The sequence below is a fragment of the Pseudomonas sp. D4002 genome, from assembly GCF_013385665.1.
GTDB lineage: Bacteria > Pseudomonadota > Gammaproteobacteria > Pseudomonadales > Pseudomonadaceae > Aquipseudomonas.
This window is the reverse complement of sequence record NZ_JACAPN010000018.1, coordinates 226,559-338,209: the sequence shown is the minus strand read 5'-3', so window position 1 is coordinate 338,209 and position 111,651 is coordinate 226,559. Positions and strand designations below refer to the sequence as shown.

The window sequence follows — 111,651 nt, the reverse complement described above, 5'->3', positions numbered from 1 at the left end:
CTGCCACTTGTTCGCTCCTTGATCAAGAATCGGCGGATTATGCCAGAGCCTTCCATGAAAACTCCACGCACACACACCGCCCGCCGTCAGACCAGCCTACATCGCTGCTCAACTGGCGCACCAGGCTCAATCCCCTACCAGACAGACGGTCAACATCCAGCGGCCTGGCCAGCACCTTATCCACATCAAACCCGGCCCCACTGTCCTCGATCCGCAGCGTCAGACACCCCCCCTCCCCGGTCGGCACCACATCCAGGTGCACCCGCACATACCCGCTATCCAACCGCGCCAGCCGCTCATTACGCTCGCGGTAATACGCAGCAAACCCCTGTGCATCCCGCTTGAGCCGCGAATCCAGCCCCAGCACACCATGTTCAAGCGCATTGGAATACAACTCCGCCATCACGCTGTACAACGCCCCGCTCTGCTCCCGCAGCCCATGAATCTCCAACAGCAACTGCAACAAATACGGCAAAGGGTTGTAGGACTTGAGCGTCTCGGCACGAAACTCAAAACTTACCGACCAATCCAGCGGCGACGACTGCCCACTGTCGGAATACACCACCGACGACGAACGCAACGGCTCATCCGCCTGCAGGCTGATCTCCACCATGCTGATGTCATCGCGCACCTCACCGCGAAAACCCGCCAAGGCCTGTTCGATCTCCTCGAACAACCGGTCCGGCTCGCGATTGGCCGCAAACACCTGCTGCAACCGCTCGGCGCCAAACAACTGTTCATGGGCATCGGCGGTATCCAGCACACCATCCGACAGCAAAAACACTCGGTCACCCAGCGCCATCGGCCAGACTTCAGTGCGGTCATCAAACGCATCGGCCGCCAGCACGCCCAATGGCAAATGCCGCGACACCAGCGGCGTACGCTTGCCGGTGGTGACGTCATGCACGTAGCCGTCGGGCATGCCGCCATTCCACACTTCCACCACCCGTCGCTGGGCGCTGAGGCACAGCAAGGTGGCACAACAGAACATGTCCACCGGCAGGATACGCTTGAGCTTGGCGTTCATCTCCCGCAGGGTTTGCGCCAATCCGTAGCCCTTGGCAGTCATGCCGTAGAACACTTCCGCCAGGGGCATCGCGCCGACCGCCGCCGGTAAACCGTGGCCGGTAAAGTCCCCCAGCAGCACATGCATATCGCCCGACGGCGTGTACGCGGCCAGCAGCAAATCGCCGTTGAACAGCGCGTAGGGCGACTGCACATAACGAATATTCGGCGCGGCGTTGATGCAGCCCGAGTGGGCCACCTTGTCGAACACCGCCTTGGCCACTCGCTGCTCCTGCAGCAGGTAGTCGTGGTGCCGGGCGATCAGGTCGCGTTGCTGCAACACCGTGGCCTGCAAGCGACGCAGGCGATCCATGGCATTGATCTTTGCCGCCAGGATCACCTGGTTATAGGGTTTGGCCAGGAAGTCGTCACCCCCGGCATCCAGGCACTGGGCCAGGGCTTCGCTCTCGCGCAGGGAGGTGAGGAAGATGATCGGCACCAGCGCCTCCCCCGCCCGCTGCTTGATCTGCCGGGCCGCCTCGAAGCCGTCCATCACCGGCATCAGGGCGTCCATCAACACCAACTGCGGCCGTTCACGGGTAAACACATCGACCGCTTCCTGGCCGTTGCTGGCGGTCAGCACCTGGTGGCCCTGGCGGCGCACGATGGTCGACAGCAACAACAGGTCGGCGGCGCTGTCTTCGGCGATCAACACCGTCAGCGCCTCGAGGACCGGGGCCAGGACGCTCAAGTGAGGTCGAACAGTTTGTCGAAGTTGGAAATGGCCAGGATCTTGCGCACATCGGAGTTGGCGTTGACCACCTGCACTTCGGCATTGTCGCCTCCGGCATGGTCACGCAACAGCAGGAGCATGCCCAGGGCCGAGCTGTCCATGTAGGTAGTTTCCTTCAAGTCCACCACGTAGATCTCGGGCACCTTGTAGAACCGCTCGTAGGCATCACGAAAGGCCTGGTGGCTACCGAAATCGAATCGCCCCCTGACGGTGATCGTCAACTTCGTCCCGTCCAGGGACACTTCTGATTCGACTGACATACGACTGCTTCCTTGTCATTGGCAATGTGCAACAAGGTGTAGCAGGTGATAGGGAAGTGGGCAAATCCATGTAGGAGCGAGGGCGTGGTTAATAGGGGTTTTGGCGGGGAAGACGCTGGGACAATTCATCCAGCAATTTCTGCTCGCGCTTGTCTTCCAGTGCACGGGCTTCGTCGATGTAGCGCTGCACCAGTTTGCGCAGGCCTTCGACCCGGGCATAGGCCTGTTGCCAGCTGTCGCGGGCCTTGTCGACGTTGGCCTGGTGCCAGGCCAGGCTCTGGCGCTGCTGGCCGACGGCGGTTTCCAACTGGTTGAGAAAGCCCTGGTAGCCCATCAGCCACTGCCCGGAGACGCCCTTGCTGCCACGCTCGATCCACTGCTGCTGATACTCGCCGCGAAAGCGCTCCAGATCCCCCAGCTTGCTTTCCGCCAGGCGAACCTGGCCCTGGAAGTACCCCAGGCGCTGGACGGCGGTCTTTTCAGCTTTTTCGGCCATGTCCACTACCGGGGCAAGGCGCGCGGCGCGAGTGTTGGCCATGGTTTATCCGCCCGGCGCCGGCGCGAAGATGGTGCCCAGGTGTGCTTCGCTTTCACCCATGCTGATCTTGTCGTTGAGGCCCTGGCGCAGGTACGTCACCAGTTGCGGTTGCAGGGCAATCGCCAGGTCGGTCTCGCGATCGCCGCCGGCCACGTAGGCGCCGACGCTGATCAGGTCGCGGCTCTGTTGATAACGCGACCACAGTTGCTTGAACTGCTGCGCGCGCATCATGTGCTCCGGGGTGACCACCGACGGCATCACCCGGCTGATGGAGGCTTCGATGTCGATGGCCGGGTAGTGCCCTTCTTCGGCCAGGCGCCGGGACAGCACGATGTGCCCGTCGAGCACGCCCCGCGCCGAGTCGGCAATCGGGTCCTGCTGGTCATCGCCCTCGGAGAGTACGGTGTAGAACGCAGTGATCGAACCACCACCGGCTTCGGCGTTACCGGCACGCTCCACCAGCTTGGGCAGCTTGGCAAACACTGACGGCGGATAGCCCTTGGTGGCCGGCGGCTCGCCGATGGCCAGCGCAATTTCCCGCTGGGCCTGGGCGAAACGGGTCAGGGAGTCCATCAGCAGCAGGACGTTCTTGCCCTTGTCGCGAAAATATTCGGCGATGCGCGTGCAGTACATCGCGGCGCGCAGGCGCATCAGCGGCGCGTCATCCGCCGGTGAGGCCACCACGACCGAACGCTTGAGGCCTTCTTCGCCGAGGCTGTGCTCGATGAATTCCTTCACCTCCCGGCCCCGCTCGCCGATCAGCCCGACCACGATGATGTCGGCCTCGGTAAAGCGCGTCATCATGCCCAGCAACACCGACTTACCCACGCCGGTACCGGCAAACAGGCCCAGGCGCTGGCCGCGGCCCACCGTCAATAAACCGTTGATGCTGCGAATGCCCACGTCCAGCGGCACGCTGATGGGGTTGCGCTTGAGCGGGTTGATGGTCGGGCCGTCCATCGGCACCCAGTCTTCGGCCTTCATCCCGCCCTTGCCGTCGAGGGCGCGCCCGGCGCCATCCAGCACGCGGCCGAGCATGCTCATGCCCATCGGCAGGCGGCCAGTGTCGGCCAGCGGCACCACGCGAGCGCCGGGGGCAATGCCGGCAACGCTGCCGACGGGCATCAGGAATACTTTGCTGCCGGAGAACCCCATCACTTCGGCTTCGACCTGCACCGGGTGGTAGCTGTCGTCGTTGATCACCATGCAGCGGCTGCCCATGGCGGCGCGCAGGCCTTCGGCTTCCAGGGTCAGGCCGACCATGCGCAGCAGGCGGCCCTCCAGGATCGGCTGGCCGGGCAACTCGGTGACTTCGGCATAGCCACCCAGGCGCTTGGCGAAGCTGGTGCGATCAAGGCGCATCGGGGGTGTCCAGCTCGACGCTCAAGTCCGGCTCTGCCGGGTGCAGCGCCTGCTCGTGCAACTGATCGAACAGCTTGGCCATGATCTGCGTGATGCGCGTCTCCACCGTGGCATCGATGCGGCTGTGCTCGGTCTCGACCCGGCAACCACCGGGCAGCAGCGCGGCGTCTTCGACGATGCGCCAGGTTTCTTCATGGCGCTCGCGCAGGGCTTTGACCTGTTCGAAATCCTGCGGGTTGATGTACAGCCGCACGTTGCCGACGCCCAGGGGCAGCAGCTTGAGGGCTTCGCGCATCACGCTTTCGATTTGCGTGGAGTCCAGGGCCAATTCGCGCTGAATCACCTGGCGGGTGATGTGCTCCACCAGCCCGACCATGGCTTTTTCAATCTGCGAGTCCTGCTCGGCGATGGGCTCGAACAGGCTGCCCATCAGGGTTTCCAGGCTGGCCAGCTTGACGCTCAGCGCGGCCTCGGCTTCCTGGCGGACCTTGAGGGTGGTGCTGCGAAAACCGTCCTTCTCGCCGGTGGAGAAACCTTCGTTGTAGGCTTCCTGGCGAATGCTTTCGAGCTCTTCCAGGGTCAGTGGCTGGACTTCCTCCAGCGGCACTTCTTCCATCTCGGCCGGGGGTTCTTCTACCGGCTCCGGCTCAGGCTCCGGGCGATGCGGGTCGAAACTGGGCAGCGACCAGACGTCGAACCCTCCGACGTCCCGTGCGCGAATCAGATCGCTGGGCGTCTCATCTTTGTTCGACATGCGCGGCGCCTTAAATCATTTCTTCGCCGCCCTTCCCACCGAGAACGATTTCTCCGGCTTCGGCCATACGGCGGGCAATGGTGAGGATTTCCTTCTGTGCAGTTTCCACGTCGCTGACGCGCACCGGGCCCTTGGCCTCGAGGTCGTCGCGCAACAGTTCGGAAGCCCGCTTGGACATGTTCTTGAAGATCTTTTCCTTGACGCCCTCGTCGGAGCCCTTGAGCGCCAGCACCAGTACGTCGGAGGACACTTCCCGCAGCAACGCCTGGATGCCACGGTCGTCGACGTCGGAGAGGTTGTTGAACACGAACATGAGGTCTTCGATCTGCACCGACAGGCTGTCGTCGATCTCGCGGATCGAGTCCATCAACTGGCCTTCCACCGAGCTGTCGAGGAAGTTCATGATGTCGGCCGCACGCTTGATGCCGCCCAGGGTGGTGCGCGAAGCGTTGGAATTGCCCGAGAACTGCTTCTCGAGAATCGTGTTCAGTTCTTTCAGCGCCGCCGGCTGTACGGTGTTCAACGACGAGACACGCAGGATGATATCCAGGCGCACCTTATGGTCGAAGTGGCCGAGCACTTCACCGGCCTGGTCGGGGTCGAGATACGCCACCACGATCGCCTGGATTTGCGGGTGTTCGTAGCGGATCACATCGGCCACGGCCCGTGGTTCCATCCACTTCAGGCTGTCGAGGCCGCTGGTGTTGCCACCCAGCAGGATGCGGTCGATCAGGCCGTTGGCCTTGTCTTCGCCCAGGGCCGAGGTGAGCATCTTGCGAATGTAGCTGTCGGAGCCGACGCCCAGGCTGGTCTGGTCGCCGACGATCTCGACGAACTCGCTCATCACCTGCTCGACTTGCTCGCGGTGCACATTGCGCATTTGCGCCATGGCCACGCCGACACGCTGAACCTCTTTGGGCCCCATGTGGCGCAGCACTTGGGCGGCGTCGGTTTCTCCGAGGGACAGCAACAGCACGGCGGCTTTGTCGACCCGGGAGAGTTTGGCTACTGCAGCTCGGCTATCACTCATCTGCGTTAATCCACTCTTTCACGACCTGGGCCACACGACCCGGGTCTTCGGCCACCAGGCTCTTGATTGCGTTCAACTGAGCGTCATAACCCTCGCTCGGGCTCGGCAACAGAATGCTTTGCGGGCCACCGAGGCTCACGCGGTCGTTGGCCAGTTCGCCATCGAGGCCGCCCATGCCACCCAGTTCGACGTCGCCGCCGGCCAGGGCCAGTTGCTTCTTGCCGTGGCCGGTGATGTTGTTGAGCACCGGGCGCAGCACGCCGAACACCAGCAACAGGATGAACAACACCCCCAGCACTTGCTTGACGATGTCCCAGAACCACGGCTGAGTATAGAACGCTGCCTCGGCGATGACTTCGCCACGCTCGGCGGAGAACGGCATGTTGATCACGCTGACGCTGTCGCCACGGCTGGCATCGAAGCCCACCGCGTCCTGCACCAGGCGAGTGAAGCGCGCCAATTCATCGGCGCTCCATGGGGCGCGGGTGATGGCGCCGTCTGCGGCATTGACCTTGACCTGGTCATCCACCACCACCGACACCGACAGGCGATTGATCCGACCCTGTTGCTGCTTGGTGTGGCTGATGGAACGATCAAGCTCGAAGTTCTTGGTGGACTGGTTGCGCTTGTCGGCCGGGTACGGCGCGAGCATGGGCTGGCCGGTGGCCGGGTCCATGATCTGCTGGCCGTTGGCGTCCAACAGCGGCTGGCCAGGCTGCACCGCGCCTGCGGTAGCGGCAGCGCCACCGGTGGTTTGCGGCGCAGTGGCCGGGGTGGGTGGCTGGTTGCTCAGGGCACCCGGCACGCCTTGCGGGCCATTGCTGGCGGTACGTTGTTCGGTGGTCGATTGCTCGCTGCGCAGGGCCGGCTGGTCCGGGTTGAACTGCTCGGAGGTCGATTCGACGGCGCTGAAGTCGACGTCGGCCGACACTTCAGCCTTGTAGCGATCATTGCCCAACACCGGTTGCAGGATGTTGTGCACCCGCTGGGTCAGCATGCTTTCCATGCGACGGCTGTAGTCGAACTGCTTGCCGGCCATGGTCAGCGAGGAGTTCTCCGCAAGGTCCGACAGCAGGTTGCCCTTCTGGTCGACTACGGTGATCTGCGACTTGCTCAATTCAGGAACGCTGGTGGCCACCAGGTTGATGATCGCCAATACCTGGCCAGGCTCAAGAGAGCGGCCGGCAAAGAGTTCGACCAGGACCGAGGCGCTGGGCTTGCGTTCATCGCGCACAAACACCGAGCTTTTCGGAATCGCCAGGTGCACGCGGGCGCCCTTGACGTTGTTCAGGGCAGAGATGGTGCGCGCCAGTTCGCCTTCCAGGCCGCGACGGTAGCGGGTGGCTTCCATGAACTGGCTGGTCCCCAGACCCTGGTCCTTGTCGAGGATTTCAAAGCCGATATTCGCGTCGGACGGGGTTACGCCGGCAGCCGCCAGCTTCATCCGCGCACGGGCCACATCGTCGGCCTTGACCAACAGGGCGCCGGAATTCGGTTCGACGGTGTAGCTGATGTCTGCCGCCGCCAGGGTTTCCATGATCTGCTTGGAATCCATGCCGGCCAGGCTGCCGTACAACGGACGGTAATCCGGTTGCTGGGACCACAGCACCACGGCAAAACCAATCGCCACGCTGGCAGCCAGGCCGACCATCAGGCCTACCTGACGCAACATGGTCATCTCGGAGAGGTTTTCCAGGAACGACAGGCCAAACAGCGGCGGCTTGCCGTCTGCCTTGGCGGGTGCGTTATCCACGAGTGCTTCTGCCATGACTCAAATCGTCCTTAAACCGGCATCTGCATGATGTCTTGATAGGCTTGAACCAGTTTGTTGCGCACCTGGGTCAAGGCCTGGAATGAAACGCTGGCTTTTTGCGAGGCGACCATCACGTCGGTGAGGTCCACGCCGCTCTTGCCGATCTCGAAGGCGGTCGCCAACTGATTGGATGCCTGCTGGGTGTCGCTGACTTTGTTGATGGCCTGGCCGAGCATGTCGGCAAAGCTGCTCTGGCCCAATTCCGGTACGGCTTGCGCGGCGGATTTCGGTTGAGCCATGGCATCCATTTGCATGGACCGCATATCCAACATCAACCGATTGAACTCAACACCTTGGCTCATGAACTTTCTCTCCGACGACCCGCAATTTTTTGACACTACACAGCGATTACAGGGGTGGTAGCAACAAGGGTGCCAGCTCCGTGGCATTCTGTAAGAAAAGGCGACTGGCCCTGTCGGCTTTGAGAATTTTCAGGTGGCGTAGAGGTAGGCTTCCACGTCCATCCCGGCGTCACGCATCTGCGCCAGCTTGTAGCGCAGGGTGCGCGGGCTGATGCCCAGGCGCTCGGCGGCTTCTTTGCGGCGCCCGCGCTCGGAGCGCAGGGTGTCGATGATCATCTGGAATTCCCGGCGACGCAGGTCGTCGCCCAGGGCGCCGGCGGATTCGGCAGGCACGGCTTCGACCTGTGGCGCGGCAGCCAGGCTCGGCTGCGGGGCTGCGCCCGCGCCCATGGCCAGGCAGAAATCCTGGGGCTGGATCAGGCCGCCCTGCTGCAAAATCAACGCACGCTGGATCGCATTGTCCAGTTCCCGCACGTTGCCGGGCCACGGGTAACTGATCAGACAGGCCTGGGCCTCGGCCGACAGGCGCGCCTGGGCATGCTTCATTTTATTGACGTGCTTGCCCAGCAGGCGCTCGGCCAGCGGGATGATGTCGGCCGGGCGCTCGCGCAACGGGCGCCAGGCCAACGGGAACACCGAGAGCCGGTAGAACAGGTCCTCACGAAAACGCCCCGCCGCCACTTCGCCCGCCAGGTCGCGGTTGGTGGTGGCGACCACACGGATGTCCAGCTGGATCGGCTTGCGTGCGCCCACCCGCTCCACTTCGCGCTCCTGCAATACCCGCAGCAACTTGGCTTGCAGGCCCAGGGGCATTTCGGAGATTTCGTCGAGCAGGATGGTGCCGCCGTCAGCCTGTTCGAACTTGCCGGCCTGCGCCGCGATGGCGCCGGTGAACGAGCCCTTCTCATGGCCGAACAAGGTGGCTTCGAGCATGTTGTCGGGAATGGCCGCGCAGTTGATCGCAATGAACGGCTGGCTGGCACGATGGGATTGCTGGTGGATGTAGCGCGCCAGTACTTCCTTGCCGGTACCGGACTCGCCGGAGATCAGCACGGTGGAATCGCTGCGGGCAACACGGGCCGCCAGTTCCAGCAATTGCGCGCTGGCCGGTTCGAAGGCAATCGGGCCCTCACCCTCTGCAGCGCCCAGGGTGCCGAGGGCATGCCGGGCGACCAGTTCGATCAAGGCTTTGGGTTCGAAGGGTTTCACCAGGTAATCCGCAGCGCCCTGACGCATGGCGTCGACGGCACGCTCGACGGCGCCGTGGGCGGTCATCAGCAGCACCGGCAGTTGCGGCTGGCGCGCACGCAACAGGCCGAGCAACTGGTGTCCGTCCATACCCGGCATGTTGACGTCGCTGACCACCAGGCTAAAGGACTCCTGCTCCACCGCGTCCAGGGCTTCTTCGGCAGAACCGACCGCCCGATAGTCATGGCCCGCCAGCAACAGCGTGTCAGCCAATGCTTCACGCAGGGCGCGATCGTCTTCAACCAATAAAACCTTGATAGCCATGACCTTTTACTCCGCGCTGACGGCGCATGAAAACAGCGGCAGCGTGATCAACGCGCACGTGCCACGACCCAACCGGGAATGCAGCTGCAATTCTCCCTGATGTGCACGGGCGACTGCCTTGACCACGGTCAGGCCCAGGCCGGTCCCGTTGGTCTTGGTGGTAAAAAAAGGCTCGCCGAGGCGCTGCAGCACTGCCGGGTCAATCCCGCTGCCGCTGTCGCTGATGCTCAGGCGCAGGGTCTCGCCACGGTTGTACAGGTGCACCTTGAGCCGCGCCCCGGGGCCGCTGGCCTGGGTCGCGTTTTCGATCAGGTTGAGCAGCGCGCCCACCAGGGTGTCGCGGTTGCACAGCAACTCGCCGTAATGGCTGTCGCACTGCCAACGGACTGACGCTTCCTGGATATGAGTGGCGGCCGCCGCTTGCAGGGACTGCATCAAGGCGGCCGGGGTGACGCGATCGGTCAGCGGCAATTCGCCGCGGGCAAACACCAGCATGTCGCGCACCTGATGCTCCAGTTCGTGCAGGCGCTCCTTGAGGCGACCGGCAAAACGCTGGTGGGTGGCGGCGGGCAATTGCTCATCAGTCAAATGACTGGCGTAAATCAGCGCGGCCGACAATGGCGTACGAATCTGGTGGGCCAGGGAAGCGACCATTCGCCCCAAAGACGACAGGCGCTCATGGCGGGCCAACTGGTCTTGCAGGTGCCGGGTTTCAGTCAGGTCGTTGAGCAACACCAACTGGCCAGGCTCGGCATCCAGGGAACGCGTGGCGATGGACAGGCGGCGCCCATCCTTGAGGGAAATTTCGTGGCCGTCGTCTTCCCGCGGGGCAAAGCAGCGGGTGATGACCTCGCGCCACAGCTCGCCCTCCAGCGGCAGGCCAAGCATGTTGCAGGCCGCCGGGTTGGCTTCGCGCACACGGCCCTGCTCGTCGATGACGATCACGCCACCGGGCAACAGGTCGAGGAGGTTTTGCAGACGGTTGGCCAGTCGCTCTTTCTCGGCCAGCTCTGCCATGCGCTGGGCACTGACCACGGCCAACTCGCCTTTAAGCTCGGAAACCCGGGCTTCCAGCAGGCTGTAGGAGTCAGTCAACTGGCTCGACATCTGGTTGAACAGGGAAAAAGCCTGTTCAAGCCCCAGACGGCTGATCTGCTCTACGGAGGGGGCCGGCCCCTGAGTGTCAGGGACCGAAGATAGTTGGGCGGCGTGGGGCATCATGCTCTCTCGCTTGGCTGACCGTCAGTTAAACGGAACGTTGCGAGTGCTGTAGCAATACCCGTGCCTAAAAAAATAGGCTTAGTTTTCAGTCAGTTGAAAAACAGGCGTCAATCATCCGCCTGTTCATCACCTTCCTTGCGACTCATGCCGTACTTGCGCATCTTCTCCACCAGGGTGGTACGCCGGATGCGCAGGCGCTCGGCGGCACGGGCGACGATACCGTTGGCGTCGTCGAGTGCCTGCTGGATCAGGCCTTGTTCGAGGCTGCCGAGGTAGTCCTTCAAGTCCAGGCCTTCCGGCGGCAGCATGGCGGTGGAGCCGAAGTCCGGCGTGTGGCCGTTGATGGCCACGCGCTCTTCCAGGTCGCTGCGCAGGCTGTCCACCAATTGCTCGTCTTCGTCGTCGACGTAGCGGAATTTCTTCGGCAGCTCGACCACGCCGATCACCCCGTACGGGTGCATGATCGCCATGCGCTCCACCAGGTTGGCCAACTCGCGGACGTTGCCCGGCCAGCCGTGGCGACACAGTGACATTATCGCCGCCGAGTTGAAGCGAATCGAACCACGCTTTTCGTGTTCCATGCGCGAGATCAGCTCGTTCATCAGCAACGGGATGTCTTCGACGCGCTCGCGCAGGGGCGCCATTTCGATCGGGAATACGTTGAGGCGGTAGTACAGGTCTTCGCGGAAGCTGCCGACCTCGATCATGCTTTCGAGGTTCTTGTGGGTGGCCGCGATGATGCGTACGTCGACGCTCTGGGTCTTGTTGCTGCCCACGCGCTCGAAGGTGCGCTCCTGCAATACCCGCAGCAGCTTGACCTGCATCGGCAGCGGCATGTCGCCGATTTCGTCGAGGAACAGGGTGCCGCCGTTGGCCAGTTCAAAACGCCCGGCACGGCTGGTGATCGCCCCGGTAAAGGCACCCTTCTCGTGGCCGAACAGTTCGCTTTCCAGCAGTTCTGCCGGGATCGCCCCGCAGTTGACCGGCACGAACGGCCCGTCACGACGCTTGGAATGGTAGTGCAGGTTGCGTGCGACCACTTCCTTGCCGGTGCCCGACTCGCCAAGGATCAGCACACTGGCGTCGGTGTCGGCCACTTGCTGCATCATCTGGCGCACGTGCTGGATCGCACGACTGGTGCCGACGAGGCTGCGGAACAGGTTGGGTTCGCGGTGACGGCCGCGCTCGCGGGCCTGGTCGTACATCTCGCGGTAGACCTGGGCACGGTGCAGGGAGTCGAGCAATTTGCTGTAGCTGGGGGGCATTTCAAGGGTGGAGAGCACGCGGCGGCGCTGGTCTTCCGGAAGGTCCACGGAAGAAATATCGCCCATCAGCAACACCGGAAGGAACTCATCCCAGGTCGACAGTGTCTTTAACAAGCCCAGAACTGCACCAGGAGCGTTTACCGTCCCGATCAGCACACAAATGACTTCGCGGCTCGACGACAAAGAGCTGACCGCCTGCTGCCAGTCGTGGCTGCCGCAGGGTAGATTTTCTTCGCCAAGAAAATTCAGGATCACCGCCAGATCGCGGCGCCGAACGCTATCGTCATCGATCAGCAGAATTTTGGTTTCACGCCACATGCAATAGCAACTTCCCTAGTAAAACTCTAATGCCCTCGAGTTGGGGCAATCTAGATTGCTGTAGGCATTTTCTGCGCTACGGCTTTCTGACGTCTGAAAATAGCACTAGTTAAGTCAAAAAATCGTGCACAGTCAAATTTATGACGCGCGGTGTTCGGATTAACTGAGCCTTCAGCCGAACATATGGTAAACCTTTGACGCATGTTTAGCTCGGTTGAACTGCGACATCTCTTCGAAAATAGCCTGTCGCTCCCCTGTCGTCGCCTCAAGCAACTGCTGGTAGACCGAAAGCAAGTCTTCCAGTTTTGCCCGAATGGCTGCCTCATCCGCCGATTCCTCGTTGAGCGCAGCATCGATCAACGCGCGGCAGCCCAAATCCAGTTCGCCGATCGCACCCCAGTTGCGTTCAGCCAACGCCTCGGACAGCGCCTCACGGGTCTCGTCGATTTTTTGCAATGCTTGGCTCATGACATCGTCCTCAGGCCTTACGGCCTACTGTACCTCTGTGGCAATACCATCCCAGCCTTCCTTGAGCGTAATCATCAGACCTGCGACCTCATCGATCATCGCAGCGTCATTCTGACGGTTGGCTTCCAGCAGACGCATGGTCATGAAGGCATACAGGTTATCCAACTGCTGCAGTGCAATCGGGTCCGGGGTCTTCTCGGGGTTCAGGCCGTCACGCAACCCGACGAGGATGTCCACCGCCTTGCCCAGCATCAACCCCTTCTGCGCGATATCACCGCGAGCCATCGCACCCTTGGCCTGCGCCATACGATCCAGTGCGCCTTCCATCAGCAACTGCACCAGGCGGTGCGGGCTGGCTTCGGAGATCTGGGCGTGGGTGTTGACCTTCTGGTATTGGCGAAGGGCTCTCATGGGATTCATGTTTCTACCTCGTGACAGGCGACAGCTAAAAGGGTGGACGCTGATTATTATGTCGACGGCGTTACACAAAACTTTAGCCCGCCTGGCGCTTTGACTCAGCGCCTTCGGCGGGCTTTATCCATCCGCCAATCAGGTGGACTTCGGATTGTTCAGCGAGTTGAGCGTGGTCATGACGCTGTCGCCCTGAGCCTTGAGCTGCGCGACCAGGGAGTCCATGGCGTTGTATTTCAGGGTCAGGGAGGCCGTCAGGGCATCAGAACGCGTGTTCAGGGCGGTCTGCTGGTTGGTCAAATCCCTGAGGTTATCCTGCAGCGTCGAAGACTTTTCGGCGAACACCCCGGTCTTGCTCAGCGCAAAGTTGGCGGTGGCATTCGTCAGGCTTGCCAACAGTCCGCTGGGCCCGGTGAAGATGCTGTTGATGTCGGAGCCATTAGTGAGGACCGCCTTGTCAAACGCCACATCACTGACGCTCAGGGTGCCCGCTGTCTGGTCCGTGGTCACGCCAAACTGCGCCAGGGATGAAAACGAGCCGCTACCGGTCACCGAGTTCATCACGTTGCGGATCGATGCCATCATGCTGCGCACCGAACTGTCCCCGGTCAACGGGCCTGGCGTGACGGAACCGTCGGCATTGGTGGTGACCTGAGTCTCGGCATTCACAGCCTTGACCAACGCACTGTAGGTATCTGTGAAGCCCTTGACTGCCGACTTCAGGGTTGCGCTGTTCGCAGACACTTTGATCGTCGAAGGGGCATCGGTCCCCGAAACCCCCGTCAAGGTAATGCTCACACCACTGATTGCGTCGGGCAGGGTATTACTCTTGGACTCTTGAGGGCTGCCATCAAGGTTATATATGGCGTTCTGCGGCGCCGAGCCCACAACCGTCGCACCCGTATCCAGGCCCGAGGAACCCTTGAAGGTGATGTCGCTACCGACACCGGTCGTCGACGATGTGACCACCAACCGCGAACCGTTGGAGTCAGTCAGGATGTTGGCACTCAAGCCCGCGTTGCCGTACTGCGAGTTGAGCGAATCGCGCACCTGCTGCAGGGTTCCGCCCGGTGGCACACTGACGCTGTAATTCTTGCCGGACTGGGAGACCGTAAACACCGTCGCCGAGACCCCGGAATTGACAACGGCCGTCGGCCCGCCAGGAATTACTGCCGTGGAGACCTTTGACGCCGTGGCCAATTGGGTGACACCCAGCGTAAAGTTGCCGGCGGCGGCACCTGGGCCCAACGTGACCGTCGCGAGCTTGTCGTTCGACAGCGTCGAACTCAAGCCGCTGAAGTTGACGGTCTTGGTCATGTTGTCCAGCGCGCCCCGGAACGCGTCCAGAGCCGCCTGGATCTTGCCGATCGAAGTCAGTTGCGCAGTGGATGTTTTGGTCTGGCTGTCGATCTGCGCTTGCTTGGGTGCGGTTTGCGACCCCACCAACGACTTAACAAGACCTTGAACGTCGATGCCCGTACCCGGGCCGTTGACCGTTAGACCTGCTACGACTGTCATCGTCTTTCTCCTAATCCGGGGCTGATGCTTTATTGACGAATCACGCTCTAGGCAGTTTTCGCAACAAAGTTCATGCCAGTTTAGACCTTGGCGTCAAACAGCAAGCTGCTGGCGTCATGAAGGCTCTGGGCGAGTTTCAGGGCCAATTCCGAAGGAATCTGGCGAATGACCTCACCGCTTTCGGTCGCAATGACCTTGACCACAACCTGGTGGGTGGAGTCATCAATGGAAAAATCCAGTTTGCGCTGGGCAGCCTGGATGAATTCGTTTATGTCGTTGACCGCTTTTTTCAAGTCGGTGTGGCTCGATGGCTGCTGGGCATCTTTCGCGCCAGCAACGGCGTCCACCTTGGGCTTCTGCGGATCGGCACTGACAGGAGCAGGTGCATTCTGTGGCGCTGCCGCAGGGTAAGACAGGTTCAGTTTGACGCTCATGTCCATGACCAATCACCTCATTAGACAAAAGACAAAAGGGCACGTAAACGCGCCCTTCCGTCAGTTACCAAGCGCCGTTATTACTGAAGCAGCTTCAGTACAGCGGATGGCAGTTGGTTCGCCTGGGACAGGATCGCAGTCGAAGCCTGTTGCAGGGTCTGTTGCTTGGTCAGCTGAGCGGTTTCAGCAGCGAAGTCAACGTCCTGGATCACGCCACGGGCAGAAGTGGAGTTGTCCGAGATGCTCTGCAGGTTGGCGATGGTGTTGTCGAAACGGTTTTGTACAGCACCGAGGTCAGCACGCTGGGAGTCGATGGTGGACAGTGCCTGGGTCAGCACGTCGACAGCGCTCTGTGCGTTGGCAGCGGTGGTCACGTCGGTGTTGCTGACAACAACTTTCGCCGAGTTGACAGCGTTGACGCCAGTTGCACCGAACAAGCCAGCAACACCACCACCGGTACCAGTCAGCGAGTAGCTCGAGCTGGAGTTCAACGAGATAGCGCCGGTAGCAACCAGCGGACCTGCATCCAGTGGGGTAGCAGTCGCGTTGAACTTGCCGTCGCCGCCTTTGGTAGCGATGCTCATCAGCTGACCGCCAGCGTCAGCGTTATCAAAGGTGAAGTTCTCACCCGAGTCGGATTTGATCGACAGAGAGCCGGTCGACTGGTCGAAGTTAACGCTGATGCCCAGCTTGGCAGCGTTGGAGTTCAGTTGGTCGGCCAGGTCAGCAGCGCTGGTGATACCGGTGAACGAAACAGTAGTGGCGCTAGGACCGCTACCGACTGTCAGATCGAACTTACCGTTTGGAGTAGCAGCCGGGAAGCTGGCAGGTACAGTGAACTTAAGTTCAGTGCTGGCGGAGGCCTGCAGGCCGCCGACTGCGCCGTTCAGTTGGGCAGCGATATCCTTGGCCGAAGCACCCTGTGCGATGGTCAGCGAAGCAGAGGTCTGGCCGCCACCGGTCACACTGATGGTACCGGCTGCAATACCGTTAGCAGTTGGCGTTTGAGCAGAAGACAGCAGTTGCTGCGAACCAATGTTGTTAGCCGCTACGTTGCCCAGGCTCATGTTGATGGTCTGGTTGGCGTTGGCGCCCACTTGGAAAGCGGTAGTACCGAAAGAACCGTCCAGCAGGTTACGACCACCGAAAGTGGTGGTAGAAGCGATACGGGTCAATTCAGAAGTCAGAGCCGCGTACTGAGCCTGGTTCGACTTACGGTCGTCAGCGCTGAGGGAGCCGTTAGCGGACGACAGAGCCAGGGAACGCATGGTCTGCAGGATGTTGGTGGATTGCTGCATCGCGCCTTCAGCAGTTTGCGCGATGGAGTTACCGTCACCGGCGTTCTTGATGGCAACGCCCAGGCCGTTGATCTGGCTGGTCAGACGACCAGCGATTTGCAGGCCGGCCGCATCGTCTTTGGCGCTGTTGATACGCAGGCCGGAGGACAGGCGCTGCATGGAAGTTTGCAGGGCGCTGGAAGCCTTGTTCAGGTTGTTCTGAACGGTCAACGAAGCAAGGTTGGTGTTTACTGTTAATGCCATGACGAAATCCTCGTGGGTGGTGTACTGCGGCTTCCGGCCCTGGCAACCGCCGGGTGTGGCCTAGAGAACCTTCGTAATAGTTATCGTCGTGAAAGCAGGTTGCTTGAGGACTTTTTTGATTTTTTTTACTGGCGCCGTGCCACCCCTTTTAATTCAAGCATTTACGATAGCCCAAACCCCAGCAATTGTTGGCTTTCTGGCGCCAAATAAAAAACGCCCATGATCTTTCGATCATGGGCGTTTTTTTGTGCAGCGCCTTTAAGTCGTCAAGGACGGTGCAAAATCGCCGAGCCCCAGGACAGCCCCACACCAAAACCACTGATGGCGACGCGCTTCCAGGTGGAGTCGAGCATGTGCTTTTCCAGCAGCAGCGGAATGCTTGAGGACACGGTGTTGCCGGTCTCGACCATGTCCTTGATGAACTTGTCCACCGGCGCGTCTTCGAAACGCCGGGCCACGGCGTCGACAATCGCCGCACTGCCCTGGTGGATGCAGAACGCATCGATCTCGTCAGCCTTGAGGTCCGATTCGTTGAGCAGCTCGTGCAAATGCGCCGGCACCTTGAGCAAGGCGAAGTTGAACACCTGGCGGCCGTTCATGAAGAACACGCCATCGCTGACCTTCAAGTGCGGCGCACCGGAACCGTCAGTGCCGAACTTGGACTTGCCCAACTGCCACGGCGCGTCTTCACCCATCCAGGTGGCGGTAGCGGCATCGCCGAACAGCATGGTGGTGTTGCGGTCTTCAGGGTCGACGATCTTCGAGTACGGATCGGCGGTCACCAGCAGGCCGTTCTTCAGGCCGGTAGCCTCCATGAAGCCCTTCATCGCATAGATGCCGTAGACGTAGCCCGAGCAGCCCAGGGAAATATCGAAGGCCGCCACGTGCGTCGGCAGGCCCAGCTTGTCCTGGACGATGGCGGCGGTGTGAGGCAAGCCCTCTTCGTCGCCATTCTGGGTAACGACGATCAGCGCATCGATGGACTCGCGCTTCAAATCGGGGTTGTTGGCAAACAAGGCGTTGACCGCCTCGACGCACAGATCGGAGGTTTCCTGCGCGGCATCCTTGCGCGGCAGGAACGCCGAACCGATCTTGCCAATGATGAATTCTTCATCCTTGGCGAATTTGGCACCCTGGGCGTAGTTATCAATCCCGTCTGCCGGCACGTAACTGGCGATGCTTTTTATGCCAATCATTGTGGCTTCCCAATACTAAATAGCTGGAGAACACCCCGCGAGACACGTCGCCGGGTGCTGACAATAATGGGGATGACCCCGCAAAAAACTCGCCGAAAACCGCCTTTTTACCCTGGCGGCAGGCCCTCGCAGAGACCTGGCGACGACCTATCCTTTTCACACGATACAGTGAAGATGCGCTTTATGACTCACAGGTCACTCAATTTTCTGCGCTTTGTGCGAAACACGGGGACATACAAACGCCAAAAACCACAACGGCCCACCCCGTTTCCAGGGTGAGCCGCCGGTTTGCAGCTGCGGACATCACATTTTGTTGAACAGGCTCAACTGAGAGATTTTCACAAAGGCCAACTGAGAGGCCTGCAGCATGGTTTGCTGAAGCTGCAGGTTGATCGCCGCCTGGCCCATGTCCACGTTGCCCAAGGAACTCATGGTGTTGGTATTGGCAGTCCCCAGGCTGGTGTTTTCATCCGTTTGAAGATCCAGGGCATTCTGGCGAGCACCGATGGAGCCGCGCACCTGGTCAATCTGTGAACTGGCGTTGTTCAGGTTGCCGATGGTTTTGGCCACCACATCCTTGAGGTTGTTCTGCGCGACCAGGTTGCCGTCAGCCGGCGTTTCCAGGGCTTTGCGCAATTGGCTCAACGTGTCCAGGGCGTTTTCGTTCTTGTTGCTGACGGCGCTGACCGCAAACTGGTCGCCCGCCCCTGGCGCACCACTGATGTCGAACGTCACGCCGGCCGCGTTGATCGAGGTGGCACCGGCAGCCATGGTGCCGGTCGCGATGGTCTTGCTGTTCGGACTGTAGGGCTGCGCATACACCTCATACGTGGTGCCGCTGGTGAATTTGATCACCGCACCGGTATCAGGAAAGGTGCTGGCGTAGGCCGCCTGATCCGTCACCTGGCCACCGGTCACTTGTGCAGTCGACGCGTTGCCTGGCGAACGCGAAGCACTAAAGGTGTCCGGCTTGGATTGCAGGGTGAACGCCTTGCCCGCCACCAGTGCGTCGGAGTCAGCGCCGGGCGCAACGTCCGCGCCGAGCGTCAGGCTGATATCGAACTTGACGCCGCGCAGGTTGACGCTGGATGCGCCCTCTTTGGTCGCGTCGAAAGTGCCGTTGCCGGGAATCTCGGAGGTAACGTCGTTACCGTCCTTGTCGGTCACGGAATACTGCGTGCTGCTGCTGAAGGTCAGCTTGTAGGGCTGGCCATCGGTAAAACTCTTGGTGTAGGTGACACCGGAGGTCACCGTGCCCGCCGATACCGCGACCTTGCCGTCATTGACCGCAGGCGGCAACAACGTAGCCTGGGTGCGACCGGTGTTGGTCGAACTTTCCATCATCGACTTACCGGTGTCGCCCCCCGCCATCGACAGATTGTCCGAGATCTGCAAGCTCAGCGGCGTCTCGTCACCCTGATACGTGTAGGTGCCGTCGTTATTGCGGATGTAAGGCGGCGTGTCGGTTTTCGACCCGGAAAACATGTAGTTGCCGTTGGCATCCTTGGAGTTGAGCAAGCCCAGCACCTGGTCCTCAAGCGCGCCCACTTCGCTGGCGATGGATTTACGATCGTCATCGCTCAGGGACTGGTTGGCCGCACGCAGCGCCAGTTCATTGCCGCGCTGCAAGGCGGTGTTGATGCTCTTTAACACCGATTCTTCGTTGGTCAGCGAGTTCTGCAGGGTGTTGATGTTGCCGTTGAACTGGCCAAGCATGTCTTTCTGTTGCTGCAATTGCAGCAAGCGCGCGGCGGCGACGGGGTCATCGGAGGCGGTCTGCACCCGGATACCGCTGCTCGCCTGGTCCTGGGCTTTCACCACACCGGAATAGTTCGTCTGGTACTTGCTGGCGCTGGTGTCGAAATACTGCTGTGTAGAAATACGCATCGTCCCAGACTCCTTTAAAGGGCATTAATCAGTGTGCTGAAAGTTTCTTGCGCAGCCTTGATGATCTGCGACGACGCGGTGTAGTACTGCTGGAACTTGATCATGTCACCCGCCTCTTCATCCAGGTTGACCTGGGACACCGAGTTGCTGGCCGCCTTGTTCGCTGCCAACAGCGCACCCGTCGCGGTGGAGTCGGTAGCGGCCTGGCTGGCTTTTGAGCCCACCTGCGACACGAGTCGGGCGTTGGCGCTGACCAGGCTCACACCCGGGCTGCCGTCGCTGGCGCCTACGGTGGCCTTGGTCTGCAAGTCCAGCAATTGCTGGGCGTTGCGGTTGTCGGAGGTGCCCGAAGCGTTGAACGAGAAAGTCGTGCTGTCACCATTGGCAGGCGAGCCGCCGACCGTGGTGTCGAAGTTGAAGCTTTTGCCCGGGATCAACGCACCGGAGGCATCGCGCATCGGTACGTTGATGCTGATCTTGTTGCCCTGGCCCGGGATGATGGTGCCACTGCCGATCGGATTGCCTTGCGCGTCGCTCACCGTATACGACTGGGTGCCGTCGGCGGCCGGCTTGCCAAAGAGCATTTTTACCGGCATGGAGTTTTCGATGCCGGCGCGCAACTGGGCGGTATCAGCGCCGCCATGAATATCCAGCGGCACAGTCAGCTGAGGCGGTGTGAACGTACCGGTGCCGGTGTTGGTCTTGCTTGCGTTCCCCGCCAAGGGGCCCGCGAAGGCGAGCTTGTTAACGTCCTTCAGGTCGACACCGATGCCCGTGGCCCCGTTGGCCGTGGGGCTGACCTTGAAGCTGTCACCGGCAGCCATGGGCCCTTTGCCGTCCAGTGCCAGGGTAAAGCCATCAATCACCGGCGGCGGCGTGGTGGTGGTGTCGAACGAACCCATGGCCTTGCCGTCGGAGCGGACGACGTTGTACTGGTTACCACTGGTAAACGTGACTTTGTAGTCGTAGGTCGTCAGCTGGCTGCTGTCCTTGATCGTGACATTCAGGTTGCCAGACCCCGCGCTGTTGCCGGCGGCCCCTTGGCTGCGCTGGGAAATCGCCGCCGCGCTGTTGATATCGGTGAACAGCGACGAACCGAATTCGCCGTTGAGGTCCAGGCCCTGGCCCAACTGGTTGTTGATCGTGTCTGCCGTGGCAATCGCGATGCGCCCCAGATCATTGATGGCCGGCATCAGCACGTCACTGCGATAGCGCAGCAAGCCACCGATACTGCCGCCGGTGACCACATTGCCAAGGTCAATGGACGAGTCGCCCATCGAGAGCTGGATGGTGTACTGGCTATTGTCGGTGCTACTCGGTACCGCAGAGATATTATTGGATATCCCGCCTTCCACCAGCGACTGCCCCGTACCGGTCGTAATACTGAACTGTCCGTTTTTTTCCGTGGCCGTAACGCCGATCAGCTCGTTGAGCGAGCGCACCGCTTCGTCACGCGAGTCCAGCAGGTTGGCCGGCGCACTGCTGGAAGTCCCCTGGGCCTGGGCAATCTGCTTGTTGAGCGAGGCGATCGAGGACGTCAGCTTGTTGACCTGGTCCGTCATGGTGCTCAACTGACTGTTGATCGTTTGTTTCTGCTGGTTCAACTGGCCGGAAATGGAGTTGAAGCGGTTGCTCAGGGTCTGGGCGCTGGTCAGCAGCAATTGGCGTGCGGACACGTCGCCCGGGGTGGCAGAAGCCGTCTGCGCCGCCGCGAAAAAGGCACTGAGCACCGAAGACATGCCGGTGTTGGAATCCGACAAGGTCTTGTCGATGGCACTGGCCTGGTCCAGGTAGGCGTTGGCATCGCTGTCGAGTGCCGTGCTGTTCTGGTAAGCCGTGGTGAGGAACTGGTTGTACACCCGACGCACGTCCGCCAGGGTCGTACCGGTGCCGATAAATACGCCGCCGTAGGCGTTCGACGCATTCGCGGTCTGAGCGCTCTGTTGACGCGAGTATCCCGGGGTGTTGACGTTGGCGATGTTGTTACTTAAGACCGACAACGATCCCTGGGCGGCATTGAGCCCCGACATCCCGATATTGAGCAAACTCATGATTCAGACCTTATAAATGAGTGGAAGCGCCCGCGGCAGCGTAGTTCTGGTAGCTGTTCATCGTTTTTGCGATCTGCGAAATCTTGCTGGCGTAATCCGGGTCGGTTGCATAACCGGCTTTTTGCAACTCGCGCACAAACTGTTCCGGGTTGTCGGCTGATTTCACAACTTCTTTATAGCGATCATTGCTTTGCAGCAACGTGACCAGGTCATGGAAGCTGTCCTGGTAGGAATTGTAGGAACGGAACTGCGCCGTCTCCTTGACCATCGCGCCATCGCGAAACTCGCTGGTGATCGCCCGGGCCTGTTCGCCCTGCCAACTCTGGCCGGCCTTGATACCGAACAGGTTGTGGCTGCTGGTGCCATCCTCGGCACGCATCACCGATTTACCCCAACCGGTTTCCAGGGCGGCCTGGGCCACCAGGTAGCGTGGGTCGACGCCAATCCGCGCGGCGGCCTGCTTGGCCATCGGCAACATGGTGGCGACAAATTCATCCTGCGAGCTGAAGGCTTTCTTCGCCGGTGCCAGCGGTGGCTGGGCGACGGCGCGGCCGTAAACCTGCATCTGTCCGTGAGGCGGTATGGCGGCAAGGCTGCGGGCGGTGCTGTTGACCACGCCATCATCGGCAGCGCTGTTACGCAGCGGCGCGGCCTTGGCGGCAGTGGTAGCCTCGGCACCCGGCACGATGCCGGCCAGCAGGCGATCCGTCAGCTTGCTCGGCAACGAGATGCGTCGCTGGTTCATCAGCGCCATGTCGTTGGCGTGGGAGTTGGTGCCTTCAGGCACCGCCACGCGGTACGCCCACAATGGCCGCTGACCATTGCTGCGGCCCAGCGGGCCATCGGCCTTGGTACCGGCGGCAATTTCAGTCGGTACATCCACCTTCTTCGCGGGCGCAGCCGGGCCTTGCAAGGTGGCCGCCTGGGCGTCCACCGGTTTGTTCTTTTGCATCTGGCGCAGCAGCACGTCCGCCAGGCCGATACCGCCGCCCTCGCGGGACAGGGAAACCGCCAACTGCTGGTCGTACATTTCCTGGTACTGCTTGGCCGCCGGGGTATTCAGCGGGTTGTCCTTGCCCAGGGCTTCGGTAGCCGAACGCATGGACTTGAGCATCTCGCCGAGAAACAGCGACTCAAATTCCTGCGCGACCTTGCGCATGTTGCCGTCGCTGTTCTTGTCGCCGACCTTCAACTGGTTAAGCCGGTTGAGGTCGGAATAGGAACCCGAATCCGCCGTGCTGGTCAGGCCGCTCTTGCGCATGTCCATGGCCATGGCGTCAGATCACGATCAGGTCGGCTTGCAAGGCGCCGGCCTGTTTCAATGCTTCGAGGATCGCCATCAAGTCGCCGGGCGCTGCGCCCACCTGGTTCACCGCACGGACAATCTCGTCCAGGGTGGTGCCGGGGCCGAACTTGAACATCGGCTTGGCTTCTTGCTGGGCATTCACCCGCGAACGGGGGACCACGGCAGTCTGGCCGTTGGACAACGGGCCAGGCTGGCTGACGATCGGGTCTTCGGTGATGGTCACGGTCAGGCTGCCGTGGGTCACGGCCGCTGGCGAAACCTTGACGTTCTGGCCGATCACGATGGTGCCGGTCCGCGAGTTGATGATGACTTTCGCCACCGCCTGGCCCGGGTCAACCTCAAGGTTTTCCAGCAGAGACAGGTAGTCCACACGCTGGCTTGGGTCCAGCGGTGCCGTCACACGAACCGAGCCGCCATCGATGGCCTGGGCCACGCCCGGGCCGAGCAACTCATTGATCTTGTCGACCACGCGCTTGGCGGTGGTGAAGTCAGAGCGGTTGAGGTTCAGGGTCAGGCTGTTGCCCTGGTTGAAGCCGCTGGGCACGGTGCGCTCCACCGAGGCACCACCGGGAATCCGCCCGGCCGACGGCACGTTGACGGTGATCTTCGAACCGTCGCGGCCTTCGGCATCAAAGCCACCCACCACCAGGTTGCCCTGGGCAATGGCGTAGACGTTGCCGTCGATACCTTTTAGCGGCGTCATCAGCAAGGTGCCGCCGCGCAGGCTTTTCGAGTTACCCATGGACGAGACGGTGATATCGACCACCTGCCCCGGCTTGGCGAACGGCGGCAAATCAGCGCTGATGGACACCGCCGCGACGTTCTTCAACTGCACGTTGCCCGAGCCCGGCGGTACCTTGATGCCGAACTGCGAGAGCATGTTGTTGAAGGTCTGCAGGGTGAACGGGGTCTGGGTGGTCTGGTCACCGGTGCCGTTAAGCCCCACCACCAGGCCGTAGCCGATCAGCTGGTTGGACCGCACGCCGGAAATGCTCGCGATGTCTTTCAAGCGCTCGGCCTGGGCGCCTGCGCTCAGGGCCAGCAGCAACATCGCAGCCATCAGCTGTTTGAAGTTCAAAGTGATCACCTAGAAAGGGAACAGCGGGCTAAGGAAGAAACGGTCAAACCAGCCCGGCTGACTGGCGTCAGCAAACGAACCCGTACCCGAGTAGGTGATGCGTGCATCGGCAATCCGTGTCGACGGCACGGTGTTGTCGGTGGAGATATCGTCGGCGCGAACCATGCCCGCAATGCGCACCAGTTCGTCACCGGTGTTGAGGGTCATCCACTTCTCGCCGCGTACGGCGATGATGCCGTTGGGCAGCACGTCGGCCACGGTCACGGTGATCGAACCGGTCAGGCTGTTGCCCTGCCCTGCCGCACTCTTGCCGTTGGTGGCACGGTCGCCGCTGTAGCCGGCGTCCAGGCTCAGGTCACCGCTGCCCAGCGGGTTGTTGGTGTTCGGTACACCGCCAAACAATGAAGTCAGGCCGATGCTGGTCTTGCTGGTCTTGCCGATCTGCGAGTTGGCGTTCTTGCTCGCCTGGGTCTTCTCGTTCAGCGTGATGGTGATGATGTCACCGACCCGGAAGGCCTTGCGGTCGCTGTACAGGTTCTGTTCGAACCCGGCCTGGTAGATCGAGCCATTGTTGGCGGCCGCCGGCAACGGCGTGCGCGGCAACACCGGCGCATAGTACGGGTCATTGGGCTTAGGCGTCGGGGCGACACAGCCCGCGAGCACAGCAATCCCACTCAATGCCAGAACAGAAACATAGCGATTCATGACCCATACCTCACGGTGTTGCAGGCGCCTTCAAGGGCGCCCCATAGACTTGATTACAGATTCTGCGTTACGAACGAAAGCATCTGGTCGGCGGTGGAAATCACCTTGGAGTTCATCTCGTAGGCGCGCTGAGTGGTGATCATGTTGACCATCTCTTCAACGGTGCTGACGTTGGACGTTTCCAGGGTGCTTTGCAGGGTGGTACCAAAACCGTTGAGGCCCGGGGTGCCGATTTGCGGCGCGCCGCTGGACGCGGTTTCCAGGAACAGGTTGTTACCGATCGCCTGCAGGCCGGCTGGGTTGATGAAGTCGGCGGTTTGCAGGTTGCCGATCACCTGGGACGCCGGGTTGCCGGCCACGGTGATCGACACGGTGCCGTCGTTGCCGACGGTGAAGGTCTGGGCGTTGTTCGGCACGACAATCGCCGGCTCCAGCGCGAAGCCATTGGCGGTCACGACCTGGCCGTTGGAGTCCAGGTGGAACGTACCGTCACGGGTGTAGGTGGTGGTGCCGTCCGGCTGCAGGATCTGGAAGAAACCCTTGCCGTTGACTGCCAGGTCGAGTGGCTGGCCGGTCTGCTGCAGGTTACCGGCGCTGAAGTTCTTCTGGGTGCCAACGATTGCCACACCGGTACCCAGTTGCAGGCCCGACGGCAATTCGCTGTCCTGGGTCGACTGGGCGCCAGGCTGCTTCTTGATCTGATAGAGCAAGTCCTGGAACTCGGCGCGGTCACGTTTGAAACCCGTGGTCGACACGTTGGCCAGGTTGTTGGAAATGGTGGTCAGGTTGGTGTCCTGGGCGGACAGGCCTGTCTTGGCAACGTATAGAGCCGGAAGCATGTTCTTCTCCTTCGTGCGCCTGTTTTATGGCGCCGCGCTACAAAAATTAGTGTGTGGCTGCTATCAGCTCATCGCCAGGACGCGGGTCATGGCCTGGTCGTCTTCTTTGGCGCTGTTCATCATCTTGATGTGCAATTCGAACTGCTTGGACAGGGCCAGGACTGCCGTCATTTCTTCGACGGCGTTCACGTTGCTCGCCTGCAGGAAGCCCGACGTCAGCTTGACGTTGGCATCGGCCTGGGCCGGCTGGCCATCCTTGGTGTGGATGGTGCCGTCGAGGCCCTTGGTCATGTTCTTGAGGTCGGGCTGCACCAGCTTGATCCGGTCCACTTCAGCCATCACCCGCGGGCCTTCGCCCATGGCGCGGATGCTGATGGTGCCGTCCTGGCCGACTTCGATCTGCTGCTGGGGCGGCACGGCAATCGGGCCGCCGTTGCCCATGATCGGCATGCCGTTGCCGGCCCGCAGCACGCCCAGCGCATCGACGTTCATGCTGGCGCTGCGCACGTAGGATTCGCCGCCATCCGGGTTTTGCACGGCCATCCAGCCGTCACCGCTGACGGCCACATCGAGGTCACGGCCGGTTTCAATCATCGCGCCAGGGGAAAAGTCCGTGCCTGGGCGCTCGGTCAAGGCAAAGGCCCGCGCCGGAAAGCTGTCACCGAACACCGGCATCGAGCGCGCCTGTTCCAGGTCACGCTGGAAACCATTGGTGGAAACGTTCGCCAAGTTGTTGGCGTGGGCCTTCTGCGCCAGTGCATTCTGGCTGGCGCCGGTCATTGCCACGTAAAGGTACTTATCCACGCTCTTTCCTCTTTCTGACGGACGCTTGCCGCCCACCGCTGTACTGATGAGGCTTAAGCAATTTGCGAACCAACTTTTTGAAATGAGGAAAAGTCCAGGCGGGGCGGGGGTTTGCCGGCAGGTGGCAGCTGAGGGCAGTAGGAAGAGAGTCGAAAAAACGGCGGACTTATGCCGCTAACGGCAAGTGCAGGTATCAAGACCGACAAAGAACCCATGTGGGAGCGGGCTTGCTCGCGAATGCGGAGTGTCAGTCACCGGATAATTCGACTGACCCACCGCATTCGCGAGCAAGCCCGCTCCCACAGGTTTAACCGCGTTCGGCTTTGACGACTTCGTAGTCCCGCAACTTGTTGGCAATAGTGGTGTGGGACACGCCCAGCCGCTTGCCCAACAGCCGGCTGCTGGGATGTTCGGCATACAACTGCGCCAGCACCGCCTTTTCAAAGCGCCCGACGATCTCCTCCAACCCGCCTTCCAGGGAAAAATCCCCCAGCGGCTGGCGCACGCCATAGTCCGGCAGGCGAATGTGCTCGGCCTTGACGGTGCCGCCCTCACACAGCGAAACCGCCTGGAACAGCACGTTCTCCAACTGCCGCACATTCCCCGGCCAGTGGTAATGGCTGAGGCGTTCCATCGCCGCCGGTGCGAGCTTGGGCAGCGGGCAGCCGATCTGCCGGCTGGCCTGATCCAGGAAGTGCTCCACCAGCGGCGGCAAACCGTCGAGGCACTCGCGTAGCGGCGGGATATGCAGCGAGAGCACATTGAGACGATGGTAAAGGTCCTGGCGGAATTCGCCCCGGGCGCACAGTTCGGAAAGGTCCACCTGGGTCGCGCAGATCACCCGCACATCCAGGTACACCTCTTCATCACTGCCTACACGGCGAAAGCAGCCGTCCTGCAGAAAGCGCAGCAACTTCACCTGCAACCGCGCGCTCATTTCGCCGACGCCGTCGAGAAACAACGTACCGCCCGCCGTCAGCTCCAGCAGTCCCAACTTGCCCTCCGCCCTCGCCCCTTCAAAGGCGCCGGGACCATAGCCGAACAACTCGGTCTCGGCCATGGACTCGGGCAAACCGGCGCAGTTGAGCGCCATCAACGGCGACTGGCCGCGTGGGCTGGCCAGGTGACAAGCGCGGGCCAGCAACTCTTTGCCGGTGCCGGTTTCGCCTTCTATTAATAGAGGCGCATCCAACGGCGCCATGCGCCGAGCCTCACGCACCACGGCGGCCATGACCCTGGAGCTTTGGAAAATGCTGTCGAAGCCGCGCAGCTCCTGCTTGCGCACATTGTAGATACGCTCCCCCACCCGGTCGGCGCGGTGCAGGGTCAGTACGGCGCCGGCCATGGCTTCGCTGTCGTCATGCTCGGAGGATTGCAGCGGCGCAATATCGGCCAGGAATACATCGCCCTTGACCTTGACCCGCAGGCCGTTGATTCGCGATTTGCTGGCCCGTACCAGTTCCGGCAAATCGAAATCTTCGGCGTAGCGTGACAACGGAATGCCCGGCACCTCATCCACCCGTACTCCGAGCAACTGCGCCGCCGCGCGGTTGGCCGCGACGATGGAGCCGCCCATGTCGATGGACAGCACCGGAAACTCCAGCGCCCCCAGCAGCGCGTTGAGCTCCATATGCCGACGCTCGCTGGGCATCAGCCCTACCCGCTTGACGCCAAATACCCCGGCAATCGCCTCGAACTGCGGGCGCAATGCCTGGAACTGCAGGTTCACCAGGTTCGGGCAATAGAGGTAGATGGCGTTGCCGTGCTCGCCACCGACCTCGCCCTTGGCAACGTTCACGCCGTACTCCACCAGCAGGTTGAGGATGTCCCGCAGGATGCCGATGCGGTTCTGGCAATGCACTTTGATACGCATGAGAAGGCCCGAAGAGGTGGAGTCGCTGCGTCTTTTTGCCGCTGGCCGCAGATAATCGTCAAGATTATGTGACAGCTGCGAGGCGATTCACACCCAAAATACGCCACAGGGAGAACGAATTGCCTCAGCCGTAACGAAAACTTTACGAATCTCAGTAACTTTTCCTACAAAAGCATGGCGCAGGAGGATGGCTTCCTGGCCCAGGCGGCGTATCAATAGGCTCATCCCAGGACATAACAAGAACGAATGCCTAGCAGGAGAGCAGTATGAAGCAGACGCAGTACGTGGCCCGCGAGCCCGACGCGAACGGTTTTATCGACTACCCGCCCGAAGAACACGCGGTGTGGAACACCCTGATCACGCGCCAACTGAAAGTGATCGAGGGCCGCGCCTGCCAGGAATACCTGGACGGCATCGACAAGCTCGGCCTGCCCCACGACCGCATTCCACAGCTGGCGGAAGTCAACAAAGTGCTGGCCGAGACCACGGGCTGGCAAGTCGCCCGGGTGCCGGCGCTGATCCCCTTCCAGACTTTTTTCGAATTGCTCGCCAACAAGCAGTTTCCGGTGGCGACGTTTATTCGTACCCGTGAAGAGCTGGATTACCTGCAGGAACCGGACATTTTTCACGAGATCTTCGGCCATTGCCCACTGCTGACCAACCCCTGGTTCGCGGAATTCACCCACACCTACGGCAAGCTCGGCCTGGCCGCCACCAAGGAACAGCGCGTGTACCTGGCGCGCCTGTACTGGATGACCATCGAGTTCGGCCTGGTGGACACGCCCGAAGGCCGGCGCATCTACGGTGGCGGCATCCTGTCTTCGCCCAAGGAGACCGTGTACTGCCTCTCGGACGTGCCCGAGCATCAAGCCTTCGACCCGCTCGAAGCGATGCGCACGCCGTATCGCATCGACATCCTGCAACCCGTGTACTTCGCCCTGCCCAACCTCAAGCGCCTGTTCGAAGTGGCGCAGGAAGACATCATGGGCATGGTCGAACGCGGGATGCAGCTGGGGCTGCACGCACCGAAGTTCCCGCCCAAGCCAAAAGCGGCTTGAACTGCGGCTTTAGGGCCAGGTGAGTCTGTTCCCTGGCCCCGCGTTGCTTTAGGGTGACGCTACTGACGACCGTTTCCAAATACTCGATTTCAGGAATACCCACATGACCACGTTGAACCAAGCCCACTGCGAAGCCTGCCGCGCCGACGCCCCGCAAGTCAGCGACGAAGAGTTGCCGGTGCTGATCAAGCAGATCCCCGACTGGAACATCGAAGTACGCGATGGCGTGATGCAGCTGGAAAAGGTCTTCCTGTTCAAGAATTTCAAATTCGCCCTGGCCTTCACCAACGCCGTGGGCGTGATCTCCGAAGCTGAAGGCCATCACCCGGGCCTGCTCACCGAATGGGGCAAAGTCACCGTGACCTGGTGGAGCCACTCCATCAAGGGCCTGCACCGCAACGACTTCATCATGGCCGCGCGCACCGACGAAGTGGCCAAGGATGCTGAGGGCCGCAAGTAATGCATTTCGACGCAATTGGCCGGGTGCCCGGAGACCCGATCCTCGGGCTGATGGAGCTGTATGCCCAGGACCCGAACCCGCTCAAGTTCGACCTCGGCGTGGGCGTGTACAAGGACGACCAGGGCCTGACGCCGATCCCGCATTCGGTGAAACTGGCCGAGCAGCGCCTGGTGGAGCAACAAACCACCAAGACCTACATCGGCGGCCATGGCAACGCCGCGTTCGGCTCGCTGATCAGCGAGCTGGTGCTGGGCGCCGGTTCGCCACTGCTGAGCGAGCGCCGCGCCGGCGCCACCCAGACGCCTGGCGGCACCGGCGCGCTGCGCCTGAGCGCCGACTTTATCGCCCACAGCCTGCCCGGCCGTGGCATATGGCTGAGCAACCCGACCTGGCCGATTCACGAAACCATATTCGCCAAGGCCGGGCTCAAGGTCAGCCATTACCCGTACGTGGGCAGCGACAATCGCCTGGACGTAGCGGCGATGCTGGCCACCCTGTCCACCGTACCAAAAGGCGATGTGGTGCTGCTGCACGCCTGCTGCCACAACCCGACCGGTTTCGACCTGTCCCACGATGACTGGCGCCAGGTGCTGAAGATCGTCCAGGAACGTCAGTTGCTGCCGCTGATCGACTTTGCGTATCAGGGGTTTGGCGATGGCCTGGAACAGGATGCATGGGCGGTGCGGCTGTTCGCGGCTGAGCTGCCTGAAGTACTGATCACCAGTTCCTGCTCGAAGAACTTCGGTTTGTACAGCGACCGTGTCGGCGCGTTGATTGTGTGCGCGGCGGACGCCGAGAAACTGACGGATGTGCGCAGCCAGCTGGCGTTCATTGCGCGTAACTTGTGGTCGACGCCGCCGGACCATGGTGCTGCTGTGGTGGCGACGATTCTCGGTGACGCCGGGCTGAAAAAGCAGTGGGCCGAGGAAGTTGAAGCGATGCGGGCGCGGATTGCGCAGCTGCGTTCCGGGCTGGTGGAGGCGTTGGCGCCCCATGGCTTGTCGGAGCGGTTTGCGCACATCGCGGCGCAACGCGGGATGTTTTCCTATACCGGGTTGAGTGCGGATCAGGTGAAGCAACTGCGGGACAAGCACAGCGTGTATATGGTCAATTCCGGGCGTGCGAACGTGGCGGGGATTGATGCGACGCGGTTGACGTTGTTGGCAGAAGCGATCGCAGATGTTTCCCACACCTGACTGAAGAAACCGGCTCCAAATGTGGGAGCGGGCTTGCTCGCGAAGGCGGTGGGTCAGTCGAATTATCTGGTGACTGACACTCCGCATTCGCGAGCAAGCCCGCTCCCACATTTAGACTGAGTGAGTCTGTGAGTCTGTGGGTTTGAGGCTTAGCCCGCGACCATTTCGGCCTTTAGTTGCGCCTCTTTCGCCTGGGCATCCGCCAATCGATACAGCTCGATATGCCCGTCCCAGTGCTCGATCAGCGCTGTGCACGACTCCACCCAATCCCCGCAATTGAGGTAGTCCACCTCGCCCACCTTGCGAATCTCCGCATGGTGGATGTGCCCGCACACCACGCCATGCAGCTCGCGCTTGGTCACTTCGTGGGCGATCGCTTCTTCAAAATCACTGATAAAGCTCACCGCCGTCTTGACCTTGTGCTTGAGGTACGCCGACAACGACCAATAGCCGTAGCCATAGCGCGCACGCCAGTGGTTCAGCCAGCGGTTGAGCGTGAGGGTGAATTCGTAGGCCGAATCGCCGAGGAACGCCAGCCAGCGGTGGTACCGGGTGATCACGTCGAACTGGTCGCCATGGATCACCAGCAAATGCCGGCCATCGGCAGTCACGTGCACCGCCTCGTCCACCAACTGGATATTGCCGAGGATCAGCTTCGAATAACGCCGCAGGAATTCATCGTGGTTGCCGGTGACGTAGATCACCTCGGTGCCGCGCTTGCTCATGGTCAGCAGGCGGCGGATCACGTTGGTGTGGGCCTGGGGCCAATACATGCCGCTGCGCAGCTTCCAGCCGTCGATGATGTCGCCCACCAGGTAGACCTTGTCGGCGTGGTAGCCCTTGAGGAAATGCGAGAGGTGTTCGGCCTGGCAATCCCGAGTGCCCAAATGCACGTCGGAAATCCACAGGGTACGCACGCGTTGCTTGCGGCTGGGTTTGGCGAGTTCGGCGCTGGTCATGGGCATGCCTCACGGTGTTTTCGCGAGCTTGCGCCCATGGGATTAATAGCCCATGACAGTGTTGCGTCAGTCTGATGACAGCGCCCACAGGCGGCGAAGCGATGTAAACTGCGGGCCTGCCCAGGAGACTGCGATGAGACCCAACCTCACGCTACGCCACTACCCCGATGCGCCTATCGCCCATAGCCACGACCATGCACAGCTGGTGTTTGGCCTGTCCGGGCACCTGGACTTCGAGGTGGATGGCCGGGGCGGCCAGGTGCAGCACAGCAGTGTGATGGTGCTGCCCTACTCCGCCCATCACGCGTGCCGCAGTCGCGATGGCAGCCGCTGCCTGGTGCTGGACGTGCCCGATGAGCACTGGCTGGCGCAGTCCCTGGGCGAGCATGCCGACGCCAGCCGCCGCTTGCTCGACCGGTGCGCACACCTGACCCTCGACAATCGCCAAAGCCAACTGGTGCAATGGCTGGCAAGCAGCCCGGTGGACGACCCGCTGATCGCCCAGCAAGGCGCCGTATTGCTGCTGGCCAGCCTCAACCTTGCGCAGCCGCCGGTGGGCAAGCGCCTGCCCTATGCCGCGTTCGATGCGCATATCCAGCGGCACGCCGCGCACCCACTGCAAGTGGCGGACCTGGCGAAGCTCGCCGACCTGTCCGTCGCCCGCCTGCATGCACGGTTTATCGCGGAAAGCGGGCAGACGCCGATGGACTACATACGCACCCGGCGCTTGCAGATGGCCCGCGGCCTGTTGCGCGACAGCCAGCTGCCCATCGGCGAGATTGCCGCGCGGGTGGGCTATGGTTCGCAAAGTGCATTTGCTGCGGCGATGCTGCGCGAGTTTGGCCTCTCGCCCCGAGCCTTCAGACGAGCACCGCCCGGTGTGGGAGCTGGCTTGCCTGCGATAGCATCACCGCGCGCTATATGAACGACCGAGTTGCCTGCATCGCAGGCAAGCCAGCTCCCACAGGGATCTTCACCAAGCAAGAGTCCTGCGACAAAAGCCGCGAGCCCAACGACAGACGCGAATGCCTGCAACCCTCTAGACTGCGATCCTGTAAACCCGTCGTTTAAGGATCGCAATGACTCCCCGCACAGCCCTCGGCGCCCTGCATATCGGCGCATTGATGTTTGGCCTCACTGGTGTGTTCGGCAAACTGGCGGCCGCTTCGCCGGCGATTATCGTGTTCGGCCGCGCCGCGTTCGCGGTCATTGCCCTGGCGATCTTTGCGCGCTTTGCCAGCAACACGCCCTGGCAGAAGCTGCAAGCCCGCGACTGGCGCCGCCTGCTGGTCAGCGGCCTGCTGCTGGCCGGGCATTGGGTGAGTTTCTTTATTGCGGTAAAGGTCGCCGGTGTGGCCATCGCCACCTTGGGCTTCGCCACCTTCCCGGCGTTCACGGTGATTCTCGAAGGCTTGATTTTCCGCGAGCGGATTCGCGCCAACGAGATCCTGCTGGTGGTGCTGGTGAGCATCGGCCTGGTGCTGGTCACGCCGGATTTCAATCTCGCCAGCCAGGCCACCAGCGGCTTGTTGTGGGCGGTCGGCTCCGGGTTGTTGTTCTCGCTGCTGTCGCTGAACAACCGCGCCAGTGGGCGCATCCCGCCGGTGCAGGCCGCCTTGTGCCAGAACGTGGTGGTAGCGCTGTGCCTGTTGCCCGTCGCCGCGCCCGGGCTGGCCGAAGTGCGACCAGTGGACTGGCTGTGGATCGGTCTGCTCGGGGTGTTCTGCACCGGCCTGGCCCATAGCCTGTTTGTCGCCAGCCTCGCGGTGCTCAAGGCGCGCACGGCGGCGGTGGTGTTTGCCATGGAGCCGGTGTACGGCATCACCGCGGCCTGGCTGCTGTTTGCTGAAACGCCGACCCTGCGCATGCTGATGGGCGGCGCGCTGATCATCGTGGCCATCGTGGTGTCCGGGCTGATGGGCGGCGCCAAACCGGCCAAGCAGCCGGCCACCACGGCCGAGGTTCATTGAGTACGGTCGTTATGCCCCAGGTCCCGTTGCGGGTCGATCTGGTCACGTACCCGTTGCTTGAGCACCTTGGCTTCCGGGAAGCCCCCGTCGGCCTTGCGTTCCCAGATCTGCACACCGTCGCAGGTAATCCGAAACGCACCGCCGGTGGCCGGCTCCAGGGCCACTTTGCCGAGGTCATCGGCGAACGTGCTCAGCAGTTCCTGGGCCAGCCAGGCGGCGCGCAGCAGCCACTGACACTGGGTGCAATAGGTGATGACAATCTCGGGCTTGGCCGCTGACATGAATTGACTGGCTCCTGCTTGGCGGGTTGAAAGGATCGAGTGGCTATAATACCGGCCTTTATCGTCCTGCCTTGAGATTGATGATGCGCCGCCTGTTGTCCTGCCTGTTGCTGTGCCTGTTCCCTGTCCTCGTCCAAGCCGTCGAAAATCCGCGCCCGAAGATCGGCCTGGTCCTCTCCGGCGGTGCCGCCCGTGGCCTGGCGCACATTGGCGTGCTCAAGGCCCTGGAAGAACAGGGCATCCACATCGATGCGATTGCCGGCACCAGCATGGGTGCGGTGATCGGCGGGCTGTATGCCTCGGGCTACAAGATCGACGAGCTGGAAAAACTCGCGCTGAACATCGACTGGAAGCTCGCCCTGTCCGACGCGCCACCGCGGGAAGACGTGCCATTCCGGCGCAAGCAGGATGACCGGGATTTCCTGGTCAAACAGAAACTCAGCTTCCGCGACGACGGCAGCCTCGGCCTGCCACTGGGGGTGATCCAGGGTCAGAACCTGGCCTTGCTGCTGGAAAGCATGTTCGCCCACACCAGTAACGTGCGGGATTTCGACAAGCTGCCGATCCCCTTTCGCGCCGTGGCCACCGACATCACCAGTGGTGAAAAAGTGGTGTTCCGCAAAGGCCACCTGCCCCAGGTGATCCGCGCCAGCATGTCGATCCCGGCGGTGTTTGCCCCGGTGGAGCTGGATGGCCGGCTGCTGGTGGATGGCGGCATGACCGATAACATCCCGCTGGATGTGGCGCGGGAAATGGGGGTCGACATCGCCATCGTCGTCGACATCGGCACCCCGCTGCGCTCACGCAAGCAACTCAACACCGTGGTGGACGTGCTCAACCAGTCCATCACCCTGATGACTCGGCGCAATTCCGAAGAACAACTCAAGGCCCTGGCGCCCCGCGACGTGCTGATCCAGCCGCCCCTGGCCGCCTACGGGGTGACGGATTTCGGGCGCGCCAAGGACATGATCGACGCGGGCTACCGCGCCACCCGCGCACTCGACGTGCGCCTGGCGCACCTGCGCCCGGCCGAACCGGTGGACCCGTCGCTGGTGGCCGCGCGAACGGCCGGCGAGCGCAACCCGGTGATCACCGCAATCAAGGTAGAGAACGACTCCAAGGTGGGCGACGAGGTGATCCGCTACTACATCCGCCAGAACCTCGGCGAGCCTCTGGACCTGGCCCGCCTGCAAACCGACATGGGCACTCTGTACGGCCTGGATTACTTCGAACAGGTGCAATACCGCGTGGTGAAAAAGGGCAAGGACAACACCCTGGTCATCAGTGCCCGGGGCAAACGCAGCGGCACCGACTACCTGCGCCTGGGCCTGAACCTGTCGGATGACATGCGCGGCGACAGCGCCTTCAACCTCGGCGCCAGCTACCGCATGAACGGCATCAACCGCCTCGGCGCCGAATGGCTGACGCGGGTGCAGATCGGGGACAAGCAGGAGTTGTACAGCGAGTTCTATCAGCCGATGGACACCGGTTCACGCTACTTCGTCGCGCCCTATATCAGTGCCCAGGCACAGAACGTCGAACTGATTGAAGACAATAACCCGATCTCCGAATACCGCCTGGAACGCTACGGCTTCGGCCTGAACGTGGGCCGGCAGATCGGCAACAGCGGCGAGATTCGTTTCGGCGTCGGCGAGGCCTGGGGCAAGGCGGATGTGCGCATTGGCGACCGGAATTCACCGAGCATCAACTTCAGCGAGGGTTTCTATGAGCTGAAGTACTCCTTCGACTCGTTCGACAACGTGTACTTCCCCCATACCGGCGAAGACATTGGCCTGGCCTTCCGGGAGTTCGAACCGGGGCTGGGTTCGGACCAGCGCTATCGCCAGTGGGAGTTCAAGCTGGACAAAGCCATGAGCAGCGGGCCGGACACACTGATCCTCGGCGGGCGGTATGGGCGCACCCTGGATAAGTCGGACGTGGTGATTTCCAGCTTCCTGCTGGGGGGCGCGCGGCAGCTGTCGGGCTTCCGGGAGGATGCGATTGCCGGGCAGAACATCAGCCTGATGCGCGCGGTCTACTATCGCCGGCTGACGCCGCGGTCTTATTTGCCGCTGGATTTCCCGTTGTACCTGGGCGCATCACTGGAGCGAGGGCGGGCTTGGAACAACGACAATGAATACGACAGCGGGTACATCAACGCCGCCAGTATTTTCCTGGGGTTTGATACGCCGCTGGGGCCGTTGAATTTCAGTTATGGGTTTAACGATGACAGTCAGCAGGCGGTGTACCTGAACCTGGGGCAAACCTTCTAACTACGCCGCAAAACCCATGTGGGAGCGAGCTTGCTCGCGAAGGCGGTGTGTCAGTCAGCACATGTATTCACTGACACTCCGCCTTCGCGAGCAAGCCCGCTCCCACATTTTTGATCTTCTGTGTACCTGGGGTCAGGACTTCTCGAGATTTCCGAGGATGTGTTCATGCACCCGCATGCACACCCGCAGATCCTCTTCATCGACACCCACAAACAGCTCATGGCGCAAGGCCGTGGCGATGGTCTCGATCTGCTCGATCAGCGGCTTCGCGGTGTCGCACAGCACAATGCGCTTGGCGCGGCGGTCTTCCACCACGGCCTGGCGTTGCACCAGGCCCTGGCTTTCCAGGCTGTCGAGCAAACGGGCCAAGGTGGGCCCCTCTACCCCGACGCTCTGCGCCAGCTCACGCTGGGTAGGCGGTTCGGTAAAACGGGCCAGGTGCAGCAGCACCAGCCAGCGTGCCTGGGACAGTCCCAAACCTGCCAAGCGGCGATCCAGCTCGGCACGCCATCCTCGGGACATATGCGCCAACTGCATGCCAAAACGGTGTTGATCGGTTAACGGCATAAAAAACTCATGGATTAGACTGAAAATAAAGTGTGGCTAATTATTAGTCAGCTAAGCATGACCCATGCCAGTAGGCAAGACCCGGTATGTACTGATTCGTTACATTGTCGTAATTGGCACATCAAATCTCGAATTCCGACTGCAAAGCGGCCCTTACGCAGTACAAAACGCCCTCGGGAACGCGGCCGGTAAACAGCGGCGCAATCTCGGAAACGGGTGGCAATTCGCCTTCTCCATCCAGGAATGCATCCTGGATTTCACCGAGCAAATCTTCCGGCAGATCAAGGGCCTGCTCCAACGACAACTGCTGCTTGCCAATGGACTCGGCGAGCAAGGTGTAGACGTTCTTCTCCGAGCACTGCAGCTGCCCGGCAATCTGGATCGGGGTCATGCCGGCACGGGCGAGGCTGATCAACTCGTGGCGGATGTCGGCGACCTCTTTCGGCGCCTCGACCTGGCCGCCGAGCACTTCGAGGAAGGCCTGGCCATAACGCTCCAGCTTGCGCGCACCGACGCCGCTGACCCTGGCCATCTCGCCGAGGGTAGTGGGATGGTCGCGGAGCATTTCCAGCAAGGTGGAGTCCGGGAAGATGACGTAAGGCGGCACGCTGTGTTCCTGCGCCAACTTCTTACGCAGCGCGCGCAGGGCTTCCCACTGTTCGCGCTCTTCGAAACGCACCAGTTGGCTGGCCTGGCTGGTGCTGCTCTTGGCGGTGGTTTGCGGCTTGAGGTCGCGGCGCAGCTCCAGGCTGACTTCGCCCTTGAGCAGCGGCCGGCAACTGTCGTTCAGGCGCAGGCCGCCGTAGCCTTCCAGGTCGATGTCCACCAGGCCACGGGCGACCATCTGCCGGAACAGCGAGCGCCACTCGCCTTCGGCGCGAGCCTTGCCCACACCGTAGACCGAGAGTTTTTCGTGGCCGAAGCTGCGAATCTTTTCATTGTCCTTGCCCAGCAACACGTCCACCAGGTGGCCGACGCCATAGCGCTGACCGGTGCGGTAGATCGCCGACAACGCCTGGCGCGCCGGCTCGGTGGCGTCCCAAGTCTGCACGCCGTCCACGCAGTTGTCGCAGTGGCCGCAGGGCTTGGGCATGTCTTCGTCGAAGTAGGCGAGCAAGGTCTGGCGACGGCAGCGGGTTTCTTCACACAGCGACAGCATCGCGTCGAGCTTGTGCTGTTCCAGGCGCTTGTGGCGCTCGTCGCCTTCGGAGTTCTGCAGCATCTGCTTGAGCATCACCACGTCTTGCAGGCCGTAGACCATCCACGCATCCGCCGGCAGGCCGTCACGGCCGGCACGCCCGGTTTCCTGGTAGTACGCCTCGAGGGATTTGGGCAAATCCATGTGGGCCACGAAGCGCACGTTGGATTTGTCGATGCCCATGCCGAACGCGATGGTGGCGACCATGATCAGGCCTTCCTCGTTGAGGAAGCGCTTCTGGTGGTAGGCCCGCAGTTCGTTGGGCAAACCCGCGTGATACGGCAGTGCCGGGTAGCCTTGTTCACTGAGGAATGCGGCGACCTCATCGACCTTCTTGCGCGACAGGCAATAGACGATGCCGGCGTCGCTGCGCCGATCGGAGAGGAACGCCAGCAGCTGCTTGCGCGGCTGTTCCTTGGGCACAATGCGGTAAAAGATATTCGGCCGGTCGAAGCTCGAGAGGAAGCGCTCGGCGTTCTGCAGGTGCAGGCGCTCGACGATTTCTTCGCGGGTCCGCTTGTCGGCGGTGGCGGTCAGGGCGATGCGCGGGACGTTGGGGAACAGCTCCGCCAGTTGGCCCAGTTGCAGGTATTCACGACGGAAATCGTGGCCCCATTGGGACACACAGTGGGCTTCGTCGATGGCGAACAGGGCGATTTCCAGGCTCTGCAGGAACGCCAGCATCCGTGGCTGCACCAGGCGCTCGGGGGCGAGGTAAAGCATCTTCACTTCGCCGCGCTTGATCCGGGCGGCGAGGTCGCGCTGCTGTTCGGCGCTGAGGGTGGAGTTCAGCGAAGCGGCCGCCACGCCGAGCTCTTCAAGGGTGGCCACCTGGTCGTCCATCAGGGCGATCAACGGCGACACCACCACCGCAAGCCCTTCCCGCAAGAGTGCCGGTACCTGGAAGCACAGCGACTTGCCGCCGCCGGTAGGCATCAGCACCAGGGCGTCACCGCCGTTGGCCACGCGCTCAATGATCGCACCCTGGCGGCCACGAAAACTGTCGTAGCCGAAGATGTCCTTGAGGACGCGTTGAGCCTGCTCGAGCATGAAAAACTCCAAATATCGCCGAAATCCCTCTGTACAGGCTGGTCGAAAAAGCACGCTTGAGCGGGAAATAATCCGTAAGCGAACTTTTCCCGCGACTGGCGCTTGGCCTGCAGGGGCATCACAAAACGCGGCAGTATACCCGAGCGTTACCCGGCAAAGGGTGCCGTTGGTGAATTGCCGCCGGGCTCAAATACCTCTCAAATCTGTGCTGCGGCTGGCCTGGCAGCTCAAGAAAGCCTAGAATTGCCCATCGTTTATTCCCAAGGTAGTCCGTCAATGTCCTTCGCTGAGCAACTAACCCGCCTGCAAGCCTTCCTCGATGCCGATGAGCTGCACGACGAGGCGCTGGACTACGTGGCCGCCCACGGCTATCTGACCGCGCTGTCGATATGCTCCGATGTCGTTCCCGACCGTGAATGGATCGACGCCCTGTTCTCCGAAGAGCCTCACTACAGTGATGCCGCCCAGCGCGAAGAAATCGAATCGACCCTGCTGGCCCTCAAGGCTCACATTGGCCGCCAACTGGCTTCCGATGAAGAGTTCGAACTGCCTTGCGACCTGGACCTGGGCGAAGACCCGGACGACTCCGAACTGCGCGGCTGGTGCATCGGTTTCATGGAAGGCGTGTTCCTGCGTGAAGAGGCCTGGTTCGAAACGGCTGAAGAAGAAGTCAGCGAAATGCTGCTGCCGATCATGGTCGGTTCCGGCCTGTTCGACGAGCAACCTGAGTTCTCCGACATCGCCGCCGACGCCAACCTGATGGACGACATGATCGTTCAGATCCCGGAAGCGCTGACCGCCCTGTACCTGCTGTGCAACGCACCTGACGAAAAGCCGGCGATCCTCAAGCCTCGCCACCACTAAGACCGTTGCCCGTGGCGCCCATGGGCAACCGTTCCGTGATCCTGCGTTACGTTCTGCTGGCCATCGGCTGGTTGAGCGTGGCGCTCGGGGTAATCGGCATCTTCCTGCCGGTGCTGCCCACTACCCCCTTCCTTCTGCTGGCTGCCGCCTGCTTTGCCCGTAGCTCCCCGCGCTTCTACCACTGGCTGGTGGAACACCCGCGCCTGGGGCCGTGGATTCGTGACTATCTGGATGGCAACGGGATTCCGCTCAAGGGCAAGGTGTATGCCATTGGGTTGATGTGGGTGAGTATCGGGTTTTCCTGCTACCTGGTGCCGCTGATCTGGGCGCGAGGGTTCATGCTGACCAGTGCGGTGTTGGTGACGGTTTATATTTTGCGGCAGAAGACCTTGCCCAAGGCACCGCAGGACTAAATGTGGGAGCGGGCTTGCTCGCGAATACGGTGGATCAGTCAGCACATGTATCGGCTGACACACCGTATTCGCGAGCAAGCCCGCTCCCACATTTTTAATCCAGTCGCTTCAGAGGGATCAACGCATCGGCGGCAAGCCATACGCCGCCAAATCAAAGTCAGCCAACTTGCGAATAATCTGGTCGGCATGGTGGTACTTGCTGTCCGCCATCGCCTCATCCGGCACCGCAATCGCGGTCATGTGCGCAGCCTTCGCCGCTGTCACGCCAAACGGCGAATCCTCAAACACCAGGCAATCCTCTGGCGCCACACCCAAGCGGCGCGCCGCCGTCAGGAAGATATCCGGCGCCGGCTTGGCCGCCCCGACTTCCGGGTCATCCGCCGTGACGATGGTGTCGAACAACCCAAACCACTCACGGTGCAGCGTGGTCTTGTGACCAAACGAATTGCGCGACGAACTGGTGCCCACGGCAATCGGAATGTTATGCGCCTTCAAGTGCCGCACCAGCGCCTCAGCACCCGGCATGCCCAAGGCCTTGGGGAAACGCTCGCTCATCAGCGGCTCGCGGATCACCAGGAATTCTGCGGGGGTAATCGGCAGGTCCAGCGCCTTGACCACGTAATCCGCCAGGTCCTGGGCGCCGCGACCAATGATGTGCTGCTTGATCCCCCAGTCATAGGTACGGCCATAGCGTTCGGCGATGATCTGTGTGACTTCGGTGTAGATGCCTTCTGTGTCCAGCAACAACCCGTCCATATCGAAAATGACAGCCTTGATCGGGACAGCGGTACGCGGTGCATTCATCACTACAGATCCGTGGGCAAAAGGACTAAAAGGATTCAGCACAATAACGGCCAGCGTTACCTGCAAGCAACCGTTACGGCCTTGTGCCGAATCCAGTCAGTGCTTCACTCGGGAAAATCCGCCCCCTCAGTTACCTCAGCCCACGCATCAAAATCCGCACTCAGCGCCTTCACCTTGGTCCGCGCAAAGGTCAACGCAGCCTTGCCCAGCAACAGGCGCAATGGCGGTTGCTCAGCCTCCACCGCCTTGACGATGGCAATCGCCGCGCGCACCGGATCACCCGGCTGCTTGCCGCTGTAGTTGCGAACCATATTGGCCCGTGCCACCGCCGTTTCCTTGTAGTCGGCAATCCCGTGAGCCGCCTCGTTGGCCGAACGCCCGGCCCAGTCGGTGCGGAACGGGCCCGGCTCGACCAGCAACACCTTGATCCCCAACGGCGCGACTTCCTGGGACAGCGCCTCGGAAAGGCCCTCCACCGCAAACTTGGTCGCATTGTAGAAACTCAGCGACGGGAACGCCGCCACACCGCCTACCGAGGAAATGTTCACGATGCTGCCCGAGCGCCGGGCGCGCATGCCGGGCAAGGCCGCGCGGGTCATGGCGCTCAAGCCCCACACGTTGATTTCGAACATGTTGCGCACGTCATCCAGGTCGCTTTCTTCGAAGGAGCCGAAGTAGCCGACACCGGCGTTGTTGACCAGTACGTCGATATGGCCGAAACGTTCTTCAGCCGCTTTGACAGCCGCCTCGACCTGGGCCTGGTCGGTAACGTCCAGCGTCAGGACCAGGGCGTTTTCTTCGTGACCGGCAACGATGTCTTGCACCTGCTGCGGATTACGCGCGGTGACCACGGTCGGGTAGCCGAGGCTCAGGGTGTGCAACGCCAGCTGGCGGCCGAAACCGGTGGAGCAGCCAGTGATGAACCAGACGGGTTTTGCGGTGGAAGTCGTCATAAAGGGCCAATCCTCGTGTGTGTAGGAAAAGTATGCGCGCCGCTGTTCTTGCTAAAAAGATGCATAATCCACAATCGGAAATACCACACAATGGACACGCCCGATTTTCAGCAGTTGCGACTGTTCCTGCAGGTCGCCCGCTCGAAAAGCTTCACCCAGGCGGCCGACGCCAGCAGCCTGTCGGTGTCGACCGTCAGCCATCGCGTGCGCGCCCTCGAGAAACAGTTGGGTGTGCAACTGCTCAACCGCACCACCCGCAGCGTCAGCGTGACCGAGGCCGGCGAGCAGTTGATCCAGAAGATCACGCCGCTGCTGGAAGAACTGCAAACCAGCCTGCACAGCGTAGCAGCGGCGACGGTCGACGCCGCCGGCACCTTGCGCCTGAACATTCCCTCCACCGCCAGCCGAATGGTCCTGCAACCGTTGCTCCAGCGCTTCCTGCGCAAATACCCGGGCATCAACCTGGAAGTGGCGGTGGACAACAGCCTGGTGGACATCGTCGCCCAGGGTTTTGACGCGGGCATCCGCTACGACCATGTGCTGGCCGAAGACATGGTGGTGGTGCCGGTGGCGACGCAGTTGCGATTCGTCATCGTCGCCACGCCGCAGTATTTGCAGGGGCGCAAACTGCCCACTCATCCCCACGACTTGCTCGAGCATGAGTGCGTCAACTACCGCAGTGCGCAGACCGGCTCGCTGCACCGCTGGGACTTTGAAAAAGCCGGCAAGCAGATGCGGGTTACGGTAAAAGGCCGGCTGGCGACCAACGATGTTGAATTGATGGTGCGCGGTGCGCTGGACGGGTTTGGCTTTGCCTACGTGGCGCGCTCCAGCGTCGAGCAGTACCTGCAACGCGGTGAGTTGGTGGAGGTGCTGGACGACTGGATTGCCCACAGCGCGCTGTATTTGTATTACTTCAACCGTACGAACACGCCGAAGAAATTGCGGGTGTTTATCGAGTTCCTGAAGGAAGAATTCGGGACCTGATCCATTCAAAAAGCGAACCCCATCATGCTCTACCGCTTCGCCGCCGACGGCCTGGTGCTGTTTCATTTGTCGTTCATTCTGTTCGTGCTGTTTGGCGGTTTGCTCGCCCTCAAATGGCGACCGGTCATGTGGCTGCATTTGCCTGCCGCCGCGTGGGGCGTTGCCGTTGAAGTGTTCCATCTGCCCTGCCCGCTGACCCGCTGGGAAAATCTGTTTCGTCATTTGGCCGGGCAGGACGGATATGGCGGCGGCTTTATCGAGCATTACATCCTGGCCATGATCTACCCGGCCGGGCTGACGCCGCAGATCCAGCTGGGGCTGGGCGCGCTGGTGCTGTTGATCAATATCGCGGTGTATGTGCGGCTGATCAGGCGCGCTTAGGCAAGCAGCCGATACCCACCAATGTCGCCTCAACCGCCTCGTCCAAAGGCGTGTGCGGTTCACTGCCCAATATCTGTACGAGGCGGCGGTTGTCCATCCGCACCTCGGTTTGCCACAGGTAACGCATTTCCTGCATCTCGCGGAAGGTGGTGACAAAGGGCGCGGCCAGTTTCAGCAGCCACCACGGGAAAGCACGTACAGAAGGCTGTTGGCCGGTCCTGCGTGACACCACCCGCTGAATCGCCTGGCTCATCTGCCGACCATCGGCATCTATGTGCCCCGCCATATGAAAACGGGCGAAGGCATCAAGGCTGTCGCGGCGTGCAATCAACTCGACCATGGTCCTCGCCACATCAGGCAGGTAAGCCCACTGATGCCCCACGCCTGGTGCTCCCGGATAACTCACGCTGGCCACCGGTTTTGCGGGTTTGACCAGGCCTTGGGAAAACCAGCTGCTGCCGGCCTTGGCGCCGAAAAAATCGCCTGCCCGCACGATCAGCGCTCGTGCGCCCTGCCGGGTCGCCTCAAGCAAACGCTGCTCCATCTCCACCCGGATCGCGCCCTTGCGGGTAAGGGGATGCTGCGGCGAATCTTCCTCCAACCGCGCGAATGCATCAGGCCCGAAGTTGTACACCGTGCCCGGCAAGACAATCGTCGCCCCTTCCGCGACTGCCGCCGCGATGCTGTTGTCGATCATCGGCAGCACCAGCTCCACCCAGCGCTGGTAACCGGGCGGATTCACCGCATGCACGATCACCGAACAACCCCGGGCCGCTGCGACGACTTCCCCACGGTTCAGCGCATCACCTTTTATCCAGGTGAAATCGGCATTCTGCTTGTGAGCCTTATCCACATCCCTCGTCAGGGCGCACACCTGCCAGCCCGCAGCGAACAACTGCCGTGCCACCTCACCACCAATCCCGCCTGTCGCGCCCATTACCAGAACCTTGTTCATGCTTTTTCCCCTGAGGGTTGTGTGATGGGGCGATTCTGTTTGCCGGCGAGCTATAGAGGAATTGCCGAAGATCATCCAGACGCTATACATTTATGCATGGCATCAAATATTGGTTGGGAGCTTTACCGGTCGTTCCTCGGGGTACTCAAGGAAGGATCGTTGTCGGGGGCCGCACGGCAGCTCGGCATCACGCAGCCCACGGTCGGGCGGCACATCGCTGCGCTGGAAAAATCCCTCAACGTGGTGCTGTTCACCCGCTCCGCCAGCGGCCTGTTGCCCACGGCGGTCGCCCTCACCCTGCGCACCCATGCCGAAACCATGGAAACCACGGCTGCCGCCCTCGAGCGCGCCGCCTCTCCACAAGGCCCGGAAGTACGCGGCGTGGTACGGGTATCTGCCAGCGAAGTGATCGGCGTGGAAGTCCTGCCGCCGATCATCACCCGCCTGCGCCAACAGCACCCGCACCTCAGGGTCGAACTGGTGCTGAGCAATCGCCTGCTGGACCTGCTGCAACTGGAGGCCGACATCGCTGTGCGAATGGTCCGACCCAGCCAGGAACAACTTCTGGCGAAAAGGATCGGCGTTATCGAAGTCGGCCTGCATGCGCGCAACGACTACCTGCAACAACATGGCACACCCCAGAGCCTGAATGATCTCTCAGCTCATTCAGTCATCGGCTACGACCAGGAAAGCGCCTTCATCCGCAGCCTGGCCGTCAAAGGCTTCGAGCGCAGCGCCTTTTCCCTCAGCAGCGACAGCGACCTCGCACAACTGGCCCTGATCCGCGCCGGCGCCGGCATCGGTGGCTGCCAGGTCAAACTGGCCCGGCAAGACACCCGCCTGAGCCGGGTCCTGCCGGACGCATTTGCCCTGCAACTGGACACCTGGGTCACCATGCACGAAGACCTGCGCAACAGCCCGCGCTGCCGCGTCACCTTTGACGCCCTGGTGGCCGGTTTGCAGCATTACGTACAGGATTGAGACAGCTTCGCTGGTGAAGAATCAGAGTCCCTCAAACCCTTCATAGACGCCCCCATGTCCGAAGCCTTCGAAGTCCCCAGCCCCCACGAAAAACACGTCGAACACGCCACCGAACATGCCCACCGCAGCGGAGACAATTTCGCCAGCCGCATCGCCGTGATGACCGCCATCATGGCCACCGTTGGCGCCATGCTCAGCTACCAGGCCGGCTCCACCGAAAGCGAAGCGGCGATGGACAAAAACAACGCCGCCATCTTCAAGACCGAAGCCGCCAACCAGTGGAACTACTACCAGGCCAAATCCAGCCGGCAGAACCTCGCCGAGCTGGCGACCCATATTCCGGGGGTTGACGCCAAGCACTACACCGATGAGATCGAGCGTTATAAAACCCAGAAGGAAGACGTGCGCAAACAGGCCGAAAAGCTTGAAGCCACGTCGAAGGAATGGGATGAAAAGTCAGAGCAGGCATTGCATCAACATCACCGCTGGGCACAGGCGATGACCGCGATTCAGATCGCGATTTCGCTGGCGGCGATTACCTTGCTGACAAGGAAGGAATGGTTGAAGCGCATGGCGTATACCGCCGGTGGTGTGAGTGTGGTGTTGGGTGGGATGGCGTGGTTGCATATTTAGGTTCCATCCTGCCATCGCTATATAGTAAAACGCATAACGCCTGACACTATAAAGCCGAGGAAAAGCCGGTGACCGCACAATCATCCAAGGAAGCTGTGGGCGTCGCCTACAGCATCGACTCAATGCGCTACGCCCAGGCCATGACTTGGCGCGCCATCGAAGCTCTGTCCAAACTCATCCGCCCCGGCATGCTCGAATCCGAAGCCCGCGAGCTCGGCAAAAAAGTCCTCGCCGACCTCGACATGCAGCGCATCTGGCACCCCCTGCTGGTGCGCTTTGGCGCCAACACCCTCAAGACCTTCAAGGAACGCTCCGACGGCGACCCGGTGCTGGGGGAAAACGACATCTACTTCATCGACATGGGCGCCGTGTGGCAAGGCCATGAAGGTGATGCGGGGGCGACATTCAGCACCGGTAACGACCCCGAGCTGAAGGCGTGTGCGAGCGCGGCAAAAGAGTTGTTTGATCGGGTTGAGCGGCGCTGGAGGAACGATAAAGTCGTCGGCCTGGAGCTGTATCGTTTTGCCGAAGAGCAAGCGAAGGCAATGGGTTGGGTGCTGAACCTGGACATCAAAGGGCACCGCGTCAGCGATTTCCCCCATGCGATTTATCGTGGCGGTGATCTTGGGGATTTTGACCAGTATCCCAATGAAGGGCTGTGGATTCTGGAGATACAGATCGCGCACCCGAGCGGGGCTTATGGTGCGTTTTACGAAGATTTGCTGGCTTAACTTTTCAAGGAATAAAGATGGAACGCTCGACCGAATTTCCCGTGCTGTTGTTTTCCTACGGCACGTTGCAGGACAAGGCTGTGCAGTTGGCCAACTTTGGTCGGGAGTTGGTAGGCCAGCAGGATGCGATGCTGGGGTATTCGACAAGCTGGGTAGAGATTACCGATCCCGAGGTGTTGGCTGCGAGTGGCAAGACCCATCATCCGATTGTTTCGCCGAGCGGGCGGAATGAGGACAGTGTTGAGGGGATGGTGTTTCAGATTACCGAGCAGGAGCTGGCGGCGGCGGATGCGTATGAGGTGTCGGACTATAAGCGGGTTTCGGTGGGGCTGGCTTCGGGGTTGACGGCTTGGGTGTATGTGCAGGCTTGAGAGCGTGCAGTTGATCAATCGGAGTGATTTCCTACAGATCAATCGGAAAGCATGCCCTGCCGGGTTTGTGAGGTGGAGCATATAGTTCGCCGGTCGCGTACATGGCGACCGGGTTTGGCGACTCGACTACTAAGACGGCAGAAGCTTCCCGGCTAATTTGCGGGATGCTCCTGCGCGCAATAAGCTACCCAATGGTAGCTGTGCGTGGGAGACCTTCGGGTCTGCCGGCATTGTCCGTCTTGTTCCGGTTCGCCAACCCGCGTACGGCTGCCACCTTTTGTTTGGCGACAAATGTGTGGCTGCTCTCCTCCATTAAGAGAACGGACATCACATATGAACCAATACATGGCCCTCACCAGCAACGATTGCGAGACACCTGCCCTTTTTGTAGATACCACTGCGCCGCTGGACGTTTTGCTGGACGCTGCTGGGTATCGAATTCGTGCTGTTACTCAAGTTCTTGAAAATCTGGCACTGCGTGCGGAAATCAGCAGCGATACGGTTGTGCTCAGTGACTTTTCGCTACTGTGCTCGATTCCGTTGCGCGATGGTTGTGATTTGCTGGATGTTATAGGTCGGCGTATGGCCACGCAGTGTTCCTAAACCCATTGGCTTAATTTTCCTTAGCACAACCACATATTCAAACCCCAGAAACCACAAAACCCCTGATTTCTCTCGAAATCAGGGGTTTTGTTTACATCGAATTTGGCGGTGAAGGAGAGATTCGAAAGTACCCGCACCCTCGATCGCTCAGCCGAGGCCCCGGAATACAAGGGCTCCAGCGGTGCCGGTTGCGCGAAAGCGTTCCCACGCCATTCCCACGGACCTCAGATTGCACCGAGTTACGCGTGCGCATCACACGTGTAGGGGGCTGAGATTCGAAATCTAGAGGGGGGCAGAAAAAAGAGTAACATAAGTAATCTTGACCGTTTTTCACGCTCAACACATTGAAATTAAAGGACTTTGTGTTTCGGCCAAAAGGTAATCTTTAAGTAATATTGAAGTAATCTGATTACTCTTTATAAACGTAATTCTCACTCTTATAAAAAACCTTTAAAAACAATAGGTTGAAAAATAATTACCTTTTCAATTACTTCTTTGTTACTCCTTTTTGTAATACCGAACCCCACGGAATACGCGGCCTCCAGCCCAATACCTATACGTGGTTACTGAAATTACTCTTTTTGAAATACCCCCCCTCCTACCGCTATAGCAAAGCTTCCAGTCCTTTCGAAGAAATACCCACCTGGTGCAGGGTTCCGCAGGGTTCTGACACCCCCAAAACGCCTACCAAGCACCCAGCCTGGGCCGTCGCGGGGGAGCTGCAGAAGTGCAGAAAAAGTGACCCATTTAGCCCGCAGGCGAGGTGGGGGGACGACGGCGCGCGCCAGGTGATGAAGCACGTCACAGCCCTACATGTAGCACGTCAACTCCCCGAATTGCGCCACTGGCCCAACCTCCTACAGCTCGTCGCCCAAAATCCCACAACCTGTCAACCTCGATTACTGTATGCACATACAGCATTTGGAGCTACACCCCGTGAACATCGACGAAGAAACCTGCGGGTGGCTTGGCATCCCCACGCCTCTCGAAATGCACAAACAGCACGCCCGCCTACTGGAGAATGAGATCCAGGAACTGAACCTGCAGCTGCGCAAAGCGAGGGAGGACATTCATGGCTTGGTGCAAATGCTGGCTGAGGCCGAGGCAGTCAAGACGCAGTTCCGGGGATACCTCGCCGAGAGAAGTACTGAAGCCGCCGCAATGCGCAAACAGATCAACGACCTGACGACCTCATCAAGAGCTGACAAGAAACGCGCGGATCAGCTGAAAGAGCTGCTCGATGGCCTCGTCACTCGACCAAAAACCATCGTCTAAGCTCAGGTTTCAGATTGAAGGCCCAACCATGTGCGGAAGACTTTCCCAGTACAGCGGCATCCACGACTTCGTTGCGGCGCTGAGCATGCCCAATGCACTGGCGAACTCGGTCGGTGAATTGCCACTCGAGCGCTACAACGTCGCCCCGACAACCCAAGTCGCCCTGCTCCACCTGCGGGGCGACATGCTGCACGCCGACTTGGTGCGCTGGGGATGGCGGCCGCACTGGGCCAAAGATCGCGCGGCGCCAATCAATGCACGCGTGGAGAAAGTGGCCCACAGCCCGTTCTTCCGCGCGATCTGGCCGCACCGGGCAATCACACCCGTAGACAACTGGTTTGAGTGGGTCGACGATGGCGGCCCGAAGAAGCAGCCCTACCTGATCCGCCGGCGGGATGGCGCGCCAGTGCTGTGCGCAGCCATCGGCCAACTGCCCGACAACGATGAAGGCCCGGGCGAGCATGACGGCTTCGTGATCATCACCGCGGACAGCGCCGGCGGCATGGTGGACATTCACGACCGGCGGCCAGTGGTACTGACGCCGGACCTGGCCCGGGAATGGTTGGACCCGGCCACGCCCAAGGAGCGTGCCGAGCAGATGGTGTTGCACCAGGGCGAACCGGCCGAGGCCTTTGAATGGTTCAAGGTCAGCACCGCCGTGGGCAACGTGAGAAACAAGGAAGCCAGTTTGATTCGGCCAGAGCCCTAGAACAGCCCACCCAATGCCGCTGGCTCCCAATTCATGATCACAAGCTCCCCGCTGACCTTAGCCTTCCACGGCCGCTGATCAGCAGTGCTGTATCAAATGTCCACCGCTTCAAAGTGCCCCCCCTCAAACACGTCGGATATCAGGGTGGTCGTTGATGCACCGCCACCTTGCCCTTTAACCACCGTATGAAGTCGGCCATCCGCTTATAGTTTTCACAGGGGAAGTCCACGTCATAACCTCCGGTCGGCCATTAAGGAGGGTTCATGTGGTTTATCAAGAAGAAAATTTCCGAGCCCATCGGCGTCGAAATCTCCCCCCCCAAAAAAATGCAGATGCAACGAAGCCGGCCCCACGTACTGGCGGGCCGGCTCCGAGGTATTACTTGGTCGCTGTTTTGTAGATCAGGACCATCAGGTATGTGGCTTTCAGCACATAGCAAGCTTGGACCAGTATCGCAGTTTCGATTATAAACATCGTCGAGAACGCCTCTTCCAGTGGATGAACCTGCGCCGTAGCCCAGGACCTCTGGTGGAAACCGAACTCCCCGACGGATCATTTGATCACCAAAAATCTTGTCAATTGAGTTGACATAGTGACTGGCCGTGTCTATTATTTGTTTACCAAGACGAAATAACAGAGTGGAGTAATTCGCTCTACACACATTGATACTAGTATGGCATCACATTTCATGTTTTGTCAATACGTGTTCGCTTTAATTTCAAGAAAGTCAATACCGTTTGTCGCTTAGCAAAAGAAGCCGCCTATAAGGCGGCTTTTGCATATCTGTTGCTGTTCTGAGCCTACTGCTGAGCCGGGACTTCATCGGTCCGGTTGGAGCGCTTGCCGTGTTCGAGTGTTTCAGTGTCGAACGAATGTTGACGCACCGGTTCGTCGCCTCGTTTGCTGCGCGGGGGTACTACTTCCCCCCCGTTGGAAGCTCAAATTCCTTGAAGCTGACAACCTCCTCACCCAGCCACTCGTTTACCTGGGCCAGCCTCGCCTGCAACGGCTCCAGCTCGTTGACCGCCCAAACCTCAGCAGCCTCCCGCAACGACCCAAAACCGCCCGCGTTCTGCGGCACGATGCCCATCAACTGCGGTGGAATGCGTAACGCCGCGAGCAAGTCGTCGCGGCTGATGTTCTTGATCGAGCTGAATTCGTCCTTGGCAGCGACCTCACTCACCGGGATGAGCTGAATGCCGTCCTTCTTCCCGGCCGGCGCGTACACGAACAAATTTCGAAAGTTGCCTGGCCCTTTCGAGTTCTTCAGCGCGGTGCGCAGTGAGTCGATGTCCTCCTCCTTCTGCGCCGCGTCGGTCATGTACAGGATGAAACCGGCGTGGCTGCCGTTGTTGTAGTACTTGCGTCGGAACAGCGTGGCACTCTCGTTGAGCAGTGCGCTTTGCAGCGCAGCCAGCCACTCCGGGAGGCCGTAGATTTCCTGGTTGATATCGGCCTCGCGCAAGTGACAGATCGAACCGGGGGCAAATTCGTGCTCGTCCTTCCAGCCACGCACCTGGTAATAGGTCTCCATGTCCACACCCCGGCGCATGTACTTCGCCAGTGGGGGCAACAGGCCCATGGTGTTGCGGAGCATGTTGTTGCGCTTTTCCAGGTAGCAGTTGCCACACCAGAGCCAGTCCAGGGCGAACTGCTCAAAGGCCTGGCGGCTTAGCAGCCGGTGAGGAACGAACGTTCGGGCGAGCATGTTGCGCTTGAAGTTCAGCCCCGACTGTAGGTACACGCTGGCACGGGTCGTTTTCGCCAGGCCGTCCATGGACATCGGTGTTTCAAACCAACGCCCATTGGCCCAGCACTCCAGGTAGTCGAGGATCTCCCGGCTATCCAGCACGGGAGCGGGATCACCGAAAGTGAACGCTTCAACCGGCCCGGACTCAGGCGGCAGCAAGTCCCCTTCAACGGGTGGCTGAGCGGTGGCCAGCTGGGTTCCGCGCTTACGTCTGCTCATCAGTAGGACTCCATAAATCCGGTATTCGCCGTGGTCTGCCCTTCAAGGGGTTCGTTGTGCAGTGCGTGGAACAGCGCCCACGCCAGGTCGGCATGGCCCGTCTCGTCTGTGCGACCGGCCGTGTAAGTGAACATGCGCCCGGAGGCGGTGATTGTTTTGCGGATAGCCATCAATGACTGCGCCATATCGGTCCAGCCTGCATCGAACTCAAGACGGCCGTTTTTGATGACGTCGTAAGCCTTCAGCACCAGGCGGGTTTTGACTTCGGGCGAGTAGCTGAACGTGGTGATGTTCGGGAAGAACTGCTTCACCAGCTGCGCCACGCCAGAGCCCATGCCGGTGATATCAATCCCGATGTAGGTCACCCAGTAGCGTCTGGTGACCTGGCGAATGGCTTCAGCCTGGGCCGCAAAGTCCATGCCCCGGAATTGGTGTTTTTCCAGCACTCTGAACTTGCCGCCAGGCACCATGGGCGGGCCGATCACCACCAACCCTGCGCTGTCACCATTCTCTGCTGGGTCGTAACCCACCCAGACCTGACGATCCCCGAAAGGCCGTGCGGCAAACGGTTTGTAGTCCTCGGCCCAAAGGTCCCAACTGTCCACCATGCACGGCTGCAACATCGCAAGCGGGAATATGCTCGCCCCGTCGTCGATGAACTGGCACATCAGCAGGTTCTGGAACGCCTCGGCGTCGTACTCCTGGCGCAGCTCGTCGAGGTCGAACAGGTCGCAGCCACGGTCCTCCGCGTCGAGGATGGTGACGATCTGCCGCCAGACCCGGTCCTCACACAGCCGCCCCTGCTGCAGGGCGTCATGGGAGACGTCGATTTTTACCCTTTGCGCCGCCGGTTTGCCCTTGTTGAACCGCTCGCCCGTCCAGAACGTATAGGCCTCGTGCGCCATGCTGGAAGGCGTCGAAAAGTAGGTCCGGCGGTACTGCTTCTGCATCGCCATGCCGCTGGCGACCTTGTTCAGTTCCTTGAACTTGAACGTCCAGAAGAATTCGTCGAAGTAGAAATTGCCGTGGTAGCCCTGCGCGGTTCGGGCGTTGGTGCCCAGGAAATGCAGCTCCGCACCATTCCCCAAAATGATCGGATCGCCCGTCAGCTCGACACCCACCACCTCGCGGGCAAAGGCCTGGATGTAGGCCTTGAAGATATGCGCCTGGTTTTTTGAGGCCGACAGAAATATCTGGTTGCGACCAGTCGTCAGCGCATCGATCAGCGCTTCGCGAGCGAAGTAGTACGTCGCGCCGATCTGCCGTGACTTGAGGATCGCCCGGGTTCGCTGGTTACCCGCTTTGTACCAATCCAACTGATAACCGAAACAGCCATCAATGAACGCCTCAGTCAGCTTTTCGATGTGTTCTTCGTCGAACTCGTTGCGCTTCGGCGCTTTCTTCGGCCCATCGTTGCGCTTGGCCAGGTTCGGATTCAGCTCGGTTTCGGTACCGCCGTCGTTGAAACGCTGAATGCGGGCTTGCCGCTCCAGTTGACGGTGCAACAGGTCAATTTCCTTGTAGTCCGATCCTGACTTGGGGTCCTTGAGGATCAACTGCACCAGGCGAGCTTCGGTCGCCGCCTGGATACGCTCCAAAGGTGTCGCCCGGTCCCATTCGTCGCGGGCCTTCCAGCTGTGCAGGGTCTTTTCTTTCTCCCCAATCAGCTCGGCGATCTCGCACACGCGATAGCCCTGCCAATACAGGTGCTTGGCATGGCGGCGGTGATCAGTGGGCAATTCGACGATGGCATTCATGGCGCAGATGCTGCCGCCCGCGCGCGTACAGTTCTCGCTCCGGTCCTTGTAGTCCCTCGATCTACAACAGCGCCTCGTTGCCCGTCGCGCTCGCGCTCAACAACATGCGCTCATCGCCAAGGCACACAGCCACCGCTCTGAGGATCCACGCATGGCCGGCAAAACCGACAACCCAGGCAAAAAACAGCTCTCTAAGTTCTTCCGCGTCGCCGTCGAAGGCGCCACCACTGACGGTCGCCAGATCGAACGGCAATGGCTGGTCGATGCCGCCGAGACCTACAGCCAGAACACCTACGGTGCGCGGGTATGGATCGAGCATATGCGCAGCCTGCTGCCCGATAGCCCATTCCGTGCTTACGGCGATGTGGTCGCACTGAAGACCGAAGAAGTCGAAATTGCCGGCGCCAAAAAGCTCGCCCTGTTTGCCCGGATTGAACCGACCGCCGACCTGATCACGATGAACAAGGCACGGCAAAAAATGTACACCAGCATCGAGATTCGTCCGAAGTTCGCCGACACCGGGCGGGCCTACTTGGACGGCATCGCGGTTACCGATACCCCGGCTAGCCTGGGCACTGAGATGCTGACTTTCAGCGCTCAACACCCGGACATGAACCCACTGGCAGCCCGTAAGCGCGATCCTGGCAACCTGTTTTCCGAAGCGGTCGAGATCGAACTTGAATTCGAAGAAGTTGAGGACGAAAGCGGAAAGGTCACGGGCCTGTTCACCCGCGTTCTCGAACTCCTCGGCAAGAGCAAGGACAAGGAAGGCAAGGACGCCGCTCTATTCACTGAACTCGGCGAGGCCGTCGAGGCCATGGCCGAGCATGTCGCCAGTCAGGGCGAAACCTTCACCGCCGAAAAGTCCGCCCGCGAAAAATTGCAGGTCGCCCACGACAAGCTGTCCGCCGACTTCACGGCGCTGGTTGCCCAGCTCGAAAAAACCCCGGACACCACCGGACAAAAACCGCAGTACTCCGTTCGCCCGCCGGCTACGGGCGGTGACGGCGCGCTCGTCACCGACTGCTGATCCACCACACGGACAACACCCCGCCAAGGAACATCGGAGAACACCATGCGTAACGATACCCGCGTCCTGTACAACGCCTACCTGCAACAACTCGCGCAGCTGCACGGCGTGAGCGACGTCACCACCAAATTTACCGCCGCACCGAGCGTGGCCCAGACCCTGGAAACCCGTATCCAGGAGTCCAGCGCCTTCCTCAGCGCCATCAATGTGTTTGGCGTGTCCGAGCAGTCGGGTGAAAAAATCGGCATCGGTATCGACGGCACCATCGCCAGCACCACCGACACAACCGTCAAGGACCGCGAGCCGCGCGACCCGAGCGGACTGGACAACCGTGGGTACGTCTGCACCCAGACCAACTTCGACACCGGCATCCGTTACCAGAAACTGGATCAGTGGGCCAAGTTCAAGGACTTCCAGGCGCGTATTCGCGACGCCATCATCAAGGCCCAGGCACTCAACCGGATCATGATCGGCTGGAACGGCACCAGTCGTGCCGCCACCTCCAACCCGACGCTCAACCAACTGTTGCAGGACGTCAACGTTGGCTGGCTTGAGAAAATGCGCCTGGAAAACCCTGCTCGTGTGATGAAGGAAGTCATCGACGGCAGCGGAAAGATCCAGATCGGCGCCGGCAAGGACTTCGAAAACATCGACGCCCTGGTCGTGAGCATGGTCAACGAGTTCATCGAGCCCTGGTATCAGGAAGACACTGACCTGGTGGTGATCTGCGGTCGCCAACTGTTGGCCGACAAGTACTTCCCGATCATCAACAAAACCCAGGCGCCGACCGAAATGCTCGCGGCCGATATCGTCACCAGCCAGAAACGTATCGGTAACTTGCCCGCAGTGCGCGTGCCGCACTTCCCGCCCAACGGCCTGCTGGTGACCCGCCTCGACAACCTGTCGATCTACTGGCAGGAAAACACCCGGCGCCGCACCGTTGTCGACAACGCCAAACGCGACCGCATCGAGAACTTCGAATCGGTCAACGAAAGCTATGTGATTGAAGACCTGGGCTGCGCTGCCATGGCCGAAAACATCACTCTGAGCTGAGGACGGCAACCATGACCAATCCTTGCCGCCGCCACTTCCAGCGCGTCACAGCAGCCGTTGCAGCGGCTGCCGTGGCCGGTCCCGAGATGACCATGGGAGGCGCATCCGTTTACGAACTGCACCTCGCCAAGCTCCAGCAGGACTATCTGCGCCTGAAACAGGTGCAATCGACCGAAGGCAAGGCGGAACTGAAACGGCAGTTGCTGCCGGAGTACGTCCCCTATGTGGAAGGTGTTCTCGCTGAAGGCAAAGGCGCCCAGGACCAGGTGCTGACCACGCTGATGGTCTGGCGCATGGACGCCGCGGACTTTGCCGGCGCCCTGGACATTGCGGAATACGTTATCCACCACGCGTTGCTGATGCCTGACCGCTTCGAACGCACCACCGGCACCATCGTCGCGGAAGAAATCGCCGAAGTGGCACTGAAAGCGCAGAAGGCCGGTGGAACCTTTGACCTGGATCTGCTGCTACGTACCGAGCAGATCGCAGGTGACGAGGACATGCCTGATCAGGCCAAGGCCAAGCTGCACCTGGCACTGGGCAAGGCCTATGCCGAGAAAGTTTCCGACGAGGATCCAGCAGAAAACCGCCTGATTGTCCTCGGCACTCTGGAGTCCGCCAAAACTCACTTGGCCCGCGCCATCGAGCTGAACACCAGCTGCGGCGGCAAGAAGGATCTGGAGCGCGTTGAGCGCCTCCTCAAAAAATTCGCTGCTCCCAGCAGCTAACCGAGCGTCCCCACGCACCCCGCCGGCTCGGGGCGGATCGGCCAGGCCGCTCCTCCTGAACGTGAAGCCCCGACCACCGGCGACCCATTTTTGAGTGCTGTTCCATGAGCGCATTTGTAGCCAGCGGCCCAGTCACCGGCGGTCACATCAACACTGACCCGTTCTGGCCGTCAATCGACCTTGAGCAGCTCCGTGCCACTCTACGCATCGACAACAGCGTCACCCCCGCTCGCCTGGAAACGGCCGTCATCGCTGCAGCGATCAATCTCAATCGCGAGCTGAAGTTGTGGAAGGCACAACAACTGGCTGCCGGTTACACCACGCTGGCCGACGTCCCTGACGACAAGATCAACGATGTATCGGTCCAGGCTCACCTGTACCGGCGTGCGATCGAGGCCGGTACCGGCGCCGAAGTCTGCGAGCGGTACCGCGACTACAGCGCAACCAATACAGGCAACGATAAAGCCGAAGATGTCGCCCCGACCATCGACGACTACCGCCGCGATCTGCGCTGGGCTGTCCGTGACTTTCTCGGCATCAGCCGCACCACCGTGGAGCTGATCTGATGCCTGTCGCCGTCCGCGCCAACCAGAACGACACCGTCGACGCCCTCTGCTGGCGCCACTACGGCCGCACTGCAGGCGTCACCGAGGCAGTACTTGAAGCGAACCCAGGCCTGGCCGACCACGGCCCAACCCTGCCGCAAGGCCTTGTCGTCAACATGCCCGAAGTCCAAACCAGCGCGCCCCAGCGGCAGATGGTGAACCTATGGGACTGACACCGCAGCACCAAGCCCTTGAACCCACCAACCCTGGACAACGGAATGAAGCGCATGCCTGACCGTCCCGACACCTGGGCCTGGCTCGCCGCCTGGCTCGAACAGAACTGGCCGACTCTTTACGCCGGAGTCCTCGCCCTGATCATCGCCGCCCTGCGAATCATGTACGGCGGCGGCACCCTACGCCGCATGGTGGTCGAGGCTCCGCTGTGCGGATCCTTGGCACTGGCCGCCAGCCATGGCTTGGCGCTGCTGGGCATCCCGACCTCCACCGCGCCATTTTTCGGCGGGGTAATCGGCCTGCTCGGCGTTGAAGGCACCCGCGCTGCGGCCAAGAGGTTTTTCAACCGAAAGGTAGAGCAACTATGACCACCCTTCGCCACGGTGACCGCTCGCAAGCGGTGCTGATGCTGCAAAAGAGTCTCAACAAGAACGGTGCCAACGTCGTGCCGGACGGTGACTATGGCGACGCCACAGAAACCGCCGTCCGCGCGTACCAGGTCAAAATGGGCCTGGTCGCCGACGGCGTCGCCGGCACCAAGACTCAAGCCAGTCTTGCCGGTAGCGACTGTACCCAACTGCTACGCAACAACGACCTGGTGGTCGCTGCCGAACGTCTCGGCGTACCGCTGGCGAGCATCTACGCGGTGAATGAAGTGGAATCCAAGGGCAAGGGCTTTCTCGACAACGGGAAGCCGGTGATCCTGTTCGAACGCCACATCATGTACCGCCAGCTCGCCACGGCTCGAAACGCGGGCGATGACCCGGCCGAACTCAAGCGTCACGCTGACCAACTAGCCACCGCCAACCCCGCCCTGGTGAACCCAAAGCCTGGCGGATACATCGGCGGTACCGCCGAGCACCAACGCCTGGCCATGGCCCGCCTGATCGATGACACCGCCGCCTTGGAGTCGGCTTCCTGGGGTGCCTTCCAGATCATGGGGTTCCACTGGAAACGCCTCGGTTATGCCAGCGTGCAGGGCTTTGTGGCGGCAATGAGTGCCGGCGAATCACAGCAGTTCGACGCCTTCACCCGCTTTATCGAGACCGATCCAGTGCTAAACAAGGCCCTGAAAGCCCGCAAGTGGGCCGAGTTCGCCAAGCTCTACAACGGGCCGGACTATCTGCGAAATCTCTACGACACCAAGCTCCAGCGCGCCTACGAACGGCACGCGGGCTGCGAGTGTGGGCAAGGGGTGGCGTCATGATCGACTTCGACGCAATAGAAAAACTGCGGGTGCAGGACGGTGACCTGCTGGTGGTACCTGAGTCGACCGAACAGGACGACATGCAGTTGTTGGGCGAAGCCATCCAGATGATGAATGGCGCCAGGGCTGTGATCGTGCGCGGCCCGATCAAGCAGTTCGACACCGCCGCCATGAACAAGCTTGGCTGGTACCGCGCGTGAGCACCCTGCGCCAGTCTCTTTATGGCCTCGCCCTGTTGGGTGTCCTAGTGCTGGTGATCTGGGGCCAGCAACAGCGCATTAATGCCGCAGAGAACAAGACCAAGCTTGCAGCAAAGGAAGCCAGGGATGCCCGGAAGGACGCTGACCGCAACCTGGAAACCGCCAACACCCTCACCGCCACCCTGAACCAGGAGCGCGACGCCCAGAGCACCCTGCGCGTCCAACAGGATCAACTGCGCCAGGGGCTGGCGAAACGCGAGCGAACCATAGAGGACCTTAAACGTGAAAACGCCGAACTACGGAACTGGGCTGATCAGCCTTTGCCTGACGCTGCTCGCCGGTTGCGCGAGCGCCCCGCCCTCATCGGCGCCGCAGCTTACCGTGACTGGCTGTCCGGCCGTGGTGCCGTGCCAACTACCGGCGACCAGCCCGCGCAATAACGGGGACCAATTGACCGATCAGGACCGCACCGAAGCTGCCTGGGCTGATTGCGCCGCCCAGGTCGACATGGTCTACAAACACCAGCAGGCCCAACCATGAACAAGCCCGAAAGCCTGCGCGCCCACCTGCTGGCCACCGTTGCCGAGTTCAAACACAACCCCGACCGCCTGCTGATATTCATCGACAACGGCAGGGTTCGTTGCACCGCCGCCCATACCCTGTCGTTTGAATACAGCTTTGACCTGCAGATAATCCTCACCGAATTCGCCGGCCACCCCGACAGCGTGATCCTGCCGATCCTGGGCTGGCTCAGCGTCAACCAGTCCGAGCTGCTGGAAAACCTCGACAAGGTCAAAGACGGCATCCAGTTCGAAGCCGACATCCTCGACAAGGACAAAGTGGACCTCAGCATCACCCTGCCGCTGACAGAGCGGGTAGTCGTTGGCAACGATGACCAGGGCAACACCACCGTCAAACACCCGAACGAACCTCAGCGCGTGGCGGGTTATCTCGATCCGAACTGGAAGCCCGGGGCACAGGGCAACACCAGTGAATGGATAGTGCCTGATGGCCAGTAACCTGGAAGCAATGGAGACGTGGGCGGCGGTGCTGCTGGCACGGCTGGAGCCTGGGGAGCGAAGCAAACTTGCACGGAGCATTGGGCAAGAGCTGCGCCGCAGTCAGCAGAAGCGCGTGATGGCACAAGAAAACCCGGACGGGAGCAAATACGCCCCTCGCAAAAAACGCGACCTGCGAGGGAAACAGGGGCGGGTGCGCCGAAAGTTGGCGATGTTCAAAAAGCTGCGAACCGCCAGATACCTGAAAGTCCGAGGCGATAGCACCTCTATTGCGGTTGGTTTTACCGGGCGGGTTGCCCGAATTGCAAGAGTTCACCAGTACGGTCTGAAAGACCGTGCGGAACGCGGAGCACCGGACACACGTTACGAAAAACGCGAGGTATTGGGATGGAGTGATGAAAGTCTAGAGTTGGTTCGGGACGCGTTAATTACTCACCTTACCCACTAGAAACAAGCTAGTTTTAAGCTTCCGAGATGAAAAATAGGAAGTCAGTCGTGACGAGCAAATACACTCCAGAAGAAAAGAAAAAGCTAGTAGAGCTGTTAGGCGAGTTGACAGAGCCGCACATATCGGCCTTTTCAGATGCGTTTCAGCGGTTCGGGCAATGGCTACAAAACGTAAACAAACAGTACGTCCCGCTGGCAGAAAGCTTTTCAAAGGTTAACTGGAAGGAAGTTAGAGAACGACTCGACGGAATGCAAGAACGGTCAAGTAAGACCATGGATATAGCAGCCAATCAAGGTTGGTTTTTCAATTGGCAAGACTCACTTCAAAATACATTAAAACTGATTGATGACATTGAGTCTGCAGAAGATAGCGAGATCGATGAAATTTTAGAACAGTACTACGACGAAAATCTCGACTGGTTTACGTCAACATTATGCAGTAGCTATCCAGCGAGGAAGCGTGTAATCGAAGCTGCTGTGAATGCACACAAGAGAAATGATGACGAGGGTTTCATTCTAAGTATTCCGGTCTTTTTGGCCCAAGCTGACGGACTATTCTGGGAGATCTCCGGTATACCCTCACCGATGAGCAAGGTAAGAGGGGGCGGAGCGCTTACAGGAAGCAATTGGATAAAGGATAAAATCGGAAATAATCAAAGAGCCAACAACCTATTAAGTCCATTTTTCAAGCTACATGATATAGACTTATTAAAAAGTCAAAGCAAACGAAATAAAGATTCCGCAGAAGATGGAAAAATCTTCAACGCACTCAACCGACATCAAGTTCTCCACGGTGAGGTTTCGAATTACGGCACGAAAATTAACAGCCTAAAAGCTTTCTCACTGGTTATTTTTATTGGGCTACACCTCCCTGATATTTTAAAGAGAATATCTTCAGACCAAGAAAGTCCAGAGTCGTTGTAATCCGCGTCAATACAACTTCTGTTGGCTGCACTCCCACGCGCATGGCGCCACCATCGGCGCTATGAACGACTTCGCCGCCCTCTCCCGCATGCTCGAAAACCTCATCCGCTTTGGCGTCATCGCCGCCGTGCAGATGAAGCCCCCGCGCGTGAAGGTAAAAACCGGTGAACTGACCACCGCTTGGCTACCCTGGCTGGCTCTCCGCGCCGGGTCTGACCGCGAGTGGGACCCACCCACCCTGGACGAACAGGTGATGCTGTTTAGCCCATCCGGCCAGCTCGCCAACGGCGTTGTCCTTACCGGTCTGCCCTGCGACAACATCCCGGCCAACGGCGACCGCGCCGGCCTGCACCGCCGCACCTACGCCGACGGCGCGGTGATCGAGTACGACAGCGTCGCCCACCACCTGAATGCCACCCTGCCCGACAGTGGCACCACCAGCATCGTCAGTAAGGGCGGGATCAATATCATCGGTCCTATAAATCACCAGGGCGACTACAACCAAACCGGCAACCAGAACGTGGTCGGCCTTGTGACCGTCTCCAAAGATGTAGTCGCCGCCGGCATCAGCGTGGTCAACCACCCCCATGGCGGTGTGATGCCAGGCAACGGCAAGACGGGGAAACCAGAATGAACCGACAAACCGGCGGCGCCATCGGCACTCTGGACCACATCACCCAGTCCATGACCGACATCCTCACCACCCGCATCGGTACCCGGGTGATGCGCCGAGAGTACGGCAGCTTGCTGCCCGAGCTGGTGGACCACCCATTCAACGACGTCACCCGCTTGCGGGTGTACTCGGGCGCAGTCATGGCGCTGATGCGCTGGGAACCGCGGATCAGCCTCAGCCGCATTCAGTTCGTCGGCGCAAATCTGCAAGGCCAGTCCGTGCTGGACGTGGAAGGCAGTGTCGTCGACAGCAACGAGTCGTTCAGCCTGAGCATCCCGCTGCAACTGGGAGGCAGCGTATGAACTCCTTTGCCGCGATTGACCTCAGCCAGCTCCCGGCGCCGCAGATCGTCGAGCAGATCGATTACGAGTTGATCCTCGCCGAGCGCAAGGCCTACATGATCAGCCTGTGGCCGATCGAGGAACAAAGCGAAATTGCTGCCCGCCTCGAAATGGAATCGGAGCCGCTGACCAAGCTGCTGGAAGAAAACGCTTACCGCGAAACCATCTGGCGCCAGAGGGTCAACGAGGCCTCAATTGCCAACCTGCTGGCCCTGGCCCAAGGTCCCGATCTGGACCAATTGGCGGGCAACTTCAACGTCACGCGCCTGGTAGTCCAGGAAGCCAAGCCGCTGGCAAACCCGCCCGTAGCGCGGTTGATGGAGAGCGACGACAGCTTGCGCGAGCGGGCACAAATGTCCTGGGAAGGGCTGAGCACCGCCGGGCCACGCAACAGTTACATCTTCCATGCCCGAGGCGCGGACGGCCGGGTTGCCGACGCCACAGCTGAAAGTCCATCCCCTGCCGTGGCGGTGGTCACCGTGCAATCACTCCTGGGTGATGGCACAGCACCCGCCGACCTGCTCGCCATCGTCAAGACGTACCTGAGCGACGATGACCGCCGCCCAGTGGCAGACCGCCTTACCGTCCAGGGCGCGCAGATCATCCGCTACCAGGTCAAAGCCAAGCTGTACCTGTTAACCAGTGGTCCCGAGTCGGAGCCGATTCTGGCGGCAGCGGAGCAGCGCTTGCTGGCCTATGTCAGCCAGCGTCGGCGCCTGGGAATGGAAGTGTCGGAGTCGGCTGTTCACGCCGCGCTGCATGTCGAAGGTGTGCGCAAAGTTGAACTTGAAAATTGGATCGACATCGTCGCCACAAAAGCCCAGGCGCCCTACTGCATCGGAGTCACCGTGACCCGAGGAGCCGAGTAATGGGCGCCCAGCACCTGCTGCCCGGAAACTCCACGTCGCTTGAGCGCCAAGCTGCGCAGGCACTCGCGCAAATTCAGCGGGTCCCCATCCCACTGCGACAGCTGTGCAACCCGAACACCTGCCCTGTGCCGCTGCTGCCTTACCTGGCCTGGGCCTTTTCCGTCGACCGCTGGGATAGCAATTGGACGGAAGCCACCAAGCGCGCAGCCATTCGTTCATCCCGCTACATCCATGCGCACAAGGGGACCATCGGTGCCCTACGCCGCGTGGTCGAGCCTCTGGGTTACCTGATCGAGGTGATGGAGTGGTGGCAGACCGCGCCAGAGGGTGCACCCGGCACCTTTGCCTTGAAGGTCGGCGTGCTCGACACCGGTATCACCGAAGAAATGTACCTGGAGCTAACGTGGCTGATTGATGACGCCAAGCCCGTTACCCGCCACCTGACAGGCCTGGCAATTAGCCTGGAAAGCACCGGCACGGTGTTTATCGGTGCCTGTGTCACCGACGGCGATGAAATTGACGTGTACCCGCCAACGCAACGCGACATCGAGGTTAGCGGCTACGTCCGCCTGGGTGGTCGTGAACACAATATCGACACCATGGACATTTACCCATGACAGACCAAAACAGCCAGTTTTTCGCCATTCTTACCGCCGTTGGTAAAGCCAAACAGGCCAATGCCAGCGCCTTGGGCGTTCCTTGGACCTTCTCGCAGATGGGCGTCGGCGATGCTAACGGCGCCGATCCGATCCCTAGCGAGCAACAAACAAAACTGATCCATGAGAACCGCCGGGCTCCGCTGAATCAGGTGACGGTGGACCCCGCAAACGCAAACATCATCATCGCCGAACAGGTTATTCCTGAAAATGTCGGCGGCTGGTGGATTCGAGAAATCGGGCTCTACGATGCTGCCGGCGATCTGGTTGCTGTGGCGAACTGTGCGCCGAGCTTCAAGCCCTTACTGACTCAGGGTTCAGGACGGACCCAGGTCATCCGTATGAACCTGATCGTAAGCAACACCGCCAACATCGAGTTGAAAATTGACCCGAGCGTAGTGTTGGCTACTCGCGCCTATGTCGACTCCACCATCACCACGATATTTCCCCCCAACAAAGCCGTTGGCACATACACCAAGGTGCAGATCAACAGCCGGGGCATAGTGGTTGCGGGTTCAAACCCGACAACGTTGGGCGGCTACGGAATTACTGACGCACTGAGTAATACCGGCGGTGACGTCACCGGCAACATTGGCCTGATCAATGCCCGTAGCATCACAACCGTTGCTACGGACTCGGACAGCTGGGCGGGAGGGCTCCATGCGGTATCTCGGGAATCGAGAGCTATCCTGTCGGGCTTCGGCGCCTGGGGCAAAAGGGATACTGTACACACGGTCTACATGGGGCTAAGCAGCGCGCCTTGGGAATATGGCTACGGTATAAGGGTAAAAGCGGATGGTGTGTACATCTCGGGGCCGATAACCGGCAACGGTGCAGGCTTGAGCGGCATTCCCTGGAATGGCCTCACCGGCACCCCGACAACGCTTGCTGCGGCCGGGATCACAGACGCACTGTCGATTAATGGAGGTACCCTTAAAGGCAATGTCCAACTGACCGAGAACAGCAGATTCTACATTTCCCCCGGAAATTCGCTCTCATGGGGATTGGGAATGTTCGCCGGGGTTCCTGGATCGATTAAGGGGGGCGTTGGCTTTTGGGGCGGAGCTGACGGTGTGTTCAAGACTGCATTTCTGGGGCTTGGAACTGATCCATGGTCCAGCGGACCGGGTATCCGGGTCACATCGGAAGGCACCGTACTGATCACCGGCACTATCTACGGCAACGGCGCAGGCTTGAACTCCATACCTTTTGCCGGACTGACAGGCCTGCCGACTACATTAGCTGGCTACGGCATCACCGCTGCGGGCCAAACGGAAGCCGAGCAGGGCTCTGACACAACCAAACCAATGACGGCGCTACGGGTCTGGCAGGCAATCGCTGCCAAAGTAGTGCAGGCGACAACAAGCATTGCTGGTATCGCTCGTATCGCCTCGCAGACAGCTGTCAACAGCGGCACTGAACCTTCGACGATAGTCACTCCATTGACGCTCGCCACGCGCTTGGCCGCGTTGTGGCAAGCCGCCCAAGAAGGCGTGCTGGGCGTTGTACAACTCGCCACGCAACCGGAGGTCAATGCTGGGACCGACGACACAAAAGCCGTGACGCCCAAAAAGCTGCGCGCGGGTGTTTCATGGGTGCTTGGCGCCAATGGCTACATTGCGATGCCAACCTGGCTGGGCGGCTGGATTTTGCAATGGGGGTTAGCGGTCGGGGTTGGACAGGCGACCAACAGCGGTACATCGCAAGGCCCTGGTCGTGACGTGTCTCTTTCCGTGACGTTCCCGACCGAAATCATGTGGGTGGGCGCCTGCATGGCCTTTACGACGATGATCACCGGGGCAGCATTTGCGCCTGGAGCAGGGTACGTATCGAGGTCAGTGATCCGCGTTCAGAACAACTACACCCAGTCAGCAGGCGACATCGCTTGGCTGGCGCTTGGCCGATAAAGAGGTACACCTATGGCAGCGTTTTACAGCCCATCAGAGCGTGGTTTTTTCGACACGGCGCTCAATAGTAAAAAGCAGATTCCGACAGATGCGATTGCGGTCACCGAGCCGCAGCGAACGGAGCTGCTGGCAGGGATATCGAGCGGTTTGCTCGCGCAAGTGTCCGAGGATGGTTCGCTTGAGCTGGTCGAACCGCCGGTTGATCTCGATGCCGTGGCTTTGGCCGAACGCGCTTGGCGTGATGGAGTACTGACGTCTGCGGCATGGCTGCGTGACCGGCACCGCGATCAGCTGGAAATTGGCGCGCCGACAACGCTCACCGCCGAGCAATTCGGAGGGCTGTTGGTGTTCATGCAGGCACTGCGCGACTGGCCGCAATCGCCGGAATTCCCGGATAGCACGCATCGCCCTATCGCGCCCACTTGGCTTGATGAGCAGGTTCAATAACAACCATCGAAAGGTGGCGCGCCTTGTAGCGTGTCCACCTACAACGTCCACCACTCGCCGAACTGCCGCGCGCGCGGCAGCCTGTGCACTGTCATTCCATCACAGCGCAGGCATCCACCCATGGCCGGTTCAGACTATCTCCACGGCGTGCGGGTCATCGAACTCAACGACGGCACCCGCCCCATTCGCACCATTCCCACCGCAGTCATCGGCTTGGTTTGTACGGCTGAAGATGCGGACCCGCTCGCTTTCCCGCTGGACACTCCGGTACTGCTGACCAACGTGCAAAGCGCCATCGCCAAAGCCGGCGTAAAGGGCACTCTGGCGTCCAGCCTCCAAGCCATCGCCGATCAGACCAAGCCCTACACCATCGTGGTTCGGGTCAAGGAAGGCGCAGACTCAGCCGCTACCACCACTGCCCTGATCGGTACCACCACCGCCGATGGCAAATACACCGGCATGAAAGCCTTGCTCGCAGCCAAGGCCCGCGTGGGCATGACGCCACGCATTCTCGGCGTACCTGGTCTTGACAGCCAGCCGGTGGCCGCCGCCCTGGTATCGATTGCGCAGGACCTGCGCGCCTTCGCCTACGTCAGTGCCTGGGACTGCAAAACCAAGGAAGAAGTGGTCGCTTACCGTGAAAACTTCGGCGCCCGTGAGGTCATGGTGATCTGGCCGGAGTTCCAGAACTGGGACACGGTCACCAGCGCGACCGTTACCGCGTCGGCGGTGGCCCGCGCCCTGGGCCTGCGGGCAAAAATCGACCAGGAAACCGGCTGGCACAAGACCCTTTCCAACGTTGCGGTCAACGGCGTGACCGGCATCAGCGCAGATGTGTTCTGGGATCTGCAAAACCCGGCCACCGACGCCAACTACCTCAACAGCAACGAGGTCACAACACTGATCAATGAGGGCGGCTTCCGCTTCTGGGGCAGCCGTACGTGCAGCGACGATCCTTTGTTTGCCTTCGAAAACTACACCCGTACCGCGCAGATCCTCGCCGACACCATGGCCGAGGCGCACATGTGGGCCGTGGACAAGCCCATGCACGCCTCCCTGGTGCGAGACATCATCGAAGGCATCAACGCCAAGTTTCGCGAGATGGTTGCCCAGGGCTACCTGATCGGCGGCAGCGCCTGGTACCCGGAAGACATCAACGACAAAGACACCCTCAAGGCCGGCAAGCTGACGATCGATTACGACTACACGCCAGTGCCGCCGCTGGAAGACCTCACCTTGCGCCAGCGCATCACCGACAGCTATCTGATGACGTTCGCCAGCCAGATCAACAGCTAAACCGGGTCTCCCCGCAAGGGGAGTTAACCCCGAGCCAAACACCCGGAGAACACCGCCATGGCGATGCCACGCAAACTTAAGAACCTCATGCTGTTCAACGACGCCAACATCTACAGGGGGACGGTGAAGTCCGTCACCCTACCCGCCCTCGGCCGCAAGATGGAGGCCTATCGCGGCGGCGGCATGAATGGCCCGGTCAAGGCTGATCTGGGCTTTTCCGACGACGGTATCCAGTTCGAATGGAAGACCGGCGGCCTGGATCTGATCAGCCTTAAACAGTTCGGCATGGCCAATGCCTCCGGTGTGGCCTTGCGCTTTGCAGGTGCCTTTGAGCAGGACGATACGGGAGAAGTCAGCGCCGTAGAAATTGTCGTCCGTGGGCGTCATGAGTCCATTGAAATGGGCGAAGCAAAGCCAGGCGAGGACACTGAGCACACCATCAAAACAACCTGTACCTACTACAAGTTGACCGTCGACAACGAAGAGATCATCGAAGTCGACCTGCTCAACTTCATCGAGAAGGTTGACGGTGTTGACATGCTGGAGAAACAGCGTAACGCCATTGGCATCTTATAGCCCATCAGCGATACAACACCCTTGCCCATCATCAGGAGTTTTACTCATGAAAGCCGTAGCTACCGAACAACCTGACATTCAACAACTGCCCGACGACAACACCGTTATCCTCGATACACCGATCCGCCGTGGCACCTCCACCATCGAAAGCATCACCCTGCGCAAGCCAAACTCGGGCGAACTGCGCGGCATTAGCTTGGCCGAATTGCTGAACATGGACGTTACCAGCCTCCTCAAGGTGCTGCCGCGCATCAGCACCCCGACCCTCACGGCCGTCGAGCTTGCCGGCATGGACCCTGCCGACCTGTTCATCCTCGGCAACAAGGTGTCTGGTTTTTTGTTGCAGAAGCAACTGAAGACGGATGCATCCCTCGTTGCGTAGAGGACGCCATGGCCGATCTGGCCGTGGTTTTTCACTGGGCGCCGGCTGACATGGATCAGCTGGGCCTGCAGGAACTGATGGACTGGCGCGAACGGGCGCGTATTCGGAGCAGCGTCGATGGCAAATGATTTAAAACTGCGGGTGTTGCTCGACGCCATTGACAAAGCCACCGGCCCGTTGAAGAAAATCACCGGAGGCAGCACCGAAACGGCCCGCGCACTCAAGGCCGCCCGTGACCGCCTGAAAGAACTCAACGCCCAGCAGAAAGATGTGAGCGCCTGGCGCTCCCAAAAAACTGCCGCCGAGGAAACCAAGCAATCCCTAGACGCGGCCCGCGAGCGGGTTAAAGCCCTCAGTCTGCAATTCGCCGCGACCGGCGCCCCGACCAGAGCAATGACCAAGGACTTTCGAGCCGCTGTGCGCGAAGCCCAACGCCTAAAGCAAGAACACCTAAAGCAAGGCATACAGCTCCAGCGGCTGCGTTCCAAGCTTTCCGATGCAGGCATCAGCACCAAAAATCTTAGCACCCACGAACGTCAGTTGCGTGAGCGGATCAGCGCCACCAACAACAGCATTGCTGAGCAGGGGCGGCGTCTGCGAGCCCTAAACGCCAATCAAGAACGCGCGGCAAAAACCCGGGCACGCCTCGACAGTACATACAGCGGGCGCAAGCAGTTCGCCGGGAACGCCGCTATGGCAGGCGCCGCCGGTATGGGCACGGGTTACGCCATCGGCCATGGCCTTTACGCGCCCCTTCAAGAAGGTAAACAGTTTGCGCTTGAGGAAAACCGTGTCGCCGCCCTGGGCCTGGGCAAAGAAGACACCGGCAAGGCGATTGAGTTTGCCAAGCGCATGAAAACCTACGGCACCAGCGTGACGGAAAACCTGACGTTGGTTCGGGATGCAATGACGGTGTTTGCTGACGAGCACGAAGCGGAAATGGTTGCACCCACCTTGGCGAAAATGAAGTTTGCCAACCACGCCATGTACGGCGAGGAAGAAGGCTCTGAGAACGAACGCAAGTTCATGGATATGCTCAAAGTGATTGAGCTGCGAGGTGGCCTGGCCAGTAAAGAAGCGTTCATCAATCAAGCCGATATCGTGCAGCGTATCCTTACCGCCACAGGTGGCCGTGTTGGGCCGAATGAATGGCTGAACGTGATCAAGACCGGCGGCGTAGCGGCCAAGGGCATCAAGGACGAAGCGTTCTACTACCAGATGGAACCGCTGGTGCAGGAAATGGGTGGCCACCGCGTTGGTACGGCGATGATGAGCGCTTATTCCAACATCTACCAGGGCAAAACCACCAAACGCGCGGCGAACAATCTGGAGCAACTGGGCCTGGTCGACCCGGCCAAAGTCAAGCACGACAAGGCTGGCCAAATTGCCTTCCTCGACGTCGGTGCGATCAAGGGCAGTGAGCTGTTTCGTGAAAACCAGTTCGAGTGGATGGAGAAAATCCTGCTGCCGCAGTTGGCCGCCAAAGGCATTACGGACAAGAAGCAGGTGCTGGATAGCATAGGCAGCATTTTCTCCAACCGAACCGCCTCCAACCTGTTCGCGCAGATGTACTTGCAGCGTGAACAGATCCACAAAAACGCCAAGCTCAATGCCGGTGCCGACGGCATCGATCAGCTCTACGACAAAGGCATGAACACCGCTCAGGGTGCTGAGCTGGAATTGCTCGCACAAAAAGCCAATGCCTACCGGGAAATGAGCGACGCGATTCTGCCCACCTACGTCGAGGCGCTGAAAAGCATCACCGCAGCGATCAAAGGCGTCACTGCATGGATGAAAGAGAACCCTGCAGCCGCCGCTGCCATGACGAAAACCCTCATGGTGGTCGGCGTGCTGGCGGGTGTCTTCGGTGCTCTGGCCTTGACCCTGGCCAGCTTGATCGGCCCCTTCGCGGTGGTCAGCTACGGCATGGGCTTGTTCGGCCTCAAGAGCGCATGGGTGGCTGCCGTCGCCCAGCGGCTGTTTCCGACATTGGTTGGCCTCGCCAAAAACACGTTCCCGATGTTAATGCAGGGCATTCGCGTGCTGGCCGTAACCATGGGCGGTGCGCTACTGACCGCAATTCGGACGGTAGGCATTGCTTTGTGGGGCTTGGCTGCTAACCCGATAGTTCTGATCATCGCCGCCGTTGTCGCCGCAATTGCCGGCGGCGCCTACCTGATCTACCGGAACTGGGACGCGGTAAAATTGTATTTCAGCAATGCCTGGACAGAAATCAAGGCCGGATTCGACGGCGGTATTGGCGGCATCATCGCCACGCTGGTGAACTTCAGCCCACAGGGGCTGATTTACCAAGCGTTTGCCGGCGTGTTGAGTTACCTAGGGATTGAACTGCCGTCGCGCTTTACCGAGTACGGCAGCATGATCGTCAACGGGTTGGTGAATGGCCTGCTGTCCGGGATGGGCCTGGTAAAAGACACCATCGTCTCAATCGGCGACTCAACCATTGGTTGGTTCAAGGAAAAACTCGGTATCCACAGCCCGTCGCGGGTGTTCGCAGAGCTGGGCGGTTTCACCATGGCGGGACTGACACAGGGGCTCGAAAACGGTGAAGGGGGGCCGCTCACGGCCCTGAGCAAGTTCAGCAAACAACTCACTGCCGCCGGCGCAATGACCCTGGGCACGATGAGCGGAACGGCGCTGGCAATTGATGACCGCCCGCCCATCAGCGCGATGAGCAGCCCCACTTACGACAGCCACGATCAGTACGAAATCAACATCCATCCCAGTCAGGGCATGGATGCCATGGCAATTGCGCGGGCCGTGCGTGCGGAACTGGCCCGTATTGAGAGCGAAAAAAACGCCCGTACACGCAGCAAACTGTCAGACCTGGAGTAACCCCGCATGATGCTCGCCCTCGGCATGTTCGTGTTCAGCCTCTCAACCGCCGCCTATCAGGAACTGCAGCGCCAAACCGAATGGCGTCACGCCAGCAACAATCGGATCGGTGCCGTACCCGCGCGGCAGTTCCTTGGGCGTGGCGACGACACCATCACGCTGCCAGGTGTGATCCTGCCTGAGCTGGCGGGCAGCGGACTCAGCCTGGACGCCATTCGATTGATGGCTAACACCGGCAAGGCCTGGCCTATGGTCGAAGGCAGCGGCCGCATTTACGGCCTATGGGTGATCGAAAGTCTGAGCGAAACCAAGACTATTTTCTTTCGCGACGGCACGCCTCGGCGCATTGAATTCAGCCTGTCCCTCAAACGTATCGATGATGACCGGATCGACCTGCTGGGCGCCGGTACCGCCGTCGGCGTGAACATCCTGCGCAGGTTGCTATGATCGACGCCGCCCTTTCCCGTGTGACCGGGTTTCTGAAAGACACGGTCGATCGCTACAAACGCGATGCGGCGTATCCGGTACCGGCTTTTCGCGTGACCGTCGACGGCAACGACATCGCCCAACTCATAAGCCCGCGGTTGATGAGCCTTGAACTGACCGACAACCGAGGCATCGAAGCCGATCAGCTCAGCATCACCCTCAGCGACCACGATGGATTGCTGTCGATTCCCCCCAAGGGTGCGGTGGTGCGGTTATGGCTGGGCTGGAGTGACACCGGCTTGGTCGACAAAGGCACCTACACCGTCGACGAGATCGAACACAGTGGTGCGCCGGATATGCTGAGCATCCGCGCTCGCTCGGCAGATTTACGCAAGGCCCTCAAAACCAAACGCGAGCGCAGCTGGAGCAATACTACCCTCGGCGACGTCTTGGGCGATATCGCAATAGGTAACGGCCTCACCGCCACCATTGCCGGTGCGCTCGACGGCCTACCCATCCTGCAGCTTGATCAGGCGAACGAATCTGACGCCAACCTGATCAGCCGCCTGGGCGAAGAGTTCGACGCGGTGGCCAGCGTCAAAGCGGGATGCCTGCTGTGCATGCCTGCCGGCGGTGGCAAGACCGCCAGCGGCCTGAACCTGCCCCACATCACCCTCACCCGAGCCGACGGCGACCAGCACCGCTACCTGTTGGCCGACCGCGACAGCTATGACGGTGTGCGTGCCTACTTCTACGACGTGAACAGCGCGAAGAAGCAGGAAGCCATTGCCGGCGGCGGCGAAAACCTCAAAGACCTGCGCCATACCTACAGCGACAAGCAGTCTGCCCTTCGTGCTGCCCGGGCGGAATTCAACCGCCTGCGCCGTGGCAGCGCGACCCTCAGCTACACCCTGGCGGTGGGCCGTCCCGATCTAATCCCGGAGCTGACCTACACGCTGCAGGGCGTGAAGGCTGAAATCGACGAAATCATCTGGTATGGCGGCAACGTGCAACACAACCTGAGCCCGGACAACGGCTACACCATGAGCCTGGAGCTGGAAAGCAAGTTGCCGGAAGACACCGTCGATGACTTGGCGGTGGAGAACAAACTGGATTACACCGGGATCATCGCCTACTACCGTGATGACAAAACCGGGAAAGAGAAAACCATGACGGCCGGTGACCAGGCCAAACCTCGGCGCCTGCTATGGCTGTACGCCAATAAGAACACGGCCAAGCGGGCTGTGGATCGGGAGTGGAAGCGGCTGCAGGCGACGAAGGCTGAAGCGGGAGGCCCTGCGGACGGCGGGGCCAAGGTGTAGGAAGGTTACTCGGCAAACACGGTAATGGTCGTGCCACCACCGTCACGGGCAAAGGCCTGGCATTCGATGGCCAGTCCTTTTTGCTCGACGGTCGCAATCTCGCTATCGTCTTTCAGTGCTTGTTGGCGGCACTGTTTGGACGCCTTCACGATGTCGGCAGCGGGACTTTTTGAAACGAGGCTGCCGGTGCGACCGACCAGGTCATAGAACGCTTGATCTGGGGTTGGGCCATCCCAGGTGATAGCAATGTTGGGGGCTCCCGTGGCGCAGCTGAGCGACAGCGCGATGTTTGGGCCGTCGCGGTATTCGGTGGTTTGCTTGCCTTCGGTTTGTTTGACCTGGGATAAGTGGCGTTCTTGCTGGAGAGCAGAAAGCATATCGTTGCAGGGCTCTGCAAAAACGTTTGTAGAGAGAGCAAGCAATACCAGGCCGGCGCCGACTCCCATCAATGCATCAGTATTCACGGCGGTCCCTCTGTTGATGATTCCTTGGCGCTTTCGCATCTGTTTGGTGCTGCCAAGGCACATAGGCTATTAGGGGGTTGCTGTTTCGGCAATACCTACGGGTGATTCCTATCTGACCCACACCTCAACACCCTACGATAGCTGCGTCTATAAATATATCGAGTGGGGCATGGGCTACAATCCGGGCGCAGAGGAAACCATCATCAAGGAAAAAAAATGACAGACCTGATTTCCACCGTATCAACTGCTTTGGGCCTTGCTTCACGCCTGAAAGACATCAGCAAAAACATTGAGAACGCAGAGTTCAAAAACGTCCTGGCGGATTTAAGTCTGGAACTAGCAGAGGTAAAACTGAAACTTGCCGACCTGTTGTCAGAAAATGTTCAGCTCAAAGAAAAAATCAGTGCGCTTACGAGTGCTACCGGCACCCCTTGCCCCAGCTGCAATAACCGTACTTACAAACTGATCTCGTCTAAACCAGATCCAACTTTTGGTGAACTAGGCGCCAATTCGCGCTTTCATGAGTGCAGCGCATGTGGTTTCTCTGAAACTACGATTGTTTGATCTAAAAGCCCGGCAAGCCGGGCCTCTCCCGCTATTGAGCCTTCAAGAGCGCATCAATAAACCGCAGCATGTCGTTCCGGTGTTCTTCGCTCAACTGCCTGAACACCTTCACCAGGTACTGTTCAGCGGTAGTTAAACGCTGTTCCTCACCGCTTGCGATTTGATTGGTCTCTGCATCGCTGTTCACCAACATGTTCTACTCCCTTTACAACACGTAACGGGCGCCCGGCACCATCAGTAATGCCGTCGAAAACACCCGGCGAACGAGCGATTCTCACCATGTTTTGATGTGCCACCACCCCCGCCCAGCGATAAAAGGCGACTAACGCTGTGGGCAGAGAAGTAAGTAGATGTAGTCCATGGGACTAGGGCCGAATGGTTGCCACCGGCCTGTCACGAGATAAACAGTTAAGCGGTCGCGGGGATTGCCAAGGCACTGGTCAATCGCAGGACTGAGGCCTTATCGCTCTCAGACAGCGAGCGGTAGTTCTCCAGAATTCTGGATTCGACGCTGTCGATCCCATCTTTTGACAGCACAGCCTTCACGCCTGTCAGCACGTACTGAACATCAACACCCGCCGCTTCAAGTGCGGCCAGGTAGCGCAAATCTGGCGAATTGGTGCCCTGCTCGTATGCCTTCTGCGTCCCTCGGCTGACGCTTCCTAGCGCCCCGAAATCGGTCTGATTCAGGCCCAGACGGTCGCGCTCTTCTTTCAGGCGATCGCCCACCCCATCAGAAATGTACATTTTTTTGATCAACCCTTATTGACTTGAACATTTTTCTATTCAAGAATGACCCCACACCAACACGAACGAACACACATGAACACTATGCCCGCCCCCCTTACACCCGAGCAAGCCCGTGCGGCTCTTGACCGCAAGGGCGTCAGCATTGCCGAGTTCTGCCGTCGGTATGAGTTGAACAGAAATCTGGTCAGCGACCTGCTGAACGGCCGCAAGAAAGGCCGTCGAGGTGAAGCGCACCGAGCAGCTGTTCTGCTCGGTATCAAAGACGGCGTGATTACAAACTAGGGCCTCTGGCTCCAAGGGGAAACCAGAAGATGAAACGCCCAGTTCTAGACAGCAGAAAGAGCGTCGTAATGGCCGTTATCGGCGCCTACCCTGGCGGTCGGTCTTACGCCTCGGCAGACCTCGGTATGCCGCTGAAGAAGTTCGACAACCAGGCCTACGAGAACGCCGGCAGTCGCCCGCTGACCGACGAGCATATTCACCGCCTGGAGAAAGTTGCCGGTACCACCTTCCTACCGGACTACATCGCCTCAATGTACGGCGGCATGTTCGTACCGCTGAGCCTCCCGGAAACCCTGGACAACGTTGAGCTGTACACCCGTTCGCTCAAAGCCTCGGCCAAGCGCGGCAGGGTTGACCAGATCATGTCCGCCGCCCTGGATGACGGGATCATTGAAAAGCGCGAGGCCGACGCAATCATCGCCGCCCTGGTCACCTACATGTCGGCTCGTTACGCCGAGGTGTTCGCGACTATCCAGCTTTACAGCCAGGGAGCTGTGTAGTGAGTACTTACAAACTCGTCTGCCCTTGCTGCAACAGTTCTATGCGCATCCGTACCTCCGAGGGGCAGACGCCTTGCTTCCGCTCGATGTACTCGGAATGCACCAACTTGCTGTGCGGTGCCACCTTCTCCGGGTCGTTGGTTTGGGAATATCAGCTCAGTCCCTCCGGCATTGAGCGGCCCCTGACGGTTTTGCCCACGGCTCCCACAAAGGTTCGGCTACTTGCACGTCAGAACCTCAAGTCGAAAAACGATCAACCCGATCTGCTGGACCAACTGGAAATGGAGCGCGCGTGATGAACCTCGATCAACAGACTCATGACTACCGCAGCAGCATGCAACACGCTGCTTTCGCTTACCTGCAACGCCATGAGGCAGAACACCTGGTGGATTCCGATCTGTTGTTCGATCGTTGCATTCGCCACCTGACGCTCGCGCTGGAAGTGCCAGTGTTTATGGCGCCAAAGCTTGTTCACAACGCCTGGACTGAACTGCAGATGATCAAAAAGCGCCGTTGGATCGGCGTTGACTGGGCCGCTGGGTCTGACAGCACCCGTGTACACCTGGTGGACGTTCTGGCGGATCAACGCTTCCCGGTTCCAGCTCGCTTTCTGCCGCAGAAAATGCTCGACCAGCGCAACGCCGTACACAAACCACACCCTCAGTAACGCTTCCTTTTAACCCCACGCCCTGCCCTGTTCCCAATGGGTTTGGGTGAGCTTTGCCCGCAATCCGAGGTGGAACATGGAAATCGACATCGCCATCACCGCAAAACTGCCCCGTGACCAAGCAGAGGCCCTGCTCCAGGACCTGCGCGTGCAGTACTCGGCACTGCTCAACGAGCACTGGTATGACGATCGGTTTCGCATGATCCCCGAGGGTTTGCGGCACGGCTCATTGCTGGTGGCGTTCCCCGGGTTGGCAGCAAGAAAAAGCCTGATGGGCGCCCTTAAACACAGCCTCGACGAAGCGAAGTAAGCCACGATGGAAATGAAAGAAAGGCTGCGCGCCGACGTCATCCAACGCATTGAGCGGGATTACCAGCTCAAGCACATGCGCGGCACCGACTATATGCGTAAGGGTGTTTGCCCTGCCTGTGGCCAGAAGACCCTCTACACATTCTACAATTCGCCCTGGACACTGATCTGCGGACGGCCGGAAAAGTGCGATCACCGGGTCTACGTGAAAGACGTCTACGACGATCTGTTCAACGACTGGAGCAAGACCGCGCCGTCGACAGCGGACAACCCCCAGGCCACAGCACGCGCCTACCTTGAGTTTGCGCGGGGTTTCAAATTTGAGCTGATCGCCGGCTTGTTCACCCAGGAAAACTACTGGGATGGCCGGCTAAACATCGGTAGCGCCACGGTGCGTTTCGCCTTGGAGAAGGGTGGCTACTGGGAGCGCCTGATAGATCGGCCCGACCGATTCGGCAAGATGAAAGCCCGCTTCCGCCCCACCGGCGAATGCTTGACCGGTTACAAGGGCGTCTGGTGGTGCCCGCCGAGTGTGGACCTGCTGGAAGTCGACGAACTATTCATTGTCGAGGGAATCTTCGACTCCATCGCTCTGCTGCACAACGAAGTGCCGGCCGTGTCGATGATGTCGAGCGCCCCCTGCCCCATCGACTCACTCAAGGCCCTGGTCAAGTTGCGTCAGGACGCTGGTCAACGTCTCCCGCGTCTGGTGTGGGCACTGGATAACGAGCCAATCGCAAAGGCCAACATGCGGCGCTGGGCGAAGGAAGCGAGCGAGCTGGGCTTCACCTGCAAAGCAGCCGTTATTCCGCAGCCCAACGGGAAAAAGGTCGATTGGAACGATCTGCACCTGCGGTGGAAGTCGATCGAAGGCGACGACAAGCGTGGCGAACGCATTGAGCAGGACCTAGGCGAAGCGCGCCACCAGGGCGATTTGCTGCTGGCTGATTCGGCGGAAGAAAAGGCGTTCCTGATCTACGTGCGCAACGAGCGTAAGGAATTCCACTTTACGTTCCGCAAACGTCTGTACTGGTTTCGGCTGGACCTTGAAAAATACGACCGTGCCATGACCGACCTGGAAAGCTCGGAACGCCACGAAGACCAGTTGCTCACAGAGGAACAGCGACGCTACAAGGCACTGCGCCAATCTGGCTCAGTGACCAGCATCGCCAACTGCAACTTCCAGGCGCTGTATTACATGCGCAACGACCTGACAGATGAAGCCTGGTACTACTTCCGTATCGAGCGCCCGCAGGGGCCGGCCATCAAAAGCACGTTCACGGCCAAGCAACTCACGTCAGCACCTGAGTTCGCGAATCGCCTGCTCAACGTCTCCAACGGCGCGATGTTTGAGGGCAGTGCGCAGCAACTGAAACGAATTCTGGCGCCCCAGCTGGACTGTCTGAAAACCGTCAACACCATCGAATGGATCGGCTACAGCCGCGACCATGGTGCCTATGTCTTCAACGACCTGGCCTTTCACGGCGGCAAGGTGCAGGTGCGCAACAAGGAAGACTTCTTTGACCTCGGCAAGCTGAGCATTAAGTCGCAGAGCCAGTCGCCTGTGTTGCACATCAATACCGACCTCAATGCCTACAACGAGGGTTGGTTCGACATCTACTGGCGCTGCTTTGGCGTACAGGGCCTGGTGGTGCTCGCCTGGTGGCTGGGCGCATTGCACGCGGAGCAAATCCGCCAGATCCACAAGTCACTGATGTTCCTGGAGCTGGTGGGTGAAGCTGGCTCGGGCAAAACCACCTTGGTGGAGCTGCTGTGGAAGTCGGTCGGGCGTACTGATTACGAAGGCTTCGACCCGTCCAAAGCGACTGCCGCAAGCCGTGCGCGTAACTTCTCGCAGGTCAGCAACTTGCCAGTGGTGCTGATCGAGTCCGAGCGCGAGCAGAAGGAAGGCCAGCCGGTTAAGCACTTCGACTGGGACGAACTAAAAACCGCCTACAACGGCCGCAGCGTTCGCTCCACGGGCGTGAAAAACAACGGCAACGACACCCACGAACCGCCCTTCCGCGCCGCCTTGCTGATCGCTCAGAACAACCCGGTGAACGCTTCGGAACCGATCCTGCAGCGTATCTGCCATGTGCATCTGACACGCGAGCACCACACCCCGGAAACCAAGCAGTACGCCGAGCAACTGGAGCGCATGCCGATGGACAGTATCAGCGGCTTCCTGGTCAAGGCGCTGCAACGTGAAGCCGAAACCATGCGCCTGATGGAGGAAAACACCTCCGGCTACGAGCAGGAGCTACTGGCCCAGCCTGGCGTGCGCACCGTGCGTATCGCCAAAAACCACGCCCAACTGCGCAGCCTGGTGGATGCACTCGACGGGGTCGTTCCCCTCGGCGAGCGTCGCAAAGCCCTCGCACACGCCGAAATCAGCCGTATGGCCCTGGAGCGGCAGCAGGCAATCAACGCCGATCACCCGACCGTGCGCGAATTTTGGGACCTGTACGAATTCCTCAATGGCATGGACGAGAAAGGCGCGCTGAACCATGCGCGCCGGGATGGCCTGATCGCCGTGAACCTCAACGAATTCGTGGAGATGGCGGCCAACAAACGTCAGCAGGTGCCCCAACTGAGCGACCTGAAACGCCTGCTCAAGACCAGCAAGTCACCCAAATTTCTGGAGTCGAACAAAGCCGTCAACTCTGCCCGCCAAACAGACGCGTTCAACGCAGGAAAAACCATTCGCTGCTGGGTATTCCAGGGCGTGTAACCACCGCAACAACAGGAGCAGCACCATGCAAAACGAACTCAAATCAGCCATTCGCTTTAACAACTTTGTCGCCTACTTCGGCGCGCGTGGGGTACTGGCTATGGCCTGGTGGATGGGGGCTGTGCATGCCGCCCGAATCCGCCAGGACCAAACCAGCTTTCCGTTCCTCCACATCGTTGGTGCAGCTGGTAGCGGAAAGACTCTGCTTTTGGACTACCTCCAAAAGTTGAACGGGCAAACGCCTTACTCCCATTCACTGGCTCATGCCACTCCGGTCGGGAGAGCGCGCACATTTGCCAGCGCAGGGCAGCGGATCGTCATTTGCGAGGACCACAGTGAGTCAGAACAGTCCATTGATTGGGATGAATTGAAACCACTTTATAGCGCGGGTGCCTTCATCCAAGCGGGAAACGATCAATTCCAGGTCGAGACGTTCAAGGGCGCTCTCTTGATTACCTCAAACCAGCCGGTGGAGTGCAGCGATGCGGTCCGCAGTCGAATGGTTACGGTCGATCTTTCAGCTGCCGACGCCCATACGCCCAGAGTCCGGCCCGAGGCTATCGGCGACCTCAACGCAGACGAGGCAAGTGCATTCGGTATCAAGGTGGCTCAGGCAGAAGACTGGATTTCCAGCACCATTAAAGTTTTTTTGCCCAGCTACCAGGGGCAGCTAATGCACAAATACGGACCAAGCCTGAACGCGCGCACCGCACTCAACTGCGCGCAAATGCTCGCTTTGCTCGACCTGCTTTGCTCTCTTCTCGCGATCCCGCAGGACGTCCAGCTTGATGCCAGGAAGGTGATTCACGACATCGCCTTCCTCGACACCATTCCTTATTGATCCGGCCTTCGAAAGGAGAACCCGCATGACTACGCCTGCCCAAAAACAGCAGCCCAACTGGTTCCAGCAACTGGAGGAGTTCGAAGCCAAGCGCCCCGCCATCCGCAATGCCGGTATCGAGGCGCTGAACCGCCTTATCCCTGTCGCCCGGCGTGATACAGGCCAGAGCGCCGTGATCGGCCGGTTTCTGCTCGGGCTCTACAACGGCCACGACTACCCCTTCGTGCTCACCAGCCTGCGCGGCATCGACACCGCACTGTTCGACGACTGCCTGGCGGTGCTTCAACTGGACTACTCGCCAGAGCAAGAGGTGCATACGTACCTCCCCGACGGCGATGCCATCTGGGAAGAACTGATAGCGACATGGGCATGAAATGGGCGCCGAAGCGCAATAGAGACGGGCAACTCCAGCAGAACTGCTGGGTGACCGACAGCGGCTACACCGTCGCGTTGTGCCGGTTACCAGAGTCGCGCTACCCCGTCACTCGGCCAGGGGGCGAACTGCCCTTCGCTTATGCGAAAGACCGGGACGAAGTCATAACGATCATTGAGCAAGACCAGGCCAACTCGGCCTGAAAGATGGTGTCGAGGAGCGCCAACTCCCCGACACCTACCACTACCCAGGAGCAGCACCATGCAAGCACAGACCCAAAGCAGCAGCGCCGTAGAGGCTAGCACGAACACCTTTAAAATCGGCGATACCGTTTCCTATGTCGTCGCCACGACCATGGCACGCAGTGTCGAATTCAGCGTGCGCAAGGGCACCATCAAGGCGATTGACGGCCAGGTCGCCATCGTGGAGTCACGCTATGGCAGGAGCATTCAACCGCTCAACAAGCTGTCCCGCGAGGGCGAACCCAATGCGCTGACGAAATCCCTTATGGGGGATCGCCACAATGCTTAAGCGCACCCTCACCCACTTTCACCTCTGCTGTGGCCTCGGCAGCGGCGCCGCTGGTTTCAGCGACTCCAAACCAGTCCTCGGCCCTGTACAAGCTGAATGGCGCTGCCTGGGCGGTGTCGACGTCGACCCGGCAGGCTTGCGCGACTTTCAGATGATGACCGGTGTACCTGGCACTTTGATGGATCTGTTCACCCGCGAGCAGTTCACCGCGTTCCACGGCCAGCAGCCGCCCGCCGGCTGGAAAGAAGCAACCGCCGAGGATCTACGCCGCGCCGCCGGCAACGAGGACCCGGACGCCGTATTCATCAGCAGCCCCTGCAAGGGGGCCTCTGGCCTGCTGTCCGAGACGATGAGCCAGACGCCCAAATACCGGGCGCTCAACGAGCTGACGTTGCGCTGTGTATGGCTGATGTGCGAAGCCTGGAAGCACAACCCGGTGTCACTAATCGTGTTCGAAAACGTGCCGCGTCTGGCAACCCGGGGCCGGTACCTGCTGGACCAGATCACTAAGTTGCTCAGGCACTACGGCTACGCGGTGGCTGAAACCACCCACGACTGTGGCGAAATCGGCGGTCTGGCCCAGAGCCGTAAGCGCTTCCTGTTGGTGGCCAGGCACGTCGAGAAGGTGCCGGCGTTCCTGTACGAACCGGAAAAACGCAGCCTGCGTGCAGTCGGTGATGTGTTGAGCCGCATGCCGCTGGCCGGCGATATCGATCAGGCTGGGCCGATGCATCGGGTACCCGCGTTGCAGTGGAAAACATGGGTACGCTTGGCCCTGGTCGAGGCAGGGAAAGATTGGCGCAGCCTGAGCCGGTTTGCGATCGAGGACGGGTACCTGCGCGACTTCGTGATCGTGCCGGAATACCGCGCCGGTTATATGGGAGTGCATGACTGGCAGGACACCGCCGGCACAGTCGCCGGCCGGTCGAGCCCAACCAATGGCAAGTTCTCGGTGGCCGACCCTCGGCCCAATAGCAAATTTGAATACACCCAATACGGTGTGCTGCCCTACGACCGCCACTGCGGTGTGGTCACCGGCCAGCGCAGCCCCGGACAAGGGACGTTCAGCGTCGCGGATCCGCGCATGGGCGGCGAGCGGCATAACAACGTGTTCCGCGTGGTGCACAACGACCAAGCCGCAGGCATTGTCACTGCGGGACATGGCCCCAGCTCCGGCGGGCAAGGCGTGGCGGACCCTCGGCAACCGTCCAAGGGTTTCGGCAAGTACCTGGTCACCGATTACAGCAAGCATGCTGGCACGGTCATCGCCGGCAGTACCACCGGCCAGGGCGCCTTTGCCGTGGCAGATCCGGCCTACAAGAACTGGCACCCGGCGGCTAGCACGCAAAAACTGCGCATCACGCCCTGGTGCGACAACGCCAAGACTGTGACCGGGTCGCAGCAGGTTGCCAGCGGCGCTTTATCGATCGCAGATCCGCGCCCGGGTATGTCGCGCACCAAGGGCGACGCGTACCTGACTGGCGGGCATTACGGTGTAGTCAACTACAACGCGCCAGCCGGCGCCGTTTCCGCCAGTGCCTGCCACGATAACGGCCGGTGGTCGGTTGCCGATCAGCGCATGCCGGCGCCCAACGACCGACTGACCTGCATGATCACCAGCCTCGACGGTACCTGGCACCGCCCGTTCACTACCCTGGAGCTGGCCGCGCTGCAATCGCTGTTTGATCCAGAGGACCACTGGTCAGCGGACCCGCAAACCGCCCATGAAATCCAGGTGATGCAACGGGTGCGCAAGATCGAGCAAGCGCAGTTCTTCCTGCTGGACGGTATCAACGATGGCAACCACCGGGAGCGGATCGGCAACGCGGTACCGCGCGCGGCGGCAAAAGCGATGGCGGATGTTTTCGGCATGACGCTGCTGCTTTCCGAGGCTGGTGAGACGTTCATGCTCAGCAACGTGTCGATTTGGGTGCAGCCAGTGGCGATTGCGCTGAGCGTGGCTCAGCAGGAGGTGGGTCATGTCTGACCTCTTCTTCTTGCAAGACAGCCGCAGTAACGTCGGCAGCCGGGCCATGTTCTGGCGCAACGGAGGCGGCTACACCTCGAACCTGAACGAGGCTGAGCAGTTCAAACGCGAGTCCGCGGTCAAGCAGTACGAGTGCCGCGAAACCGATCTGCCCTGGCCAGTGGAGTACGTCCGCCCCCGGGCAGAGGTCGGCGTTGACTGCCAGTACCTCACCAAGTCAGAGGCTGAGGCCTACCGCAACGAAGACGGCCGCGTTTATGTGGCCTACGCACGCGAGTGGGACGGCAATGATCTGGTGTGGCGCGGCGGCAAAGGCCCAACCGGCAACCTGGATGACGCCATCCACCCGGGGGCGGCAGATGCCGCTGGGTACCAGGCCCAAGGCTTCGAGCTTTGGCCATGCGGATACACCGTCGAGCGTTCCCGACCAGTAGTCCGGGCCGCGCTGCTCGATCAGAAGCAGGCACTGCGCTCGGTCGGCCTCAAGCTGCCCAAGCTCAAGCGCCCGCGCAACCGCACCTACAGCGACCGTCTCAACTGCGAAGGCTGCGGGCGTTTTCTCAGCGAACGTCAGCGCTTCGACGACTGCCCGAACTGCGGCGCGGGGAACGCACCATGAACAACGGTAAATCCTTCCCCTGGAACCTCGACCTAACGGGTGTCTGTGACCAATGCAACAGATCCCGCGCCCACGGCAACCACCAGAAGTGCAGCAAGGCGCGCCAGGCGGCCAACGCTAAGCGCCGGGCAGAGGAGGCCCAAACCGGGGTCACACCGGCACCTAGAAAAAGTGCCAGCCTGTTCTGGTTACTTCGCCAGCAGTGATCGGCAACACTAAACCCGCAATACATCAGGCCCGGCGACGGGCCTTTTTTCTTCCTGTTGGAAGAATCTTTCGATACATCGCGTGGGGACGCATATGGCAGATGGCGTAGAGGCCCGTGGCAATTCGGTACGGGTCTATTTTCGTTTCAATGGCGAGCTGTGCCGGGAACTGGTGCCCGGCGGCAACACACCAGAAAACCGGGAGCATGCAAAGCGCCTGGTGACAGTGATCGAGTACGAAATCCAGGCCGGTACCTTCGATTACCGCCGGCATTTTCCCGAATCGACCAAGCTGGCCGAGAACACTTTCGGGCATTACCTGGACCTTTGGCTCACGATCAAGAGCAACAGCGTGGCCGCTACCTCTTTCCGTGGATATAAGAACAAGGCCGAGGTGCATGTGCGGCCGCGCTGGGGTGACGTTCAGATCGATCAGATTGACCACCTGGACCTGCAGGAGTGGATCCAGGGGCCGCTGTCGAAGCGGCTGAAGAACAAGACCATCCGCGACATCATCAGTAATGTGCGCCAGGTGTTTCGGTTGTACCGCACCCGGAAGAAGGTCGCGCATGACCCAACCGAGGGGTTATTCGTGCGTCTGCCCGATCCCGAGGCCCCGGACCCTTTCACCAGAGCGGAAATCAAGCAGATCCTCAACACTCACACAAGCCGCACTCAGGAGCTTTTGATGGTGCAGTTCATGATTTGGGCTGGCCCTCGGGTGTCGGAGACTATTGCACTGGCCTGGGAGGACGTCGACTTGAAACAGGGCACTGTGACCTTTCGCCGGTCCAAGGTGCGGGGCGCATATCGAGTGACCAAAACTAGGCGTTCGACGCGCAAAGTTCGCCTGCTGGAGCCCGCATGGGACGCCCTGCGAAAACTGGACGCCATCAACCAGCTCAAGACTGTGGACACGGTCGACGTCGTCGAGCGCGACAACAAGACCGTCCGCAAGCACAAGCTGCACTTTGTATTCCTGAACACCAAGAGCGGTCTGCCACACGTCAGCGACTTCGTCGTGAGGGACAGGTTTTTCAAAGCACACTTGAAAGCGGCCGGCGTTCGTTATCGCGGTCCTGGGCAGTGTCGCCACACCTATGCCAGTCAGCTGTTGACGACTGGCGTGGCCTCGGTGGACTGGATCGCAGAGCAGATGGGGCATACCAGCGCAAACATGATCCGACAGCACTATGGAATGTGGATAAACGAAGACGGTCCAGACGTGGTAGGCATGCTACAAATAGCATTGAACCTTCAACCCATTGATAAGACGGCATTTAGCGAGGCCAAAGAATAAATGGAATGGACCCTATCATAGTAGGGTCTAACCCAAATACTCTTTATACCGAGGCGAAACCAAGCTCACGATTAAACTGCCGATGCAATATATCTATAACAAACATACGCTGACGAATTAACTCTTGAGACATTCCTTGCCACGCAATCTTATTAGCGTCCATTTCTGACTGAAAGAAATCCAACCACTCATCTGCCTTCATATTAAGCGCTGGATTTCCGCTAATTTTCCCAGCCAATTTATCCTGAACCATGTGATCCATTGTGAAGCGTTTCCCTTCAGGTGTCTGGAGGGCTTGAGCACACTCTCCAATGAAGGTATCCAACCGAGCCTCGCCATTTGAGACAGCTTGTAGAATATTTTCAACCGCATCGATTGTCACAAACAATACATTCTCAAACGGAACCGGCACACAACCATATTTAGCAATGATTTTCGGCTGAAGCTCTGGATCAATTGCTCTAACAACATCCTCCGCCGAAGCAAACCAAAAATCCTCATGGGTAACTACAATGCAAGCAAACTCTGCTTCATTATACTCTTTGGTCATCTTTAGCCTGTAAACACTCTCCTGGCACTGCTCTATGCCTTTTATAAAGCTCTTGGCCAAACTCCTTTTCAAAACTTCCGGATCAAACACAGATGACACTATATCGCCAGGCTCAATAGCTTTAGATTCAAAAATGACATTCACTTTTCCAGAAACCATGAAATCTGCCATTTTTCCTCCAACTACACTGCTTTCTCGACAACGCTGATTGAGCTGCTCCTCTGTATAATAACTTAGGCCTGACGAAGAAAGCAGGGTCTCGACGTAGCGTTCCAGAGTAGGGCCAAAAAAGTCTTTATACCCCCACCCTTTAACCTGCTTAAACAAGTCCGGAACCAGCGTACCGACCGATCTAGAGAACAACTTCGAATTATAAATAAAGAGATTATCGCCATCCAACAGGACCGGCTTTTTTCTCAGTGGAGTGGTTTGAAAATACTCACTCTGCTGGTGCAACTCACCATTAACAATGTGACCCTTGAAGAAACTTGGAAGATCCTGACTTCGGACCACAACCAATAAAAAATAATTAACAATACTTTTCAATGAAATACTAGGCGTAAGGAAAAATATCATTTGATACAGATTAATAGCGACAATCCCCTTAGCACAATCAGCAACACAAATATCCAAATATAGACTAATCAGATAAAATTCTCTGAGAGACAGTCCATACAACTCTAGAAATTTTTCAGCGAAGGGAGCATCTTCATCTGAATACCAGATCATTTGTCGCGTCATTGCCTTAATATCTGGGAAGGTTTGGCCCTGATACCAAGCTTGCTGTAGAACCATGGGGCGCATCATTAGATGCACATCACCCAACCCAATAGGACACGCTAAGTGTTGAATTCGGAATAACTTATTCGACAGTAAGCCAAACTCTTTTTTTGCCATATCTCGGTAACCGTTACCGCACTCTTGCATGGCTATTTTCAGTAGAAAGAGGCATATCCATGGCATACCGCTGGCGGGACGCTCAAGGGTTTGAGACCAGTGGAGGTGATCAATAACACATTGGAGAACAGAGTCTGCCTTATAGACGCTTAGCTCACGCCTGATCTTCTTTATTTGCGCATCATATTTTTCGGCTTTCATTGTCATAGTCCTTTAAGAAAACAAATGCGAGGAGGCAGGGAGTCTCGTGCGCCTTCTCGGCCTCCGAAAACCCACATTCACGCCTCAGTGTGCTGGACGCGGGAGCCTTCCCCAACGCCTCCCGATGGTTCAAACCGCCAAGGCTATTCCCATGAATGTTCCCATATAGCCGTTTTTTAGACGCCAAAAAGCACAAACCCCCGACTTTCTCTAGGAAAATCAGGGGTTTGCGTTTACTAAATGTGGCGGTGAAGGAGAGATTCGAACTCTCGATACAATTTCTTGTATACACACTTTCCAGGCGTGCTCCTTAAGCCACTCGGACACTTCACCGTATCTCGTCAAACTGATTCAGTCTGTCGAGGCGCGCTAATGTAGTCGAAAGCTTTTCCGATGGCAAAGGTTTTTTTCAGAATTTTCATGCGCTTAGGCGGTTATGCCGTTCCAGACCTCTGCGGCGCCATGCACACCACGGCGATTCTGCCATTCTCGGGCACTCACGGCGCTTGTCTATAGTAGCTGCTGCGCCTTGCCGAAGGCCGCCTGCGGGCGGGCATGGGGGAAAAGTCTGACTGGGTAGTCAGTCATGGCGCTTTACCAGGGCGGGCGCGGTGGGTAACGTCTGCCGTCTGTCCTTCTATTACAAGCATTACAAGGAATCGCGTCATGAGTGAGTTGATTGCCTACCACCTCGAAGACGGTATCGCGACCCTGACCCTGAGCAACGGCAAGGTGAATGCCATTTCGCCGGCAGTGGTCAGTGCGTTTAATCAAGCGCTGGATCAGGCCGAGAAGGATCGGGCGGTGGTGATCATCACGGGCACGCCGGGGATTTTGTCCGGTGGCTATGATTTGAAGGTGATGACCGCCGGCCCTAAAGAAGCCGTGAGCCTGGTGACGTCGGGCTCCACCCTCGCCCGCCGCCTGTTGTCGCACCCGTTCCCGGTGATCGTGGCGTGCCCCGGGCACGCGGTGGCCAAGGGGGCATTCCTGTTGCTGTCGGCGGATTACCGGATCGGTGTGGACGGGCCTTTCAGCATTGGCCTGAATGAAGTGATGATCGGCATGACCATGCACCACGCCGGGATCGAGCTGGCGCGGGATCGTCTGCGTAAGTCGGCGTTCCACCGTTCGGTGATCAATGCCGAGATGTTTAACCCGCAGGACGCGTTGAGCGCCGGGTTCCTGGATAAGGTGGTCGCGCCGCAAGAGTTGCAGGCCGCCGCACTGGAAGCCGCTCGCCAACTGAAGAAGATCAATATGAACGCCCACAAGCACACCAAGCTGAAGGTGCGTAAGGCGCTGCTGGAAGCCCTGGATGACGCGATCATTCAGGATCAGGGGCACTTGGGTTAATCAAACCTACGCCTGCTGAATCGAAGCCCGACCTTGAGTCGGGCTTTTTCTTACAAAGAATTCCGGATTGCCCACAACCGCTCTAGACAGTGTCTGTCACAGCATGTTGAAACATGCGCTTAAACATCGCCTATCTCCTGCCTCTATAGGGGCAATTGCCGAATACAGTGCACATCCGTACACTGCGCCACCTTTTGTCCCGATGGGCTGTGTCGATGCTTTTTTTGTTACGCATGTTGTTGATGGGCCTGCATTTTATGATTGCGGGCGTACTGGGCGTGCTGCTGGGGATCTGTCGGCCGTTCAATCCGGACAACAGCCGTTACTGCGCGCGCCTGTATGCGGTGCCGGCGATGTGGCTATTGCGCCTGCGAGTGAAGGCCGATGTCGACTCGCTGCGTAACAAGCCCAGCAGTTGCGTGATCATCGCCAACCATCAATCCAACTACGACCTGTTTGTGTTCGGCACCGTGGTGCCGTACCGCACGGTGTGTATCGGCAAGAAGAGCCTGAAGTGGGTGCCGTTGTTCGGACAGTTGTTCTGGCTGGCGGGCAATGTGTTGATCGACCGGGGCAATGCGCACAAGGCGCGGCGTTCGATGCTGACCACCACCCACACCTTGGCGCATGCCGACACCTCGATCTGGGTGTTCCCGGAAGGCACGCGCAACTTCGGTGAAACCCTGCTGCCGTTCAAGAAAGGCGCGTTCCAGATGGCGATCGCCGCAGGCGTGCCGATTGTGCAGGTGTGTGTCAGCACCTATGTGAAGCAGATGAAGCTCAATCGCTGGAACAGTGGCGATATTCTGATTCGCTCGTTGCCGCCGATTCCTACGAAGGGGCTGACGATGGATGACATGCCGCTGTTAATGCAGACCTGCCGCGAGCAAATGCGCGACTGCATCGAGGCGATGGACCGCGAGCTGCAAACCACGCCTGCAATCACGGCTGAACCCCGCCGAATTTGCTGACTCTGATTGGGCAGGGCAGCTAAGCTGCCTGACAGTTGTCATCTGCCATTCAAGAAGAAGCGATCAGCACTATGGGTAGAGTTGTTGCGGCCGCCGTCTATAGCGCCGGAAAGAAAGTCACCGATATCACCCTCGACGAAGGCGCCGCGTGGGCCGCCAAGCCTGACCACTTTGTGTGGATCGGCCTGGAGGAGCCCAGCGCGCTGGAACTGGCCAACCTGCAGCGCCAGTTCAACCTGCACGAACTGGCCATCGAAGACGCCCTGGAAAAACACAGCCGGCCCAAGCTTGAAACCTTCGGCGACGCGCTGTTTATCGTGACCTACTCACCGGTGCGCGATAACGGCAAGCTGGAGTTTATCGAAACCCATATCTTTGCCGGCAACGGCTACATCATCACCGCCCGCAACGGCCACTCGGCATCCTACGGCTATGTGCGCCAGCGCTGTGAGGCGCGACCGCTGTTGCTGGAGCATGGGGAAGATTTCGTACTCTATGCGCTGCTGGATTTTGTTACCGAGAACTACCAGCCGGTGAGCGAGGCGATTCATGCCGAGGTCGATGAACTGGAGCGCAACGTGTTGTGCAACTCCCTGAGTGAAGCGGATATCCAGAAGCTCCACGGCCTGCGCCGCGATGTGCTGCGACTGAAGCGCTATGTGGCACCGATGGTGGAGATCAGTCAGGAATTGCAGAAACTGAGCTTCCCGTTTATCGACAAGAACATGCGTCCGTACTTTCGCGATGTGCAGATTCACGTCACCCGGCAGATGGAAGACCTGACCACCTTGCGGGATATCGCCAGCCAGACCATCGAGATTGGGGTGTTGCTGGAAGCCTCGCGCCAAAGCGTGGTGCAACGCAAGTTTGCCGCGTGGGCAGCGATTCTGGCGTTCCCGACGGCGGTGGCCGGGATTTACGGGATGAACTTCCAGAACATGCCGGAGCTGCAATGGCACTACGGCTATTTTGCGGTGCTGGGGTTTATTGCGGTGGGGTGTACAAGTTTGTGGGCCAGCTTCAAGCGTTCAGGCTGGCTGTAGGAAAACTGCTGTTGTGGCGAGGGAGCTTGCTCCCGCTGGGGTGCGAAGCGCCCCCAAGGCTTGCGACTGCTGCGCAGCCGAACGGGAGCAAGCTCCCTCGCCACAAAAAGCTCGTCAATCAACCCTAATAGTTAGGCCACGTCCGCTTTTGGTTTGTGCGCCACAAACCGCATCATCCATTCCGCCACGGTAACGCCGTGATGGTCTCGCTCCAGGCTGGCCACACCGTTGGTGTAGACCTTCTCCCCCAGCGTTGTCTGAAGAATCTCCAGCAACTCGCGGGAATAGTCGTGGATAAATTCCGGGTGGCCCTGGAAGCACAGCACCTGGTCTTCAATGTGGTACGCCGCAAACGGGCAGAACTCGCTGGAGGCGATCACGGTGGCGTTTTCCGGCAAGGTGGTGACCTGGTCCTGGTGGCTGATCAACAGCGTCAGTTCTTTCACCACCGGGCTCATCCACGGTGCCTTGGCGTTCAGTTTGTAGTCATGGATGCCCATGCCCCAGCCCTTGGTCGCCCGCTCGGTCTTGCCACCCAACAGCAGCGCCAGCAACTGGTGGCCGAAGCAGATGCCGATCAGCTTGTCGCCGCGGGCATGGCGGTCCAGCAGGTAGGTCTTGAGGGTCTGGATCCACGGATCGGTGCCAAAGGAGTCGGCCTTGCTGCCCGTCACCAGGTACGCGTCGAACACTTCTTCATCCGCCGGGTATTCACCCTGCACCACGTTATAGATGACGAACTCGGCGGCAATCGGCTGTTTGGAGAACAGGCGCTTGAACATCTGCCCGTACCCTTGGTACTGATCGATCAGCCCAGGACGCAGGATATCGGTTTCCAGGATGCACACGCGTAACGACATAAAAAATACCTGACACGGCGATGGGAATAATGAACACCCCCAGAGCCTGCCTTGAAATACCCTTTCAAGGCAAGCCCCGCACATGCCCAAAAGCGTCAGAAGGTCGCGTTCTGTGCAGCTTTCTCCAACAGCAGCGCCGGCGGCGTGAAGCGCTCACCATATTGCTCGGCCAGGTAGCGGGCGCGGGCGACGAAATCGTTCAGGCCGTACTGGTTGATGAATTGCAGCGCTCCGCCGCTCCAGGCGGCAAAGCCGATACCGAAGATCGAGCCGACGTTGGCATCAGCCGTCGACATCAACACGCCCTCCTCCACACAGCGCACGGTTTCGATGGCCTGGATGAACAGCAAACGGTCGCGCACGTCTTGCGGCGAGATCTGTTGGCCGGGCTTTTCGAAGCGGCTTTTCAGCTCCGGCCACAGGTGTTTCTGCCCGCCCGCCGGGTACTCGTAGAAACCGCCACCCGCCGCCTTGCCCGGGCGCTTGTATTCATTGAGCAACAGGTCGATCACGGCAAACGCCGGGTGCTGCGGCAACGGCTTGCCCTCGGCCTGTAGGTCCTTGGCCGTTTGCTGGCGGATATGGCTCATCAGGCTGAGAGAAACTTCGTCAGAGACCGCCAGCGGTCCCACAGGCATGCCGGCCTTGCGTGCCTCGGTCTCGATCATCGGCGCCGCCACGCCTTCGCCGAGCATGGCGATGCCTTCGTTGGTGAAGGTGCCGAACACCCGCGAGGTGAAGAAGCCGCGACTGTCGTTGACCACAATCGGGGTTTTCTTGATTTGCAGTACGAAGTCGAACCCCCGCGCCAGGGTTTCGTCGCTGGTGCGGGCGCCCTTGATGATTTCCACCAGGGGCATTTTGTCCACCGGGCTGAAGAAGTGCAGGCCGATAAACTTGCCCTGGTCTGGAACGGCGGTGGCTAACCCGCTGATGGGCAAGGTGGAGGTGTTGGAGGCGATCACCGCTTCGGCACCCACCACGTTTTGCGCGGCCGCCGAGACCTTGGCCTTGAGTTCCCGATCCTCGAAGACGGCTTCGATGATCAGGTCGCAGCCGGCAAGATCAGCATCGGATTCGGTAGGAACAATCCGCGCGAGGATGGTTTCCCGCTGTTCGGCGGCCAATTGCCCACGCCCGACCTTCTTGTCCAGCAACGTGGCCGAGTGGGCCTTGCCCTTCTCTGCCGCCGCCTGGCTGACGTCCTTGAGCACCACCTCAATGCCCGCCGAGGCGCTGACGTAGGCAATGCCCGCGCCCATCATCCCGGCGCCGAGCACGCCGACCTTGCGTGTCACATACGGCGCAAAGCCCTTGGGCCGCGAACTGCCGGCATTGATTTCATTGAGCTGGAACCAGAAGGTGCCAATCATGTTTTTCGCCACTTGCCCGGTGACCAGCTCGGTGAAGTAGCGGGTCTCGATCAAGTGCGCGGTGTCGAAACCCACCTGGGCACCTTCCACGGCGGCGCAGAGGATTTTCTCCGGGGCCGGGAAGCAGCCGTTGGTTTTGGCGCGCAGGATCGATGGCGCAATGGCGAGCATTTGCGCGACTTTCGGGTTGGACGGCGTACCACCCGGGATCTGATAGCCCTTGATGTCCCAGCGCTGTTTCGCCTCGGGGTTGGCCAGAATCCACGCCCGGGACTTGGCCAGCAGCTCGTCTCGATCTGTCGCCAGCTCATCAATCAACCCGGCTTGCAGCGCCTGCTGCGGCGTAATCTTTTTGCCTTCCAGCAAGTAGGGCAAGGCCTTTTCCAGGCCCAGCATCCGCACCATGCGCACCACGCCGCCGCCGCCCGGCAAAAGCCCGAGGGTGACTTCCGGCAGGCCGATCTGTACCGACTTGTGGTCCAGCGCCACACGGTGCTGGCACGCCAGGCAGATCTCCCAGCCACCGCCCAGCGCTGCGCCGTTGATCGCGGCCACTACCGGTTTGCCGAGGGTTTCCAGGGTGCGCAGTTGCGCCTTCAGCACCAGCACGCTGGCGTAGAAATCCTTGGCGTGGGGCTTGTCGACCTTGATCAGTTCATTGAGGTCGCCGCCGGCAAAGAAGGTCTTCTTCGCCGAGGTGATGATCACGCCCGCAATCGAATCCTTCTCGGCGTCCAGGCGGGCGACGGTGGCCGCCATGGCCTCGCGGTACACCCCGTTCATGGTGTTGGCGCTCTGGCCGGGCATGTCGATGGTCAGCACCACAATCTGGTCCTGGCCCTTTTCGTAACGAATGGCATCGGTCATGACTGATTCCTTAGGCTCAGAGGCGTTCGATGATAGTGGCGATACCCATGCCGCCGCCGACACACAGGGTGGCCAGGCCATAACGCTGCTGGCGCACCTCCAGCTCATCGAGCAAGGTGCCGAGAATCGCGCAGCCCGTGGCGCCCAGCGGGTGGCCCATGGCGATGGAGCCACCGTTGACGTTGACCCGGGCGGCGTCGATGCCCATGTCCTTGATGAACTTGAGCACCACCGACGCAAACGCTTCGTTGACCTCGAACAGGTCGATGTCTTCAACCCGCAAACCCGCCTTGGCCAGTGCCTTGCGGGTTGCCGGTGCCGGGCCGGTCAACATGATGGTGGGGTCGGTACTGGTGACAGCGGTGGCGACGATCCGCGCCCGGGGTTGCAGGCCGAGTTCGCGACCTTTGGCTTCAGAACCGATCAGCATCAGCGCCGCGCCATCGACAATCCCGGAACTGTTGCCCGGTGTGTGCACATGATTGATGCGTTCGACGTGGCTGTAGACCCGCAACGCCGTGGCGTCGAAGCCCATCTGGCCCATCATTTCGAAGCTGGGCTTGAGTTTGCCCAGGCCTTCGAGGGTGGAGTCGGCACGGATGAATTCGTCCTGATCCAGCAGCACAATGCCATTTTGGTCCTGCACGGCGATCAGCGACTTGTTGAAGGAGCCGTCTGATCTGGCCCGCGCCGCTTTCTGCTGTGAGTGCAGGGCAAAGGCGTCGACGTCCTGGCGGGTGAAGCCTTCCAGGGTGGCGATCAGGTCGGCACCGATGCCTTGCGGGGTGAAGTGGCTGTGCATATTGGTTTGCGGGTCGAGCACCCAGGCGCCGCCGTCACTGCCCATGGGCACTCGGGACATGGACTCGACGCCGCCCACCACCACGAGGTCTTCAAAGCCGGAGCGCACTTTCATCGCGCCGAGGTTCACGGCTTCCAGGCCCGAGGCGCAAAACCGGTTGATCTGCACACCGGCGACGCTGATATCCCAGTCCGCCACCAAGGCGGCGGTCTTGGCGATGTCGGCGCCCTGGTCGCCAATCGGTGTGACACAGCCCAGGACGATGTCATCCACTTGCCGGGTGTCGAGGTCGGTGCGCTGTTGCAGTGCCGTCAGCAAACCGGCCACCAGGTTCACCGGCTTGACGCTGTGCAGGGCGCCATCCGCCTTGCCTTTGCCCCGGGGCGTGCGTATCGCATCAAAGATCAAAGCTTGGGTCATGACGTCCTCGAATCACTATGCAACGAATCGTGTCCTTACCTTAGGCGCCAGGGCGCCGGATTCAATGACCGAACCGCTCATTGACCTTGACGCTCACGCTCAGACGAACGGTAGGAGGCTACGGGAATCGGCTGATTAATCGTTTTAGCTGTCTAGCCGTAGGGCTGGCGTCTGGCTGGCAATTGGCCTCATGCCTTTTTAATAAGTTTTCTTCAGGTGATGAGACGAAATGGATCTAAGCCATGTAGAACGAGGGCTCTAAGGTTGAATCTGTAAGAGAAGTTAAAGGTTGCTGCCGGGTTTTGCTGGAGCACCTGTAGGAACTGTAAGAAAAGAGTCATGTAGCACCGTCATAGTTGAATCGACCGGCACGCATTTGACGCTCAGGAATAACAACAAAAGGCAGTCAGCCATGTTCAAGCATTCGAAAGTACGTCAGGCGGGACTTATTCTGTTCGCCACCACCCTGATTCTGATCTTGCCCAACCTCACCAAGGTCATTGGGTGACCTCTCACACCCCATATTCTGCGCAGACACAGCGCCAGGATCGCAGCCTTTGGCAGCGCCTTTCGGGATATTGCGTATAGCGATCCCGTCAGGGGCTGCCGTTTTGCGCGCCGAGATTTTGTGATTTTGCGGTATCGTGAGTTCCACCGCCTTTTCCGATATGTGGCCCTTCCTTGAAACAGATCATCGTCCTCCTGATCCTGCTGCTGGCCTTGCCGGCGCACGCCGCGAAATTGACCGTCGAGCTGGATCACGCCAGCAAAACCTGGGAAACCACCGAACTGCTCAAGCGTCCGGATGTGCAGACGGTGCAGATCGTTGATGACGTTTCCTACAAGCGCAACATGACGTATCGCGCAGTGCCGCTGGCAGCACTGTTGCCGGGCATCACGCCGGAAAATCATCTGCAGGCAGTGGCCCTCGACGGCTTTGCCGCGGAACTGACGGCGGCACCGCTGCTATCAAAAAGCGGCGCGCGGGCCTGGCTGGCGGTGGAAGATCCGGCGCATCCGTGGCCGCCACTGGCAGACGGCAAGCCCAGTGCCGGGCCGTTTTATCTGGTGTGGACCGATCCACAAGCCGGGCATATCAGCCCTGAGCAGTGGCCGTTTCAGATTTCCGGGATCAAGCAGTTGAAGACGGTGGCGGAGCGCTTCCCGGCTTTGTTGCCGGATCCGAAACTGGCGGCGAATGACCCGGTGAATCAGGGGTTCGCACTGTTCCAGAAGAACTGCCTGGCATGTCATCGCCTGAACGGGGCCGGCGATGCGCAGGTGGGGCCGGACCTGAATATTCCTTACAACCCCACTGAATATTTTGCCGGGGATTTCCTCAAGCGCTACATCCGCGATCCGCAAAGCATGCGGCACTGGCCACAGGCGAAGATGCCAGCGTTTGCCACCAGCGTGCTGCCGGATGCGGACCTGGATCTGCTGGTGGGGTATTTGAAGCATATGGCGGGCAGAAAGCAGCCTTAAGGCTCGGGTAAACCTGTGGCGAGGGAGCTTGCTCCCGCTGGGCTGCGCAGCAGCCCCAATCAGACAATCGCATTTCTCCAGACAGAACTCGGGGGCATGCCTTGGGGCCGCTTCGCAGCCCAGCGGGAGCAAGCTCCCTCGCCACAAAAAGCTTTCCTGGCACAGAGAGCTTTCCTGCTACACAGAGCTCCCCCTCTCTCCCGGAATCATACTGCCGCAGCACCGAAATCGCAGCGCATGCGGCACTGGCCACAGGCGAAGATGCCGGCGTTTGCCACCAGCGTGTTGCCGGATGCGGACCTGGATCTGCTGGTGGGGTATTTGAAGCATATGGCGGGCAGAAAGCAGCCTTAAGGCTCGGGTAAACCTGTGGCGAGGGAGCTTGCTCCCGCTGGGCTGCGCAGCAGCCCCAATCAGGCAATCACATTTCTCCAGACAGAACTCGGGGGCATGCCTTGGGGCCGCTTCGCGGCCCAGCGGGAGCAAGCTCCCTCGCCACAAAAAGCTTTCCTGGCACGGAGAGCTTTCCTGCTACACAAAGCTTCCTCTCTCTCCCGGAATCCTACTGCTGCTGCACCGATATCACCGGTGTCGGCGCTACAAATACCTTCGCATGCATTTGCTCATGCCCTCCCCCACGACGCATGCCTCGTACCGGGCAGGCGTCCAGGTAATCCAGACCCACCGCCAGCTTCAAATGCCGCTCCGGCCGCGCCAGTTGATTGGTCACGTCAAAACTGTACCAGGCGTCATCCAGCCACGCTTCAGCCCAGGCATGGCTGGCGAGGTGCTCGCAGTCTTCGCTATACAAATACCCCGACACATAACGCGCCGGAATCCCCAGGCTGCGGGCACAGGCGAGGAAGGCGTGGGTGTGGTCCTGGCACACCCCGGCACGCCCGGCAAACGCCTTGGCCGCACAGGTGTCGACTTCGGTAGAACCCGGCGAATAGGTCATGTACTGGTTCAGCGCGTGCATCAGGTCGATCAATGCGCTGCGGTCGCGGCGTTGATGGCAATGCTTTTCGGCAAAGCTGCGCAGGGCCTCGTCCGGCTCGGTCAACCGGGTGCAGCGCAGGAACGGGAAGGCCGACTGGCTTTCATGTTCGGCCTCGCGCAATTCGTCGATATCCACTTGGCCACGGGCGCCAATGATGATGGCTTCATGGGGCTCGTCCAGGGTCAACACGTGCAGGATGTTGCCGAACGGGTCCAGTTGCGCCCGTACCGGCCGGGGCAAGTCCAACTGCCAACTGAGGACATGCTGGCGCTCGCTGTCGTGGGGCGTGAGCCGCAGGTACTGGATGCTGGCACGCACCTGGTCTTCGTAGTGGTAGGTGGTTTCGTGGCTGATGGAAAGTCTCATGCCGCCTCCAGGTAGGAACTGTAAATAGCATCGCCCAGCTCGCGCACGAGCGGGATGAAGTCGGTCAGCCAAGCGTGCAGGCCTTCCTCGAGAATTTCGTCGATGGCGGTATAGCGCAGGCGTGCGTCCATTTCCGCTGCCAGGCGTTGGGCCGGGCGACCGTTGATGCCGGGCAGGCTGCCAAGGATCTGGTCGATCTCTTCACTGCAGGCCCGCAGCGACCGCGGCACGTCGGCGCGCAGCAGCAACAGCTCGGCGACTTGTCGGGCGCCGGGGGCATCACGGTAGATTTCGGTGTAGGCCTCGAACGACGACAACGCCCGCAACAACGCACTCCATTGATAGTAGGCATGGGCGGTACCATCGGTGACCGCTTCGGCCTGGTCGCCGGCCATTTCATAGCGGGCGTCGAGCAAGCGCAGGGTGTTGTCGGCGCGCTCGATAAAGGTGCCCAGGCGAATAAAACGAAAGGCGTCGTTACGCATGATGGTGCCGTAGGTGGCACCGCGGAACAGGTGGGAACGTTCCTTGACCCACTCGCAGAACCGGCTCATGCCGTAGCGGCTCAGGCCTTGCTGGGCGATGTCGCGAATCTCCAGCCAGGTGGCGTTGATGTTTTCCCACATGTCGGCGGTGATTCGCCCACGCACGGCATGGGCACTGGCGCGTGCAGCGCCGAGGCAGCTGTAGATGCTGGCCGGGTTCGCCGCATCCAGGGCGAAGAAGTGCAGCAGGCGTTCGGCGTGCAGTTCACCGTGGCGCTCGCGGTAATCGTCGAGGGTGCCGGTGATCAGCAGCGGCATCGCCAGTTCATGCAGGCCATCGCCGCGCCCGTCCTGGGGCATCAGCGACAGCGAATAACTGACATCGAGCATCCGCGCGAGGTTTTCCGCGCGCTCCAGGTAGCGTGACATCCAATACAAATCCGAGGCAGTTCTACTCAACATATTTCAATCCTCGACCACCCAGGTGTCTTTGGTGCCGCCGCCCTGGGACGAGTTGACCACCAGCGAGCCTTCCCGCAGCGCCACACGAGTCAGGCCGCCGGGGACCACACGGGTTTCCTTGCCTTGCAGCACAAACGGGCGCAGGTCGATATGCCGTGGGGCGATGCCGTTTTCGACGAAGGTCGGGCACGTCGACAGGCACAGCGTTGGCTGCGCGATGTAGGCGTGGGGCTTGGCCTTGATGCGTGCACGGAAGGCTTCGATTTCCGCTGCCGAGGCGGCCGGGCCGACCAACATGCCATAGCCACCGGAGCCCTGGGTTTCCTTCACCACCAGTTGCGGAAGGTTGGCCAGTACGTGGGACAGTTCACTGGGATTACGGCACTGGAACGTCGGAACATTCTTCAGGATCGGTTCTTCATCCAGGTAAAAACGGATCATCTCGGTGACGAAGGGGTACACCGACTTGTCATCCGCCACCCCGGTGCCGATGGCATTGGCCAACACCACGTTGCCCGAGCGGTACGCCGCCAGCAGGCCCGGCACGCCGAGCATGGAGTCCGGGTTGAAGGCCAGCGGGTCGAGGAACGCGTCGTCGAGGCGACGGTAGATCACATCCACCGCCTTGGGGCCGTCGGTGGTGCGCATGAACACGCGGTCATCGCGTACAAACAGATCGGCGCCTTCCACCAGTTCCACGCCCATTTCCCGGGCCAGGAATGCATGCTCGAAGAACGCACTGTTGAAACGCCCAGGCGTCAGCACCACCACACTGGGATTATCCAGCGGGCTGGAGCTTTTCAGGGTGTCGAGCAACAGGTTGGGATAGTGGTCGATGGGCGCAATGCGCTGGGCCGCGAACAGTTCGGGGAACAGGCGCATCATCATCTTGCGGTCTTCGAGCATGTAGCTCACGCCGCTGGGGGTGCGCAGATTGTCTTCGAGGACGTAGTAAGTGCCGTCGCCATCGCGTACGAGGTCGACACCTGAGATGTGGGAATAGATATCCCGGTGCAGGTCCAGGCCCTGCATCGCCAACTGGTATTGCTCGTTGGCCAGCACTTGCTCGGCGGGGATGATCCCAGCCTTGATAATGCGTTGTTCGTGGTAGAGGTCGGCGAGAAACATGTTCAGCGCCTTGACCCGCTGGATGCAGCCGCGCTCGACGATCCGCCATTCACTGGCCGGGATGCTGCGGGGGATCGTGTCGAAGGGGATCAGGCGCTCGGTACCTTGCTCATCGCCATACAAGGTGAAGGTGATACCGGCCCGGTGAAACAGCAAATCGGCTTCGCGCCGGCGCTGGGCCAGCAGTTCGGCCGGCGTGTCGGCCAACCAGCGGGCAAATTCGCGGTAATGGGGGCGCACCTGCCCTGCCCCGTCGTACATCTCATCATAATAAGTGCGGATCATGCCGTACTCCTTGTCACCCGGACGCCAGAACCATCGCAAGGCCCGTGCCAGCGGCATAAACACTTAAGTATCAATCAGTTGGATATAGACGCAGGTCTCATCGCACCGTCCCGGTGCAGCAAATGCCCGCTGTCATGGGCGGCGCCTCATTGCAATGCAGGCCATGACTATCACCAGCATAGTCAGAGTTGATTTCACTGCCCGGCAAACCCCGCGGATAATCACCTCCATCAGCTGAACAGGACGCGTCCTACAGCTCCATCCATTGCGCATTACCGCTTGTACCGAATCGCTCTCCTCCTTTGCGATCTTCCCTTTGGCCACCCTGCTCGGGTGGCTTTTTTTTGCGCAGGATTTTTCCCGCGCCAGAAACAAAAACGGCCGACCCAAAGGTCAGCCGATACGCTGTGTTGTTGCTCATGTCGCTACATGGGTAACCCACGCACCTCCTGTTTCACGCCCCATCCCTCGATGATTCCGCCCAAGGGCTCGACCACCGCCTCAAAGTCCTGCTCGAAGTCTCCTATGCCGTCGTAGGTGGCGAACATGATTTTGCTCAATTCCAGGTACCAGGCGCCGTCATCCCGTGCGCTGACCTGGGCATTCAGGGATTCCCCACGAAACCGACCCGCAGCCCGCCGCGCACGTTCCTCATCCGGGAAAATGGCGTAGAACTCGATGGGATGGAAACGCGAGAAGTCAAAGCCGCCCTCTTTCATGCGGCGCAACACGTTGGTGCTGATGTCTTCTTGATAGGCTGTGCTCATGAAACGTCCTCCTCAAACCGATGGATAGACTTTCCGTGCTTCCCAAGGCCCGCGCTGCAAGGGCGCGGGTGTTACGGCAGTGACGTCGCCGCTGGGAGACAAGCATGTAGCTGACAAGACCAGACCTTAGCGATTCATTCGCTGATCTCCATTGCAGAGTAGCGCGAAGCTATCACCTCCACCAGAGTCTGTTTAAAGGCGTACAGGGAATATTCAGGCGGCGGGTTCGACGTTGAGGTCTTTGATGCTGTTTTGATCTTTCAGAATCTTGACCGTGGGTTCGGCGATACGCCCCTCCAGATCGTTGAGATCCAGTTCCTCCAGCACCGGTGATACGCGGGCGCGAACCAGGCGCGCAGCTTCTTCAAGCGTGGGTTTCTGCTCGCACTCGAATTGCTCGACTACCGACTCACCATGATCATTGGTGAAGGAAACGTTCCACTTTGGCATCAGAGCCTCCTCGATAAAACCCATGGGTGGGCTTACATCTATCTGGACCTTGAGGGCCTGGAAATCGTTCCACTCAAGGCAGGAGGCACCTGATCAACTGCAGTTATTTTTCAGCGTGTTCTTTCAGGGCTTTCAAGGTGTTGAACGGTGCGTCCACCACGAACTTGTTGGCCAACCAAGACGGCACGCTGCCACCTGGCTCGGTGTGCACCTGGTAGGTCACTTCGGTCAGGTTGTCGCCTTTAGGCACCAGCTTCCAGTAACCATCGACCTGGGCTACGCGCACATAGCCTTTGACTTCTGGCTGGTAGGTCGGCACTTCCAACAGCTTGCGGGTGACGGTGCCGTCGGCAGCCTTGGTGGTGGTGATTTCCAGGATCGAGTCACGATCGGTCACCGGGAACGGTGCCTTGAACTGGGTGTAGGTCCAGCTCTTGTCGCCTTCCTGCTTGAGCAGTTTCTGCGACTTGCATTCGTGGATCCAGGAACAGGCACCCGCCACGTCTTCCTGCAGCGCCTGGATCTTGGCCAGCGGCGCCTTGATGGTCGTCACACCGCGATAAGCCTTGTACTTGGAACCGGCAATTTCACTCAAGGACACTTTGATGCCGTCTTCATCCTTGGCCGTCTGCCAGTCTTCAGCATGCGCTGCGGCAGCGAACAACGCGGTAAAACCGCACAACACAGCAATTCGTTTCAGTGAACCCATGGTCTTATTCCTTATTGTTGAAGTTCAGTACTTTGAACAGCCCACTAAGCCGCCGTCATCTGTTCCCACCAGCCGATCAACCTGATCGCTTCTGCCTGGCTACTGCCGCAGACCTCGATATCCGCCTGGAACGAACTACACACTGCGGGCCGCTCAGGCTGGCCAAACAACTGGCACAGTTGTTCGACCGAAAGATGCAGGCAGCGTTCGCCCGCCGGTTTGCCGGCAGGCATTCCCGGCAACGGAGAACTGATGGATGGGGCAATGCAGCAAGCGCCACAGCCTTCACGGCATTTCATGACGAACAGATCCTCGACAACTCAAGTGTTGATGGCCACGTAAGACTACGCCCTTAAACAGACGTTTTAAATTGGCTTAACAGGGGTTTTTCACCGAAAACAAAAGTGACTGACCAGTCTGCGACAGAAGGTCAGGGGTGCGCGTCACGTTTACTCGTCGGGTTTATTGCTTGAACTGGAAATCCAGCGCTGCGCCTTCTACTTCGCGGCGTTCTTCGTTGCGCAGTTGCAGCTGCATTTCATTGCTGAGCAGGCGCCCGTTGATCTGGAAGGCACTGTTGTCAGTGGGCTTTTCGGCAAACATCGGCGGCAGCAGCGGCACGTTCTTCGGCTGCGGCATGGTGCCGAGGGGTTGCAGGTGGCGAACCATGTTCGACGGCAGGCTCAAATCCAGCTCTGCGGGCGGCAGCGGCGTCTTGGCGACTTCGTGGGCCGACTTTGACTTGCTGGCGATAGGCGCACGTTTTTTAACCGGCGTTGCTTTCTTTGCGGGGGCTTTCTTCGCGACCGGTGCCTTCTTGGCCGCAGCGGCTTTTTTCGCCGGCACCGTTTGCTGGGAGCTGGCAGCAGGCACCGCTTCACTAGCGGGAGCCGCCAGGACAGCGCCAGCGTTACACAGGCTTAACACGCAGATCAGCAGGGCAGCAGGAAAGGTATAAGTCATATCGCCAGCAGCATTAACGGCAGAAGGCCATATGCTCGCTTGTTGAGGACGGTATGACAAGCATGGTAATTAGCCAGCTACCCGTCGTGTCCCCTTTCCATGCCTCAAAAACCCGCCGCAGTCTCCTGGCATAACTGGCTTGCCAGCATCCCGAGGGTCATCAAGGCGCGCTCCGCCTCGCGGTTCCACGGGGTGCCGCAGTTCAGGCGAATACAGTGGTTGAACTGTTCCGTATTACTGAAGATCAGCCCCGGTGCAATGCTGATGCCCTGCTGCAAGGCGCGCACGTGCAGTTCCTGGGTATTGACCCGTCCAGGCAAACTGACCCACAGGATAAAACCGCCGGTCGGGCGGGTCATCTGGGTGCCTTCGGGAAAATACTGCTGCACGGCCAGCTGGAACGCGCTGAGGTTCTTGCGGTACTCCTGGCGGATATAGCGCAGGTGGCGGTCGTAACCGCCATTCTCCAGGTACGCCGCCGTGCCCATCTGGGTCACGCTGCAGGCCGAATGGGTGCTGAACATTTGCAGGCGCTGGATTTCCTGCTGGTACTTGCCGGCAATCATCCAGCCAATGCGAATGCCCGGTGACAGGGTCTTCGAGAAACTCGAGCAATAGATGACCCGGTCCAGACGGTCGTAGGCTTTCAGGGCCTTGGTGCGGCCCAGTTCGAACATCAGTTCGCCATAGATATCGTCCTCGACCACCTGGATATCGAAATCCGAGGCCAGGCGCAGCAACTGTTTCTGCCGCTCTTCGGGCATGGTGCCGCCCAGGGGATTACTCAGGCGCGTGGTCAGCACCAGGGCCTTGATCGACCATTGGTTGGCTGCCAGTTGCAGGGCTTCCAGGCTCATGCCGGTGGCCGGGTCGCTGGGGATTTCGATGACCTTCAGGCCCAGCAGATCCGCCAGTTGCAGCAAGCCGTAATAGGTCGGCGATTCGGCGGCGATCAGGTCGCCGGGGCGGGTCAGCACCCGCAGCGACATCTGCAATGCATCGACACACCCATGGGTGATCACCACTTCGGAGGGGTCGACCACCACCCCGGCATCGCGCATACGGATCGCCACCTGGCGCCGCAGCGGCTCGAAACCCGGGCTGAACATGTAGCTGAACGCCCGCGGGCTCTGGAAACGCGTGACCTTGGCCAGTTGCTGATGCAGCGCGCGCACAGGCAGGTAGTCGACACTCGGCACGGCGGCGCCCAGCGGGAACACGCCTTCGCGACGGGATTCCACCAACACCTGTTGAATGATGCTGCTGCGGGTGACCAACCCTGGACGCTCGACCCGGGCGATGTCCGGCGTGGGCGCAGTGAGCGCCGGCGTCTGGTGCACGTAATACCCGGACTGCGGCCGCGCGCGAATCAAACCCTGGTCTTCCAGGTTCGCGTAGGCCTGCAACACGGTGGCGTGGCTGACGTTGAGCTGGGAGCTCATTTTGCGTACCGAAGGCACGCGCTCGCCCGGTTGATAGACACCGCGGCGGATATCCTCAGCCAGCTGCTGGGCGATACGTTGGTAGAGCAACAGATTGGTCATGACGCAGCACTCGATTTCACGGGTATTTTATTTTTGTGTGAAACATACCGGCACAGTTTAGAAGTGTACGGGGACAGTTGCCACAATAGTCGAGCGCGGGCGGCAGTGATAGAAAAAACTGTAAGGGTTGCGAACTGAATCGCGGGCATAAAAAACCCGATCATTGATCGGGCTTATGTGGGAGCTGTCGAGCTTCAGCGAGGCTGCGATGCAGGCGCTGCGGTCTCGCAGGTGCACCGAGGCGATCCTGTCGCAGCCTCGCTGGGGCTCGACAGCTCCCACAGGAATCAGCTTTCACCTTGAGAATCAGGTTCAGCGAGCAGCGCCCAGCTGGCCTTTTTCGTCGGAGAACACAATTTCTACCCGACGGTTCTGCGCCCTGCCCCGCTCAGACGCGTTGGCTTCGACCGGATACTGATCGCCGTAGCCTTCGACCTGAATGCGTTTTTCGTCGATCCCCAGGTCGCTCAGTACATCCGCAACCGCTTGAGCGCGGTCCCGGGACAGTTTGATATTTTCCTGTTCGCCGCCGGTATTGTCGGTGTAACCCTCGATGCGCACCACGCGCTTGGGGTTCAGTTGCAGGAACTGCACCACTTTGAGCACGGTGCGGTTGGCCGAGTTTTGCAGCTCTGCATCACCCGTATCGAACAGCACGTCACCCAGGGTCATCACCAGCCCGCGATCAGGCTGGACGGTGGTCAGGCTGGATATCTGCGCCTCAATCCATTTGCCCTGTTGCTGAACGCTGGAGAGCTTGGCTTCACGCAGGGCCAGTTGCAGGCGCTGGCGTTCCAGCTCCAGCTTGACCCCACGCTCCTGGTTGAGTGCCTGCTCGGTGTGTTCCCGGGCAATCGCGCTGTAGCGCTGGCTCAGGTAGGCGTAATGCGCCACATCGGCGCCGCTGCCCCAGAAGCTGGAGAAACGGTCGGCACGGGCCAGGGACTCACCGGCGCGAATCACGTCCTTGGGTGCGATACGCAGCACATTCGAATCTTCCTTGACCTTCTGGAAGTCAGTGCTGGCCTGTTGCAAGGCGAGGTTACTGTCGGGATGGGTCGCACAACCACCCAGCGCACTGCCCAGCAACACCACACAGCTCAACCCACGCATCAACGGGCTCATTGGGCGTCTCCCAACTGCAACTGCTTGCGCAGGCGGGTGATGCGGGTGTTGAGCACGTTCAGTTGCTCCTGGCTTTTGCGGGTCAGCACCCGCGCTTCCGCCAGGCGGGCGTCCAGCTCGGCTTCTTCAGCCTGCATGCGGGCGTCCTTGTAGGATTCATCGGCCATGTCGGCACGGGCCTGGGTGAACTTGTCTTCCGCCAGCTTCAGCTCGGGCGAATCGCTGGCAACGGCGCCCACGGCGCTGGCTTGTTCCAGGGCTTGCTGGGTCAGGCGCATCTGTTCATTCGGCGCAGGATCGGCTGCACATCCCGCCAGAGCTACAACGGCGAGGGCCGCGAAAAGAGGTCGAATAGTCACTGAAAATCCCTACTTTGTTGGGGTGCCGACGGGTTGCTGCAACTGCGCTTTCCAGCGCTCAAGATTGCTCTGCAGCGCGGTTTCCGCCAGACCGGACGCGGGCAATTCTGTCATCTTTTTGGCGAGCTGTCCGCGCAACCACGGATCGTTGCAGGCGGAGTTGTGGGAAATGGCCAGGTACAGGCCCGGCTGGTCGATGGGGATTTCCCGCGCCACCAGGTCGTTGCTCATGCCCAACGTCTGGGCCATGGCCATGCCGGAATAACGTCCGGCGAGCACGTAGTCCACTTCTCCCAACAGCAGCTTCTGGAACGCCGGGGTCAGGCTGGGCAAGCGTTGCAAGGTCAGTTGCTCGGCGGCCAAGGTTTCAAAGTCGCGGCTCAGGCGCGCCCTTTCCGACACCGCGCCCTTGTGGCCCTGCAGGTCGCTGGCCTGGCTGTAGGCCAGGGAGGAATCCTTGCGGGTCCAGACCAGATAATCGGTTTGCACCAATGCCGGGTGGATGTAGTCGAGGGAGTCCAGGGCGTCGAGGGTCAATGGCGCGTCGGCGAGGATGTCCATGCGCCCGCTGCGCACTTCTTCCAGCGCCAGGGAACGTTTGCCGCCGTACAGCAGGTCGATTTTCACCCCGAGGTCCTTGGCCACTTGCTGCAGCATGTCGGCGGTGGCGCCGATCAAGTGCGTGGGGTCCTGGGGATCACGCCACAGATAAGGCGGGGCGTCCGGGCTGCCGGTGATCACCAGGCGATCACATTTGCCCGCCGCCAGCGACACCGTCGGCAGCAGTGACAGGGCCAGCAGTACAGTCCAGGAACGCAATTCCATGGCAGGGTTCTCCAGTTGAAAAATTACCGGGCAAAAAAAAGCCCGGTCAAAAGACCGGGCTCTTTATAAGTGAAGCGGCTGGATTAGACCAGCTTCTCCAACTCGGGTACGGCTTCGAACAAGTCCGCCACCAGGCCGTAATCAGCCACCTGGAAGATCGGTGCTTCTTCGTCCTTGTTGATCGCAACGATCACCTTGGAGTCTTTCATACCGGCCAAGTGCTGGATCGCGCCGGAGATACCGACGGCGATGTACAGCTGTGGCGCAACGATCTTGCCGGTCTGGCCGACCTGCATGTCGTTCGGTACAAAACCTGCGTCGACGGCTGCGCGGGAAGCGCCGACCGCAGCGCCCAGCTTGTCGGCCAGGGCGTACAGGTGCTTGAAGTTGTCGCCGTTCTGCATGCCGCGGCCGCCGGAAACGACGATCTTGGCAGCGGTCAGTTCCGGACGATCGGACTTGGCCAGCTCTTCGCCAACGAAGCTGGAAGTGCCAGCGTCGTGGGCAGCGGCCACAGCTTCAACCGCAGCCGAACCACCTTCAGCTGCAACCGGGTCGAAACCGGTGGCACGCACGGTGATGACTTTTACCGACGCAGTGGACTGCACGGTAGCGATGGCGTTACCGGCATAGATCGGACGCTTGAAGGTGTCGGCGCTTTCTACCGAAACGATCTCGGAGATCTGGTCAACGTCCAGTTGCGCAGCAACGCGCGGCAGGATGTTTTTGCCGTTGGAGGTGGCGGCAGCCAGGATGTGGCTGTAGCCAGCGCCCAGCTCTGCTACCAGCGGCGCAACGTTTTCCGGCAATTGGTGAGCGTAGGCTGCGTTATCGGCAACCAGTACTTTGCTCACGCCAGCGATTTTGGCAGCGGCCTCAGCCACGGCACCAACGTTTTGGCCAGCGACCAGGACGTGGATATCACCACCGATTTTGGCGGCGGCGGCGACAGTGTTCAGGGTGGCCGGAGCCACGACCTTGTTGTCGTGTTCTGCGATTACCAAGATAGTCATGGTTAGATTACCTTCGCTTCGTTTTTCAGTTTCTCGACCAGTTCAGCCACCGACTTGACCTTGATACCCGCGCTGCGTGCAGCCGGCGCTTCGACTTTTACGGTCTTGTTGGTGGAGGCGGTGGAAACGCCCAAAGCATCCGGAGTCAGCACTTCGAGAGGCTTCTTCTTGGCTTTCATGATGTTTGGCAGGGACGCGTAGCGCGGCTCGTTCAAACGCAGGTCGGTGGTGACGATGGCTGGCAGTTTCAGGGAAACCGTTTGCGCGCCGCCGTCGATTTCGCGGGTCACGGCAACCTTGTCGCCGCTCACTTCGACTTTCGAGGCGAAGGTGCCCTGACCGTAACCGGTCAGTGCAGCCAGCATCTGGCCAGTCTGGTTGTTGTCGCTGTCGATGGCTTGTTTGCCGAGGATCACCAGCGATGGCTGTTCCTTGTCGACAACAGCTTTCAACAACTTGGCAACGGCCAGGGAAGTCAGCTCTTCAGCGGATTCGACGAGGATGGCGCGATCGGCACCCAGCGCCAGGGCGGTACGCAGCTGCTCTTGAGCAGTGGTCGGACCGATGGAAACGACGACGATTTCAGTCGCAACGCCTTTCTCTTTCAGGCGTACGGCTTCTTCCACGGCGATTTCGCAGAAAGGGTTCATCGACATCTTGACGTTAGCGAGGTCGACGCCGGAATTGTCCGCCTTGACGCGAACTTTCACGTTGTAATCGACAACGCGTTTGACAGCTACAAGAACCTTCATGGATTCCTCGTTACTCTCCGGTGAAAAGAAAGTCGCCTAGGCGAACCTGGCGGTTTGATGCTCATCGGCACACAAGGGCACCTCCAAAAACACCGGCAATCGTCGGCGGGGGACCTTGCTCACGGGAGTGATGACCGTTCGTCAGCGGTGACTGAGAGGTCATTCATTATCGTGGCGTGTAAACTGCGCGCCATCGTGGCTCGCGCGTCACCCTTATTTGCCTTCAGCCTGTCTTTCGAGGTGGCCTTGAAACCCACAGTCTGCCTACGGGATGCGCAAAACCGACCGTATATTGACCGGAACGCCTATTCCGGTCAATACGCCAAAATGGTCAGTTATAAGCCGCGTTGCTTTGATTTACCTAGCTTGCGGGCAATTCAAACAAACGTTTGTATTGGACGCTGAGAGTGGTGTAGATATAATGCGCCACCTAGAGAGAAAGGTGGGTCGTCCCCTGCCCTTTGCATGAGATTGATGCAGGCATTGTGGGACGGATCACCGAACCTCCACCCATTAGAAAAAAAAGCCGTTGAGCCTTGAGTAGGAGATAGCCTGTGGAACGCGAATACATGGAATTCGACGTGGTCATCGTCGGCGCTGGCCCGGCAGGCCTGTCTGCCGCCTGCCGATTGAAGCAGAAGGCCGCCGAAGCCGGTAAGGAAATCAGCGTCTGCGTGGTCGAAAAAGGCTCCGAAGTCGGCGCTCATATCCTGTCCGGTGCCGTGTTTGAACCCCGTGCCCTGAACGAACTGTTCCCGGACTGGAAAGAACTCGGTGCACCGCTCAACACCCCTGTTGTGCGTGATGACATCTATGTACTGCGCTCCAGCGAAGCTTCCACCAAAGTGCCTGACTTCTTTGTGCCCAAGACCATGCACAACGAAGGCAACTACATTATTTCCCTGGGCAACCTGTGCCGCTGGCTCGCCCAGCAGGCCGAGAACCTGGGTGTGGAAGTCTACCCAGGCTTCGCCGCCCAGGAAGCGCTGTTCGACGAAAACGGCGTGGTGCGCGGGATCATCACCGGTGACCTGGGCGTCGACCGTGAAGGCAACCCGAAAGAAGGCGTCTACACCCCGGGCATGGAACTGCGTGGCAAGTACACGCTGTTCGCCGAAGGTTGCCGTGGCCACATCGGCAAGCAACTGATCCAGCGCTTCAACCTGGACAGCGACGCCGACGCCCAGCACTACGGCATCGGCCTGAAGGAAATCTGGGAAATCGACCCGGCCAAACACCAGCCAGGCCTGGTGGTGCACACCGCCGGCTGGCCGCTGGACATCATGAGCGCCGAGAACACCGGCGGTTCGTTCCTCTATCACCTGGAAAACAACCAGGTGGTCGTCGGCCTGATCGTCGACCTGTCCTACAGCAACACCTTCCTGTCGCCGTTCGACGAGTTCCAGCGCCTCAAGCATCACCCGGTGCTGGCCCAGTACCTGGAAGGCGGCAAGCGCATCAGCTACGGCGCCCGTGCCATCTGCAAAGGCGGCCTGAACTCGCTGCCGAAAATGGTGTTCAAGGGCGGCGCGCTGATCGGCTGCGACCTGGGCACCCTGAACTTCGCCAAGATCAAGGGCAGCCACACCGCGATGAAGTCCGGCATGCTCGCCGCTGACGCCGTGGCAGACCGCCTGTTCGCCGAATCCGAAGGCGGTGACGAACTGACCGCTTACGTCGACAGCTTCAAGAACAGCTGGCTCTACGAAGAACTGTTCGCCAGCCGTAACTTCGGCCCGGCGATGCACAAGTTCGGCCCGATCATTGGTGCCGGCTTCAACTGGTTCGACCAGAACATCCTCGGCGGCAAAATGCCGTTCACCCTGCACGACACCAAGCCGGACTACGCCTGCCTCAAGCTGGCCAAGGACAGCAAGAAGATCGACTACCCGAAACCCGACGGCAAGCTGAGCTTCGACAAGCTGAGTTCGGTGTTCATCTCCGGTACCAACCACGAAGAAGAACAACCGTGCCACCTGAAGCTGAAAGACCCGAGCATCCCGATCGGCACCAACCTGCCGCTCTACGATGAACCGGCGCAGCGCTACTGCCCGGCCGGCGTGTATGAAGTGATCACCAAGGAAGACGGCGAGAAGCGCTTCCAGATCAACGCCCAGAACTGCGTGCACTGCAAGACCTGTGACATCAAGGACCCTTCGCAGAACATTACGTGGGTGACGCCGGAAGGTGCGGGTGGGCCGACTTACCCGAATATGTAAATCCGCTGCTTGAACAGAAGGCTCCCAAATGGGGGCCTTTTTTGTAGCCCGGAAAAAGACCCATCGACTCGGTCAAATGTGGGAGCGGGCTTGCTCGCGAAAGCGGTGTATCAGTCACAGATATTTTGGCTGAACCACCGCTTTCGCGAGCAAGCCCGCTCCCACATTTTTGACCGAATTGTGCCCGGGAGAGCTACGCAACCCGCTCATCCCCGGGGCTGCGCTCGAAGTAGCGCTTGTACTCCCGGCTGAACTGCGACGTGCTCTGATACCCCACACTGTGGGCCGCCTGCGTCACGCCCATGCCTTCCACCAACAGCAACTGCTGTGCCTTGAGCAGCCGCAGACGCTTGAGGTACTGCACCGGCGACAACAGCGTGCAGCGCTTGAAGTGTTCGTGGAAGGTCGACGCGCTCATGTGCGCATAACCTGCCAATGTCTCGATATTCAGCGGCTCGGCGTAATGGGCATGCAGGTGATTCAACGAAGTCGCCACCCGCGAAAACTGCCCCTGCTGCTCCACCAGCGCCCGCAGCACATCCGCCTGTGGCCCGCGCAATGCGGTGAACAATAATTCCCGCACCCGCGCCGGGCCCATGATCCGGCTCTCCAGCGGATCGTGCAGGCACTGCAACAGGCGTTCGACACAGCCGCGCATGGCGTCGTCCAGCACCACCGAACTCATCGACTCCAACGTCTGCGCCGCCGGCGGTGGCCCGCTCTGGATCCCCATCGCCATCACCAACTCACCCAGCACCACCCGATCAATGCCCACCGTCACACCCAACAGCGGTGCATTCGGCATGGCAAAAGTCTCGCATTCGAACGGCACCGGCATCGCCTGGATCAGGTAATGCCCCGCGCCGTACTCCAGGGTACGCGGGCCCAGGTACGCGACCTTGCTGCCCTGGGCGACGATCATCAGGCTCGGTTCATAAATCTGCGGGCCCCGCGCCACATCGCAACTGGCACGCAATACCTGCACGCCCGGCAGGTTCGTGGGCGAGAACCCATCACGGGGTGTCAGGGGTTCGATCAAGGCAACCAACGCGGCATTGGCATCGACATGGCGGGTCAACAACATGGCAAAAACTTCGCGGAAAAGGGGATGACACCATCATCGCAGGTCTGGCGCCACAACGATCCAATCCAGGTGCACTCCCGGACGAATAGGCATGAGACTCGGAGCAATCGCCATGGCCGCACCCAGGCACGGCGCGGAGAATGCGCCACCTCACCTGTTACTGCACCTGCGAGGTTTCTCCATGTACACCGCCATCGGTTATGCCGCTCAATCGGCCACCACTCCCCTCGCCCCCATGTCCTTCGAACGCCGCAGCCCGCGCGCCGATGACGTGGCGATCGAAATTCTCTACTGCGGCGTCTGCCACTCCGACATCCACCAGGCACGCAACGAATGGGGCATTGCC

The 111,651-nt window shown here is 60.0% G+C and carries 119 protein-coding genes, 1 tRNA gene and 3 pseudogenes (2 of these 123 only partly in view); 64 read left to right on the top strand and 59 right to left on the bottom strand.

The window, feature by feature from the left end; all coding sequences use genetic code 11:
- From HX824_RS13345 to HX824_RS13220, 26 genes are all read right to left on the bottom strand, one after another.
- On the bottom strand, positions 1-7 hold the 5' portion of the coding sequence (locus tag HX824_RS13345) for an Hpt domain-containing protein (protein ID WP_003214564.1). It extends 341 nt beyond the left edge of the window; only the first 7 of its 348 coding nucleotides appear in the window; it begins with the start codon at positions 5-7; its stop codon lies beyond the left edge, outside the window.
- 30 nt (positions 8-37) lie between these two features.
- Complete coding sequence (locus tag HX824_RS13340) at positions 38-1,756, bottom strand: fused response regulator/phosphatase (RefSeq protein WP_177049306.1); 1,719 nt, start codon at positions 1,754-1,756, stop codon at positions 38-40.
- A complete protein-coding gene (locus HX824_RS13335; RefSeq protein ID WP_003214569.1) occupies positions 1,753-2,058 on the bottom strand; it encodes an STAS domain-containing protein in 306 nt (101 codons plus the stop codon). The genes HX824_RS13340 and HX824_RS13335 overlap by 4 nt, the downstream gene beginning before the upstream one ends.
- Positions 2,059-2,146: 88 nt before the next feature.
- Positions 2,147-2,596 carry a flagellar export protein FliJ gene (fliJ, locus tag HX824_RS13330; RefSeq protein WP_008434833.1) on the bottom strand — a complete coding sequence of 150 codons (450 nt, stop codon included), beginning with the start codon at positions 2,594-2,596 and terminating at the stop codon, positions 2,147-2,149.
- A 3-nt stretch (positions 2,597-2,599) separates the two neighbouring features.
- Positions 2,600-3,958, bottom strand: a complete 1,359-nt coding sequence (gene fliI / locus HX824_RS13325; protein ID WP_087694334.1) for a flagellar protein export ATPase FliI — start codon at positions 3,956-3,958, stop codon at positions 2,600-2,602.
- Positions 3,948-4,712, bottom strand: coding sequence for a flagellar assembly protein FliH (fliH, locus tag HX824_RS13320; protein ID WP_008434837.1), 765 nt, complete (start codon positions 4,710-4,712; stop codon positions 3,948-3,950). The genes fliI and fliH overlap by 11 nt, the downstream gene beginning before the upstream one ends.
- A gap of 10 nt (positions 4,713-4,722) precedes the next feature.
- Positions 4,723-5,742 carry a flagellar motor switch protein FliG gene (gene fliG, locus HX824_RS13315; protein WP_003214577.1) on the bottom strand — a complete coding sequence of 340 codons (1,020 nt, stop codon included), beginning with the start codon at positions 5,740-5,742 and terminating at the stop codon, positions 4,723-4,725.
- Positions 5,735-7,510, bottom strand: a complete 1,776-nt coding sequence (fliF, locus tag HX824_RS13310) for a flagellar basal-body MS-ring/collar protein FliF (RefSeq protein WP_008434839.1) — start codon at positions 7,508-7,510, stop codon at positions 5,735-5,737. Before fliF ends, fliG begins: the two co-directional genes overlap by 8 nt.
- Before the next feature lie 14 nt (positions 7,511-7,524).
- Complete coding sequence (fliE, locus tag HX824_RS13305) at positions 7,525-7,857, bottom strand: flagellar hook-basal body complex protein FliE (RefSeq protein WP_003214581.1); 333 nt, start codon at positions 7,855-7,857, stop codon at positions 7,525-7,527.
- 129 nt (positions 7,858-7,986) lie between these two features.
- Positions 7,987-9,369 carry a sigma-54 dependent transcriptional regulator gene (locus tag HX824_RS13300; protein WP_087694335.1) on the bottom strand — a complete coding sequence of 461 codons (1,383 nt, stop codon included), beginning with the start codon at positions 9,367-9,369 and terminating at the stop codon, positions 7,987-7,989.
- Between the two features lie 6 nt (positions 9,370-9,375).
- Positions 9,376-10,587 (bottom strand): PAS domain-containing sensor histidine kinase, encoded by a 1,212-nt coding sequence (locus tag HX824_RS13295; protein WP_177054682.1) that lies wholly within the window; start codon positions 10,585-10,587, stop codon positions 9,376-9,378.
- Between the two features lie 110 nt (positions 10,588-10,697).
- Complete coding sequence (locus HX824_RS13290; RefSeq protein ID WP_003214588.1) at positions 10,698-12,173, bottom strand: sigma-54 dependent transcriptional regulator; 1,476 nt, start codon at positions 12,171-12,173, stop codon at positions 10,698-10,700.
- A gap of 171 nt (positions 12,174-12,344) precedes the next feature.
- Positions 12,345-12,641 (bottom strand): hypothetical protein, encoded by a 297-nt coding sequence (locus tag HX824_RS13285; protein WP_003214590.1) that lies wholly within the window; start codon positions 12,639-12,641, stop codon positions 12,345-12,347.
- A 24-nt stretch (positions 12,642-12,665) separates the two neighbouring features.
- A complete protein-coding gene (gene fliS, locus HX824_RS13280; protein WP_003214591.1) occupies positions 12,666-13,061 on the bottom strand; it encodes a flagellar export chaperone FliS in 396 nt (131 codons plus the stop codon).
- Between the two features lie 129 nt (positions 13,062-13,190).
- Positions 13,191-14,570, bottom strand: a complete 1,380-nt coding sequence (gene fliD, locus HX824_RS13275; RefSeq protein WP_177054656.1) for a flagellar filament capping protein FliD — start codon at positions 14,568-14,570, stop codon at positions 13,191-13,193.
- An 80-nt stretch (positions 14,571-14,650) separates the two neighbouring features.
- Positions 14,651-15,010, bottom strand: a complete 360-nt coding sequence (locus HX824_RS13270) for a flagellar protein FlaG (protein ID WP_102369676.1) — start codon at positions 15,008-15,010, stop codon at positions 14,651-14,653.
- Positions 15,011-15,084: 74 nt separating this feature from the next.
- On the bottom strand, positions 15,085-16,545 hold the full coding sequence (locus HX824_RS13265) for a flagellin (RefSeq protein ID WP_177049299.1): 1,461 nt from the start codon (positions 16,543-16,545) through the stop codon (positions 15,085-15,087).
- Positions 16,546-16,811: 266 nt separating this feature from the next.
- Positions 16,812-17,741 carry a ketoacyl-ACP synthase III gene (locus HX824_RS13260; protein ID WP_003214601.1) on the bottom strand — a complete coding sequence of 310 codons (930 nt, stop codon included), beginning with the start codon at positions 17,739-17,741 and terminating at the stop codon, positions 16,812-16,814.
- Between the two features lie 303 nt (positions 17,742-18,044).
- Positions 18,045-19,628, bottom strand: coding sequence for a flagellar hook-associated protein 3 (locus HX824_RS13255; RefSeq protein WP_003214602.1), 1,584 nt, complete (start codon positions 19,626-19,628; stop codon positions 18,045-18,047).
- Between the two features lie 14 nt (positions 19,629-19,642).
- Entirely contained in the window at positions 19,643-21,679 is a 2,037-nt protein-coding gene (flgK, locus tag HX824_RS13250) for a flagellar hook-associated protein FlgK (protein WP_102604682.1), read from the bottom strand.
- A 10-nt stretch (positions 21,680-21,689) separates the two neighbouring features.
- Complete coding sequence (gene flgJ / locus HX824_RS13245) at positions 21,690-22,952, bottom strand: flagellar assembly peptidoglycan hydrolase FlgJ (RefSeq protein ID WP_177054655.1); 1,263 nt, start codon at positions 22,950-22,952, stop codon at positions 21,690-21,692.
- 4 nt (positions 22,953-22,956) lie between these two features.
- On the bottom strand, positions 22,957-24,045 hold the full coding sequence (locus HX824_RS13240) for a flagellar basal body P-ring protein FlgI (protein WP_032899355.1): 1,089 nt from the start codon (positions 24,043-24,045) through the stop codon (positions 22,957-22,959).
- A 27-nt stretch (positions 24,046-24,072) separates the two neighbouring features.
- The gene (gene flgH / locus HX824_RS13235; RefSeq protein WP_003214607.1) at positions 24,073-24,768 is read right to left on the bottom strand and encodes a flagellar basal body L-ring protein FlgH; all 696 of its coding nucleotides are present in this window, start codon (positions 24,766-24,768) and stop codon (positions 24,073-24,075) included.
- 53 nt (positions 24,769-24,821) lie between these two features.
- A complete protein-coding gene (gene flgG / locus HX824_RS13230) occupies positions 24,822-25,607 on the bottom strand; it encodes a flagellar basal-body rod protein FlgG (RefSeq protein ID WP_003214609.1) in 786 nt (261 codons plus the stop codon).
- Between the two features lie 63 nt (positions 25,608-25,670).
- Positions 25,671-26,411, bottom strand: coding sequence for a flagellar basal body rod protein FlgF (locus HX824_RS13225; RefSeq protein WP_003214611.1), 741 nt, complete (start codon positions 26,409-26,411; stop codon positions 25,671-25,673).
- Between the two features lie 307 nt (positions 26,412-26,718).
- Positions 26,719-28,284, bottom strand: a complete 1,566-nt coding sequence (locus tag HX824_RS13220; RefSeq protein WP_003214613.1) for a sigma-54-dependent phenylalanine hydroxylase transcriptional regulator PhhR — start codon at positions 28,282-28,284, stop codon at positions 26,719-26,721.
- A gap of 266 nt (positions 28,285-28,550) precedes the next feature.
- Here HX824_RS13220 and phhA point away from each other — a divergent pair, with 266 nt between their 5' ends.
- From phhA to HX824_RS13205, 3 genes are all read left to right on the top strand, one after another.
- A complete protein-coding gene (gene phhA, locus HX824_RS13215; protein ID WP_003214615.1) occupies positions 28,551-29,342 on the top strand; it encodes a phenylalanine 4-monooxygenase in 792 nt (263 codons plus the stop codon).
- 103 nt (positions 29,343-29,445) lie between these two features.
- Positions 29,446-29,802: a 4a-hydroxytetrahydrobiopterin dehydratase gene (locus HX824_RS13210; RefSeq protein WP_003214616.1), complete on the top strand. Its 357-nt coding sequence runs from the start codon at positions 29,446-29,448 to the stop codon at positions 29,800-29,802.
- Positions 29,802-30,998, top strand: a complete 1,197-nt coding sequence (locus HX824_RS13205; RefSeq protein ID WP_177054654.1) for an amino acid aminotransferase — start codon at positions 29,802-29,804, stop codon at positions 30,996-30,998. The genes HX824_RS13210 and HX824_RS13205 overlap by 1 nt, the downstream gene beginning before the upstream one ends.
- A gap of 149 nt (positions 30,999-31,147) precedes the next feature.
- Here the strand turns inward: HX824_RS13205 and HX824_RS13200 are convergent, their stop codons facing one another.
- The gene (locus HX824_RS13200; protein WP_003214618.1) at positions 31,148-31,957 is read right to left on the bottom strand and encodes a UDP-2,3-diacylglucosamine diphosphatase; all 810 of its coding nucleotides are present in this window, start codon (positions 31,955-31,957) and stop codon (positions 31,148-31,150) included.
- A 133-nt stretch (positions 31,958-32,090) separates the two neighbouring features.
- Between HX824_RS13200 and HX824_RS13195 the strand changes: the two genes are divergently transcribed.
- Entirely contained in the window at positions 32,091-32,882 is a 792-nt protein-coding gene (locus HX824_RS13195) for an AraC family transcriptional regulator (RefSeq protein WP_102606513.1), read from the top strand.
- A 154-nt stretch (positions 32,883-33,036) separates the two neighbouring features.
- Positions 33,037-33,927 (top strand): DMT family transporter, encoded by an 891-nt coding sequence (locus HX824_RS13190; RefSeq protein WP_102369680.1) that lies wholly within the window; start codon positions 33,037-33,039, stop codon positions 33,925-33,927.
- Here the strand turns inward: HX824_RS13190 and HX824_RS13185 are convergent.
- The gene (locus HX824_RS13185; protein ID WP_003214624.1) at positions 33,921-34,208 is read right to left on the bottom strand and encodes a SelT/SelW/SelH family protein; all 288 of its coding nucleotides are present in this window, start codon (positions 34,206-34,208) and stop codon (positions 33,921-33,923) included. The genes HX824_RS13190 and HX824_RS13185 overlap by 7 nt on opposite strands.
- Before the next feature lie 83 nt (positions 34,209-34,291).
- Between HX824_RS13185 and HX824_RS13180 the strand changes: the two genes are divergently transcribed.
- The gene (locus HX824_RS13180; RefSeq protein WP_177027712.1) at positions 34,292-36,481 is read left to right on the top strand and encodes a patatin-like phospholipase family protein; all 2,190 of its coding nucleotides are present in this window, start codon (positions 34,292-34,294) and stop codon (positions 36,479-36,481) included.
- A 132-nt stretch (positions 36,482-36,613) separates the two neighbouring features.
- Here HX824_RS13180 and HX824_RS13175 read toward each other — a convergent pair whose 3' ends face one another.
- Both HX824_RS13175 and recQ read right to left on the bottom strand, forming a co-directional pair.
- Positions 36,614-37,048, bottom strand: coding sequence for a MarR family transcriptional regulator (locus tag HX824_RS13175; RefSeq protein ID WP_004371158.1), 435 nt, complete (start codon positions 37,046-37,048; stop codon positions 36,614-36,616).
- A gap of 121 nt (positions 37,049-37,169) precedes the next feature.
- The gene (gene recQ, locus HX824_RS13170) at positions 37,170-39,296 is read right to left on the bottom strand and encodes a DNA helicase RecQ (RefSeq protein ID WP_004371161.1); all 2,127 of its coding nucleotides are present in this window, start codon (positions 39,294-39,296) and stop codon (positions 37,170-37,172) included.
- 276 nt (positions 39,297-39,572) lie between these two features.
- Here recQ and HX824_RS13165 point away from each other — a divergent pair, with 276 nt between their 5' ends.
- Together HX824_RS13165 and HX824_RS13160 are read left to right on the top strand one after the other, a co-directional pair.
- The gene (locus tag HX824_RS13165) at positions 39,573-40,160 is read left to right on the top strand and encodes a YecA family protein (protein WP_004371163.1); all 588 of its coding nucleotides are present in this window, start codon (positions 39,573-39,575) and stop codon (positions 40,158-40,160) included.
- Positions 40,161-40,180: 20 nt separating this feature from the next.
- Complete coding sequence (locus HX824_RS13160) at positions 40,181-40,573, top strand: YbaN family protein (RefSeq protein WP_004371165.1); 393 nt, start codon at positions 40,181-40,183, stop codon at positions 40,571-40,573.
- A gap of 117 nt (positions 40,574-40,690) precedes the next feature.
- Here the strand turns inward: HX824_RS13160 and HX824_RS13155 are convergent, their stop codons facing one another.
- Together HX824_RS13155 and HX824_RS13150 are read right to left on the bottom strand one after the other, a co-directional pair.
- Positions 40,691-41,377: an HAD-IA family hydrolase gene (locus HX824_RS13155; RefSeq protein WP_004371166.1), complete on the bottom strand. Its 687-nt coding sequence runs from the start codon at positions 41,375-41,377 to the stop codon at positions 40,691-40,693.
- Positions 41,378-41,481: 104 nt separating this feature from the next.
- Positions 41,482-42,330, bottom strand: a complete 849-nt coding sequence (locus HX824_RS13150) for an oxidoreductase (RefSeq protein WP_087692746.1) — start codon at positions 42,328-42,330, stop codon at positions 41,482-41,484.
- A gap of 90 nt (positions 42,331-42,420) precedes the next feature.
- Between HX824_RS13150 and HX824_RS13145 the strand changes: the two genes are divergently transcribed.
- Both HX824_RS13145 and HX824_RS13140 read left to right on the top strand, forming a co-directional pair.
- Positions 42,421-43,317 (top strand): LysR family transcriptional regulator, encoded by an 897-nt coding sequence (locus HX824_RS13145; RefSeq protein WP_004371170.1) that lies wholly within the window; start codon positions 42,421-42,423, stop codon positions 43,315-43,317.
- A gap of 24 nt (positions 43,318-43,341) precedes the next feature.
- Entirely contained in the window at positions 43,342-43,698 is a 357-nt protein-coding gene (locus HX824_RS13140) for a DUF2784 domain-containing protein (RefSeq protein WP_004371171.1), read from the top strand.
- Here the strand turns inward: HX824_RS13140 and HX824_RS13135 are convergent.
- Positions 43,685-44,653, bottom strand: a complete 969-nt coding sequence (locus tag HX824_RS13135; protein WP_177054653.1) for an SDR family oxidoreductase — start codon at positions 44,651-44,653, stop codon at positions 43,685-43,687. The genes HX824_RS13140 and HX824_RS13135 overlap by 14 nt on opposite strands.
- Positions 44,654-44,749: 96 nt before the next feature.
- On the opposite strand from HX824_RS13135, the gene HX824_RS13130 reads away from it, so the two are divergent.
- The 7 genes from HX824_RS13130 to HX824_RS13100 all read left to right on the top strand — a co-directional run bounded on the left by HX824_RS13130 (position 44,750) and on the right by HX824_RS13100 (position 49,956).
- Positions 44,750-45,634 (top strand): LysR family transcriptional regulator, encoded by an 885-nt coding sequence (locus tag HX824_RS13130; protein ID WP_177054652.1) that lies wholly within the window; start codon positions 44,750-44,752, stop codon positions 45,632-45,634.
- A gap of 54 nt (positions 45,635-45,688) precedes the next feature.
- Entirely contained in the window at positions 45,689-46,267 is a 579-nt protein-coding gene (locus HX824_RS13125) for a DUF4337 domain-containing protein (RefSeq protein ID WP_008434886.1), read from the top strand.
- A 68-nt stretch (positions 46,268-46,335) separates the two neighbouring features.
- A complete protein-coding gene (locus HX824_RS13120) occupies positions 46,336-46,998 on the top strand; it encodes a M24 family metallopeptidase (protein ID WP_102606416.1) in 663 nt (220 codons plus the stop codon).
- A gap of 17 nt (positions 46,999-47,015) precedes the next feature.
- Positions 47,016-47,369 carry a gamma-glutamylcyclotransferase family protein gene (locus HX824_RS13115; protein WP_008434891.1) on the top strand — a complete coding sequence of 118 codons (354 nt, stop codon included), beginning with the start codon at positions 47,016-47,018 and terminating at the stop codon, positions 47,367-47,369.
- Positions 47,370-47,702: 333 nt separating this feature from the next.
- Complete coding sequence (locus HX824_RS13110) at positions 47,703-47,972, top strand: hypothetical protein (protein ID WP_004371186.1); 270 nt, start codon at positions 47,703-47,705, stop codon at positions 47,970-47,972.
- 936 nt (positions 47,973-48,908) lie between these two features.
- Positions 48,909-49,247: a hypothetical protein gene (locus HX824_RS13105; RefSeq protein WP_177054651.1), complete on the top strand. Its 339-nt coding sequence runs from the start codon at positions 48,909-48,911 to the stop codon at positions 49,245-49,247.
- A gap of 28 nt (positions 49,248-49,275) precedes the next feature.
- On the top strand, positions 49,276-49,956 hold the full coding sequence (locus HX824_RS13100; protein WP_177054650.1) for an SOS response-associated peptidase: 681 nt from the start codon (positions 49,276-49,278) through the stop codon (positions 49,954-49,956).
- On the opposite strand, the pseudogene HX824_RS13095 reads toward HX824_RS13100, so the two are convergent.
- From HX824_RS13095 to HX824_RS13085, 3 genes and pseudogenes are all read right to left on the bottom strand, one after another.
- Positions 49,953-50,206: pseudogene (locus HX824_RS13095) on the bottom strand (DNA adenine methylase); the annotation flags it as partial. The gene HX824_RS13100 and the pseudogene HX824_RS13095 overlap by 4 nt on opposite strands.
- 666 nt (positions 50,207-50,872) lie before the next feature.
- Positions 50,873-51,925: a phage portal protein gene (locus tag HX824_RS13090; protein ID WP_017477265.1), complete on the bottom strand. Its 1,053-nt coding sequence runs from the start codon at positions 51,923-51,925 to the stop codon at positions 50,873-50,875.
- A complete protein-coding gene (locus tag HX824_RS13085) occupies positions 51,925-53,682 on the bottom strand; it encodes a terminase ATPase subunit family protein (protein WP_177026833.1) in 1,758 nt (585 codons plus the stop codon). Before HX824_RS13085 ends, HX824_RS13090 begins: the two co-directional genes overlap by 1 nt.
- Positions 53,683-53,833: 151 nt before the next feature.
- Between HX824_RS13085 and HX824_RS13080 the strand changes: the two genes are divergently transcribed.
- From HX824_RS13080 to HX824_RS12960, 26 genes and pseudogenes are all read left to right on the top strand, one after another.
- A complete protein-coding gene (locus HX824_RS13080; protein ID WP_177054649.1) occupies positions 53,834-54,712 on the top strand; it encodes a GPO family capsid scaffolding protein in 879 nt (292 codons plus the stop codon).
- A gap of 45 nt (positions 54,713-54,757) precedes the next feature.
- Entirely contained in the window at positions 54,758-55,765 is a 1,008-nt protein-coding gene (locus tag HX824_RS13075; RefSeq protein ID WP_177054648.1) for a phage major capsid protein, P2 family, read from the top strand.
- A gap of 11 nt (positions 55,766-55,776) precedes the next feature.
- Positions 55,777-56,493: a terminase endonuclease subunit gene (locus HX824_RS13070; RefSeq protein ID WP_177054647.1), complete on the top strand. Its 717-nt coding sequence runs from the start codon at positions 55,777-55,779 to the stop codon at positions 56,491-56,493.
- Positions 56,494-56,597: 104 nt separating this feature from the next.
- Positions 56,598-57,059, top strand: coding sequence for a head completion/stabilization protein (locus tag HX824_RS13065; RefSeq protein ID WP_177036295.1), 462 nt, complete (start codon positions 56,598-56,600; stop codon positions 57,057-57,059).
- A complete protein-coding gene (locus tag HX824_RS13060) occupies positions 57,059-57,271 on the top strand; it encodes a tail protein X (protein WP_177054646.1) in 213 nt (70 codons plus the stop codon). Before HX824_RS13065 ends, HX824_RS13060 begins: the two co-directional genes overlap by 1 nt.
- A 45-nt stretch (positions 57,272-57,316) precedes the next feature.
- Complete coding sequence (locus HX824_RS13055) at positions 57,317-57,640, top strand: phage holin, lambda family (RefSeq protein WP_017477258.1); 324 nt, start codon at positions 57,317-57,319, stop codon at positions 57,638-57,640.
- Positions 57,637-58,479, top strand: coding sequence for an N-acetylmuramidase family protein (locus HX824_RS13050; RefSeq protein ID WP_177054645.1), 843 nt, complete (start codon positions 57,637-57,639; stop codon positions 58,477-58,479). The genes HX824_RS13055 and HX824_RS13050 overlap by 4 nt, the downstream gene beginning before the upstream one ends.
- Positions 58,476-58,679, top strand: coding sequence for a hypothetical protein (locus HX824_RS13045; protein WP_177054644.1), 204 nt, complete (start codon positions 58,476-58,478; stop codon positions 58,677-58,679). Before HX824_RS13050 ends, HX824_RS13045 begins: the two co-directional genes overlap by 4 nt.
- Complete coding sequence (gene lysB / locus HX824_RS32585) at positions 58,676-59,119, top strand: Rz-like lysis system protein LysB (protein WP_177054643.1); 444 nt, start codon at positions 58,676-58,678, stop codon at positions 59,117-59,119. The genes HX824_RS13045 and lysB overlap by 4 nt, the downstream gene beginning before the upstream one ends.
- A pseudogene (gene lysC, locus HX824_RS32435) lies at positions 59,034-59,219 on the top strand (Rz1-like lysis system protein LysC); the annotation flags it as partial. The gene lysB and the pseudogene lysC, both read left to right, overlap by 86 nt.
- Positions 59,216-59,698 carry a phage tail protein gene (locus HX824_RS13035; RefSeq protein WP_177054642.1) on the top strand — a complete coding sequence of 161 codons (483 nt, stop codon included), beginning with the start codon at positions 59,216-59,218 and terminating at the stop codon, positions 59,696-59,698. The pseudogene lysC and the gene HX824_RS13035, both read left to right, overlap by 4 nt.
- Positions 59,688-60,146, top strand: coding sequence for a phage virion morphogenesis protein (locus HX824_RS13030; RefSeq protein WP_177054641.1), 459 nt, complete (start codon positions 59,688-59,690; stop codon positions 60,144-60,146). Before HX824_RS13035 ends, HX824_RS13030 begins: the two co-directional genes overlap by 11 nt.
- Positions 60,147-60,193: 47 nt before the next feature.
- Positions 60,194-61,069 carry a hypothetical protein gene (locus HX824_RS13025; RefSeq protein ID WP_177054640.1) on the top strand — a complete coding sequence of 292 codons (876 nt, stop codon included), beginning with the start codon at positions 60,194-60,196 and terminating at the stop codon, positions 61,067-61,069.
- A 61-nt stretch (positions 61,070-61,130) separates the two neighbouring features.
- Positions 61,131-61,703 (top strand): phage baseplate assembly protein V, encoded by a 573-nt coding sequence (locus HX824_RS13020; protein ID WP_177054639.1) that lies wholly within the window; start codon positions 61,131-61,133, stop codon positions 61,701-61,703.
- On the top strand, positions 61,700-62,044 hold the full coding sequence (locus tag HX824_RS13015; protein ID WP_123478822.1) for a GPW/gp25 family protein: 345 nt from the start codon (positions 61,700-61,702) through the stop codon (positions 62,042-62,044). The genes HX824_RS13020 and HX824_RS13015 overlap by 4 nt, the downstream gene beginning before the upstream one ends.
- Positions 62,041-62,952, top strand: a complete 912-nt coding sequence (locus tag HX824_RS13010; RefSeq protein WP_177054638.1) for a baseplate J/gp47 family protein — start codon at positions 62,041-62,043, stop codon at positions 62,950-62,952. Before HX824_RS13015 ends, HX824_RS13010 begins: the two co-directional genes overlap by 4 nt.
- The gene (locus HX824_RS13005) at positions 62,952-63,569 is read left to right on the top strand and encodes a phage tail protein I (RefSeq protein WP_177054637.1); all 618 of its coding nucleotides are present in this window, start codon (positions 62,952-62,954) and stop codon (positions 63,567-63,569) included. Before HX824_RS13010 ends, HX824_RS13005 begins: the two co-directional genes overlap by 1 nt.
- Positions 63,566-65,515, top strand: a complete 1,950-nt coding sequence (locus HX824_RS32580) for a phage tail protein (RefSeq protein WP_256346996.1) — start codon at positions 63,566-63,568, stop codon at positions 65,513-65,515. The genes HX824_RS13005 and HX824_RS32580 overlap by 4 nt, the downstream gene beginning before the upstream one ends.
- A gap of 12 nt (positions 65,516-65,527) precedes the next feature.
- Positions 65,528-65,962 (top strand): phage tail assembly chaperone, encoded by a 435-nt coding sequence (locus tag HX824_RS12995; RefSeq protein WP_177054636.1) that lies wholly within the window; start codon positions 65,528-65,530, stop codon positions 65,960-65,962.
- A gap of 120 nt (positions 65,963-66,082) precedes the next feature.
- Positions 66,083-67,258 carry a phage tail sheath protein gene (locus HX824_RS12990; RefSeq protein ID WP_177054635.1) on the top strand — a complete coding sequence of 392 codons (1,176 nt, stop codon included), beginning with the start codon at positions 66,083-66,085 and terminating at the stop codon, positions 67,256-67,258.
- Between the two features lie 57 nt (positions 67,259-67,315).
- Positions 67,316-67,834 (top strand): phage major tail tube protein, encoded by a 519-nt coding sequence (locus HX824_RS12985; RefSeq protein ID WP_177054634.1) that lies wholly within the window; start codon positions 67,316-67,318, stop codon positions 67,832-67,834.
- A 46-nt stretch (positions 67,835-67,880) separates the two neighbouring features.
- Positions 67,881-68,216: a phage tail assembly protein gene (locus tag HX824_RS12980; protein ID WP_177054633.1), complete on the top strand. Its 336-nt coding sequence runs from the start codon at positions 67,881-67,883 to the stop codon at positions 68,214-68,216.
- An 8-nt stretch (positions 68,217-68,224) separates the two neighbouring features.
- Positions 68,225-68,344, top strand: coding sequence for a GpE family phage tail protein (locus HX824_RS12975; RefSeq protein WP_073843658.1), 120 nt, complete (start codon positions 68,225-68,227; stop codon positions 68,342-68,344).
- A gap of 13 nt (positions 68,345-68,357) precedes the next feature.
- Positions 68,358-71,072 (top strand): phage tail tape measure protein, encoded by a 2,715-nt coding sequence (locus HX824_RS12970; protein WP_218180471.1) that lies wholly within the window; start codon positions 68,358-68,360, stop codon positions 71,070-71,072.
- 6 nt (positions 71,073-71,078) lie between these two features.
- The gene (locus tag HX824_RS12965) at positions 71,079-71,519 is read left to right on the top strand and encodes a phage tail protein (RefSeq protein WP_177054631.1); all 441 of its coding nucleotides are present in this window, start codon (positions 71,079-71,081) and stop codon (positions 71,517-71,519) included.
- A complete protein-coding gene (locus HX824_RS12960; protein ID WP_177054630.1) occupies positions 71,516-72,820 on the top strand; it encodes a phage late control D family protein in 1,305 nt (434 codons plus the stop codon). Before HX824_RS12965 ends, HX824_RS12960 begins: the two co-directional genes overlap by 4 nt.
- A gap of 5 nt (positions 72,821-72,825) precedes the next feature.
- On the opposite strand, the gene HX824_RS12955 is transcribed toward HX824_RS12960, so the two are convergent.
- Positions 72,826-73,284, bottom strand: coding sequence for a hypothetical protein (locus tag HX824_RS12955; protein WP_177054629.1), 459 nt, complete (start codon positions 73,282-73,284; stop codon positions 72,826-72,828).
- A 216-nt stretch (positions 73,285-73,500) separates the two neighbouring features.
- Between HX824_RS12955 and HX824_RS12950 the strand changes: the two genes are divergently transcribed.
- On the top strand, positions 73,501-73,848 hold the full coding sequence (locus HX824_RS12950) for a hypothetical protein (protein ID WP_177054628.1): 348 nt from the start codon (positions 73,501-73,503) through the stop codon (positions 73,846-73,848).
- A 31-nt stretch (positions 73,849-73,879) separates the two neighbouring features.
- On the opposite strand, the gene HX824_RS12945 is transcribed toward HX824_RS12950, so the two are convergent.
- Positions 73,880-74,041 (bottom strand): hypothetical protein, encoded by a 162-nt coding sequence (locus tag HX824_RS12945; RefSeq protein ID WP_177054627.1) that lies wholly within the window; start codon positions 74,039-74,041, stop codon positions 73,880-73,882.
- Between the two features lie 215 nt (positions 74,042-74,256).
- Positions 74,257-74,595 (bottom strand): helix-turn-helix domain-containing protein, encoded by a 339-nt coding sequence (locus HX824_RS12940; RefSeq protein WP_177054626.1) that lies wholly within the window; start codon positions 74,593-74,595, stop codon positions 74,257-74,259.
- 84 nt (positions 74,596-74,679) lie between these two features.
- Between HX824_RS12940 and HX824_RS12935 the strand changes: the two genes are divergently transcribed.
- The 13 genes from HX824_RS12935 (at position 74,680) to HX824_RS12875 (ending at position 84,944) form a co-directional block, all read left to right on the top strand.
- Positions 74,680-74,880, top strand: coding sequence for a DNA-binding protein (locus HX824_RS12935; RefSeq protein WP_177054681.1), 201 nt, complete (start codon positions 74,680-74,682; stop codon positions 74,878-74,880).
- 29 nt (positions 74,881-74,909) lie between these two features.
- Positions 74,910-75,380, top strand: coding sequence for a YmfL family putative regulatory protein (locus HX824_RS12930; RefSeq protein ID WP_177054625.1), 471 nt, complete (start codon positions 74,910-74,912; stop codon positions 75,378-75,380).
- Entirely contained in the window at positions 75,380-75,676 is a 297-nt protein-coding gene (locus HX824_RS12925; RefSeq protein ID WP_057709693.1) for an ogr/Delta-like zinc finger family protein, read from the top strand. The genes HX824_RS12930 and HX824_RS12925 overlap by 1 nt, the downstream gene beginning before the upstream one ends.
- On the top strand, positions 75,676-76,047 hold the full coding sequence (locus tag HX824_RS12920) for a hypothetical protein (RefSeq protein WP_177054624.1): 372 nt from the start codon (positions 75,676-75,678) through the stop codon (positions 76,045-76,047). The genes HX824_RS12925 and HX824_RS12920 overlap by 1 nt, the downstream gene beginning before the upstream one ends.
- Before the next feature lie 76 nt (positions 76,048-76,123).
- Positions 76,124-76,357 carry a hypothetical protein gene (locus HX824_RS12915; protein WP_177026863.1) on the top strand — a complete coding sequence of 78 codons (234 nt, stop codon included), beginning with the start codon at positions 76,124-76,126 and terminating at the stop codon, positions 76,355-76,357.
- A gap of 12 nt (positions 76,358-76,369) precedes the next feature.
- The gene (locus tag HX824_RS12910; protein WP_177054623.1) at positions 76,370-79,087 is read left to right on the top strand and encodes a toprim domain-containing protein; all 2,718 of its coding nucleotides are present in this window, start codon (positions 76,370-76,372) and stop codon (positions 79,085-79,087) included.
- A 25-nt stretch (positions 79,088-79,112) separates the two neighbouring features.
- Entirely contained in the window at positions 79,113-79,928 is an 816-nt protein-coding gene (locus HX824_RS12905; RefSeq protein WP_177054622.1) for a hypothetical protein, read from the top strand.
- Positions 79,929-79,953: 25 nt separating this feature from the next.
- The gene (locus HX824_RS12900) at positions 79,954-80,301 is read left to right on the top strand and encodes a hypothetical protein (protein ID WP_177054621.1); all 348 of its coding nucleotides are present in this window, start codon (positions 79,954-79,956) and stop codon (positions 80,299-80,301) included.
- Positions 80,298-80,504: a hypothetical protein gene (locus HX824_RS12895; protein WP_177054620.1), complete on the top strand. Its 207-nt coding sequence runs from the start codon at positions 80,298-80,300 to the stop codon at positions 80,502-80,504. Before HX824_RS12900 ends, HX824_RS12895 begins: the two co-directional genes overlap by 4 nt.
- Positions 80,505-80,562: 58 nt before the next feature.
- A complete protein-coding gene (locus HX824_RS12890; protein WP_177054619.1) occupies positions 80,563-80,832 on the top strand; it encodes a hypothetical protein in 270 nt (89 codons plus the stop codon).
- Positions 80,825-82,819, top strand: coding sequence for a DNA cytosine methyltransferase (locus tag HX824_RS12885; RefSeq protein ID WP_177054618.1), 1,995 nt, complete (start codon positions 80,825-80,827; stop codon positions 82,817-82,819). The genes HX824_RS12890 and HX824_RS12885 overlap by 8 nt, the downstream gene beginning before the upstream one ends.
- A complete protein-coding gene (locus HX824_RS12880) occupies positions 82,812-83,438 on the top strand; it encodes a hypothetical protein (protein ID WP_177054617.1) in 627 nt (208 codons plus the stop codon). The genes HX824_RS12885 and HX824_RS12880 overlap by 8 nt, the downstream gene beginning before the upstream one ends.
- A 300-nt stretch (positions 83,439-83,738) precedes the next feature.
- On the top strand, positions 83,739-84,944 hold the full coding sequence (locus tag HX824_RS12875) for an Arm DNA-binding domain-containing protein (protein WP_177054616.1): 1,206 nt from the start codon (positions 83,739-83,741) through the stop codon (positions 84,942-84,944).
- A gap of 43 nt (positions 84,945-84,987) precedes the next feature.
- Here HX824_RS12875 and HX824_RS12870 read toward each other — a convergent pair whose 3' ends face one another.
- Both HX824_RS12870 and HX824_RS12865 read right to left on the bottom strand, forming a co-directional pair.
- Entirely contained in the window at positions 84,988-86,592 is a 1,605-nt protein-coding gene (locus tag HX824_RS12870; protein WP_177054615.1) for a hypothetical protein, read from the bottom strand.
- A 243-nt stretch (positions 86,593-86,835) separates the two neighbouring features.
- A tRNA-Ser gene (locus HX824_RS12865) sits at positions 86,836-86,925 on the bottom strand.
- Between the two features lie 333 nt (positions 86,926-87,258).
- Here HX824_RS12865 and HX824_RS12860 point away from each other — a divergent pair.
- The 3 genes from HX824_RS12860 (at position 87,259) to HX824_RS12850 (ending at position 89,962) form a co-directional block, all read left to right on the top strand.
- Positions 87,259-87,948, top strand: a complete 690-nt coding sequence (locus tag HX824_RS12860) for a crotonase/enoyl-CoA hydratase family protein (RefSeq protein WP_177049286.1) — start codon at positions 87,259-87,261, stop codon at positions 87,946-87,948.
- Between the two features lie 215 nt (positions 87,949-88,163).
- The gene (locus tag HX824_RS12855) at positions 88,164-88,919 is read left to right on the top strand and encodes a 1-acyl-sn-glycerol-3-phosphate acyltransferase (protein ID WP_177027707.1); all 756 of its coding nucleotides are present in this window, start codon (positions 88,164-88,166) and stop codon (positions 88,917-88,919) included.
- 71 nt (positions 88,920-88,990) lie between these two features.
- Complete coding sequence (locus tag HX824_RS12850; RefSeq protein WP_004371189.1) at positions 88,991-89,962, top strand: magnesium and cobalt transport protein CorA; 972 nt, start codon at positions 88,991-88,993, stop codon at positions 89,960-89,962.
- Between the two features lie 131 nt (positions 89,963-90,093).
- Here the strand turns inward: HX824_RS12850 and HX824_RS12845 are convergent, their stop codons facing one another.
- The 3 genes from HX824_RS12845 to HX824_RS12835 form a co-directional block, all read right to left on the bottom strand.
- On the bottom strand, positions 90,094-90,822 hold the full coding sequence (locus tag HX824_RS12845; RefSeq protein ID WP_177054614.1) for an amidotransferase: 729 nt from the start codon (positions 90,820-90,822) through the stop codon (positions 90,094-90,096).
- 95 nt (positions 90,823-90,917) lie between these two features.
- On the bottom strand, positions 90,918-93,062 hold the full coding sequence (locus tag HX824_RS12840; protein WP_177054613.1) for a 3-hydroxyacyl-CoA dehydrogenase NAD-binding domain-containing protein: 2,145 nt from the start codon (positions 93,060-93,062) through the stop codon (positions 90,918-90,920).
- 16 nt (positions 93,063-93,078) lie between these two features.
- A complete protein-coding gene (locus HX824_RS12835) occupies positions 93,079-94,284 on the bottom strand; it encodes an acetyl-CoA C-acetyltransferase (RefSeq protein ID WP_008434901.1) in 1,206 nt (401 codons plus the stop codon).
- A 681-nt stretch (positions 94,285-94,965) separates the two neighbouring features.
- On the opposite strand from HX824_RS12835, the gene HX824_RS12830 reads away from it, so the two are divergent.
- Both HX824_RS12830 and HX824_RS12825 read left to right on the top strand, forming a co-directional pair.
- Positions 94,966-95,769, top strand: coding sequence for a cytochrome c (locus tag HX824_RS12830; protein ID WP_177041404.1), 804 nt, complete (start codon positions 94,966-94,968; stop codon positions 95,767-95,769).
- 237 nt (positions 95,770-96,006) lie between these two features.
- Positions 96,007-96,123 (top strand): annotated as a pseudogene (locus HX824_RS12825) (cytochrome c); the annotation flags it as partial.
- A 208-nt stretch (positions 96,124-96,331) separates the two neighbouring features.
- On the opposite strand, the gene HX824_RS12820 reads toward HX824_RS12825, so the two are convergent.
- From HX824_RS12820 to HX824_RS12755, 14 genes are all read right to left on the bottom strand, one after another.
- Entirely contained in the window at positions 96,332-97,135 is an 804-nt protein-coding gene (locus HX824_RS12820; RefSeq protein WP_004371203.1) for a transglutaminase family protein, read from the bottom strand.
- Positions 97,132-98,082 carry an alpha-E domain-containing protein gene (locus HX824_RS12815; protein ID WP_004371204.1) on the bottom strand — a complete coding sequence of 317 codons (951 nt, stop codon included), beginning with the start codon at positions 98,080-98,082 and terminating at the stop codon, positions 97,132-97,134. The genes HX824_RS12820 and HX824_RS12815 overlap by 4 nt, the downstream gene beginning before the upstream one ends.
- 3 nt (positions 98,083-98,085) lie before the next feature.
- Positions 98,086-99,495 carry a circularly permuted type 2 ATP-grasp protein gene (locus tag HX824_RS12810; protein ID WP_004371206.1) on the bottom strand — a complete coding sequence of 470 codons (1,410 nt, stop codon included), beginning with the start codon at positions 99,493-99,495 and terminating at the stop codon, positions 98,086-98,088.
- A 425-nt stretch (positions 99,496-99,920) separates the two neighbouring features.
- Entirely contained in the window at positions 99,921-100,262 is a 342-nt protein-coding gene (locus tag HX824_RS12805; protein ID WP_003193463.1) for a ribonuclease E inhibitor RraB, read from the bottom strand.
- 213 nt (positions 100,263-100,475) lie between these two features.
- Positions 100,476-100,736 (bottom strand): hypothetical protein, encoded by a 261-nt coding sequence (locus tag HX824_RS12800; protein WP_008434908.1) that lies wholly within the window; start codon positions 100,734-100,736, stop codon positions 100,476-100,478.
- A gap of 79 nt (positions 100,737-100,815) precedes the next feature.
- Positions 100,816-101,421: an START domain-containing protein gene (locus HX824_RS12795; protein ID WP_004371215.1), complete on the bottom strand. Its 606-nt coding sequence runs from the start codon at positions 101,419-101,421 to the stop codon at positions 100,816-100,818.
- 44 nt (positions 101,422-101,465) lie between these two features.
- Positions 101,466-101,720 carry a YkgJ family cysteine cluster protein gene (locus tag HX824_RS12790; RefSeq protein WP_004371217.1) on the bottom strand — a complete coding sequence of 85 codons (255 nt, stop codon included), beginning with the start codon at positions 101,718-101,720 and terminating at the stop codon, positions 101,466-101,468.
- Positions 101,721-101,883: 163 nt separating this feature from the next.
- Complete coding sequence (locus tag HX824_RS12785) at positions 101,884-102,384, bottom strand: translation initiation factor 2 (protein ID WP_102369692.1); 501 nt, start codon at positions 102,382-102,384, stop codon at positions 101,884-101,886.
- Positions 102,385-102,488: 104 nt separating this feature from the next.
- Positions 102,489-103,928, bottom strand: a complete 1,440-nt coding sequence (locus HX824_RS12780; RefSeq protein WP_008434911.1) for a PLP-dependent aminotransferase family protein — start codon at positions 103,926-103,928, stop codon at positions 102,489-102,491.
- A 312-nt stretch (positions 103,929-104,240) separates the two neighbouring features.
- Positions 104,241-105,053 carry an OmpA family protein gene (locus tag HX824_RS12775; RefSeq protein WP_004371220.1) on the bottom strand — a complete coding sequence of 271 codons (813 nt, stop codon included), beginning with the start codon at positions 105,051-105,053 and terminating at the stop codon, positions 104,241-104,243.
- Complete coding sequence (locus HX824_RS12770) at positions 105,050-105,412, bottom strand: DUF4398 domain-containing protein (RefSeq protein WP_008434912.1); 363 nt, start codon at positions 105,410-105,412, stop codon at positions 105,050-105,052. The genes HX824_RS12775 and HX824_RS12770 overlap by 4 nt, the downstream gene beginning before the upstream one ends.
- A gap of 9 nt (positions 105,413-105,421) precedes the next feature.
- Positions 105,422-106,237, bottom strand: coding sequence for an ABC transporter substrate-binding protein (locus HX824_RS12765; protein WP_177054612.1), 816 nt, complete (start codon positions 106,235-106,237; stop codon positions 105,422-105,424).
- Between the two features lie 83 nt (positions 106,238-106,320).
- A complete protein-coding gene (locus tag HX824_RS12760; RefSeq protein WP_004371223.1) occupies positions 106,321-107,250 on the bottom strand; it encodes an electron transfer flavoprotein subunit alpha/FixB family protein in 930 nt (309 codons plus the stop codon).
- A gap of 2 nt (positions 107,251-107,252) precedes the next feature.
- On the bottom strand, positions 107,253-108,002 hold the full coding sequence (locus HX824_RS12755) for an electron transfer flavoprotein subunit beta/FixA family protein (RefSeq protein WP_004371224.1): 750 nt from the start codon (positions 108,000-108,002) through the stop codon (positions 107,253-107,255).
- A gap of 554 nt (positions 108,003-108,556) precedes the next feature.
- Between HX824_RS12755 and HX824_RS12750 the strand changes: the two genes are divergently transcribed.
- Positions 108,557-110,221, top strand: a complete 1,665-nt coding sequence (locus HX824_RS12750) for an electron transfer flavoprotein-ubiquinone oxidoreductase (protein ID WP_008434918.1) — start codon at positions 108,557-108,559, stop codon at positions 110,219-110,221.
- Between the two features lie 193 nt (positions 110,222-110,414).
- Here HX824_RS12750 and HX824_RS12745 read toward each other — a convergent pair whose 3' ends face one another.
- Complete coding sequence (locus HX824_RS12745) at positions 110,415-111,305, bottom strand: AraC family transcriptional regulator (protein ID WP_177054611.1); 891 nt, start codon at positions 111,303-111,305, stop codon at positions 110,415-110,417.
- Positions 111,306-111,486: 181 nt separating this feature from the next.
- On the opposite strand from HX824_RS12745, the gene HX824_RS12740 reads away from it, so the two are divergent.
- Positions 111,487-111,651, top strand: the 5' portion of a protein-coding gene (locus HX824_RS12740) for an NAD(P)-dependent alcohol dehydrogenase (RefSeq protein ID WP_177049364.1). It continues 888 nt past the right edge of the window; 165 of the gene's 1,053 nt are visible here — the first part of the coding sequence; the start codon lies at positions 111,487-111,489; its stop codon lies beyond the right edge, outside the window.

Coding starts and splice junctions, on each gene's coding strand:
- HX824_RS13335 (WP_003214569.1), bottom strand. CDS start 2,058: ATGTCAGTCGAATCAGAAGTGTCCCTGGACGGGACGAAGTTGACGATC.
- fliJ (WP_008434833.1), bottom strand. CDS start 2,596: ATGGCCAACACTCGCGCCGCGCGCCTTGCCCCGGTAGTGGACATGGCC.
- fliI (WP_087694334.1), bottom strand. CDS start 3,958: ATGCGCCTTGATCGCACCAGCTTCGCCAAGCGCCTGGGTGGCTATGCC.
- fliH (WP_008434837.1), bottom strand. CDS start 4,712: ATGTCGAACAAAGATGAGACGCCCAGCGATCTGATTCGCGCACGGGAC.
- fliG (WP_003214577.1), bottom strand. CDS start 5,742: ATGAGTGATAGCCGAGCTGCAGTAGCCAAACTCTCCCGGGTCGACAAA.
- fliF (WP_008434839.1), bottom strand. CDS start 7,510: ATGGCAGAAGCACTCGTGGATAACGCACCCGCCAAGGCAGACGGCAAG.
- fliE (WP_003214581.1), bottom strand. CDS start 7,857: ATGAGCCAAGGTGTTGAGTTCAATCGGTTGATGTTGGATATGCGGTCC.
- HX824_RS13300 (WP_087694335.1), bottom strand. CDS start 9,369: ATGGCTATCAAGGTTTTATTGGTTGAAGACGATCGCGCCCTGCGTGAA.
- HX824_RS13295 (WP_177054682.1), bottom strand. CDS start 10,587: ATGCCCCACGCCGCCCAACTATCTTCGGTCCCTGACACTCAGGGGCCG.
- HX824_RS13290 (WP_003214588.1), bottom strand. CDS start 12,173: ATGTGGCGTGAAACCAAAATTCTGCTGATCGATGACGATAGCGTTCGG.
- HX824_RS13285 (WP_003214590.1), bottom strand. CDS start 12,641: ATGAGCCAAGCATTGCAAAAAATCGACGAGACCCGTGAGGCGCTGTCC.
- fliS (WP_003214591.1), bottom strand. CDS start 13,061: ATGAATCCCATGAGAGCCCTTCGCCAATACCAGAAGGTCAACACCCAC.
- fliD (WP_177054656.1), bottom strand. CDS start 14,570: ATGACAGTCGTAGCAGGTCTAACGGTCAACGGCCCGGGTACGGGCATC.
- HX824_RS13270 (WP_102369676.1), bottom strand. CDS start 15,010: ATGGACATGAGCGTCAAACTGAACCTGTCTTACCCTGCGGCAGCGCCA.
- HX824_RS13265 (WP_177049299.1), bottom strand. CDS start 16,545: ATGGCATTAACAGTAAACACCAACCTTGCTTCGTTGACCGTTCAGAAC.
- HX824_RS13260 (WP_003214601.1), bottom strand. CDS start 17,741: ATGATTGGCATAAAAAGCATCGCCAGTTACGTGCCGGCAGACGGGATT.
- HX824_RS13255 (WP_003214602.1), bottom strand. CDS start 19,628: ATGCGTATTTCTACACAGCAGTATTTCGACACCAGCGCCAGCAAGTAC.
- flgK (WP_102604682.1), bottom strand. CDS start 21,679: ATGAGTTTGCTCAATATCGGGATGTCGGGGCTCAATGCCGCCCAGGGA.
- flgJ (WP_177054655.1), bottom strand. CDS start 22,952: ATGGCCATGGACATGCGCAAGAGCGGCCTGACCAGCACGGCGGATTCG.
- HX824_RS13240 (WP_032899355.1), bottom strand. CDS start 24,045: ATGGCTGCGATGTTGCTGCTGGCCCTGAGCGCAGGCGCCCAGGCCGAG.
- flgH (WP_003214607.1), bottom strand. CDS start 24,768: ATGAATCGCTATGTTTCTGTTCTGGCATTGAGTGGGATTGCTGTGCTC.
- flgG (WP_003214609.1), bottom strand. CDS start 25,607: ATGCTTCCGGCTCTATACGTTGCCAAGACAGGCCTGTCCGCCCAGGAC.
- HX824_RS13220 (WP_003214613.1), bottom strand. CDS start 28,284: ATGCGTATCAAAGTGCATTGCCAGAACCGCATCGGCATCCTGCGGGAC.
- phhA (WP_003214615.1), top strand. CDS start 28,551: ATGAAGCAGACGCAGTACGTGGCCCGCGAGCCCGACGCGAACGGTTTT.
- HX824_RS13210 (WP_003214616.1), top strand. CDS start 29,446: ATGACCACGTTGAACCAAGCCCACTGCGAAGCCTGCCGCGCCGACGCC.
- HX824_RS13205 (WP_177054654.1), top strand. CDS start 29,802: ATGCATTTCGACGCAATTGGCCGGGTGCCCGGAGACCCGATCCTCGGG.
- HX824_RS13200 (WP_003214618.1), bottom strand. CDS start 31,957: ATGACCAGCGCCGAACTCGCCAAACCCAGCCGCAAGCAACGCGTGCGT.
- HX824_RS13195 (WP_102606513.1), top strand. CDS start 32,091: ATGAGACCCAACCTCACGCTACGCCACTACCCCGATGCGCCTATCGCC.
- HX824_RS13190 (WP_102369680.1), top strand. CDS start 33,037: ATGACTCCCCGCACAGCCCTCGGCGCCCTGCATATCGGCGCATTGATG.
- HX824_RS13185 (WP_003214624.1), bottom strand. CDS start 34,208: ATGTCAGCGGCCAAGCCCGAGATTGTCATCACCTATTGCACCCAGTGT.
- HX824_RS13180 (WP_177027712.1), top strand. CDS start 34,292: ATGCGCCGCCTGTTGTCCTGCCTGTTGCTGTGCCTGTTCCCTGTCCTC.
- HX824_RS13175 (WP_004371158.1), bottom strand. CDS start 37,048: ATGCCGTTAACCGATCAACACCGTTTTGGCATGCAGTTGGCGCATATG.
- recQ (WP_004371161.1), bottom strand. CDS start 39,296: ATGCTCGAGCAGGCTCAACGCGTCCTCAAGGACATCTTCGGCTACGAC.
- HX824_RS13165 (WP_004371163.1), top strand. CDS start 39,573: ATGTCCTTCGCTGAGCAACTAACCCGCCTGCAAGCCTTCCTCGATGCC.
- HX824_RS13160 (WP_004371165.1), top strand. CDS start 40,181: ATGGGCAACCGTTCCGTGATCCTGCGTTACGTTCTGCTGGCCATCGGC.
- HX824_RS13155 (WP_004371166.1), bottom strand. CDS start 41,377: ATGAATGCACCGCGTACCGCTGTCCCGATCAAGGCTGTCATTTTCGAT.
- HX824_RS13150 (WP_087692746.1), bottom strand. CDS start 42,330: ATGACGACTTCCACCGCAAAACCCGTCTGGTTCATCACTGGCTGCTCC.
- HX824_RS13145 (WP_004371170.1), top strand. CDS start 42,421: ATGGACACGCCCGATTTTCAGCAGTTGCGACTGTTCCTGCAGGTCGCC.
- HX824_RS13140 (WP_004371171.1), top strand. CDS start 43,342: ATGCTCTACCGCTTCGCCGCCGACGGCCTGGTGCTGTTTCATTTGTCG.
- HX824_RS13135 (WP_177054653.1), bottom strand. CDS start 44,653: ATGAACAAGGTTCTGGTAATGGGCGCGACAGGCGGGATTGGTGGTGAG.
- HX824_RS13130 (WP_177054652.1), top strand. CDS start 44,750: ATGGCATCAAATATTGGTTGGGAGCTTTACCGGTCGTTCCTCGGGGTA.
- HX824_RS13125 (WP_008434886.1), top strand. CDS start 45,689: ATGTCCGAAGCCTTCGAAGTCCCCAGCCCCCACGAAAAACACGTCGAA.
- HX824_RS13115 (WP_008434891.1), top strand. CDS start 47,016: ATGGAACGCTCGACCGAATTTCCCGTGCTGTTGTTTTCCTACGGCACG.
- HX824_RS13110 (WP_004371186.1), top strand. CDS start 47,703: ATGAACCAATACATGGCCCTCACCAGCAACGATTGCGAGACACCTGCC.
- HX824_RS13100 (WP_177054650.1), top strand. CDS start 49,276: ATGTGCGGAAGACTTTCCCAGTACAGCGGCATCCACGACTTCGTTGCG.
- HX824_RS13090 (WP_017477265.1), bottom strand. CDS start 51,925: ATGAGCAGACGTAAGCGCGGAACCCAGCTGGCCACCGCTCAGCCACCC.
- HX824_RS13085 (WP_177026833.1), bottom strand. CDS start 53,682: ATGAATGCCATCGTCGAATTGCCCACTGATCACCGCCGCCATGCCAAG.
- HX824_RS13080 (WP_177054649.1), top strand. CDS start 53,834: ATGGCCGGCAAAACCGACAACCCAGGCAAAAAACAGCTCTCTAAGTTC.
- HX824_RS13075 (WP_177054648.1), top strand. CDS start 54,758: ATGCGTAACGATACCCGCGTCCTGTACAACGCCTACCTGCAACAACTC.
- HX824_RS13070 (WP_177054647.1), top strand. CDS start 55,777: ATGACCAATCCTTGCCGCCGCCACTTCCAGCGCGTCACAGCAGCCGTT.
- HX824_RS13065 (WP_177036295.1), top strand. CDS start 56,598: ATGAGCGCATTTGTAGCCAGCGGCCCAGTCACCGGCGGTCACATCAAC.
- HX824_RS13060 (WP_177054646.1), top strand. CDS start 57,059: ATGCCTGTCGCCGTCCGCGCCAACCAGAACGACACCGTCGACGCCCTC.
- HX824_RS13055 (WP_017477258.1), top strand. CDS start 57,317: ATGAAGCGCATGCCTGACCGTCCCGACACCTGGGCCTGGCTCGCCGCC.
- HX824_RS13050 (WP_177054645.1), top strand. CDS start 57,637: ATGACCACCCTTCGCCACGGTGACCGCTCGCAAGCGGTGCTGATGCTG.
- HX824_RS13045 (WP_177054644.1), top strand. CDS start 58,476: ATGATCGACTTCGACGCAATAGAAAAACTGCGGGTGCAGGACGGTGAC.
- HX824_RS13035 (WP_177054642.1), top strand. CDS start 59,216: ATGAACAAGCCCGAAAGCCTGCGCGCCCACCTGCTGGCCACCGTTGCC.
- HX824_RS13030 (WP_177054641.1), top strand. CDS start 59,688: ATGGCCAGTAACCTGGAAGCAATGGAGACGTGGGCGGCGGTGCTGCTG.
- HX824_RS13020 (WP_177054639.1), top strand. CDS start 61,131: ATGAACGACTTCGCCGCCCTCTCCCGCATGCTCGAAAACCTCATCCGC.
- HX824_RS13015 (WP_123478822.1), top strand. CDS start 61,700: ATGAACCGACAAACCGGCGGCGCCATCGGCACTCTGGACCACATCACC.
- HX824_RS13010 (WP_177054638.1), top strand. CDS start 62,041: ATGAACTCCTTTGCCGCGATTGACCTCAGCCAGCTCCCGGCGCCGCAG.
- HX824_RS13005 (WP_177054637.1), top strand. CDS start 62,952: ATGGGCGCCCAGCACCTGCTGCCCGGAAACTCCACGTCGCTTGAGCGC.
- HX824_RS32580 (WP_256346996.1), top strand. CDS start 63,566: ATGACAGACCAAAACAGCCAGTTTTTCGCCATTCTTACCGCCGTTGGT.
- HX824_RS12995 (WP_177054636.1), top strand. CDS start 65,528: ATGGCAGCGTTTTACAGCCCATCAGAGCGTGGTTTTTTCGACACGGCG.
- HX824_RS12990 (WP_177054635.1), top strand. CDS start 66,083: ATGGCCGGTTCAGACTATCTCCACGGCGTGCGGGTCATCGAACTCAAC.
- HX824_RS12985 (WP_177054634.1), top strand. CDS start 67,316: ATGGCGATGCCACGCAAACTTAAGAACCTCATGCTGTTCAACGACGCC.
- HX824_RS12980 (WP_177054633.1), top strand. CDS start 67,881: ATGAAAGCCGTAGCTACCGAACAACCTGACATTCAACAACTGCCCGAC.
- HX824_RS12975 (WP_073843658.1), top strand. CDS start 68,225: ATGGCCGATCTGGCCGTGGTTTTTCACTGGGCGCCGGCTGACATGGAT.
- HX824_RS12965 (WP_177054631.1), top strand. CDS start 71,079: ATGATGCTCGCCCTCGGCATGTTCGTGTTCAGCCTCTCAACCGCCGCC.
- HX824_RS12960 (WP_177054630.1), top strand. CDS start 71,516: ATGATCGACGCCGCCCTTTCCCGTGTGACCGGGTTTCTGAAAGACACG.
- HX824_RS12950 (WP_177054628.1), top strand. CDS start 73,501: ATGACAGACCTGATTTCCACCGTATCAACTGCTTTGGGCCTTGCTTCA.
- HX824_RS12945 (WP_177054627.1), bottom strand. CDS start 74,041: ATGTTGGTGAACAGCGATGCAGAGACCAATCAAATCGCAAGCGGTGAG.
- HX824_RS12940 (WP_177054626.1), bottom strand. CDS start 74,595: ATGTACATTTCTGATGGGGTGGGCGATCGCCTGAAAGAAGAGCGCGAC.
- HX824_RS12935 (WP_177054681.1), top strand. CDS start 74,680: ATGCCCGCCCCCCTTACACCCGAGCAAGCCCGTGCGGCTCTTGACCGC.
- HX824_RS12930 (WP_177054625.1), top strand. CDS start 74,910: ATGAAACGCCCAGTTCTAGACAGCAGAAAGAGCGTCGTAATGGCCGTT.
- HX824_RS12920 (WP_177054624.1), top strand. CDS start 75,676: ATGAACCTCGATCAACAGACTCATGACTACCGCAGCAGCATGCAACAC.
- HX824_RS12915 (WP_177026863.1), top strand. CDS start 76,124: ATGGAAATCGACATCGCCATCACCGCAAAACTGCCCCGTGACCAAGCA.
- HX824_RS12910 (WP_177054623.1), top strand. CDS start 76,370: ATGAAAGAAAGGCTGCGCGCCGACGTCATCCAACGCATTGAGCGGGAT.
- HX824_RS12905 (WP_177054622.1), top strand. CDS start 79,113: ATGCAAAACGAACTCAAATCAGCCATTCGCTTTAACAACTTTGTCGCC.
- HX824_RS12900 (WP_177054621.1), top strand. CDS start 79,954: ATGACTACGCCTGCCCAAAAACAGCAGCCCAACTGGTTCCAGCAACTG.
- HX824_RS12895 (WP_177054620.1), top strand. CDS start 80,298: ATGAAATGGGCGCCGAAGCGCAATAGAGACGGGCAACTCCAGCAGAAC.
- HX824_RS12890 (WP_177054619.1), top strand. CDS start 80,563: ATGCAAGCACAGACCCAAAGCAGCAGCGCCGTAGAGGCTAGCACGAAC.
- HX824_RS12885 (WP_177054618.1), top strand. CDS start 80,825: ATGCTTAAGCGCACCCTCACCCACTTTCACCTCTGCTGTGGCCTCGGC.
- HX824_RS12880 (WP_177054617.1), top strand. CDS start 82,812: ATGTCTGACCTCTTCTTCTTGCAAGACAGCCGCAGTAACGTCGGCAGC.
- HX824_RS12875 (WP_177054616.1), top strand. CDS start 83,739: ATGGCAGATGGCGTAGAGGCCCGTGGCAATTCGGTACGGGTCTATTTT.
- HX824_RS12870 (WP_177054615.1), bottom strand. CDS start 86,592: ATGAAAGCCGAAAAATATGATGCGCAAATAAAGAAGATCAGGCGTGAG.
- HX824_RS12860 (WP_177049286.1), top strand. CDS start 87,259: ATGAGTGAGTTGATTGCCTACCACCTCGAAGACGGTATCGCGACCCTG.
- HX824_RS12855 (WP_177027707.1), top strand. CDS start 88,164: ATGCTTTTTTTGTTACGCATGTTGTTGATGGGCCTGCATTTTATGATT.
- HX824_RS12850 (WP_004371189.1), top strand. CDS start 88,991: ATGGGTAGAGTTGTTGCGGCCGCCGTCTATAGCGCCGGAAAGAAAGTC.
- HX824_RS12845 (WP_177054614.1), bottom strand. CDS start 90,822: ATGTCGTTACGCGTGTGCATCCTGGAAACCGATATCCTGCGTCCTGGG.
- HX824_RS12840 (WP_177054613.1), bottom strand. CDS start 93,062: ATGACCGATGCCATTCGTTACGAAAAGGGCCAGGACCAGATTGTGGTG.
- HX824_RS12835 (WP_008434901.1), bottom strand. CDS start 94,284: ATGACCCAAGCTTTGATCTTTGATGCGATACGCACGCCCCGGGGCAAA.
- HX824_RS12820 (WP_004371203.1), bottom strand. CDS start 97,135: ATGAGACTTTCCATCAGCCACGAAACCACCTACCACTACGAAGACCAG.
- HX824_RS12815 (WP_004371204.1), bottom strand. CDS start 98,082: ATGTTGAGTAGAACTGCCTCGGATTTGTATTGGATGTCACGCTACCTG.
- HX824_RS12810 (WP_004371206.1), bottom strand. CDS start 99,495: ATGATCCGCACTTATTATGATGAGATGTACGACGGGGCAGGGCAGGTG.
- HX824_RS12805 (WP_003193463.1), bottom strand. CDS start 100,262: ATGAGCACAGCCTATCAAGAAGACATCAGCACCAACGTGTTGCGCCGC.
- HX824_RS12800 (WP_008434908.1), bottom strand. CDS start 100,736: ATGGGTTTTATCGAGGAGGCTCTGATGCCAAAGTGGAACGTTTCCTTC.
- HX824_RS12795 (WP_004371215.1), bottom strand. CDS start 101,421: ATGGGTTCACTGAAACGAATTGCTGTGTTGTGCGGTTTTACCGCGTTG.
- HX824_RS12790 (WP_004371217.1), bottom strand. CDS start 101,720: ATGAAATGCCGTGAAGGCTGTGGCGCTTGCTGCATTGCCCCATCCATC.
- HX824_RS12785 (WP_102369692.1), bottom strand. CDS start 102,384: ATGACTTATACCTTTCCTGCTGCCCTGCTGATCTGCGTGTTAAGCCTG.
- HX824_RS12780 (WP_008434911.1), bottom strand. CDS start 103,928: ATGACCAATCTGTTGCTCTACCAACGTATCGCCCAGCAGCTGGCTGAG.
- HX824_RS12775 (WP_004371220.1), bottom strand. CDS start 105,053: ATGAGCCCGTTGATGCGTGGGTTGAGCTGTGTGGTGTTGCTGGGCAGT.
- HX824_RS12765 (WP_177054612.1), bottom strand. CDS start 106,237: ATGGAATTGCGTTCCTGGACTGTACTGCTGGCCCTGTCACTGCTGCCG.
- HX824_RS12760 (WP_004371223.1), bottom strand. CDS start 107,250: ATGACTATCTTGGTAATCGCAGAACACGACAACAAGGTCGTGGCTCCG.
- HX824_RS12755 (WP_004371224.1), bottom strand. CDS start 108,002: ATGAAGGTTCTTGTAGCTGTCAAACGCGTTGTCGATTACAACGTGAAA.
- HX824_RS12745 (WP_177054611.1), bottom strand. CDS start 111,305: ATGTTGTTGACCCGCCATGTCGATGCCAATGCCGCGTTGGTTGCCTTG.